General features: G+C 41.4%; 101 protein-coding genes and 2 tRNA genes (1 of these 103 running past the window's edge). 75 read left to right on the plus strand and 28 right to left on the minus strand.

Features of this window, described 5'->3' with window-relative positions; translation table 11 throughout:
• The 46 genes from clpB to upp all read left to right on the plus strand — a co-directional run.
• Positions 1 to 1,274, plus strand: partial view of an ATP-dependent chaperone ClpB gene (gene clpB / locus HXT23_RS05485; RefSeq protein ID WP_422112805.1) — the 3' end only. It extends 1,321 nt beyond the left edge of the window; 1,274 of the gene's 2,595 nt are visible here — the last part of the coding sequence; its start codon lies beyond the left edge, outside the window; its stop codon occupies positions 1,272 to 1,274.
• 179 nt (positions 1,275 to 1,453) lie between these two features.
• Positions 1,454 to 2,794: a DNA recombination protein RmuC gene (gene rmuC, locus HXT23_RS05490; protein ID WP_422112806.1), complete on the plus strand. Its 1,341-nt coding sequence runs from the start codon at positions 1,454 to 1,456 to the stop codon at positions 2,792 to 2,794.
• A gap of 58 nt (positions 2,795 to 2,852) precedes the next feature.
• Positions 2,853 to 3,782 carry a hypothetical protein gene (locus HXT23_RS05495; RefSeq protein WP_422112807.1) on the plus strand — a complete coding sequence of 310 codons (930 nt, stop codon included), beginning with the start codon at positions 2,853 to 2,855 and terminating at the stop codon, positions 3,780 to 3,782.
• 57 nt (positions 3,783 to 3,839) lie between these two features.
• Positions 3,840 to 4,646: a TrmH family RNA methyltransferase gene (locus tag HXT23_RS05500; RefSeq protein WP_422112808.1), complete on the plus strand. Its 807-nt coding sequence runs from the start codon at positions 3,840 to 3,842 to the stop codon at positions 4,644 to 4,646.
• A 133-nt stretch (positions 4,647 to 4,779) separates the two neighbouring features.
• Positions 4,780 to 5,799, plus strand: a complete 1,020-nt coding sequence (locus HXT23_RS05505) for an ATP-binding cassette domain-containing protein (protein ID WP_422112809.1) — start codon at positions 4,780 to 4,782, stop codon at positions 5,797 to 5,799.
• A complete protein-coding gene (locus HXT23_RS05510; protein WP_116692377.1) occupies positions 5,796 to 6,785 on the plus strand; it encodes an ABC transporter permease subunit in 990 nt (329 codons plus the stop codon). Before HXT23_RS05505 ends, HXT23_RS05510 begins: the two co-directional genes overlap by 4 nt.
• A 147-nt stretch (positions 6,786 to 6,932) precedes the next feature.
• Positions 6,933 to 7,229 (plus strand): Asp-tRNA(Asn)/Glu-tRNA(Gln) amidotransferase subunit GatC, encoded by a 297-nt coding sequence (gene gatC / locus HXT23_RS05515; RefSeq protein ID WP_004114131.1) that lies wholly within the window; start codon positions 6,933 to 6,935, stop codon positions 7,227 to 7,229.
• A 2-nt stretch (positions 7,230 to 7,231) separates the two neighbouring features.
• The gene (gene gatA / locus HXT23_RS05520; RefSeq protein ID WP_004132288.1) at positions 7,232 to 8,773 is read left to right on the plus strand and encodes an Asp-tRNA(Asn)/Glu-tRNA(Gln) amidotransferase subunit GatA; all 1,542 of its coding nucleotides are present in this window, start codon (positions 7,232 to 7,234) and stop codon (positions 8,771 to 8,773) included.
• Positions 8,774 to 8,805: 32 nt separating this feature from the next.
• Entirely contained in the window at positions 8,806 to 10,305 is a 1,500-nt protein-coding gene (gene gatB, locus HXT23_RS05525; protein ID WP_116285403.1) for an Asp-tRNA(Asn)/Glu-tRNA(Gln) amidotransferase subunit GatB, read from the plus strand.
• Positions 10,306 to 10,481: 176 nt separating this feature from the next.
• Positions 10,482 to 11,453 carry a GNAT family N-acetyltransferase gene (locus HXT23_RS05530; protein ID WP_415684609.1) on the plus strand — a complete coding sequence of 324 codons (972 nt, stop codon included), beginning with the start codon at positions 10,482 to 10,484 and terminating at the stop codon, positions 11,451 to 11,453.
• A complete protein-coding gene (locus HXT23_RS05535) occupies positions 11,450 to 11,764 on the plus strand; it encodes a DUF2469 domain-containing protein (RefSeq protein WP_004105898.1) in 315 nt (104 codons plus the stop codon). Before HXT23_RS05530 ends, HXT23_RS05535 begins: the two co-directional genes overlap by 4 nt.
• 103 nt (positions 11,765 to 11,867) lie before the next feature.
• Entirely contained in the window at positions 11,868 to 13,487 is a 1,620-nt protein-coding gene (locus HXT23_RS05540; RefSeq protein WP_174191212.1) for an NAD(P)/FAD-dependent oxidoreductase, read from the plus strand.
• Positions 13,488 to 13,693: 206 nt separating this feature from the next.
• Positions 13,694 to 15,607 carry a transcription termination factor Rho gene (gene rho / locus HXT23_RS05545; protein WP_422112810.1) on the plus strand — a complete coding sequence of 638 codons (1,914 nt, stop codon included), beginning with the start codon at positions 13,694 to 13,696 and terminating at the stop codon, positions 15,605 to 15,607.
• A gap of 304 nt (positions 15,608 to 15,911) precedes the next feature.
• Positions 15,912 to 16,409: an Lrp/AsnC family transcriptional regulator gene (locus tag HXT23_RS05550; protein ID WP_004132301.1), complete on the plus strand. Its 498-nt coding sequence runs from the start codon at positions 15,912 to 15,914 to the stop codon at positions 16,407 to 16,409.
• A gap of 7 nt (positions 16,410 to 16,416) precedes the next feature.
• A complete protein-coding gene (locus HXT23_RS05555) occupies positions 16,417 to 16,794 on the plus strand; it encodes a chorismate mutase (RefSeq protein ID WP_422113090.1) in 378 nt (125 codons plus the stop codon).
• A 76-nt stretch (positions 16,795 to 16,870) separates the two neighbouring features.
• On the plus strand, positions 16,871 to 17,926 hold the full coding sequence (fbaA, locus tag HXT23_RS05560) for a class II fructose-bisphosphate aldolase (protein WP_422112811.1): 1,056 nt from the start codon (positions 16,871 to 16,873) through the stop codon (positions 17,924 to 17,926).
• Between the two features lie 129 nt (positions 17,927 to 18,055).
• Complete coding sequence (locus HXT23_RS05565) at positions 18,056 to 19,357, plus strand: adenylosuccinate synthase (RefSeq protein WP_032817209.1); 1,302 nt, start codon at positions 18,056 to 18,058, stop codon at positions 19,355 to 19,357.
• Positions 19,358 to 19,424: 67 nt separating this feature from the next.
• The gene (locus HXT23_RS05570; RefSeq protein WP_422112812.1) at positions 19,425 to 19,925 is read left to right on the plus strand and encodes a fluoride efflux transporter FluC; all 501 of its coding nucleotides are present in this window, start codon (positions 19,425 to 19,427) and stop codon (positions 19,923 to 19,925) included.
• The gene (locus HXT23_RS05575) at positions 19,922 to 20,341 is read left to right on the plus strand and encodes a fluoride efflux transporter FluC (RefSeq protein WP_422112813.1); all 420 of its coding nucleotides are present in this window, start codon (positions 19,922 to 19,924) and stop codon (positions 20,339 to 20,341) included. The genes HXT23_RS05570 and HXT23_RS05575 overlap by 4 nt, the downstream gene beginning before the upstream one ends.
• Positions 20,342 to 20,472: 131 nt before the next feature.
• Positions 20,473 to 21,831, plus strand: coding sequence for a ClC family H(+)/Cl(-) exchange transporter (locus tag HXT23_RS05580; RefSeq protein ID WP_422112814.1), 1,359 nt, complete (start codon positions 20,473 to 20,475; stop codon positions 21,829 to 21,831).
• Positions 21,832 to 21,971: 140 nt separating this feature from the next.
• On the plus strand, positions 21,972 to 23,096 hold the full coding sequence (locus HXT23_RS05585) for a hypothetical protein (RefSeq protein ID WP_115794075.1): 1,125 nt from the start codon (positions 21,972 to 21,974) through the stop codon (positions 23,094 to 23,096).
• On the plus strand, positions 23,077 to 24,111 hold the full coding sequence (locus HXT23_RS05590) for a CpaF family protein (RefSeq protein WP_422112815.1): 1,035 nt from the start codon (positions 23,077 to 23,079) through the stop codon (positions 24,109 to 24,111). Before HXT23_RS05585 ends, HXT23_RS05590 begins: the two co-directional genes overlap by 20 nt.
• A 67-nt stretch (positions 24,112 to 24,178) precedes the next feature.
• Positions 24,179 to 24,817, plus strand: coding sequence for a type II secretion system F family protein (locus tag HXT23_RS05595; RefSeq protein WP_422112816.1), 639 nt, complete (start codon positions 24,179 to 24,181; stop codon positions 24,815 to 24,817).
• Between the two features lie 77 nt (positions 24,818 to 24,894).
• Positions 24,895 to 25,512: a type II secretion system F family protein gene (locus HXT23_RS05600; RefSeq protein WP_016636076.1), complete on the plus strand. Its 618-nt coding sequence runs from the start codon at positions 24,895 to 24,897 to the stop codon at positions 25,510 to 25,512.
• Between the two features lie 141 nt (positions 25,513 to 25,653).
• A complete protein-coding gene (locus HXT23_RS05605; protein ID WP_020757360.1) occupies positions 25,654 to 25,929 on the plus strand; it encodes a DUF4244 domain-containing protein in 276 nt (91 codons plus the stop codon).
• 196 nt (positions 25,930 to 26,125) lie between these two features.
• Entirely contained in the window at positions 26,126 to 26,587 is a 462-nt protein-coding gene (locus HXT23_RS05610; protein ID WP_020757361.1) for a TadE/TadG family type IV pilus assembly protein, read from the plus strand.
• The gene (locus tag HXT23_RS05615; RefSeq protein WP_422112817.1) at positions 26,584 to 26,988 is read left to right on the plus strand and encodes an Rv3654c family TadE-like protein; all 405 of its coding nucleotides are present in this window, start codon (positions 26,584 to 26,586) and stop codon (positions 26,986 to 26,988) included. The genes HXT23_RS05610 and HXT23_RS05615 overlap by 4 nt, the downstream gene beginning before the upstream one ends.
• Before the next feature lie 131 nt (positions 26,989 to 27,119).
• Positions 27,120 to 29,483, plus strand: a complete 2,364-nt coding sequence (locus HXT23_RS05620) for a DNA polymerase III subunit gamma and tau (protein ID WP_422112818.1) — start codon at positions 27,120 to 27,122, stop codon at positions 29,481 to 29,483.
• Positions 29,484 to 30,092 carry a recombination mediator RecR gene (recR, locus tag HXT23_RS05625; protein ID WP_016636081.1) on the plus strand — a complete coding sequence of 203 codons (609 nt, stop codon included), beginning with the start codon at positions 29,484 to 29,486 and terminating at the stop codon, positions 30,090 to 30,092.
• A 187-nt stretch (positions 30,093 to 30,279) separates the two neighbouring features.
• On the plus strand, positions 30,280 to 31,044 hold the full coding sequence (locus tag HXT23_RS05630; protein ID WP_004131083.1) for an aspartate kinase: 765 nt from the start codon (positions 30,280 to 30,282) through the stop codon (positions 31,042 to 31,044).
• Between the two features lie 153 nt (positions 31,045 to 31,197).
• Positions 31,198 to 31,767: an ACT domain-containing protein gene (locus tag HXT23_RS05635; RefSeq protein ID WP_032812249.1), complete on the plus strand. Its 570-nt coding sequence runs from the start codon at positions 31,198 to 31,200 to the stop codon at positions 31,765 to 31,767.
• Positions 31,768 to 31,855: 88 nt separating this feature from the next.
• Positions 31,856 to 32,923, plus strand: coding sequence for an aspartate-semialdehyde dehydrogenase (locus tag HXT23_RS05640; protein WP_422112819.1), 1,068 nt, complete (start codon positions 31,856 to 31,858; stop codon positions 32,921 to 32,923).
• A 51-nt stretch (positions 32,924 to 32,974) separates the two neighbouring features.
• On the plus strand, positions 32,975 to 33,595 hold the full coding sequence (locus HXT23_RS05645; protein ID WP_004131086.1) for a DUF5701 family protein: 621 nt from the start codon (positions 32,975 to 32,977) through the stop codon (positions 33,593 to 33,595).
• Positions 33,596 to 33,646: 51 nt separating this feature from the next.
• Positions 33,647 to 34,348 carry an ABC transporter ATP-binding protein gene (locus tag HXT23_RS05650; RefSeq protein ID WP_422112820.1) on the plus strand — a complete coding sequence of 234 codons (702 nt, stop codon included), beginning with the start codon at positions 33,647 to 33,649 and terminating at the stop codon, positions 34,346 to 34,348.
• 21 nt (positions 34,349 to 34,369) lie between these two features.
• Positions 34,370 to 37,153, plus strand: a complete 2,784-nt coding sequence (locus HXT23_RS05655; RefSeq protein ID WP_422112821.1) for an ABC transporter permease — start codon at positions 34,370 to 34,372, stop codon at positions 37,151 to 37,153.
• Between the two features lie 65 nt (positions 37,154 to 37,218).
• On the plus strand, positions 37,219 to 38,691 hold the full coding sequence (locus HXT23_RS05660; RefSeq protein WP_422112822.1) for an amino acid permease: 1,473 nt from the start codon (positions 37,219 to 37,221) through the stop codon (positions 38,689 to 38,691).
• Positions 38,692 to 38,733: 42 nt separating this feature from the next.
• Positions 38,734 to 39,510: an endonuclease NucS gene (nucS, locus tag HXT23_RS05665; protein WP_422112823.1), complete on the plus strand. Its 777-nt coding sequence runs from the start codon at positions 38,734 to 38,736 to the stop codon at positions 39,508 to 39,510.
• A 328-nt stretch (positions 39,511 to 39,838) separates the two neighbouring features.
• Positions 39,839 to 40,837, plus strand: coding sequence for a cell filamentation protein Fic (locus tag HXT23_RS05670; protein ID WP_116285379.1), 999 nt, complete (start codon positions 39,839 to 39,841; stop codon positions 40,835 to 40,837).
• A gap of 302 nt (positions 40,838 to 41,139) precedes the next feature.
• The gene (locus tag HXT23_RS05675) at positions 41,140 to 42,006 is read left to right on the plus strand and encodes a GIY-YIG nuclease family protein (RefSeq protein ID WP_016635900.1); all 867 of its coding nucleotides are present in this window, start codon (positions 41,140 to 41,142) and stop codon (positions 42,004 to 42,006) included.
• 257 nt (positions 42,007 to 42,263) lie between these two features.
• On the plus strand, positions 42,264 to 43,280 hold the full coding sequence (locus HXT23_RS05680) for a hypothetical protein (RefSeq protein ID WP_032815502.1): 1,017 nt from the start codon (positions 42,264 to 42,266) through the stop codon (positions 43,278 to 43,280).
• Positions 43,267 to 43,479 (plus strand): hypothetical protein, encoded by a 213-nt coding sequence (locus HXT23_RS05685; protein ID WP_016635898.1) that lies wholly within the window; start codon positions 43,267 to 43,269, stop codon positions 43,477 to 43,479. Before HXT23_RS05680 ends, HXT23_RS05685 begins: the two co-directional genes overlap by 14 nt.
• A gap of 413 nt (positions 43,480 to 43,892) precedes the next feature.
• Positions 43,893 to 44,189 (plus strand): type II toxin-antitoxin system RelB/DinJ family antitoxin, encoded by a 297-nt coding sequence (locus HXT23_RS05690; protein ID WP_422112824.1) that lies wholly within the window; start codon positions 43,893 to 43,895, stop codon positions 44,187 to 44,189.
• Positions 44,179 to 44,340 carry a hypothetical protein gene (locus tag HXT23_RS05695; RefSeq protein ID WP_205412671.1) on the plus strand — a complete coding sequence of 54 codons (162 nt, stop codon included), beginning with the start codon at positions 44,179 to 44,181 and terminating at the stop codon, positions 44,338 to 44,340. Before HXT23_RS05690 ends, HXT23_RS05695 begins: the two co-directional genes overlap by 11 nt.
• 393 nt (positions 44,341 to 44,733) lie before the next feature.
• Positions 44,734 to 45,999: an NUDIX hydrolase gene (locus HXT23_RS05700; RefSeq protein ID WP_422112825.1), complete on the plus strand. Its 1,266-nt coding sequence runs from the start codon at positions 44,734 to 44,736 to the stop codon at positions 45,997 to 45,999.
• A 46-nt stretch (positions 46,000 to 46,045) separates the two neighbouring features.
• On the plus strand, positions 46,046 to 46,705 hold the full coding sequence (locus tag HXT23_RS05705) for a thymidine phosphorylase (protein WP_116286121.1): 660 nt from the start codon (positions 46,046 to 46,048) through the stop codon (positions 46,703 to 46,705).
• Positions 46,706 to 46,968: 263 nt separating this feature from the next.
• Positions 46,969 to 47,607, plus strand: coding sequence for a uracil phosphoribosyltransferase (upp, locus tag HXT23_RS05710; RefSeq protein WP_004120306.1), 639 nt, complete (start codon positions 46,969 to 46,971; stop codon positions 47,605 to 47,607).
• Positions 47,608 to 47,739: 132 nt separating this feature from the next.
• Here the strand turns inward: upp and HXT23_RS05715 are convergent, their stop codons facing one another.
• The 8 genes from HXT23_RS05715 to ftsY form a co-directional block, all read right to left on the minus strand.
• Positions 47,740 to 48,171 carry a hypothetical protein gene (locus HXT23_RS05715; protein WP_004116406.1) on the minus strand — a complete coding sequence of 144 codons (432 nt, stop codon included), beginning with the start codon at positions 48,169 to 48,171 and terminating at the stop codon, positions 47,740 to 47,742.
• Positions 48,158 to 48,583, minus strand: a complete 426-nt coding sequence (locus HXT23_RS05720; protein WP_032815982.1) for a type II toxin-antitoxin system HicB family antitoxin — start codon at positions 48,581 to 48,583, stop codon at positions 48,158 to 48,160. Before HXT23_RS05720 ends, HXT23_RS05715 begins: the two co-directional genes overlap by 14 nt.
• A gap of 161 nt (positions 48,584 to 48,744) precedes the next feature.
• Positions 48,745 to 49,551 (minus strand): type 1 glutamine amidotransferase, encoded by an 807-nt coding sequence (locus HXT23_RS05725; RefSeq protein WP_422112826.1) that lies wholly within the window; start codon positions 49,549 to 49,551, stop codon positions 48,745 to 48,747.
• A gap of 16 nt (positions 49,552 to 49,567) precedes the next feature.
• Positions 49,568 to 50,956, minus strand: coding sequence for a MurT ligase domain-containing protein (locus HXT23_RS05730; RefSeq protein WP_422112827.1), 1,389 nt, complete (start codon positions 50,954 to 50,956; stop codon positions 49,568 to 49,570).
• Positions 50,940 to 52,403 carry a replicative DNA helicase gene (dnaB, locus tag HXT23_RS05735; RefSeq protein ID WP_422112828.1) on the minus strand — a complete coding sequence of 488 codons (1,464 nt, stop codon included), beginning with the start codon at positions 52,401 to 52,403 and terminating at the stop codon, positions 50,940 to 50,942. Before dnaB ends, HXT23_RS05730 begins: the two co-directional genes overlap by 17 nt.
• A 160-nt stretch (positions 52,404 to 52,563) precedes the next feature.
• Positions 52,564 to 53,919: an MATE family efflux transporter gene (locus tag HXT23_RS05740; RefSeq protein ID WP_422112829.1), complete on the minus strand. Its 1,356-nt coding sequence runs from the start codon at positions 53,917 to 53,919 to the stop codon at positions 52,564 to 52,566.
• Positions 53,920 to 54,160: 241 nt separating this feature from the next.
• Positions 54,161 to 55,678 carry an ammonium transporter gene (locus HXT23_RS05745; protein WP_116285367.1) on the minus strand — a complete coding sequence of 506 codons (1,518 nt, stop codon included), beginning with the start codon at positions 55,676 to 55,678 and terminating at the stop codon, positions 54,161 to 54,163.
• A 121-nt stretch (positions 55,679 to 55,799) separates the two neighbouring features.
• Positions 55,800 to 56,921 carry a signal recognition particle-docking protein FtsY gene (ftsY, locus tag HXT23_RS05750; RefSeq protein ID WP_422112830.1) on the minus strand — a complete coding sequence of 374 codons (1,122 nt, stop codon included), beginning with the start codon at positions 56,919 to 56,921 and terminating at the stop codon, positions 55,800 to 55,802.
• 218 nt (positions 56,922 to 57,139) lie between these two features.
• Between ftsY and HXT23_RS05755 the strand changes: the two genes are divergently transcribed.
• Both HXT23_RS05755 and HXT23_RS05760 read left to right on the plus strand, forming a co-directional pair.
• Complete coding sequence (locus HXT23_RS05755) at positions 57,140 to 57,403, plus strand: mycoredoxin (protein WP_016635485.1); 264 nt, start codon at positions 57,140 to 57,142, stop codon at positions 57,401 to 57,403.
• A gap of 59 nt (positions 57,404 to 57,462) precedes the next feature.
• Positions 57,463 to 57,535, plus strand: a tRNA-Lys gene (locus HXT23_RS05760).
• Positions 57,536 to 57,688: 153 nt separating this feature from the next.
• Here the strand turns inward: HXT23_RS05760 and HXT23_RS05765 are convergent.
• The 3 genes from HXT23_RS05765 to HXT23_RS05775 all read right to left on the minus strand — a co-directional run bounded on the left by HXT23_RS05765 (position 57,689) and on the right by HXT23_RS05775 (position 61,152).
• Entirely contained in the window at positions 57,689 to 58,135 is a 447-nt protein-coding gene (locus tag HXT23_RS05765; RefSeq protein WP_004131125.1) for an RbsD/FucU family protein, read from the minus strand.
• A 263-nt stretch (positions 58,136 to 58,398) separates the two neighbouring features.
• Positions 58,399 to 59,835 (minus strand): DUF4032 domain-containing protein, encoded by a 1,437-nt coding sequence (locus HXT23_RS05770; protein WP_016832416.1) that lies wholly within the window; start codon positions 59,833 to 59,835, stop codon positions 58,399 to 58,401.
• Positions 59,836 to 60,024: 189 nt separating this feature from the next.
• Positions 60,025 to 61,152 carry an ABC transporter ATP-binding protein gene (locus HXT23_RS05775; protein ID WP_116438099.1) on the minus strand — a complete coding sequence of 376 codons (1,128 nt, stop codon included), beginning with the start codon at positions 61,150 to 61,152 and terminating at the stop codon, positions 60,025 to 60,027.
• Between the two features lie 348 nt (positions 61,153 to 61,500).
• Between HXT23_RS05775 and HXT23_RS05780 the strand changes: the two genes are divergently transcribed.
• From HXT23_RS05780 to HXT23_RS05805, 6 genes are all read left to right on the plus strand, one after another.
• Positions 61,501 to 63,270 carry a serine/threonine-protein kinase gene (locus HXT23_RS05780; protein WP_422112831.1) on the plus strand — a complete coding sequence of 590 codons (1,770 nt, stop codon included), beginning with the start codon at positions 61,501 to 61,503 and terminating at the stop codon, positions 63,268 to 63,270.
• A gap of 84 nt (positions 63,271 to 63,354) precedes the next feature.
• Positions 63,355 to 64,293, plus strand: coding sequence for a DsbA family protein (locus tag HXT23_RS05785; protein WP_032812861.1), 939 nt, complete (start codon positions 63,355 to 63,357; stop codon positions 64,291 to 64,293).
• 107 nt (positions 64,294 to 64,400) lie between these two features.
• Positions 64,401 to 64,477: transfer RNA gene (locus tag HXT23_RS05790), tRNA-Thr, on the plus strand.
• 454 nt (positions 64,478 to 64,931) lie between these two features.
• On the plus strand, positions 64,932 to 66,398 hold the full coding sequence (locus HXT23_RS05795; protein ID WP_016793939.1) for a G5 domain-containing protein: 1,467 nt from the start codon (positions 64,932 to 64,934) through the stop codon (positions 66,396 to 66,398).
• Between the two features lie 3 nt (positions 66,399 to 66,401).
• Entirely contained in the window at positions 66,402 to 67,292 is an 891-nt protein-coding gene (gene rsmA, locus HXT23_RS05800) for a 16S rRNA (adenine(1518)-N(6)/adenine(1519)-N(6))-dimethyltransferase RsmA (RefSeq protein WP_016635490.1), read from the plus strand.
• 115 nt (positions 67,293 to 67,407) lie between these two features.
• Positions 67,408 to 68,031, plus strand: a complete 624-nt coding sequence (locus HXT23_RS05805) for a LytR C-terminal domain-containing protein (RefSeq protein ID WP_016801852.1) — start codon at positions 67,408 to 67,410, stop codon at positions 68,029 to 68,031.
• Between the two features lie 48 nt (positions 68,032 to 68,079).
• Here the strand turns inward: HXT23_RS05805 and HXT23_RS05810 are convergent, their stop codons facing one another.
• Positions 68,080 to 69,549, minus strand: a complete 1,470-nt coding sequence (locus HXT23_RS05810) for a CCA tRNA nucleotidyltransferase (RefSeq protein WP_422112832.1) — start codon at positions 69,547 to 69,549, stop codon at positions 68,080 to 68,082.
• A gap of 42 nt (positions 69,550 to 69,591) precedes the next feature.
• On the opposite strand from HXT23_RS05810, the gene HXT23_RS05815 reads away from it, so the two are divergent.
• From HXT23_RS05815 to trxB, 5 genes are all read left to right on the plus strand, one after another.
• Positions 69,592 to 70,356: an NUDIX hydrolase gene (locus tag HXT23_RS05815; protein WP_032812862.1), complete on the plus strand. Its 765-nt coding sequence runs from the start codon at positions 69,592 to 69,594 to the stop codon at positions 70,354 to 70,356.
• A complete protein-coding gene (locus HXT23_RS05820) occupies positions 70,319 to 72,664 on the plus strand; it encodes a DUF6049 family protein (RefSeq protein WP_422112833.1) in 2,346 nt (781 codons plus the stop codon). The genes HXT23_RS05815 and HXT23_RS05820 overlap by 38 nt, the downstream gene beginning before the upstream one ends.
• Positions 72,661 to 74,436, plus strand: coding sequence for a murein biosynthesis integral membrane protein MurJ (murJ, locus tag HXT23_RS05825; RefSeq protein WP_422112834.1), 1,776 nt, complete (start codon positions 72,661 to 72,663; stop codon positions 74,434 to 74,436). Before HXT23_RS05820 ends, murJ begins: the two co-directional genes overlap by 4 nt.
• A 226-nt stretch (positions 74,437 to 74,662) precedes the next feature.
• The gene (locus tag HXT23_RS05830; RefSeq protein ID WP_422112835.1) at positions 74,663 to 77,245 is read left to right on the plus strand and encodes a kinase; all 2,583 of its coding nucleotides are present in this window, start codon (positions 74,663 to 74,665) and stop codon (positions 77,243 to 77,245) included.
• Positions 77,246 to 77,282: 37 nt separating this feature from the next.
• A complete protein-coding gene (trxB, locus tag HXT23_RS05835; RefSeq protein WP_016801857.1) occupies positions 77,283 to 78,236 on the plus strand; it encodes a thioredoxin-disulfide reductase in 954 nt (317 codons plus the stop codon).
• A gap of 65 nt (positions 78,237 to 78,301) precedes the next feature.
• Here trxB and HXT23_RS05840 read toward each other — a convergent pair whose 3' ends face one another.
• From HXT23_RS05840 to rpmH, 8 genes are all read right to left on the minus strand, one after another.
• On the minus strand, positions 78,302 to 79,666 hold the full coding sequence (locus HXT23_RS05840) for a ParB/RepB/Spo0J family partition protein (protein WP_422113091.1): 1,365 nt from the start codon (positions 79,664 to 79,666) through the stop codon (positions 78,302 to 78,304).
• Between the two features lie 2 nt (positions 79,667 to 79,668).
• Positions 79,669 to 80,616 (minus strand): ParA family protein, encoded by a 948-nt coding sequence (locus HXT23_RS05845; protein WP_004131167.1) that lies wholly within the window; start codon positions 80,614 to 80,616, stop codon positions 79,669 to 79,671.
• Positions 80,617 to 80,867: 251 nt separating this feature from the next.
• The gene (rsmG, locus tag HXT23_RS05850) at positions 80,868 to 81,575 is read right to left on the minus strand and encodes a 16S rRNA (guanine(527)-N(7))-methyltransferase RsmG (RefSeq protein ID WP_422112836.1); all 708 of its coding nucleotides are present in this window, start codon (positions 81,573 to 81,575) and stop codon (positions 80,868 to 80,870) included.
• Positions 81,576 to 81,670: 95 nt separating this feature from the next.
• Positions 81,671 to 82,249, minus strand: a complete 579-nt coding sequence (locus HXT23_RS05855; protein WP_016635500.1) for a protein jag — start codon at positions 82,247 to 82,249, stop codon at positions 81,671 to 81,673.
• 140 nt (positions 82,250 to 82,389) lie between these two features.
• Positions 82,390 to 83,400 (minus strand): membrane protein insertase YidC, encoded by a 1,011-nt coding sequence (gene yidC, locus HXT23_RS05860; protein WP_016635501.1) that lies wholly within the window; start codon positions 83,398 to 83,400, stop codon positions 82,390 to 82,392.
• A complete protein-coding gene (gene yidD / locus HXT23_RS05865) occupies positions 83,400 to 83,720 on the minus strand; it encodes a membrane protein insertion efficiency factor YidD (protein ID WP_032812863.1) in 321 nt (106 codons plus the stop codon). The genes yidC and yidD overlap by 1 nt, the downstream gene beginning before the upstream one ends.
• Positions 83,721 to 83,753: 33 nt before the next feature.
• The gene (gene rnpA / locus HXT23_RS05870) at positions 83,754 to 84,290 is read right to left on the minus strand and encodes a ribonuclease P protein component (RefSeq protein WP_016635503.1); all 537 of its coding nucleotides are present in this window, start codon (positions 84,288 to 84,290) and stop codon (positions 83,754 to 83,756) included.
• Positions 84,291 to 84,310: 20 nt separating this feature from the next.
• Positions 84,311 to 84,445: a 50S ribosomal protein L34 gene (rpmH, locus tag HXT23_RS05875; protein ID WP_004114029.1), complete on the minus strand. Its 135-nt coding sequence runs from the start codon at positions 84,443 to 84,445 to the stop codon at positions 84,311 to 84,313.
• A gap of 428 nt (positions 84,446 to 84,873) precedes the next feature.
• Here rpmH and dnaA point away from each other — a divergent pair, with 428 nt between their 5' ends.
• The 7 genes from dnaA to HXT23_RS05910 all read left to right on the plus strand — a co-directional run bounded on the left by dnaA (position 84,874) and on the right by HXT23_RS05910 (position 95,458).
• Positions 84,874 to 86,610 carry a chromosomal replication initiator protein DnaA gene (gene dnaA / locus HXT23_RS05880; protein ID WP_422112837.1) on the plus strand — a complete coding sequence of 579 codons (1,737 nt, stop codon included), beginning with the start codon at positions 84,874 to 84,876 and terminating at the stop codon, positions 86,608 to 86,610.
• A gap of 418 nt (positions 86,611 to 87,028) precedes the next feature.
• A complete protein-coding gene (dnaN, locus tag HXT23_RS05885) occupies positions 87,029 to 88,147 on the plus strand; it encodes a DNA polymerase III subunit beta (protein ID WP_016635506.1) in 1,119 nt (372 codons plus the stop codon).
• A 36-nt stretch (positions 88,148 to 88,183) separates the two neighbouring features.
• Positions 88,184 to 89,554 (plus strand): DNA replication/repair protein RecF, encoded by a 1,371-nt coding sequence (recF, locus tag HXT23_RS05890; protein ID WP_016635507.1) that lies wholly within the window; start codon positions 88,184 to 88,186, stop codon positions 89,552 to 89,554.
• Positions 89,551 to 90,042, plus strand: a complete 492-nt coding sequence (locus tag HXT23_RS05895; protein WP_004131181.1) for a DciA family protein — start codon at positions 89,551 to 89,553, stop codon at positions 90,040 to 90,042. The genes recF and HXT23_RS05895 overlap by 4 nt, the downstream gene beginning before the upstream one ends.
• 150 nt (positions 90,043 to 90,192) lie before the next feature.
• A complete protein-coding gene (gyrB, locus tag HXT23_RS05900; protein WP_032812864.1) occupies positions 90,193 to 92,268 on the plus strand; it encodes a DNA topoisomerase (ATP-hydrolyzing) subunit B in 2,076 nt (691 codons plus the stop codon).
• A 69-nt stretch (positions 92,269 to 92,337) separates the two neighbouring features.
• On the plus strand, positions 92,338 to 94,974 hold the full coding sequence (gene gyrA / locus HXT23_RS05905; protein ID WP_016801861.1) for a DNA gyrase subunit A: 2,637 nt from the start codon (positions 92,338 to 92,340) through the stop codon (positions 94,972 to 94,974).
• Positions 94,967 to 95,458, plus strand: coding sequence for a DUF3566 domain-containing protein (locus HXT23_RS05910; protein ID WP_016635510.1), 492 nt, complete (start codon positions 94,967 to 94,969; stop codon positions 95,456 to 95,458). The genes gyrA and HXT23_RS05910 overlap by 8 nt, the downstream gene beginning before the upstream one ends.
• A 116-nt stretch (positions 95,459 to 95,574) precedes the next feature.
• On the opposite strand, the gene mscL is transcribed toward HXT23_RS05910, so the two are convergent.
• On the minus strand, positions 95,575 to 95,985 hold the full coding sequence (gene mscL, locus HXT23_RS05915; protein ID WP_016635511.1) for a large conductance mechanosensitive channel protein MscL: 411 nt from the start codon (positions 95,983 to 95,985) through the stop codon (positions 95,575 to 95,577).
• 49 nt (positions 95,986 to 96,034) lie between these two features.
• The gene (locus HXT23_RS05920) at positions 96,035 to 96,733 is read right to left on the minus strand and encodes a phosphatase PAP2 family protein (RefSeq protein WP_016635512.1); all 699 of its coding nucleotides are present in this window, start codon (positions 96,731 to 96,733) and stop codon (positions 96,035 to 96,037) included.
• 210 nt (positions 96,734 to 96,943) lie between these two features.
• Here HXT23_RS05920 and HXT23_RS05925 point away from each other — a divergent pair, with 210 nt between their 5' ends.
• From HXT23_RS05925 to pknB, 7 genes are read left to right on the plus strand one after another with little or no spacing between them, the layout of a single operon-like run.
• Entirely contained in the window at positions 96,944 to 97,636 is a 693-nt protein-coding gene (locus HXT23_RS05925; RefSeq protein ID WP_004131193.1) for an FhaA domain-containing protein, read from the plus strand.
• Positions 97,637 to 97,669: 33 nt separating this feature from the next.
• Positions 97,670 to 98,197: an FHA domain-containing protein FhaB/FipA gene (locus HXT23_RS05930; protein ID WP_004131195.1), complete on the plus strand. Its 528-nt coding sequence runs from the start codon at positions 97,670 to 97,672 to the stop codon at positions 98,195 to 98,197.
• Between the two features lie 4 nt (positions 98,198 to 98,201).
• On the plus strand, positions 98,202 to 99,971 hold the full coding sequence (locus HXT23_RS05935) for a PP2C family protein-serine/threonine phosphatase (protein ID WP_422112838.1): 1,770 nt from the start codon (positions 98,202 to 98,204) through the stop codon (positions 99,969 to 99,971).
• Positions 99,968 to 101,407 carry an FtsW/RodA/SpoVE family cell cycle protein gene (locus HXT23_RS05940; protein ID WP_050567583.1) on the plus strand — a complete coding sequence of 480 codons (1,440 nt, stop codon included), beginning with the start codon at positions 99,968 to 99,970 and terminating at the stop codon, positions 101,405 to 101,407. The genes HXT23_RS05935 and HXT23_RS05940 overlap by 4 nt, the downstream gene beginning before the upstream one ends.
• Positions 101,400 to 102,866: a penicillin-binding transpeptidase domain-containing protein gene (locus HXT23_RS05945; RefSeq protein ID WP_032815136.1), complete on the plus strand. Its 1,467-nt coding sequence runs from the start codon at positions 101,400 to 101,402 to the stop codon at positions 102,864 to 102,866. Before HXT23_RS05940 ends, HXT23_RS05945 begins: the two co-directional genes overlap by 8 nt.
• Entirely contained in the window at positions 102,863 to 103,828 is a 966-nt protein-coding gene (locus HXT23_RS05950; RefSeq protein WP_004131203.1) for a serine/threonine-protein kinase, read from the plus strand. Before HXT23_RS05945 ends, HXT23_RS05950 begins: the two co-directional genes overlap by 4 nt.
• Positions 103,825 to 105,885 carry a Stk1 family PASTA domain-containing Ser/Thr kinase gene (pknB, locus tag HXT23_RS05955; protein ID WP_016635517.1) on the plus strand — a complete coding sequence of 687 codons (2,061 nt, stop codon included), beginning with the start codon at positions 103,825 to 103,827 and terminating at the stop codon, positions 105,883 to 105,885. The genes HXT23_RS05950 and pknB overlap by 4 nt, the downstream gene beginning before the upstream one ends.
• Positions 105,886 to 106,120: 235 nt before the next feature.
• Here the strand turns inward: pknB and HXT23_RS05960 are convergent, their stop codons facing one another.
• Both HXT23_RS05960 and HXT23_RS05965 read right to left on the minus strand, forming a co-directional pair.
• Positions 106,121 to 107,236 (minus strand): class E sortase, encoded by a 1,116-nt coding sequence (locus HXT23_RS05960; RefSeq protein ID WP_016635518.1) that lies wholly within the window; start codon positions 107,234 to 107,236, stop codon positions 106,121 to 106,123.
• A gap of 9 nt (positions 107,237 to 107,245) precedes the next feature.
• A complete protein-coding gene (locus HXT23_RS05965) occupies positions 107,246 to 108,037 on the minus strand; it encodes a DUF881 domain-containing protein (RefSeq protein WP_422113092.1) in 792 nt (263 codons plus the stop codon).
• A gap of 76 nt (positions 108,038 to 108,113) precedes the next feature.
• On the opposite strand from HXT23_RS05965, the gene crgA reads away from it, so the two are divergent.
• Positions 108,114 to 108,515: a cell division protein CrgA gene (gene crgA, locus HXT23_RS05970; protein ID WP_016635520.1), complete on the plus strand. Its 402-nt coding sequence runs from the start codon at positions 108,114 to 108,116 to the stop codon at positions 108,513 to 108,515.
• A 105-nt stretch (positions 108,516 to 108,620) separates the two neighbouring features.
• Here the strand turns inward: crgA and HXT23_RS05975 are convergent, their stop codons facing one another.
• Entirely contained in the window at positions 108,621 to 109,943 is a 1,323-nt protein-coding gene (locus tag HXT23_RS05975) for a THUMP-like domain-containing protein (RefSeq protein WP_016635521.1), read from the minus strand.
• A 214-nt stretch (positions 109,944 to 110,157) separates the two neighbouring features.
• Entirely contained in the window at positions 110,158 to 110,859 is a 702-nt protein-coding gene (locus tag HXT23_RS05980; RefSeq protein ID WP_016635522.1) for a rhomboid family intramembrane serine protease, read from the minus strand.
• Positions 110,860 to 111,077: 218 nt separating this feature from the next.
• On the opposite strand from HXT23_RS05980, the gene HXT23_RS05985 reads away from it, so the two are divergent.
• Positions 111,078 to 111,287: a hypothetical protein gene (locus tag HXT23_RS05985; protein ID WP_032812865.1), complete on the plus strand. Its 210-nt coding sequence runs from the start codon at positions 111,078 to 111,080 to the stop codon at positions 111,285 to 111,287.
• Between the two features lie 91 nt (positions 111,288 to 111,378).
• Here HXT23_RS05985 and HXT23_RS05990 read toward each other — a convergent pair whose 3' ends face one another.
• The gene (locus HXT23_RS05990; RefSeq protein WP_016635524.1) at positions 111,379 to 112,470 is read right to left on the minus strand and encodes a hypothetical protein; all 1,092 of its coding nucleotides are present in this window, start codon (positions 112,468 to 112,470) and stop codon (positions 111,379 to 111,381) included.
• 195 nt (positions 112,471 to 112,665) lie between these two features.
• On the minus strand, positions 112,666 to 115,149 hold the full coding sequence (locus tag HXT23_RS05995) for a glycogen/starch/alpha-glucan phosphorylase (protein WP_016801869.1): 2,484 nt from the start codon (positions 115,147 to 115,149) through the stop codon (positions 112,666 to 112,668).
• Positions 115,150 to 115,343: the final 194 nt, after the last annotated feature.

Genomic DNA, 115,343 nt, shown 5'->3' on the forward strand with positions numbered 1-115,343 from the left:
GCTTAGAAAAGTTGCAGGAAGAATTAGCCAACTCGCGCGAAAAGCTTACTGGATTGAAAGCGCGTTGGGATGCGGAAAAGGCTGGCCATAACAAGGTTGGTGATTTGCGAGCACAACTCGACGCTAAGCGCGTAGAAGCCGACAAATTCACGCGCGAAGGCAATTTGGAGCAAGCAAGCCGTATTTTATATGGCGAAATTCCAAGCATTCAAAAAGCTTTGGAAGAAGCGGAATCACAGGCTGCTAATGCTAAGAGCGAAGCAAAAGAGCCAATGGTTCCAGATCAGGTTGATGCTGATTCTATTGCTGGAGTCGTTAGCGAATGGACTGGCATTCCTGTTGGTCGCTTAATGCAAGGCGAAAATGAGAAGCTGCTCAACATGGAAAAGGAGCTTTCTAAGCGCGTTGTTGGCCAAAGCGAAGCAATTCAGGCTATAGCGGATGCTGTGCGCAGAAGCCGCGCTGGAATTGCAGACCCGAATCGCCCAACTGGTTCGTTCCTATTCTTGGGTCCTACTGGCGTTGGTAAGACGGAGCTTGCAAAGGCTCTTGCTGACTTTTTGTTTGACGACGAGCGTGCAATGGTTCGCATTGATATGAGCGAGTACATGGAAAAGGCTTCCGTCTCGCGGCTTATCGGTGCTGCTCCTGGTTACATTGGCTATGAGGAAGGAGGCCAGCTTACTGAAGCCGTGCGACGCCGCCCGTATTCTGTAGTGCTTTTTGACGAAGTTGAGAAGGCACATCCAGAAGTATTCGACGTTTTGTTGCAGGTTTTGGACGATGGTCGTTTGACTGACGGTCAGGGTAGAACGGTTGATTTTACGAATACGATTTTGATTATGACATCAAACTTGGGTTCGCAATTCCTTGTGCAAGAAGGCTTGGACGATGCTGCTAAACGCAAGGCTGTTATGAACGCTGTTCACGCTGAGTTTAAGCCAGAGTTCATTAACCGTTTGGATGAGCTTGTTATGTTCCATCCGTTGAGTCGCGAAGAGCTTGGTGGAATTGTGGATATTCAAGTTCGTCAAGTGGCTGCGCGCTTGAGTGATCGCCGCATTAGCTTGGATGTGAGTGACTCTGCTCGCGCTTGGCTTGCGGAGCATGGCTATGATCCAGTTTACGGCGCTCGTCCGTTGCGTAGACTGGTTCAAACAGAAATTGGCGATCAGCTTGCGCGATTGCTGCTTTCTGGCAAGGTGCATGATGGCGCTCACGTAGTTGCGGATTGTGCAGAGAACGACGACAATGTGACCCTAAAGATTGCGTAGTGCCTGCATTCTTCAATGTAGCCAAATAATGTAGTCAAATAAAACAAAGCGTGCTGTTTATTGGATTATTTTCCAGTAGACAGCGCGCTATTTTGTTGCATAACACTTATTTTTCTATGCAATAATGCGCGTGTTTAATTATGTTTTAAAAGTCGAACCAGTAGTGTTTAATAGAACGTATGTTCGATAATATTGTGATGTTTGTTTTAATGGTGGTTGCTGTTGTAATAACCGCCATTGTTGTGCTGGCTATTGTTAAGCACAACAATGGAACGCAAGGCGCTAATGGCGTAAACCAGCGCGAATTTAACGAATTGCGCTCGCAGTATGAACAAGCGCGCGCTCAAGCGCAAGAAAATGGCAATCAGGCTATACGATATCGCACGCAAGCAGAGCAGCTTGCTGAGCGATTGAAATTTGTTGAGTCTGAGTTGTTAAAAGCGCAGCAAGCAGAGCAATTGCGAGTGAATCGCGAAGAACAATTGCGCACAGAGCGAGAAGAACGCGAACGGTTAAATCGTGAGAAAACTTTGAAAGAGCAAGGCAAAGTCTTGGAAGCGCTTGCTCCAGTAAAAGACAATCTCGAAGCTTTGAAGAATAAAGTTTCGCAGATTGAAGAAGGGCGTAAGCAAGAAATGGGTGCGCTGAACACTCAGCTTAAAGGCTTAAGCGAGCAGCAAGCAAGGCTTGACCGCGAAACAAGTTCGCTTTCTGCAGCATTGCGAAATAATAAGGTTCGCGGAGCTTGGGGCGAGGCTCAACTAAAGAATATTGTTGAATCTGCAGGCTTGCTTGAGCATGTTGATTTTGATACGCAGGTTGTTGTAACTGGAGTAAATGGCGAACAGCAGAGGCCAGATATGGTTGTGCATCTGCCAGGAGGCAAAACAATTCCAGTTGATGCAAAAGTTCCGTATGCGGATTATCAGCGCGCTTGCGAAATCCCAGATAACGCAAGCGACGAAGAATTAGCTAGAAGAAGTGAGCTTCTAAAAGCGCACGCTAAGGCTTTGCGAGAGCACGTTAGAGCATTAGGAGCTAAAGCATATTGGCAGGCTTTTGAAACAGCACCAGACTTTGTAGTTGCATTTATTCCAAACGAAGCATTGCTTCAGGCGGCCCTTGAGGCGGATCCAACGCTTATGGATGATGCTTTTGCGCAAAAAGTAGCACTCACTTCCCCAGTTACTTTGTGGGCCGTGCTTAAGTCTGTTGCATACGCATGGCAGCAGCAAAGTCTTACAGATGATGCAAAAGAACTTTTCGATCTATCTCGAGAATTGTACGATCGCTTTGCGGTTCTTGGAGAAAATGCTTCAAAACTTGGCGTATCTTTGGCAAGAACAGTCGCAGCTTACAATAAGTTTGCTTCTTCGCTTGAGTCTAGAGTGTTGGTAACAGCGCGTAAACTTCAGAAGTTAGACCAAAGTAAAGTTATTGCTTCAATAGATCTTATAGATTCCGATAAAGCTGATGTTAAAGAGCTGAGCGCTCCAGAAGTATCAGTAGAAGATCGTTAAGCATAAAAAATCAAAGCATAAAAAATTGAAGAACTCTAAACGCTAAGGAGTGCAAAAAATGACAGAATTACAAGAGGAACGCGCGGAACTTAAACGCATGCTTTGTGCGGATATGAGTGCGAAGCCATTTAGTGAACTGTTTTCTGTTACATTTGCTCAGCGCGGCTCTAAGCTAGTTGGTGATGTTCTTTTTGACGCAATTGAGAAAGCTGGGTATTCGTTAGAGCGCGATGTTGACGCAGTTGGTGCGTTAACTGCTGCTGCAGTTCCAATGGTTTTTGCACTTATTCATGCTGCAGAACGTAAAGGAATTGCGCTCGACGGCTTTGTTATGGATTTTGTTTTTCCTGCAACAAAAGGTCCGTCAGTTAAAGGCAAGCGAGTGCTGTTGCTTGATTCTTGGCTTTCTGAAAAATCGTATGTTCAAACTTCTTCGCTTGTAACTTTACGACACGGAAATGAATTAAGTCTTGATTTTGGCATTGTTAATCAGCAAGGCGCGCAAATTCTTGCTATAGTTGCATTAATTGGTGGTGTTGACGCCGACGAAGAAGGCACGAGGCATCTTCAATTAGTAAATCCAATAAGCGAGGAGAGTACTAAAATGGCATTTGTTCAAGCTTTCGGCGAAGAAGAATTACGTGCAGATGCAGATCACGAAGATTGCTGCAACGATCATTGCTGTGGCGGTCATTGCGAGGTTAAATGCACGGGAGATTGTGCTAACGATGGTTGCACTGAGCCTTGCTGTGAAGATAATTGCTGCGGTGGCCATTGCAAAGTAGAGTGCACTGGTGATTGCGCTAACGATGGTTGCACTGAGCCATGCTGCGAAGATAATTGCTGCGGCGGCCATTGCAAAGTAGAGTGCACTGGTGATTGTGCTCATGACGGTTGCACTGAGCCATGCTGCGAAGACAACTGCTGCGGTGGCCACTGCAAGTCAGGTTGCACAGGAGATTGCGCAACAGACTGCTGCCAAGACTAGCTGCAAATACTAGCTGCCAATACTAAGCAAAAGTATTAAACGGAGCAAAACTCACACATGCACGAACCAAATCCAATTACTTTGGCTGCAAAAGCTTCCGATGAGCCAGAATTTCGACCTATAGGAGTTGGCCCGTGGGAAGAAGAACACCCAGGTGAGCCTCGTCCAGATAATCCAGAATCGCCAAATTACGATGCGCGGTTTAGCGCTGAATTACTAGACGAAGGCGACCAGCGCAATGTGCTAGACCGCTACCGATACTGGAAAGTAGAAGCTATAAAAGCGGATCTCGATTCTAAAGGCCGTCACGAGTTTGAAGTAGCTGTAGAAAATTGGACTCACGATTTCAACATAGGCTCTATGGTTCGCACTGCAAACGCGTTTACTGCGAAAAAAGTGTATATTGTAGGGCCTCATAAATGGAATCGCAAAGGCTCGTTAATGACTGAGCTATACCAATACGTTGAGTGTTGCCCTACGATTGAAACTCTAGTGACTAATTGGCGCGAAGATATGCTTAAAGAAGCAGAAGAAGCGCATCAACTTTTGCTTAGAGCACAAGCAGATGGCAATAAAGAAGCCGAAAAAATCGCAAATATCAAGGAACAAGACGCTAAAAACGCGCGCGTTATAGCGCTCGATATTATTCCAGGCGCTGTTGCTATGGAAAACTACAAGTTCCCTAAACGTTGCCTTATGCTTTTTGGCGCAGAAGGTCCAGGTCTTTCTAAAAAAGCGCTAGAAATGGCGGATGACGTTGTTTACATTTCGCAATTTGGCTCTGTTCGTTCACTAAACGCAGGAGCTGCTGCAGCTGTTTCCATGCACGCGTGGATTGCGCAACATGCAGCACCAAATTGCTGAATCTTAATTAAAATTTCAGCAGCAAAAATTTCAACAGCAAAATCTCAACAAATATTAATCAAAATGCAGTAGCTTGTACTCATAAACACTTACATTTTAGGTGTATTTTTTTTATTTGTGATATTGTTAATTTATGTTAGAATTTCAACATATCACAAAGCGTTTTGGCGAAAAAACAGCGCTTAACGACGTTTCTTTTATTGCCGAAGACGGTAAAGTCACGGGCTTTTTGGGCCCTAACGGCGCTGGTAAATCTACTACCATGCGTTGTGCGTTAAATCTTATTCATGCCAATAGTGGCACTTCTCTTATTGACGGCAAACCTTACGCAAAAATTGCCTCTCCAATGACGGAAGTTGGAGCAGTTCTTGACGCAAAGTCTGCTCACAGGGGCCGTACGGCTTACAATCACCTGTATTCATTGGCTTTAACTCATGGAATATCAAAAAAGCGCGTTGACGAAGTGATTGATATTACTGGTTTAACTAGTGTTAAAACCCGCAAAGCAGGGTCCTTCTCGCTTGGTATGAGCCAGCGTCTTTCCATTGCGGCGGCTCTTTTAGCAGATCCGCACAATCTTATTTTGGACGAGCCAATTAACGGCTTAGATCCAGAAGGCGTTAAGTGGGTTCGTGAATTATGCAAGTATTACGCAAGCGAAGGCCGCGCAATACTACTTAGCTCGCACTTAATGAGCGAAGTTGCGCTTACTGCAGATAACCTTGTGATTATTGCGCATGGCGAGATTTTGAAGCGCACAACGGTTCAAGATTTTGTTGACGCACATTCGCAGCACGCTGTGCGACTTGTAACTCCAGAAGGCGAAAAACTAAAGTCTGTGCTTGCTCAAAATAATCCTGAATGCAAGATTTTGCCAGATAATCGCACGCCTCAAGATGTTCAAGAAGGCGAACTTTTTAGAATAACAGGTTGCGAGCTAAGCCAGATTGCGCGAGAAATTGCAGATAATCAAATTTTGGTATATCAGCTTAATTACGAGCATGCGTCGCTTGAGGAAGCATATTTGGCTCTTACACACGGTCAAGAGCAGTATGTAACGAAGGCTGTTCCTAGCAGCGGCTCGAAGCCGAGTGAGCAAAAGACTACTGAGCAAAGCGCAACGCAATCTAATAATGAGGAGAGTGCAAAATGAGTGAGCAAGTAGCAAATCAACAAGTGCAATCTTCTGAATCTAACGCACATCAGTCTAACGCGTATAAAACAGGTCGCAGCATGAACGCTCAGCACTTGCGTCTAACATTTATGCACACGCTTAAATCCGAGATTGTTAAGTTGCGCGGACTTGCGTCAACATGGTGGTGCATGGCATTAACAATTGTTTTGCCAGTAATCTTTAGCTTTATTATAGCGATTGTGCAAAAAGCAATGTCTAAAGTTGACATTAAGAATGGAGCAAATCAAGGCAAATCAAGCGCTGCAATTACTGTTGGGCCGAGCAATAAAAGTAGCCTTATTGCATCTCAAGATAGCATTTTCCACTTAGTTATTAGCTTTGCTTCTGTATCTTTGATTGTTCTAGCGATTTTTGCAGTGCTTGCTGTAACCGCGGAGCATTCTACAACTTCGATTCAGGCTTCTCTTACAGCTGTACCTAGAAGGGGTATGTTCTTTACGGCTAAGTTTATTGCTGTTGCAATCTACGTTTTTGTGGTTCAACTTATTGCAATGGCAATTTCGCTAGCCGCTGCAGAATTAGCTTTTATAGGAGACAGCACTTCTGGATTATCTGGAAGCAACGCGTGGAAATTGCCTCTTACGCTGTTTCTTGGCTCTCCTGCAATTATGGTTGTTGTAGCAGCAATGGCGTACGGCTTTGGCATGATTTGCAAGTCAACTGCTGGCGGAATTATGTGCGTTATTGGAGCCGTGATGATTTTGCCTAGTGTTCTTAGCATTATTATGTTTGCGAGCAATTTCGCGAAGTGGAATTCAATACTTATACAGCTTTTGCCAGCCACAGCGGTGGAGAAATTCTTGGGCGGCTCCCCTAATTCGGGTGCACAGCTTCCACCAAACGCATATATTTTTACATGGTGGCAATCAGGCTTGGTGGTTCTTGCTTGGGGCGTAGTCATGTATGCAATTGGCCACGTTGTGGAAAAGCATCGCGATATTTAGCGCGATATCTAAAATATTTAAATATTCTGCAAATAATATTTTGCAAAAACAATAAGGGCTTTATCTCGTAACTGACTACAAGATAAAGCCCTTTTTGCATAATTTTTGCTATAGCAAAGGTCACGCATCACACATATAGTTGAGGTTATGCCAACATTCACACGCGAAGAAATTGAGCATCTGGGCGTTCTATCCCAGATTGCGCTTAGCGACGAAGAAATCAGTCGCTTGCAAGGCGAATTAAACGTCATTGCAGAATCTATTAACAAAGTGCAGGAAGTTGCTGGCGAAGATGTGCCACCTACTGCAAATCCAGTACCTCTTGAAGCGTATTTGCGCCCAGACGAGCCTGCTACGCCATTGACTCAAGAAGAAGCGCTTTCTGGCGCTCCTAGAAGCGAGTCTGGCATGTTTGTAGCACCTCGAATTTTGGGGGAGGAATAAACATGACTAATACTCAAGATTTAGTAAAGCTTTCTGCTGCCGATATGGCAAAAGCTGTAAAATCTAAGGAAGTTTCTAGCCGCGAGCTTGTTGAAGCTCACTTGGCAGTAATCGAAGCAGCCGAACCAGAAATCAAAGCATTCTTGCACGTTTCTGCAGATGTTGCACTTGAACAAGCAGACGCTTTTGATAAAAAGAATGCTAATGGCGAAGCTGAAGGCTTACCTGAGCTTGCAGGCGTTCCAATTGCCATTAAAGACATGATTGTTACTAAGGGCATTCCTACTACTGCAGCCTCTAAGATTCTTGAAGGCTGGGTTCCACCTTACGACGCTACTGTTATTGAAAAGCTCAAGGCAGCTGGCATGCCAATTCTTGGCAAGACTAATTTGGATGAGTTTGCTCAAGGTTCTTCTACCGAGCATTCCGCTTACCAAACCACTTGCAACCCTTGGGATACCGAGCGCGTTCCTGGCGGCTCTGGCGGCGGTTCTGCAGCTGCTGTTGCTGCATTCGAGGCTCCTATTGCTTTGGGTACAGATACTGGTGGCTCTATTCGCCAGCCAGGCGCTTTAACTGGTACAGTCGGCGCAAAGCCAACTTACGGCGGAGTTAGCCGTTTTGGCGCAATCGCCATGGCAAGCTCGCTAGACCAGATTGGCCCTGTTTCTCGTACCGTTCTTGACTCTGCACTTTTGCAAGAGATTATTGGCGGCAACGATAAGCGCGATTCCACTTCGATTCCAGCTCCTGTTCCTCCAATGGCTCAGGCTGCGCGCGAGGGTGCTCGCCGCGATTTGAAGGGCGTAAAGGTTGGTCTTGTTAAAGAGCTTAGCGGCGAAGGCTTCCAGCCAGGCGTTGAAGCACGCTTTAATGAGGCTGTGCAATTGCTTAAAGATATGGGCGCAGAAGTAACAGAAGTCTCCTGCCCTCACTTCCCTTACTCGCTATCTGCATACTACATAATCATGCCTTCCGAAGTTAGCTCCAACTTGGCTCGCTACGACGGAATGCGCTACGGTTTGCGCGTAATGCCGCCAGCAGATAAGCCTCAAACTGCTGCAAACATGATGGCTGCAACTCGCGAAGCTGGCTTTGGTGACGAAGTAAAGCGCCGTATTATTCTTGGCACTTACGCACTTTCTGCTGGCTACTACGACGCTTGGTATGGTTCTGCACAAAAGGTTCGTACGCTTATTATTCGCGACTTTGAAGAAGCGTTTAATAAGGTAGATGTTCTAGTCTCCCCAACAAGCCCTACAACGGCATTTAAGTTTGGCGAGAAGATGAACGATCCACTTTCCATGTACATGAACGATATTGCTACGATTCCTGCAAACATGGCTGGCGTTCCAGCTTTGAGCCTCCCAGCTGGCTTAAGCGACGATGGTCTGCCTGTTGGTATTCAGATTATTGCTCCGCAATGCCATGATGAAAAGATGTACAAGCCTGCAGCAGCGTTGGAAGCAGCGCTCGAAGAAAAGTGGAGCGGCCCAATCTGGAAGTCGCTTAAAGCTGGTTGGCTCGATTCATTGGCTAAGTAAAGTGAAATAAAGCTTAAGTAAGAAGGATTCTCATGGCTGAAAAACTTATGAAATACGCCGATGCTGTGGAGCAATTTGACCCAGTTTTCGGCTTGGAAACTCACGTTGAGCTTAGCACTCGCACAAAGCTGTTCTGCCCAGCAGAAGTATCTTTTGGCGGCGAACCAAACACTCAGCTAACACCTGTAAGCCTTGGTTTGCCAGGCTCTTTGCCAGTTGTAAACAAGACTGCAGTTGATTACGCGATTAAGCTTGGCTTAGCGTTGCATTGCGAGATTGCCGAGTGGAGCCAGTTCGCTCGTAAAAACTACTTCTACCCAGATATGCCTCGCGATTACCAGATTTCCCAGTACGATAAGCCAACTAATGGCAACGGCTACTTGGATGTTGAGCTGGAAGATGGCACTGTGTTCCGCGTTCCGATTGAGCGCGCTCACATTGAGGATGACGCTGGCAAGAATACTCACGTTGGCGGCGCAGATGGCCGAATCGAAGGCGCAAATCATTCTTTGGTTGATTACAATCGCGCAGGCGTGCCTTTGATCGAGATTGTAACTAAGCCAATCGAAGGTGCTGGCAGCCGCGCTCCAGAAATCGCAGGCGCATACATGCGCGCTATTCGCGATATTGTTCGCGCTCTCAACATCTCCCACGCTCGCATGGAGCAGGGCAATATGCGCGCAGACGTAAACGTTTCGCTTCGCAGAAAGCCAACCGATCCGTTCGGCACGCGTTCTGAAACTAAGAATGTGAACACATTCCGCGGAATTGAAAAGACGCTGCAATACGAGATTCGTCGTCAGGCTGCTATTTTGAGCGAAGGTGGCGAGATTTTGCAAGAGACACGTCACTGGGATGAGGCAACTCAGACTACTGCTGGCGGCCGCGTAAAGTCTGACGCCGACGATTATCGCTACTTCCCAGATCCAGATTTGGTTATGCTTCACATTACTAAAGAGCATATTGAGCGCATGAAGGCAGAGATGCCAGAAATGCCTCGCGAGCGCCGCAACCGCTTGCAAAGCGAATGGGGTATTAGCGATCTTGAAATGCGCGATATTCTTAACGCGGATGCTCTTGATTTGGTTGAAGAAACCGTTAAGGCTGGTGCAAGTGCTGCTGGTGCTAAAAAGTGGTGGCTTGGTGAGCTTGCTCGCGAAGCAAACACTCGTGGTGTAACTTTGGAAGAATTGCCTATTACTCCGCAAGACGTTGCGCAAGTTGAAAAGCTCATTGCAGACGGCAATCTTAACGATAAGCTTGCTAAGCAAACTGTTGCATGCGTTTTGTCTGGCGAGGGTAAGCCTGATGAAGTTGTTAAGAAGCACGGATTTAAGGTTATGAACGACGATGGCGCTTTGGAAGCCGCTGTTGACGCTGCTCTTGCAGCAGACCCAGAGGTTGCCGAAAAGCTTAAGTCTGGAAATATGAAGCCGATGGGCGCAATTATTGGCGCCGTTATGCGTGCAACTAAGGGTCAGGCAGACGCTAAGGCCGTTACTAAGATTGTAATGGCAAAAATCAAAGGCTAGTTTAGATTAGCTTTTACTTTGCACTTTTTGCGCTTTATACTTTGCGTTTTAACTTTGTATTTTATAGCATTGTATAGGGTGCAAAAAGTGCGATTTTATAACGCTGTTTTTACTGCTTTTGTAGTGCTTTTTGTAAGCTTTGTAACACGTAAGTCGATTGTACGAAAAAGGTGAATATGCAAGGATTCAATGCTGATTCTACAAGCCACCGCGAGTTGCCAGAAAATATTACGATTCCACCAATCCGCGGCGAAATGGCGCGTCTTAGGCCAGCAACAATCGAAGATTTGGCGCAAATGGACGCATTGCACGCTTTTGATGGAGCAGCCGTTATAACAGGCAAAGATTCGCAATCGGAGCGCGCTATGGTTCGTGCTTGGGTAAATCGTTCTGTGCAATGGTCTTCGGCTGGAATCAATGAGGCAAAATCTAATCAGTATGCCGCCGCTGGCGACGCTCAATCGCGCCCAACAATCGCATGGTCAATTGTGCCAGATTTTATTGATGACTCCGAAAACGCTAATGGCAATATTATTGGAATGATATTTTTAATTGACATTGACGGTTGGTCTAAATCCGCTAGGATCCAGGTGATTCTAGGACGCGACTATAGGGGTCGTGGGTATTCTAGGGATGCAATGCCTAGAGTTATGACTTACGGTTTTGCGCCAAGCGAGGTGGGGCTTGCTTTACACAGGATTTGGGTTGGTGTTCCTGCAGCAAACGCGCGCTCACTTTCGGTATATCAGTCGCTTGGCTTTATGAAAACTGGAACATCTCGCGACGCTTTGTGGGATTCTCAAAGCCAAAAATATCAAGATTTTGTAGTAATGGACACTCTTGTAGACGAGTACGATGCAATTCGCTCGCTAGACGCTTTTGGACTACACGTTATTGAAGATAATCCTGGCGTTTGCGAAGCTTTAAGCGCGCACGAACATTCGATTGCAATCCCAGTTAAAAATGGCGATTCGCGCAAGTCGTTAACGGCCGATAAGGCCGAGCATAGTGTTAAGCACACGGATAATTCCTCTAAGCGCGCATGGTGGCGTATTATAGGACGAGGCCGCAAGCGTGCTCAAGAAGACGACGCAGCGAATAAAGCTACATCAAATACGCAAATCACGCCAACGGAAGGGAAGCAATGAGCGCCGAAGACCTCGACAATTACGAAACAGACGCCGAACTTGCGTTATACAAGGAATATCGTGACGTTATTAAGCTTTTTACGTACGTTGTAGAAACAGAACGCCGATTTTACTTGGCAAATAAGGTTGATTTTAACGTGCGCTCCGCAGGTCAAGACGTGTACTTTGACGTGCAATTAACAGACGCTTGGGTGTGGGATGTTTACCGCCCTTCGCGATTTGTAAAAAACGTTCGTATTGTTACGTTTAAAGACGTAAATGTGGAAGAAGTACAAAAAACAGATATTGATATTCCAGAATCTATCGCGTGATAAGAGTATAATAGTAAAGCTTATATTTAGATTTCAGTATAAATACGTGCTTGCAATTTTGCGTTTTTGACTTTATAAAGCGGTTTTTAGTTATGGAGGAAAATTGGCTGATACACAATCCCAGAAACAATCTGTAGTGATTATTGGTGGCGGTCCGGCAGGGTTGACGGCAGCTTGGGAGCTTGTAAAAGATGGCGGCTCTAGCCGCTACGATGTGACTGTTCTTGAGGCAACCAGCGAGTTTGGTGGCATTTCTCGCACCGTAAAATACAACGGAAACCGCATGGATATTGGCGGACACCGATTCTTCTCTAAAGACGATCGCATTATGCAATGGTGGCGAGATATGTTGCCTCTTCAGGGCGCTCCTTCTTACGACGATAAGAAGCTTGGCAGGCATCACGATTTAGAGGCTGGAGGCCCAGACCCAGAAGTCGAAGATGAAGTTATGCTTAAGCGTCATCGTGTTTCTAGAATCTTCTGGAATCATCATTTCTTCGACTACCCTATTTCTCTTTCTGCGTCCACCTTGCGATCTATGGGCTTTGTGCTAACAATGAAGGTTGGTTTTAGCTACCTTTGGTCCATGATTCACAAGTTGCCAGAAACAAACCTCGAAAACTTCTACATTAATCGCTTTGGCAAAAAGCTGTATTCCATGTTCTTTGAGGGCTACACCGAGAAGCTTTGGGGAAGGCATCCAAGCCAGATTTCCGCCGATTGGGGAGCTCAGCGCGTTAAAGGCTTGAGCATTGTTGAAGTTTTGAAGAACGCTATTTCTAAGCTTATGCCTAAAAATAAGGCAAGTCAGAAAGAAGTTGAGACTTCTTTAATTGAGGAATTTTGGTATCCTAAGCTTGGTCCAGGTCAGCTTTGGGAGACTGTTGAACGCCGTTGCCGCGAAAATGGCGCTACTGTTTTAACAGGATCTAAAGTTGTTGCCGTAAAGCAAGCGGATGGCAAGATTTGCAGTGTTGTTGTTGAAAATCAAAATGGCGAGCGCAGTGAGCTTCGTGCGGATCAGTTTATTTCGTCTATGCCAATTAAAGATTTGGTTGCGTCTATTGAGCAAGGCGCGAATGGCGATGCAAATGCAGAAGTTCCACAAGACTTGCAAAAAGTTGCAGCAGGCTTGCCTTACCGCGATTTTGTGACTGTTGGCTTGCTTGTTAAGCGCATGCGTTTGCGCAATACTACAGACATTCCAACGCTTGGCAACCCTCCTATTGTGCCAGATTGCTGGATTTACGTTCAAGACCCTGGTTACAAGGTTGGACGTTTGCAAATCTTTAACAACTGGAGTCCATACCTTGTTAAAGATGTTGATAATACTGTTTGGATTGGCCTTGAATACTTCTGCAGCGAAGGCGACGATTTTTGGAATATGAGCGACGAAGAAGCTCGCAAAAACGCAATTGACGAGTTGATTCGCATGCAAGTTATTGACAGCGAAGACGACGTTTTAGATGCTCATCGCGAACGCGTTCCAAAGGCCTACCCTGCTTACTTTGATACTTACGCTCAAATGCCTGATCTTGTTAAGTACTTAGACGGTTTTGGCAACTTGTATTGTGTTGGTAGAAATGGCCAGCATCGCTACAATAACCAGGATCACTCAATGGCAACTGCTATTGAAGCTGTTCAAAACATCAATAGTGGTAAGAAGTCTAAAGATAACGTTTGGTCTGTTAATACCGAAAAATCGTATCACGAAAAGAAGTAGCGCTTGTAACGTTTATAACGCTTATAACGCTTATAACGTCTGCATTGCCACGCGTGTGTTGTGAGTCTTACGAGTGTAGTAGCATACATTTATCAGCGACTAATACACATTGATATGTGTTTGTCGTTATATTCACAACGGATTTTCCGTAATCTTCCACGTAAAGCTCCAAGTAATCTATCTTGGAGTTAGGGAAAGGCATAACTGTGGCAACAAGCCAAAATCTTGATGATATGAAGCTTTCGGAGCTTAAGGATCTTGCGAAGCAAATGGGTCTACGCGGTACGTCTACAATGCGCAAGCCAGATTTGGTTGCTACGCTAACTGCTGCGCGCAATGGTGGGGATGCTCCAGCTGGTGTTAGCGTTCATGTTCCTAAAAGCACTTTACGAATAAATCGTGTTTCTCAAGGCGACGACGAAACGCAAAACAATTCATCTTCTTTTGAACTCCGCTCGAGCATTGACACGAATCGCGATTTTAATGATTCTTCTGATTCAAGCGATGCAAATAGTGGGGCGCGTAATCGCAATTTTGCGCGCGAAAATCAGACTCATCGATATCGCAAAGAAGGCTCTGCAAATGTTACGAGAGAAGATAACGCTCGTACAAATGCAAGCGTAAACACTGAACAAAATAATGGTAGTAATTTTGCTAAAACAGACGAAGTGGATGCTAATTTAGATCAGATTCTTGCCACTTTGCCAAGCGAAAAGTCTTCTGCTCCAAACGCTAATCGCAACTCGGAATCGCGCAGAACGCGTATGTCTACTCGCTCTAGCGAAGAAAATGATTACACTTCTAAAGCAGAAAGATCTGATAGATTCCAGCGCAGAACGCGACGCACTAGAGACGACTACGATTCTAAAGCGGAACGTACTGAACGTGCAGAACGCTCCGAGATTCGTGAAGAGCACGAGATTCACGAGCAAGCTCCACGTCGCGAAGAGCCAAAAGAAGAGCTTGTTCCAGTTGCTGGCATTGTAGATGTGCTTGAATCTTACGCATTTGTGCGTACTTCTGGCTATTTGCCTGGCCCAAATGACGTTTATGTTTCTATGAGCCAAATCAAAAAGTACGGCTTACGCAAGGGAGATGCGGTTCAAGGCTCTATTCGCGCTCCTCGTGAGGGAGATCGCAGGAATCAGCGTCAAAAGTTCGTTCCTTTGCAAAGTGTTGACAGCATTAACGGCATGAGCGTAGAAGAGTCTCAAAATCGCCCACAATTCGCTAAGCTCACACCTTTGTATCCGAATGAACGCTTAAAGCAAGAGACTACGCCAAATCGCATGCTTGGCAGAATCATTGATCTTGTGGCGCCTATTGGAAAGGGTCAGCGTGGTTTGATTGTTTCGCCTCCTAAGGCTGGTAAAACAATCACTTTGCAAAATATTGCTAACGCGATTGCTGTTAACAATCCAGAAGTACATTTGATGGTTGTTCTTGTAGACGAACGCCCAGAAGAAGTCACCGACATGGAGCGCACAGTTCAGGGCGAGGTTATTTCTTCTACATTCGACCGCCCAGCATCAGACCACACTACTGTTGCAGAGCTTGCGATTGAGCGCGCTAAGAGGCTTGTAGAGCTTGGCCAAGATGTTGTTGTTCTTCTTGATTCCATGACTCGCCTTGCTCGCGCATACAATATTGCTGCTCCTGCTTCTGGCCGTATTCTTTCTGGCGGCGTAGACGCTCAAGCGCTTTACCCTCCTAAGAAGTTCTTTGGCGCAGCACGAAACATTGAAAATGGCGGCTCTTTGACTATTATTTCTTCTGCTTTGGTGGAAACTGGTTCAAAGATGGATGAAGTTATTTTCGAAGAGTTTAAGGGCACTGGAAACATGGAGCTTCGTTTGAGCCGCGATTTGGCAGACAAGCGACTGTTCCCAGCTGTAGACATCAATTCTTCTGGCACGCGCCGCGAAGAGTTGATTACTCCTGCTCAAGAGTTGCCGATTATTTATCGCTTGAGGCGATTGTTCGGCGGACTGGAGCCAGAACAGGCTTATCAGACTTTGGTTCCGCGCTTAAAGAAGACCGCTTCTAATCGCGATTTTCTTGCGGCTATTGTTCAGCAAGCCAACAATTCCACAAATGGCGGAACAGGCGCAATCGCGTAAAGTTTTCGCGTAAAATTTACGCGTAAAATAAAAATCTAAATTAAATGCCTCTTGATTTAATAATCGGGAGGCATTTTTAATAATCTCATACATAAAACATACAAAAACATACATAAAAATAGAATGGTCAAAAGTTTATATATGTAAACATGTGTTAAATAATGTGAAAAACCGTGATTTTTTATCTAATTTTGTTCTTTTTCATTAAAAAATACGATACGATTGAAGAGACTGCAGGGGGCGCAGCTAAAGTCGAAGAAGCAAAACAAAGATTTTGGTGGCGCTGTATGAGGATGGAGATCGCATGACGGGAAACTCTCATAGGATTGAAAATAATATTCCTTCTGGCTTAGAAACCAGCGCGAGCACAGTTGCTCCGATAGATTCTACGGATGCAATTATTGTAGATATTCTTGAGCACGATGGCCGTGCAACATTAACCAAGCTAGCCAAAGCTTCTGGACTGTCTGTTTCCGCTGTGCAATCCAGAGTTCAAAAGCTCGAGCGCAAAGGAATCATAACTGGATATCGCGCTTTGATTGACTACGAGCGCAGAGGCTTGCCAGTAAGCGCATTCGTGGCGGTTACGCCTCTTGATTTTGAGCAAGAAGCTTCCGTTCCAACCAAATTGAAAGACATTGACGGCATTGAAGCATGCTATTCGATTACTGGAAGCCCAAGCTTTATGCTTGTTGTTCGCGTTGCAACTCCTAGCAAGCTAGAAGAACTAATCAACACAATTCATCGTGTTGTTCCAGTTAGCACAGAAACAACAATGGTTTTGCAAACTTATTTTGACTAAAAATAGCATGTTCAACTTTTCTAAAGAGTCGATTGACGCACGCGAACATTTTGATGAATCACATTGCAACGATTGCAGTGATTTTAGTGATTGCAACGATTCAATGAATGAGATTTTTGCGCTGCGTCAGTCGATTGACAATATTGACAATGCAATTGTTTCGCTTCTAGCAGAGCGCTTTAAAGTTACGGAAAAAGTCGGAGAAATAAAAGCTCGCGCAAATCTTGCTACAGAAGATAAGTCTAGGGAAAATCGCCAGGCGAATCGACTTAAAAAAATTGCTGAAGAATCTGGATTAAAAGAAGAAATCGCGCTAGAGTATCTACATTTTGTAGTAGCGGCGGCAAAAAAACGCCATCAAGAAATCAAAAATAGTCAAAAATAAATACAAATTTAATCAAAAATAGTAAAAAATCTAGCAAAATATAAAAAATATGCGCGCTTAGAGTCATAATAAAAATATGACTATTGCAACCGTTGAACGTTACGCACAAATGCTTGATGCAGCCAGCAAAGGCGGATACGCCTACCCTGCGATTAACGTTACTAGCACACAGACCTTAAACGCAGCACTACAAGGATTTGCCGAAGCTCAAAGTGATGGCATTATTCAAGTGTCTGTTGGAGGCTCCGCGTATTTTTCTGGCCAGTGCGTAAATAATCGTGTTGTTGGATCAATCGCATTTGCGCAATTCGCGCATCAAGTTGCTGCACAATACCCAAACATTACGGTTGCATTGCACACAGATCATTGTGCAGAAGCCTATTTAGACGATTGGATTAGGCCACTTTTATCTTATGAAGCAGATCAAGTTGCAAATGGCAAAGAGCCGATTTTTCAGTCGCATATGTGGGATGGTTCCACAGTTAAGCTTGAGCACAATCTAGACATTGCAGAAGAATTACTGGAAGAGTCTGCAAAAGCACGCACGATTTTAGAGATTGAAATTGGCGCAGTTGGCGGCGAAGAAGACGGCCACAGAGCAGATATTGACGAAAAGCTGTACTCCACTCCCCAAGACGCTATGCGCGTTGTTGAGCGATTAGGTTTAGAGGACCGCGCAAAATACATGGCCGCTTTTACGTTTGGAAACGTTCATGGAGCTTACAAGCCAGGAGTTGTTAAGCTTAGGCCGCAATTACTAGACAACATTCAAAGCGCTGTATACAACAAGTACAAGCTTGATTTGTGTAATCGCAAGTTTGGTGTGCCAACAAAACCATTCTTGCTAGTGTTCCATGGCGGATCTGGCTCTACAGCCGAAGAAATTGCGCAAGCTGTAAAATATGGCGTTGTAAAAATGAATATTGACACAGATACTCAATACGCTTTTACGCGCGCAATCGCCGACCACATGTTCCACAACTACGATTCCGTTCTTAAAATCGACGGAGAAGTTGGTGCCAAAAAGCTCTACGACCCAAGGTCTTGGGGCAAAGAAGCAGAAAAAGCAATGGCTCAGCGTGTTGTTGAAGCATGCGTGCAACTAGGCTCTGCTGGAAAAGCTCTAAAATAGTGTAATCGCAAATATTATTTGGCATTATTCAGCATTATTTAGCATTATTCGGTATTGGCTTTGCGCTAATCTTAACACGTAGTAATTGTGTTTATTTGGGCAACGTTAGCTCAAAAATGGAGGTTCAGCATGCCTGGAATTGTGCTTATTGGCGCTCAATGGGGTGACGAAGGCAAAGGTAAAGCAACTGATTTAATTGGTTCTAAGGTAGATATTGTTGCACGTTTTAATGGCGGCAATAATGCTGGCCACACTGTTGTTGTAGGAAACGAATCTTACGCATTGCACTTACTTCCTAGCGGCATAATCAGCCCAAACGTAACTCCCGTTATTGGAAACGGCGTTGTTGTAGACCCAGAGGTTCTTTTTGAAGAGATTGACGCGCTAGAATCACGCGGCGTTGACTGCTCGAAGCTGCTTGTTAGCGAGTCAGCGCATGTTATTACGCCGTATCATCGCGTAATCGATAAAGTTACAGAGCGATTCCTTGGAAAGCATAAGATTGGTACAACTGGCCGCGGAATTGGCCCGACTTATGCCGATAAGATTAATCGCGTTGGTATTCGCGTACACGATTTGTTTAACGCGGATCATTTGCGAGATAAAGTAGAAGCCAGCTTGCATCAAAAGAATCAAATGCTTGTTAAGCTCTACAACCAGCACCCAATCGATATTGATGCCGTTACAAGCCAGCTCGTAGAACTTGGAAAGCGCTTAAAACCATACGTTGCCGACACTTCGCTTGTGCTAAACCAGGCAATGGAAAATGGTAAAACCGTGCTTTTTGAAGGCGGCCAGGCAACAATGCTAGATGTTGACCACGGAACATACCCATTTGTAACGTCTTCTAATCCTACAGCAGGCGGCGCTTGCACGGGTACGGGCGTTGGCCCTACGCGCATTAATCGCGTAATCGGCGTTGCTAAGGCTTATATTACGCGCGTTGGCGAAGGCCCATTCCCTACAGAGCTTTTGGACGAAAGCGGCGATTGGCTGCGCGAGCAAGGTCACGAATATGGCGTAACTACTGGCCGCCCTCGCCGATGCGGATGGTTTGATTCCGTTGTTAGCCGCTATGCTACTCGCGTAAATGGCCTAACTGATATTGTTCTTACAAAGCTAGATGTTTTGACTGGCTTAAAAGAGATTCCCGTTTGCGTAGCTTACGATGTAACTTTAACTGACGGAAGCGTTGAGCGCGTAAACGAGATGCCAGTAGATCAGTCTTTGTTTGCTAGCGCTAAGCCAGTTTACGAGATGCTTCCAGGCTGGAGTGAAGATATTTCTAAAGTGCACAAGTTTGAAGACTTGCCTGCAAACACTCAAAGCTATGTAAAGCGCTTGGAAGAGCTTTCCAGATGCCGCATTTCTGCAATTGGCACTGGCCCTCAGCGCGATCACATTATTAGCGTTCATTCGCTGATTGATTAGTGGCTATTAATGCTGACTAAATAGTTGACTAAATACATATTAAATGCGATTTAAGGCGGCTAAAAATATGAGTGTTCCGAGCAAAAATCGCCCAGACTTGCCTAAAAAGCGCCAGCATAAATCACTTGGTGCAAAAACATATTTTGTTGTGTTTATTGGTGGATTGCTTGGCGCTTTTGTGCGTAGTGAAATAGGCGTTTTTACGCACGGTATGCATTGGGACTCGGGATATTCTATGCTTTTTAGCCGCTTTACTTTTGCAACTCTTTTGTCTAACATTTTGGCATGTTTTATTCTTGCTTTAGTGAGTTCGATTGTTGCACAAAGATTGCGCAGCAAGAACAAAGACTTAATAAAATACGGTTTTTGCACAGGATTTTGCGGCGGACTTTCAACAATGTCTACTTTTGCTTTTGAGGGCGCATATTCCGCATTTACCGCAATGAACATTGTAAAAGTAATCGCGATTATGGCATTGTCTATGATTTTTGGCGTTTTAGCAGCGCTTGCTGGAAGCCTAATCGGAGATAAATTTTCTGCTTTTAATAACAAGGGCGGCGCAAAATGATGTTTTACACATACGTTCTTTTTGTGCTGCCTCTTGTTTTTGCAGGACTTGGCGCCATGCTCCGTTGCGCAATATCTGACGCAATTGCGCGCGTTTATAACCACAATTTTCCAATCGCGACTTTGCTAATCAACGCTTTTGCGTCTTTTATAATGGGCTTAGTTGTATTTTTAAGTTCTTCGATTATATACGATTTAACTTTTGCTTCGACTATTATCTACACGTGCGCATTGGGATTTTTAGGCGGATTTTCAACGTTTTCAACCGCAATCTTAGAAGTCGTAAGCCTGTTTAAGCTAAAGAAAATCAAGCTTGGACTATGGCTTTTTGTTAGCGAACTAATAGTGCCATTCTTATGCGCATTTATTGCATACGCTGGACCGTGTTTTGTAATGTTTTTACTTCTAAAGTCTTAGTTTTTAATTTTATTAATTGACGTATTTTATTTATTAATTAACGTATTTTATTAATTAACGTTTATTGTGTTATTAAAATGTTAGAATGCTTTGTGTATTTGTTTGCGATTTGATTTAAGAATAGGTTTATTGTGACTTTAAAAAACTTAGGCGGTTTTATACGCGATTTTTTGCGCGACTTTTCGGATCGCATTCTTAAAACACTTAAGCATCTTAGATGGAAGATGGTTCTTGCAGGTGTAATTGTTGGCCTTGTTTCTGGCGCGCTTGTAGCAACTTACAGACTTGGAATTGAGTACGGAACCGATTTTGCGCGATGGATGTATTCGCGAATATTGCAAAACATGCTTTGGATTGTGCCGTGCGTAGCTTTTGCGATTGTTGCTGGGCTCTTTATTGGCTGGATGAGTCGCAAAGAAAGCATGGCGTCTGGAAGCGGCATTCCACAAGTTGTTGGATACGTTCAGCGCGGACTAAAAATGTGTTGGAACACCATTTTGCCTGTTCGATTTGTAGGCGGATTGTTGGGGTCGCTATTTGGCTTGTCTCTTGGGCGCGAAGGCCCTTCGATTCAAATCGGAGCTTGCGGCGCGCAAATGATGTCTCGCATTTTTAGAAAAGGCAATAAAAACGATACGCAAGAGCATTATGTTGTAACTGCTGGAGCTGCAGCTGGCTTATCTGCAGCATTTAGCGCTCCACTTTCTGGGCTTATGTTTGCTATGGAAGAAGTTCAACACGGATTGTCTTCTACAGTTCTTATGGGAGCTGCTGCTGCATCTATTTGCGCGGATTTTGTGTCTCAAACATGCTTTGGACTTCGACCTGTTTTAGACTTTGGAAGGATTCCAGACTTACCAATGACACTTCATTTTTGGCTGATTCCGCTTGGCATTTTTGCAGGGCTTATTGGCTCTTTAATGAACAGATCCTTGCTTGGATTGCAAACGCTGTATAAGTATTTGCCAAAGTGGGCTCCTGTATCTGTAGCATGTTTAATCGCGATTCCTGTTGGCTTATATTTGCCAGATGTTCTTGGCGGAGGATCGAATCTTGTTAAGCTCTCTGAATATGGAAAAGCAAGCATAGCGCTTCTGTGCATTCTGTTTGTTGCAAAAATGCTATTTACTTCTACAAGTTTTGGATGCGGAGCGCCTGGTGGAATTTTTATGCCAATTCTTGCTGTCGGCGCTCTTGCAGGCGGCGTTGCTTCTCGCGCAATAATAAGCATTCCGATTCTTGGCATTGACGCAAAGCTAATGCCAATTTTTACAGTGTGTGTTATGGCTGGCACGCTTTCGGCTTCTGTAAAAGCTCCGCTCACTTCGATTTTGCTAACTGTAGAAATGTCGGGAACAATGATTCACACTCTTCCAGTTGCTGCATCTGCTTTTATTGCACTTCTTGTATCCGATATTTTGCACACTAAGCCAATCTATGGCGAACTTCTGGAAAGGTACATGGCTTCCAATCCAAAACTTGTGCGTTAATACGCTTATACGCTTGTACAAAAATACGCTAAAACAGCAATGTGGATAACTTTTTGGCGGATTTGCAACGTTTATTGAGCCTTTAACCACATTCTTACAAAAGTATTGCTTATTTATTTTGTATGCGATTCAATAGCTGCATGAGCAATATGAGTATTGATAACTACGATGCGCCTTCGTGCGCCGCTAGGGTACTTAACACGTACCCTCCGCAGGCGAGTGCGCTTAAAAACGCCATTAATCAGTCTAACAATGTTAACGACTCAACTGTTATTGCATCTTTTAATCGCAGTTATGAACTGGCTGAAAATCCTACGTTTAACAAAGATTTTGGCGTTATAAATAATCGTGTTCTTAAAGACAATAGTGTTGCTCAAGAAACTACTGGAAGCTTGAACTATTCACTAAAGCCTTTTCCAAAAAATGTTGTAATTGGTTCAGCAGCAAATAGCGGGATTGGCTTAAGTACTACTCTTGCACTTCTTGCAAGTAATATTGCTAGTAAAAAATACGTTGTAGCTTTAATCGACGCAGATATTTCTAATGGCGGTTTAGATGTTTTGCTTGGATTAGAGCAAGACGAAGGCAGAAGATTGCAAGAGGTTCAAGCTCCTTTAGGAAGATTAGACGGCTACGTTTTGCGTTGCGAGCTTTTGCACTGGAACAACGTGGATATTTTGGCCTATTCTCCTTGGAAAAATCAGGAGCCTAAACCGTGGGTTATTGAGGCTGCAATTAGAGGTCTTGCTAAAGCTTGCGACGTTGTGATTGTAGATATTGGATCTGGATTTTCAGCAAGAAGGCTTTTACAAAGTCTTCCAACTCTAGCGAATGTTCCAACAATTTTTGCATCGGAACTTAGCGTTTTAGGTTTAGCTCGATTGCGAGCGCATCTAAAAAATCTAGAGTCGGATCATAAAAATTACGCCGAGAATCTAACTTATATTGTTGCAGGCTTAAATCCACGCGGGCTTTCTAGCAGATTTTGCCCAGTAGAGATTACAGAAGCTTGTGATTATTTACTTTGCAATGTAGAAGGCCCAATTGGTCACGATTCTAAGATGTACGAAGACATAATTGGCGGATATGGGATTAGAAGCATACCAAAATGCGCGCAAAGTGCGGTAGAAAAAATCACCATATGGCTACTTGGCGACTCGCGCAAATCGGGTTTAATGGCATCTAGTACACAAGGTGATTCTTCTTATGCGTTTGGCAGATTTTCAAAAATAGTGGGTGGTAGGCATGGCTTTACAAGATATTGATTTTGGAATTTTGCAAGATATTGCAGATAATCCAAATGTAACGGATATTGTTGTTACAGACGAGGGAAGAGTTTGGGCAGACTTTGGTCTGGGCCTTAATGAATACAATCCAAGAATCCCGTTTGATAATCCCAGCGTTTTGCGCGAATATGCAGTCTGGCTTTGTGCTCAATTGGGTAAACGATTAGACGACGCATGCCCGATTGCAGACGCTTCTAGCCCACTTGGCGTGCGCATTCACGCTCTTATTGCACCAATAGTTTTGAGCGGAGCTGCTATTTCGATTCGTTTCCCCGCGTTAAAACACTATTGTTTAACGGAGCTTAGCAGCAAAGGCATGTTTCCGATTGAACTATCTAGAATTCTTTATTTACTTGTTGAAAGTCGCGCAAATATTTTGATTACAGGTAGCACGGGTTCGGGAAAAACAACACTTATGAAGGCTCTGTTAGCTTCTTGTAATCCAAAAGACAGAATAGTTACTGTTGAAGAAACTAGGGAATTGGGATGCGTTTCTAATGATTACGTTTCTTTAGCAACAAGAGAAGCAAACGTTGAAGGCGCAGGATGCATTGATTTACAAGAGCTTGTAAAAGCCACTTTGCGAATGCGACCAGACAGAATCATTTTAGGAGAATGCAGAGGAAAAGAAATCGCTGATTTATTGCGCGTTTTTACATGCGGACACAAAGGCGGAATGACGACTTTGCACGCAGATAAAGTGCAAAAAGTTCCAGCGCGATTAATGGCCTTGGGCTTGCTAGCAGGGCTGGAGCCAATGGCACTTTGCGCTCTTGCTGCAGACGCATTCGATGTTGTTATTCACGTTGAGCGCGTAAATGGGATACGCGTTGTAAAAGAGCTTGGAGTTTTAAGATCTAATGATTCTGGTGCGCTGGAAGGCGTTCCTGTTTTAAGAGTTAAAGGCGCACAAATAGAGGCCACTTTAGAGTGGAAAGATTTTTCATCTAAATGGCATTTGCCACTAAATTCGCAAATCGTTTTAAGAGCTTAACAATCAAAAAGCAAAACAGGCAAAACAAGCAAACTAACAATCAAAATAAGCTAACAAAGGATTTAACATGAGTATTGAAGAGTCGTTAGCATCTCTTGTTGCATCATTAAAATCGGGAGCTTCGTTTGAGTCGATTATTAGCGTATGCTCCGATTGCAATGTTAATGGCGATGCGCGCAAAGCATACAACAAACAAATAAACGCAGAATCAATATTAAAGTGGATTGACTCTAGACTAAGCGAAAGCACAATCACGTCTAGTTTAGATAGCTCTTTCAAAAACGCGAAGAACACAAAAAATACAAAAAATTATAAAAATGCCAAAAAACAGAAAGACATTCGTAAAATAGCGCAATCTCTTATGAGTGTATACAAGTTGAGTAATTCGATTGGCTGCCCAATGGCAGATTGCGTTCAAGCTGTTGCGGATTCTTATTATGCAAACAAAAGGGTTGATGACTTAAGCGCGGAAGTTTTTGCAATGCCAAAAGCCACTATTAAGTTACTTATTGCACTGCCGTTTTTGTCTCTTTTAACTGGTCAGCTTTTAGGAGCAAACCCAATACTAATGATTTTTACTAGCTACAAAGGCTATACGCTTTTAGGCGTTGGAATGGCATTTTACGCGATTGGAGTTATTTGGGTTGCGCGCATTCTTAAAAATTCTAGAAATGCAATGCAATCTGCTTCTTTTAATGGCAATTAAAACGCAATCAAAAAATAATCTACGAAGTAATCAAAGAAGTATTTTTAGTCAAAACTTAATGCAGTAAAGGAGGATAAATGCTAAGAGCAATTATTATTTGGCTTATTTTAGTTGCATACATAATTATTTTGTGCAAACTTTTTTCTAAGCAAATGGCATCTAGCTCACTCTATGAGCGCGCCGTTAAACCGAGCGTTTTTATGCAAAACACTTACGATTTTAGACAAAACATAATAAGCGATATAGATCCGATTCTTGGTTTGCAAATGATAATAGTTGCACTAAAAAGTGGTGTTGCAATAACTAGAGCGCTAGACGTAGTTGGTTGTTCTTTGCCTGCATCAAAAGGAATTTGGCTAAGTCGCGTTTCTAAGGCACTTATCTCTGGCAGCACTTGGAGAGAAGCGTGGAGCGAGCCACATGTTTGCTTTAGTAAAAAAGATAAGAACGCTTACACGTCTTTGATTTTAAGCACATGGCTAAAAAATTCTTTGCGTGAATCTTGGATTTACGGAAGCTCCCCCGTACCAGTACTTAACGCCGTTTTGCAAAACTACGAGCAATCAATGAAGAACGTTGCAAAAAAAGAAAGTTCTAAACTTTCTGTACGACTTCTTTTGCCAGTTGGATTGTGCTTTTTGCCAGCGTTTATTTTTGTTGGCATTTTGCCAACAGTTGCATCATTTATGCACTAGTGAAAAATCGCAGTGAAAACGATTTTATATAAAAAGTCGCATATAAAAGTCTTAAAAATGGCACTTAAAAAATTTGTATCCAAACTGGGTACATAAATAAAAAAAAATAAACAATAAATAAAAGAAAGGAAGGTAAGTAACATGAAAACAATTGCTAAAGCATTTTCAAAACTTTGTTGCGAGTTTACAATAAACGCAAACAAAGGATTGATTAAAGCAGAACAGGCGTGCAATAGTATGCAAAGCCGCTTGGATAACAGTCTAAAGAAACTAGACGAAGGAGCGGTTACTGCAGAATATGCGGTTGTTCTTATAGCTGCTACAGCTTTTGCAACAGTTCTTATTGCTATTGCTAAGTCAGATGCTGTGCACAAAGCTATTGGCGAACTTGTTAAAAGAGCTTTGCACGTTAGCTAATGTACAGAAGAATATACGCGTGAAACATTGCGTGAAACATTACTAAGCTCTTGTTGATATTTAACAAGATTTGATGAGATTAAACAAGATTCAGTTAAACAAGATTCAGTTAAACAAGATTCAGTTAAACAAGATTAAACGAATGCTAAAGAGCTAAGCATAAACACTAATATGGAGATTCACTAATGCGAAAGAAATGAGAAAAATGAAGAATTATACGTTTTTGAATATTTTCAACAAAAGGAATGCAAAAAATACGAGCATAAATAGTTACAATCACACTAAAAGCACTAAATTCACTAAAGATGCTAAAAATATTAAAAATGTTAAAGATTCAGGTGCAGTAACCGCAGAATTTGCGATTATTCTACCTACAGTTGCAATTCTTGCTATAGTGTTAATTTTTGTAGGCAAATCAGTAGTAAATACAATGAATTGCAACGATGCTGCAGGCCAAGTTGCCTATTATATTGCATCTACACACGATTCTAAAGAAGCTCAAAACATAGTGCATAAAGTATCTGGAAAAAATAGTTCTGTAAAAGTCGAATATGTTGGAAATATGGCAAATATTGTTGTTAGTTGCCCAGTCGTGCCAGACCCGCTGAAGGTTTTACCAATGCAAGTAGAAGCGCGCATTAGTCAGGTTTTAATATGAGTCAAAAAAGAGCTAAGCAATTAATAACGCAATGCTTAGAAGCTAAACATTCACGCGGAGCGGATTGCGGATCTGGAACTATGCTTGGCATAGGATTAGTAACCGCAATCTGCTCTATTCTGGTTCTTTGTGCGGTTATTGGAACGATTCTTGTTTCCAAACATCGCGCCTACGCGTTAGCAAATGCGGCAGCAATATCGGGAGCGGTTGCTATACAAAACATGCACGGAAATGCTTGCAAAATCGCGCAAAACACGGCTACAGCAAACAATGCAAAAATCGAGTCTTGTGTGGAAAAAGATAACGACGTATCTCTAAAATTAAGCGTTCCTTTACACGTTCCAATGGCCTCTAGAATAACCGTAAGCGCTAAAGCAGGTTTAGTTGATTGTAGCGAGTGAACCATAATGTAGCATGTAGTAGAGTGCGCATCGTTAGCATGTTAGTGCTTAGATGCTTAAAATGGAACAGATGATTTGCTTAAACAGTAAGCGGATTTAAGTTAATATCTAGTTGGCGGTAGGTTATAGTTATGGCACTTGCGTTGTATCGAAGATATAGACCAGACACTTTTGAAGGTGTTATTGGTCAAAATCAGGTTACGATTCCGCTTATTAGAGCGCTTGATCAAGGCAAAATTACGCACGCGTACCTATTTTCTGGTCCGCGCGGATGCGGAAAAACAAGTTCGGCACGAATTTTAGCGCGATGCATTAATTGTGAACAAGGACCAACTTCTAAGCCGTGCGGAAAATGCCAAAGCTGTAAAGATCTTGCAACAGGCGGTCCAGGTTCTATAGATGTTGTAGAAATAGACGCAGCAAGCCACAATGGTGTTGACGACGCTAGAGAATTGCGCGAGCGCGCAGGATTTGCACCAGCAAGAGATAGATATAAGATTTTTATTTTAGACGAAGCTCATATGGTAACTCCTCAAGGCTTTAACGCTTTGCTTAAGATTGTGGAAGAGCCGCCCGAGCACGTTATGTTTATTTTTGCTACGACTGAGCCAGATAAGGTGATTGGAACAATCCGCTCCAGAACTCACCACTACCCGTTTAGACTTGTGCCACCAGAAGTAATGGGTCCGTATTTAGAAAACATTTGCCAAAAAGAAGGAATTAACGCGCAAAAAGGCGTATTACGACTTGCTATGCGAGCAGGCGGCGGATCGATGCGAGATACTCTTTCTGTGCTAGATCAATTGATGATTGGCTCCGTAGATGGCGTTATATCGCTAGATTCTGCAGTTGCTCTTCTTGGATTTACGCCTTCTAATTTAATTGGGGATGTTGTTGACGCTCTTATTGAAAAAGATGGAGCAAAACTTTACGAAACTGTGCAAAAAGTTATTGTTGGAGGCTTCGATAGTCGCAAGTTTGTAGAAGATTTGCTTGGTCGCTTGCGCGATTTGTTGCTACTGGCTTCCGCTGGAATAGATAGTGCTAAAAACTTGCTTGGGGATTTATCTCCAGAAGACATGCAAGATTTGCAACGTCAGTCAAGTCAGCTCACTTTGCAAAGCTTGTCTAGAATGGCAGAAATCGTAAATAATGCTTTTGCTGGGATGGCAAATGCCGTTTCGCCTAGAATGAATCTTGAAATTCTTGTTGCGCGCCTGCTTTGCACTAGAACGGATTCGAGTGAAAACGTTAAAACGCAAGTTTATGCAAAAAATGTTGAAGCGCCAAAAGCGAACGTAAAGCATTTTATTGGCTCGTCCGATGCAACTAAAAATGCAAATGCAGCTGGGTTTACAAGCGCAACCGAGTCTGCAAGCATAATGCAGAACAATGCGCAAAACACTACTCAGAACAATGCGCAAAACACTCAAAAATCTGTTATTACAAATGCGATTGAAAATGATGAAACAGTTGCAAAGTGGCCAGAACAGCCAGAAAACGCAAATGTGAATGCAAACTCAAATGTGAATGCAAACTCAAACGCGCCTCAAATTTTAGACGTTGACGAATCTTGGAACAATCTTGTTAAAAGTCTTCCAAACGACGTTCGCGAATACGTAGAGCGAAATCACGTTCCAAAAGTTAGATTAGATGAAAGCAATCCGCTAAAAAGAAAGCTTGTATTAACTTTTGACGAACCTATAAGTCAGCATGCTTTTGCGCTTGCTCTTTGCACAACTGCTCCTTACGATGGCAAAAAAGTTCCAGTTGTTGTTATGAGCAAAGTAAAAGACGTTTTTGGTAAAGACGTTTCAATCGCGCCTGATTCGGTTGCAGAAAACGGGCAAAAAGTTGAGTCTGTAGCAAAAATGGATCCGCAAAAGCTTGCGCAAGTTAAGCGCGAATTACTTATGCGCAAAGCTGGAATTGTAAAAGGATTTGGCAAAAAAACAAGCGAAAAAAGCGAGTTGAGCGCTGATAGCCCTTTAGGCGGCGATAACGCTTTAGATAATTCTTTAGATAATTCTTTAGACGAATCGCAAGAGGACGCTTGGGCCAGTATGGCTTCTGCTCCAATGGGAGATGCGATTGCATATACACAGTCGCAAGATAAATCGCAAGCGCAAGTTTCATCGCAAGCGCAAGCTCAAACTCAGCAACCGCAAGCACTGCCTAGTCAACAAGAAAAGCAAGCAATAAAGTCATTTAACAGTGCGCAAAACGTGCAAGAAACGCATGCAGCGAAAGAAGCTCAGCAATCGCAAGTTTCACCGCAAGTTTCACCGCAAGCGCAAACTCATTCTTTAGAAGTCATAAATGGCGCTCAAGAAGACGAATGCTCAATGCAAGACGAGTCTTTAGAATCCGCTACAAATTTGAGTATAGACGACTTGGAAAAAATGTTTGAAGTCAAATCTGTAAAAGAATTCAGCGCAAGCGACCCAAATAATCCTAAAAACGCACACACTCGCAAAAAGAAGAAAGAGAAATAAATGCATAATGTGTCATCGTACGAAGGCGCAATCGGCAGAGTTATAGACGCATTTTCTAGCCTTCCTGGAATCGGTCCAAAAGGCGCACAACGAATCGCATTTTACATACTCTCGTCTTCTAACGTGCAAGCGCAAGAACTAATCGACTCAATTAACGACTTAAAAGAAAACGTGCGATTTTGCGAAATTTGTGGAAACGTGTGCGAAAAAAGCCCTTGCGTTGTTTGCTTAGACCCCAGAAGAGACCACACAAAAATATGTGTTGTAGAAGAGCCAAAAGACATTATGAGCATTGAGCGCACGCACGAATATGCAGGCGTTTACCACGTTTTGGGCGGAGCGATTAACCCAATGGCAAACGTGGGGCCTGCAGACTTAAAAATAACGCAACTGCTTGAGCGCTTAAAAGACGCGCAAGTAAAAGAGGTTATTTTAGCGCTGGACCCAAATATAGAAGGCGAAGCAACAGTTACGTATTTAGCGCGACTGCTTGAACCGCTAGGCATAAAGGTGACTAGGCTCGCAAGCGGATTGCCAGTTGGCGGAGACCTTGAATATGCAGACGAAGTGACTCTTGGGCGCGCTTTTGCAGGAAGACAAGATGTTTGAAGATTGCACGCGGAAATTGCGCACGGAAAAGTCGCAAGCAACCGCTAGCCAGAATGCACGCCACTAATATATTGCAAAATAAAAATAAATAGAGCACGCTTGGTAATCTGATTTTGTAGTCTGATTTTAGATTAGTTCTTCTAACGCGCGTGCTTTAGAAGCATACGGCTGAACATAAGGGGTTAGAGTGGCTCTTATAGTGCAGAAATACGGCGGTTCGTCTGTAGAAGACACGGACGCAATTCAACGCGTAGCAAAAAGGATTCTCGATACAAAAGCTGCTGGAAACGACGTTGCGGTTGTTGTTTCGGCTATGGGAGACACAACAGACAATCTGATTGACCAAGCAATGAGCGTAAATGCGCATCCGCCTGCACGAGAGATGGATATGCTTATGACTGCAGGAGAGCGCATTTCTATGAGCCTTCTAGCAATGGCGATTCACGCGCAAGGCTCGCACGCATACTCTTTTACAGGCTCGCAAGCTGGTTTTATGACGGACGCGCAATTCGGAGCGGCGCATATTCGCGCTGTTAAGCCAGATCGCGTTCAGCACGCGCTTAAAAAAGGCAGTGTTGCTATTGTTGCAGGATTCCAAGGAATTAGCGAGATTGGCGACGACACAACGCTTGGGCGAGGCGGCTCAGATACTTCGGCAGTGGCGCTGGCTGTAGCTTTGGGTGCGGATATTTGCGAGATTTACACAGACGTTGATGGCGTTTTTACAGCAGACCCTAGAATCGTTCCAACAGCAAAGCGAATCCCCGTTATTGACTACGATTCAATGCTAGAGATGTCATCTTGCGGATCGCGCGTTTTGGCTTTGCGATGCGTTGAATATGCGCAACGATTTAGCATGCCATTGCACGTTCGAAGCTCTTTTTCGCACAGAAATGGCACTTTGGTTGTTCCTAATGGCGTAGATCCAAAGAGCCTGCCAAATCTAAGTTAATTATTTATTAAAAGATATAGGCATAAAACACAAAATAAGACACAAAATAAGACACAAAATAAGACGGTAAATAATACAAAGTAAATAAGAAAAGACAATAGACATAGGCAATAGACAGAAGGCGGCAAAATGGCAAATAAAATAGCAAATAAAATGGCAAATGTAGATATTCGCTCCACAATGGGCGATTTATTCCCAGACTTAGGACCAGAAACTCCTGTAATTTCTGGCGTTGCACACGATAGAAGCGAGTCCATGATTACTCTTCGAGGCGTGCCAGACAAGCCTGGAAACGCAGCAAAAGTATTTACAACTCTTGCTACAGCAAACGTTAACATAGACATGATTGCCCAGGCAAGCGCATCCACAGAGACGGCAGACATATCTCTTACAGCTCCAAGCTCGGCTTTAGACGCCGTTTGCAAGGTTTTGCAGGGAGCGCGCGGCGAATTGCAATTTACGTCTATGGACGTGGACCCTTCTGTTGGAAAAGTCGCAGTTGTTGGCGTTGGAATGAAAACCTATTCCGGTCTTGCAGCCACCTTCTTTACGGCTCTAAGCGATCACGGAATTAATATTCTTATGATTTCCACATCCGAGATTCGCATTGCGGCGATTGTTCCAGTAAAGCAGCTCGACGAGGCGGTTCGCGCACTTCACACAGCCTACGGATTAGACGCAAGCAAAGTCGAAGCTGTTGTTTATGGAGGAAGCGGACGCTAATCGCGCGCAAAAATCACGCAAAATCACGCTTAAATAATCGCAAAAATCAAAGAAAATCGCAAAATAATCGCAGAATAAGGGAGACAAAATGGCAATTATAAGCAACACGGGCGTAAACCTTGCGGTTTTAGGTGCCACTGGCCAAGTCGGAATGGTTATGCGCCGCGTATTAGTCGAGCGCGATTTTCCAATTAAAAACTTGCGATTTTTGGCTTCCGCACACTCTGCTGGAACTGTTTTGAACTATCGCGGCAAAGATGTTGTTGTAGAAGACGTAGAAAAAGCAGATTTAAGCGGAATAGACATTGCGATTTTCTCTGCAGGCGGCGGAACATCCAAAGTGTGGGCGCCGCGATTTGCGGATGCTGGCGCAATAGTAATCGACAACTCTTCTCAATGGCGTATGCATAACGATGTGCCTCTTGTAGTTGCAGAAGTAAATCCGCAAGATTTGAACGATATTCCGCGTGGGATTGTTGCTAATCCAAATTGCACAACAATGGCGTGCATGCCTGTTCTAAAACCACTTTCTGACGCTTTTGGCTTAAAACGACTTATTGTATCTTCTTACCAGGCAGTTTCGGGAGCTGGCAGAGCTGGAGCGTTGCAACTTATGAACGAAGCGCAAGCGGCTTTAGATCAGGGAGCGGATAAGCTTGTGTTTGATGGAGATGCAATTGATTTTCCACAGCCAACAAAAGTTGCGCGCACAATCGCATTCAACGTTGTGCCATTTATTGGCGCGATTGTTGATGACGGATCGCAAGAAACCGACGAGGAGCAAAAGCTTCGCAACGAAAGTCGTAAGATTTTGCACTTGCCAAATCTTGCAGCAAGCTGCACATGCGTGCGCGTAGGAGTTTTTACAGGCCACGGAATGAGCATTAATGCCGAATTTAATCGCGATGTAACTCCAGCGATGGCTCGCGATGTGTTGAAATCGGCCGACGGCGTTGCGCTAGACGATATTCCTACTCCGCAACTTGCTGCAGGAAAGTCCGCAAGCTACGTTGGCCGCATTCGCCAAGACCAAGCAGTTGATGGAAAGCGCGGATTAGCAATGTTTATTACAAACGACAATCTTCGCAAAGGCGCTGCTCTTAACGCTGTACAATTGGCGGAAATCGTAGCTAAAAAACGCGGATTTGCGTATTAATCGAGCTAGGTCGCACTCGCGATTGTAGAAAATTTTACGTAAGATGTAATTATGTCTATTGCTTCGCAAGAAATACAAAAGCAGCTTGACCGCATTGTTGCACTCGGCTACCCAGATGTTGCCGATATGAGCGCAGCGGCGTTTCGCGCTTTAGCATTGCCACTCATTCGCGCGCTTGAGCAAAGCGATTTGGGAACAAACATTCTTCTTGTGCCTACTCGCGAGCTGGTTTCGCCAGAATCTTTGATTTCTCGAACTAGCATTGAGCGAATGGCTGGGTTTACAACAATGCCGCCTAGAGATATTGCCAGCTTCTTGCCACAAGATGGTTTTGAGCCTCCAGAAGGGCCATTTTACCTTGCGATTGACCCGCATACGGGTACGTCGTATTTGAATCGTGAGCCAGATGTTGCTAGAAAGCTTATTGACTCCGACGAGCGACTTCCTTTGACTTTAGAAGAAGGATTAGCGATTGCAACGCAGCATCCTGATTGGCTTGAAAGCAAAAATGGCTTTAATCTTTTAGGCTCAAAAAGCTCCGATGGAAGAGTTCCAAGTATTTGGATAAGTCAAGGAGCCGCACGTCTTGGCGCTGTTTGGCCAAATTCAAGGCACACTTGGCTTGGAAACGCATATTGCACAGCAAGGCGTGGCGTATCACTGTTTCAATAGAGCATCCGCAAACCCCGCAAACCCAGCAAGTCCCATAAGTAAGGTGTAATTTTGGCATACATAACATTTGATCATGTTGTAAAAGAGTACCCATCTGGTACAGGCGTCGTGCGAGCGCTAGATGATGCCAGTTTTACAGCCGAGCGCGGCAAACTAACCGTTATTTTAGGCGCTTCGGGAGCTGGAAAAACTACAGCATTGAATATTTTAGGCGGTATGGATACAGCAACAAGCGGTAGCGTAACTGTTGGCGATTTAAATGTTACAAAGCTAAATGGCCGTGGTCTTGTGAAGTATCGAAGAGAAGATATTGGATTTGTTTTTCAATTTTATAATCTTGTTCCAAATTTAACGGCATTAGAAAACGTGGAGCTTGCTTCCCAGATTTGCGCGGATCATTTTGACCCAGCTCAAACACTTATTGACGTAGGTTTGGAAAACAGACTTAACAATTTCCCAGCACAACTTTCTGGAGGCGAACAGCAGCGAGTTTCTATTGCGCGCGCACTTGCTAAAAAACCTAAGTTGCTTTTATGCGATGAGCCTACAGGTGCGTTAGATTACGAAACCGGAAAAGCTGTTTTGCAATTATTGCAAGATATTTGCCAAAAAGAAGGAATGACGGTTCTTATTATTACACACAATGCTGCTATTGCTCCTATGGCTCATAAAGTTGTGAGATTCCATTCTGGAAAAGTTATAAGCGAAACAGTGCAAGAAAATCCTACGGCAATTGCAGATATTGAGTGGTGATTTGTAGAGTGGTGATTTGTAGTGAGTATTGAGACTGTAAAATCTAAGAAAATCAAGCGCAAAATTGCGATTCGCAATAAGCGCACACACTCTATTTTGCCAATAGTTTTTATTAGCGCTGTAAGAATGTGGATTCACGAATGGCGTCGCTTTTGCATACTAGCAGTTATAGCAATGCTTGGTGTTGCTGTTATGACTGGCATTTATGCAGGATGCAACGATATGCTTCTTGGAGCAGATGACACTTACTCTAAGCTCAAAGCTTACGATTTACAAATCGTTTCCACTCTTGGATTGACTAAAAACGATGTTAAATCAATCAAAAAATTGCCATTTGTTAGTGAAGCCGAGGGCGAAAAGTCTTTTAAAGCTACTGCTAATCCTTCAAATAATGCCGACTCATCTTATGCAATGAACGTTGTGCAGTATAATCACGATTCTAAAAATCTAAATCGCCTGCATCTACTGCGCGGCAATATGCCAACTAATAATCACCAAGCTGCCGTAACTGAACGATTTTTGCACGATAGTGGATTGAATATAGGCAGTACGCTGTTTTTAAGTGTGCAACAAAACTCTGGTTTGCCTAATGCTACTAGTCAAAATCAAAAATATAAGCTTCTAATCACAGGAAGCGTGCTAGACATAAACGACTTAGACAATCCAAATGGGTATCAATCAAAAGCTTTCCGCAATTCTGTAATATCTCGCTACCCAATTTTTACATATGCGATTAGTGAAAGCACAAAAAATCTTCCATACACGTCTATTTCTGTGCGCCTAGATGAGGCTCGACGAGTTAACGATTTTTCACAAAAGTATCGCGCAATTGTGGCAAATGCTTCAAACCAAATTAAAAATAGCGTGCAAAATGATTGCGAAGAAGCGCGCACAAATCAAGTTATAGAAGACCAGACAAATCAAAAAGTAAATCAGACTATAGCCAACATGCCAATGCTTAAAAACGCTCCCGACTCGGTTTTAGCTAAGGCTCGTGCGCAAATTTACGCAAAAATTAAGCCAGAAGTGCAAAAGAACGTTCCTAAAGCAAAATGGTATATTGCTACTCGCGTTGAAAATGGCAGCTATGCTCGCTTGCGATCCGACGTAGCTTCAATTCAGTCGCTTGGATATGCCTTCCCAGTGCTTTTTCTTGTAGTGGCAATGATGATGAGCCTTACAGCCATGGCAAGAATGGTAGAAGAAGAACGAGCGCTAATCGGAACCTACTTAAGCCTAGGCTATGGCCGCTGCGCAGCTGTAACAAGACATGCTTTCTTTGCGATTTTTGCATGCTTTATAGGAGGCGGAATCGGCGATATTCTGGGATTCTTAGCAATTCCATCTTTACTACTTAAGATTTTGCGCGGATTGTACACAGTGCCAGGAGTTGTTTTACGATACGATTGGCTTTACGGCTCGCTTTGTGTGCTCGCGTTTGTAATACCAGTTGCAATATGCACAATAATCGTAAGTTGGAGGGAAACAAGGCAGGTTCCAGCAACATTACTGCGTCCAAAATCTCCAAAAGCTGGCGCTCGCGTGCTGCTTGAACATCTACCTTTTATTTGGAATCGTCTAAGCTTCCTAAACAAAGTATCTATAAGAAATCTAGCTCGTTTTAAAAGCAGATTATTTATGACGATTGGCGGCGTAGCTGGCTGCACAGCATTAATCGTGTGTGCTTTAGCGTTAAACGATACTGTAGCAACTCTTGGCATTCGCCAATATGACGGCATTTACCACTACGATATGATTTCTATTTCCACTCCAGATGCATTCCAAAATATGAAGAAAAGTGTTCAAAAAGATAAATCCAACAATCTTGTTGATACCATTTTGCCTGCCTACATTAGCTCTGGAGAAATCGCAAAAAGCGATACAGATAATGGTAAATCTAACAGCAAATCACATAACAGCAAATCACATAACAGCAAATCACATAATAGCAGCGTTGAAGATTCCGAAAGCGTGCAGATTGTAGTTGTTAAAGATTCAGCAACGTTGTCTAAAATGGTTAATCTTCAAGACGTTAATAACAATTTGCAAACTATTTCGCTTAACGATAACGGGCCTCTTCTTTCTCAAAGCGCGGCATCATCGCTTAACATTTCTCGCGGAGATTATATTAAAATAACTAATTCCAACTTTAAACACGCAAAAGTAAAGTTACAAGCCGTAGTTCGCAATCTTATTGGCTCAAACATATACATGACTTCGCGCTGCTACGAAAAAATATTCGGCTTTAAGAATGGAAAAACCATTAAACACAACGCTTTAATGCTACAACTTCGCGGAAAAGACGACGCAAAAATGCGTTACGCCGATAATTTTGCTAACCAAGAAGGTGTTCTTGCTGTTATGAGCATTACGCGTATGAAACACTCTTTTAGCTTCGATTTAATGAATGCAGTTGTTGCGCTTATAGTAACTTTGGCTGCTGGCTTAGCATTAGCCGTACTCTTTACACTTGCAAGCACCAATATTTCGGAAAGATCTCGAGAGATAGCTACGTTGAAAGTTCTTGGGTTCTATCAAAAAGAAGTTCATGCCTATGTGCATAAAGAGATGTTTGCACTCACCGTAATAGGCGTTCTAGTTGGCTTACCGCTAGGAAGACTAGTTGCCAGCTTGCTAACAAACGCCTTGCGAATGCCAGCGCTGTATTTTGAAGTCGAGGTATCTTGGCTAAGCTATGCAATTGCTGGCTTTGCAACGCTGATTTTTGCTCTTATTGTTCAATGGTCAACCAGTCCAGCACTAGACCGCATTAACCCCGTAAGCTCGCTTAAAAGCGTGGAATAATAATCCAATATTTAAGGGTTCCTATAAAATTGAAAGCTCACGTCTAAAAGAATGGAGTTATAGCAATGAGTGATATTGACCAAACTAACAATGGTCACACTAACAAGATGGAGCGCAGCCTTACAAAAAGACACGTACAATTCATTGCTATAGGCGGAACAATCGGCACTGGCCTATTCCTGGGTTCTGGCAAATCCATTAGTCTTACAGGCCCAAGCATTATGTTTGTGTACATAATTGTTGGCTTAATCATGTTTTTGCTTATGCGCGGCATAGGCGAGCTAATGTATAAAGACCCAAATCAGCACACTTTTATTAGCTTTATTACAAGATATTTAGGCAAAGGCTGGGGCAATTTTGCAGGATGGTCGTATTGGATAGTGCTTGTGCTTATTGGCATGAGTGAGATTACGGCAGTTAGCACGTATTGCGTTACTTTCTTCCAAACTTTTGGCATAGACGTTAGCAGCTGGAAATGGCTTATAGAAGTAGCGTTTTTGGCTGCTTTAGTGTGCATAAATCTGGTTGCTGTAAAGCTATTTGGAGAAACAGAGTTTTGGTTCTCAATGATTAAAATAACGCTGATTGTGGCTCTTATTGCAACTGCTGCAGTTATGGTTATTATTGGCTACCATTACCCTGCAACACAGATTAGTGGCGTTGCAAATCCTGCAGGGCACGCAGGCTTTGACAATATTTTCAACAACTTCTCGCTTACGCCAAATGGGTGGCTGGCATTTTTGATGAGCTTCCAAATGGTGTTCTACGCATACCAGCTTATTGAGTTTGTAGGCGTTACAGTTTCGGAAACTAAGAATCCTCGCCAAGTTTTGCCAAAGGCGATTAACGAGATTATTATGCGAATCTTGATTTTCTACGTTGGAGCGCTTGCTTCAATCATGCTGATTGTTCCTTGGCAACAATTTAAAGCTACCGATTCTAAAGGCGTTTATATGTCTCCGTTTATTATGGTTTTCCAATATGCGGGGCTTCATTGGGCTTCGGCGCTTGTGTTCTTTGTTGTTATTACGGCAGCGTCTTCTGCGCTTAATTCGCTGCTTTATTCTGCAGGAAGACACATGTATCAAATTGCTCTGGAATCTAATTCTCCTGTTCTTTCGCATTTGCGCAAAGTTTCGCGCACTAAGGTTCCTGCGCGAGCAATCATTTTTTCTGCTGCATTAATCCTTTTCTCGCCGATTATTAACTCGATTCCTGGAGTGCATGGCGCGTTTATTGTGTTTGCTTCTGCGTCTTCGGCAGTAATAATCATGATTTACATCTTGATTATGGTTACGCACAGAAAGTACCGCGCTTCGGCTGATTTTATGCCAGACGGCTTTGTTATGCCACATTATAAGTTGCTTAATTCGCTAACGATTGCTTTCTTTGTGTTTGTGTACATAACGCTGTTTATTAGCGAAGACACTCGCGGATCTGCGATTGGCGGCCTTATTTGGCTCTTGCTTTTTGGAGGCTATTGCGCGTTGCATCAGCGCTGGCAGAATCGCGATTTAGCGGCTGCTTTGGGCAGATAGTTTTTGTGCAAGTAATTACGCTATTTATGCTACGCTTTTTGTGTGCGAATTATTGTTGCGGATTGTAGTGCAGAATACACGGGTAGGCTTAATGCAAGTCTTCCAACAGCTAAGCGCGTTTTGCTTATTAAAGAAGACGGAAGCGTGCTTATTTTTTCGGAGATTGGCTCATACAAGCCTCTAAATTGGATGGTTGCTCCGTGCACGATGCACGTTGAGAAGGATTCTGGCGAGGCTGGCGATTCCTGCAATTCTGGCGAATCCGATATTGAATCTTGCGAAGAATCTAATGCCGAAAATGCCAAATCTAATGCCGAATCTGTTTTTGCAAACGGAACTGTTCTAAAAATCGCAGCAAAAAAGGGCAACGACATACTTCGCATTGTTTTGCAACACGTTTATAGCGATTCTTCCTACGACTTAGGCGAGGACCCAGGCCTTGTTAAAGACGGTGTGGAAGAGCATTTGCAGCATTACTTAGCAGAGCAAATTGAACGCATTGGCAAAGGTGCAAAGCTTGTTCGACGCGAATACCCTACTGCGATTGGTCCAGTGGATATTATGGCTAAGGATTCTAACGGCGTTCACGTGGCTATTGAGATTAAGAGAAATGGCGGCATTGACGGCGTTGAGCAGCTTACTAGATATTGCGAGTTGCTAAACCGCGACCCACTTCTTAAGCCCGTTCGCGGCATTTTTGCAGCGCAAACGATTACTCCACAAGCGCGCGTTCTTGCGCAAGATAGAGGATTTACTTGCCTTATTTTGGATTATGACGATATGCGCGGTGCTGATTCAAACGAGCTGCGACTTTTTTAGGCATACTCGCAAATCGCGTTTCGCGCGCATCCACACAGTTACGCATCCACACAGTCGCAGCGATTGGCGAGTTTTTGATATGACGATTGTCGGGATATTGATACGACGATTAGCTATGTTTAGAAATGTGGTTGTAAGTGCTAAACGTTAAAAGGTTTAATTAGTGGCGGCTTTAAGCTGATTCGGCGCGGTTCTTGAACTGTGTTTTGGGGAACAAAACGGTGAAATAATCGTAAAAAAGTTCCCTACATTATTTGATTATTGGGGAACAAAGCAGTAGATTATTTAAATAAATGTTCCCCAATTTACGCGCGAAAGAAGTGTGAAAATGGCCGCAAAATATGAGGATGTGCAAGAATTGCTTAGAAAAAAGGCTGATCTTAATGCTCGCTTGAGCTTGCTTGCCTATGATGGCACTCCTGAAATCAAAAATCGTGGAGATGGAAAATATTTATACACCAGAAAACGTGTTTCTGGAAAGTTGACGTCTACGTATGTTGGCGTATATTCGGATGATTTGTATAATCTTCTTCTTCGCAATGCAAGTGAATCTAGACAATTACGTAAAGAACTTCGCGCTGTAGTAAGGCAGCTCGCGAATGCTGGATATTCTAATAGTGAGTTATCTGCTGATTTGGTGAACAATATTGCTTTTGCAAGGGCTAACTTAAAGTCGAATATTTACGATCAGGCGGTTTTGGAAGGTGTTGCTACTACTTTTCCTCAAACTGAAGAGATTATAGATAACGGGAAAGTATTTGGTGTTTCTGCGAGTGACGTTCAAAAAATCTTGAATTTGAAGCATGCTTGGGAGTTTATTTTAGACGAGGATGTTTTGTTAAGCAGGTCTGATTATTACATGCTTAGTCATATAGCGAAGCTTGTTAATGAGGGGTTTTTCTTAGACGGTGGCCGTATAAGGGGTGTTCCTGTTGCGATTGGTGGCTCTACTTATATTCCGCCTATTCCTAATGAAATAGATGTTAAAGAAAAAATAAGGAATATTGTTGAAGGTGAGAAAGTTAGTGAGAATATTGAAGATAAAGAAGTTAGTGAGAATATTGAAGATAAAGTCGGAGGGAAAGAGCCTATTGATATTGCGATTGAATTATGCGTTTATTGCATGAAGTCGCAGATATTTTTAGATGGGAATAAGAGAGCTTCTGTGATTTTTGCGAATCATTATTTGATTTCTCATGGCAATGGCTTGTTGGTTATTCCAGAAAATAAGGTTCCTGAGTTTAAGAAGTTGCTTGTTGGGTATTATGAAGGTGAAGATTTGCAGGTGATTGCTTCGTTTATGAGGGAATATTGTTGGAAGCATTAAAGCATTAAGACAATATCAGAAGGCAGATTCTTCAAATTCCCGTAATGGCATCTAAGGATAAGCAGTACCAGAACGCTATGAAGAATTCTGATGAGCAGGAAGCGCGGACTGAAAGTGAGTGCGCACTTCAACAGGTTATTTTCTCATATCATGTCCGACAATATGGAGCTGTTTAAGCAATTCCAAGACAATGTGTCGTTCAAAAAATGACTCTCGGATCTGGTCTTTAATCTGACTTACAGTAAAGAAGGAAATCCGTATATTTTGCCTGATTGTGAAGAAGATGGTATGAGGGACTAATTATGTCACGAGGTAAAAGTCTAAATTTATACCTAATTGGCGGCACTCCAAGTGGTCTTATCAAGTGCACCCTAGCTAACTGGACAGGACTTGCATACAAGATTCCACGCACTCTTCTTGCTCAAGCCAAGCACATTGACTTTCTCAACCAGACAGGTGTTTATTTTCTGTTTGGTGAGGATGAACAAACCGGTAATCCACAGTGTTACGTAGGTCAAGCTGGTGTTCGCAAGAATGGAAAGGGCATTCATTGTCGTCTCGATGAGCATAACCGGCCAAAAGAAGGATGGTGGACAGCAGCTATTGCATTCACCACATCAAATAACAGCTTCGGCCCTACAGAGATTAGCTACCTAGAAAACCGCTTCTATAACATGGCGGCAGAAGTTGGACGCTACGAAACAAAAAATGGCAACGATCCTAATCCTGGCAACATAACCGAGGAAAAAGAAAGCGAACTTGAAGAATACATCGACTACGCCAAAATTGTTATGGGAGCACTTGGCTATAAGCTCTTTGAGTCACTTAGAGAAATGACTCAGGCGCAAGAATCGGAGCCAGAGTCCGCAAGCAATGAACCCGTTCTCTATCTCAGGTACGGTCAAGCACAAGCTACCGGTCAGCGCACAGCTGAGGGTTTTGTTGTATTTGCAGGCAGTCGTATTTCACCTCAATTGACGAAGAGTGCAGGCAAGGCGGTAGAAAAACATCGAGAGCGTTATGCCGAGAAAATTGATCAGCATGGAACCTTGCTTGCTGATTTGCTCTTCTCCAGCCCCTCGGCATCAGCGTCCTTTGTAGGCGGAGCAAGCCTGAATGGAAATGCACTCTGGAAAACGGAGGATGGAACGTCGCTTGGCCAACTGTGAGGCTAGTAAATCTCGTAACGCACAGCCCTGAACAATTTAACGAACAGCTATACAATTTAACGCAGGCCTCTAAGGGGTACGAACTTACCTGCTCTATGCTCAATCAAGCAGCCTAAAATGCACCTTTGTGAACATTGACTCTGAAAAAGCGAACATTGAAAATAAAAAAGTGAACATTGAAGAGGATTTTACAGCAAAGACCGCTTCGCATGTTCACAAATCACAACACCTATTATAGAAAAGAGGAGGATGCGCAAATGGATAAACAAGAAGTAATCGAAATACCTGCAGACGAAATTGAGACAATTGACATAGAAGATTATAGAGGAGAAATTGCTGAGCACTTCCATCAGATGCCTGATGTTGCTAGACCATTGATGAGTGAGGCAAAACAGACTTTTCATAGAATTGAGCAGATGCTGTATTCAGCGCCAGCTTTCATAAATGCTGTAAAAGCTGCAATTCCAGATGTTACACTTCAAGCTGTTCTTACGGATGACCAGAAGAGTCAGCTTGCAAAAGGCGCGCTTAAATTGATGACAAAGAAAGATGGTTATCTTATAGCAAACCTTGTGAATCCGGAAACTAATAAAATTGTATCCACTATTCCATTGAAAAGCGTTCAGATGGCACCTGAAATGACACAAGCGATGACTAGCTTTTCAACACAGATGCAAATGGCACAAATCGCAGAGCAGATACAAGTAGTGCAGATTGCTGTAGAAGAAGTAAGACAAGGCCAAGAATATGACCGTTTAGCAATAGCATATAGCTGTCAGCAAAAATTATTACAAGCAATGGCAATTAAGAATCCTGAACTACGTTCTATGGCTTTAATGCAGCTTGCAGCTTCTGCTGAGGATAGCAGAAATCTATTGATGTTGAGCCAGAAGTCAAATGTTAAGTTTATTTCAGAACAGCCAGAAGATTTACTTGGTAAGATATTTAATGGGGATTCACCTGAAAAGATTAATTTGAGAATGAACGAAATTAGAGAGAGCTTATGTGCGGTAAATATGGTTTCTTTTACCGAGGCTATGGCTTATCAAGAAATGAATGAAGATGAAGCTGCTCACCAAAGTTTGACTTATTTTGCTGACTTCGTAAATGATACATATCTTGCCGTTCCGGGATTAGTTGAACGACTTGATTTAATAGACCCATCTTCTAAGAATTACTGGTCACAGACACTACCAAATATAAAAGAAAAGATTAATGCGCTTCCGTGCGCTGGGAATCCGATTCTAATAGGAGGTTCTGATGATGAAGAATAAAACGGATGAAGTGAAATATTGTAAAAGTAAGAATTGTAAAAAAGTCTTTCCGGTAGGATACAAACATAAATATTGCGAGGCATGCAGAAATAAACATGCAGAAACCACAAAGAAAACCTTAAAAGCAGTTTTCGGAACAGCTATTTCTGGCGCAGTACTTGCATTAACTGCTGGAATGATTAAGCCAAAGAACAAATAAAGGCCTATAGTCCGAAAATCAATCATTCCACGCAATCATATATAAAATAAAGAGTTGGACTGATTCCAATACGGTATCTTACACCCAACCTCAAGCAAACATTTGGAAATGCAAGTACCATCGTCAAGATATGAATGTAGATATTCAATTAACGGTTTTAGCGTTCGACTTGTATGTAGACAAGAGCCAGTTCAAAGACAGTCGATATGAAAACTAAATAATAACTAAGCCAAAGGCGATCAACCGTAAAAGTTGGTCGCTTTTGTTTTGCCCATTATCAGAAAGGAGAAGTTGCCCATGAGTAAAGAATTGGAAAAGCTTGGTAATTCGTAGCCGGAAGTCAACGTTGTGTATGTATTGTGTTGCAATATGCGATACAGTATTTTATGATGTGTGTATGGAGGTTGGTTGATATGGCAGTTACTAAAACAGCGAATGTGAATGTGAGAATACAAGAAAATATTAAGCAGAAGGCTGAGCAGATTTTGGAAACGATTGGAGTTCCTAGGGCTACTGCTATTGACATGTTTTACCGTCAAATCATTCTTAATAACGGTATTCCGTTTTCGCTTACTATTCCAAAGTCGCTTCCAGCACAAGATGATATGGATGAGAAAACATTTAATGCTTTGATGGCTAAAGGCTATGATCAGGCGATTCAAGGTGATAGTTATACGATAGATAATGTTTTTGAGGAACTTGAACACTGATGAGCAGCCATGGGGTAAGCTTGGGTTTAGAAAAATACGCGTAAAAAACTATTACATTTACTTTTTGGTTGATGAGAATAGAAAAGAAGTTCAAATACTCGCGGTTATTTACGTTAGAAGAGATCAAGCTAGGCAACTGGAAGAATTGTAATGTAACGCGCTATTAAGCCGGTCTTAAACCTTTTTAACGATATATTTTTCTATCGTTAAAAGGTGCACCCAATATCCATAGTGTGCACTTGAAAAAGTGTAGCTATACTCGTAAGTTCTCTCAATCCAGTCAGAATGACTGTCATAGGTCTACGCATCACGGTCAAAATGCACAATATCACAGTCAAAATGCGTAATATCACAGTCAAAATATAGCCAATCACATTCAAAATCGAAAAAATGACAGTCATAACACTTTTATCACAGTCACGACTGTGTACAAAATATAAAATATTAAAAATATAAAACACAAAAGCCAGCAACTAAAAGTTGTGAAAGTAAAAGATTAAAGCATAACTAAAAGTTGCGAAAGAAAAACGCTAAAATAGTGAATATGAGTGCAACAGTAGCGAAGAGATATGTTGAAGCAGCTGGCGGAATCATCTACCGCTTGCGCAAAACTGCTAGCAAAGAAAGCAAGCCAAGCAATCCGAACAGCACAAATCCAAATAAAGATTTCGGTAATGTTGGCAGCGAATCTAACGCTTGTAATCAAGTGTTAAACAAAAGCAACATAGAACTTTGCCTTGTTTACCGCCCAAAATACAACGATTGGAGCTGGCCAAAAGGCAAGAACGAAGCCAATGAATCGCATCGTCACACTGCCGTGCGCGAAGTTGGCGAAGAGACTGGCTACGCAGTTACACTGGGCCCACATATTGCGCAAATCGAGTATCCACTCGAAAACGAAGGCAAAAAATCGTCTGCAAAAAACGGCATAAAAAGCATCACAAAAAACGGCTCGCAAAATAACGATCAGCCAGAAGTAATCAAGCGAATTCACTATTGGATGATGCGCGAAATCAGCGAAAGCGATGCAATAAAGCGACTTCCAGCATTTGGCCCAATAAAACCAGCAAAATCTAGTGAAATTGGCAATGTTATTTGGCTTACACCAGAAGACGCTCGCAAAAAACTTACGCACGATAGCGATCAGCTTGTTTTAGACGCATTCCTTGAGCGAATCGAGTCTGGGCAAGCAAATTATAAAACGCTGATTCTTGTGCGCCACGGCAAAGCGGAATCGCGAAAAGCTTGGCAAGGCAGCGAGGCCACTCGCCCAATCACGCCTCTTGGTTCTGCATCATCCTATGCGCTTGGTCGCGAGCTTGCTTGCTATGCGCCATACAAAATTGTTTCATCGCCTTGGAAGCGATGCTTAGAAACTGTAGACGCTTTTGCAAAAAACTCTTCAATCAATATAGAAAAAGTTGCAGAGCTTACAGAAGATTTTCACGAGAAAAATCCAAAGTCAACTCTAAACGTGCTAACAAGTGAGATAAAAAATCTTGTAAACGCAGCTAGCGATGACCACTCAACAGCAAACACAAAAACAACAACAAAAACAACAACAAAAACAACAACAAAAACAAAATCAGAAACAACAACCGCAACAACAGTTATGTGCTTGCATCGCCCAATTATTGGAACATTTTTTGCGCATTTAAGGGATATTTCTAAGCCAAAAGCAAATAAACGCATACTTAGTCAAAAATCGCCATATATGCCTACTGGAAGTGCCGTAATTTTGCACATTGTAAGCTCCAAAAAAGGTCCTAAAATCGTAAACATAGAAAAGGTTTTGCCAATTGTCTACTAATATTAATTCGCAATCGGGTTCAATTCACTCTAGCAGATCCGCGTTTATGCCAAGCCCAATCGGCTCGAATCGCCCTAGCAGGCCAGCGCAAATGGACCCAGCAATGCTCGCGCAAATTGAGGGCGGCACAGACCCACAAATCGTAAACGAAATTAGTCACACTTCAGCTGCCGTTTTGCTAAACCGCGTTCATAAAACGCAAACTCCCGAAATTGTTGAGCGCGTGCTTAACTTGGTAGAAAACGAGGGCATTGAAATTATTGCGGATTTATGGAGTAAAGCAGAGGCTCAATCTCTTCCTGGAATGCTTTGGCGATTGTATTTGCTTAGAACATCACTACGCAAAAATGGCGACTCTTATGCTGCATATTGGCGCATTGGCGAGCCAGAGGCCACTAGCGCTTCGGCGATTACTGGAGTTGACGAGTCTCCTACAAAAGAAGATATTGCGCGACTTGCCGACTCGATTCTTTCTGGCGCGTTTACTGGCGATTTTGCTGTTGCGCTATATCGCGCTTCTGCGTTTAGCGCGATTATTTCGCGCGGAATGCGCACGTACGCAAAAAGACTAGGCCAGACGCAAAATTCTGAAAGCAGCAGCGCGCAAAAAATTGCCAACGTTTTGCACACTTGCGCTAACATGCACGCGCTTTCTTTAGACTTTGCTAGCGGCGCAAAATTGTGGCAGGCAGGCAAACTTGATTAGATTATTCGCGGCGCGCTGAAATCAAAAAGCATGTATACTCGGGAAGTGACGCTGGCTTGTGCTTAAGCCCCGGGCTCCATTTTTTGCCGCTGCGAGCGGCGTTTGCGCCGACAGGCGCTTTCGCAAGTCAGCGTTTTTAAGATGTTTTAAATTCTCCAACAATTCACAAAATTCAACCTTCATTAACAATTGTTTATATTTTTTCTAAATAATCACGGCACGCCGCTAGCTTAACGTGCAATGCTTGCACTAATCTAGAAGGTATGGATCTTCATGTTTTACATCATCCGCTGGTGGACCACAAGCTCACCGTTTTGCGAGATAAGAATACACCATCTAATATTTTCCGCGAGTTAGTTTCCGAATTGGTAACTCTCGAAGCATACGAAGCAACACGCAACTTGGAAGTTAGCGATCGCGAGATTGAAACTCCTATTTGCAAGATGACTGGCAAGCATTTAAACCGTCCACGCCCAATGGTTGTGCCTGTTTTGCGCGCTGGTCTTGGTATGCTCGACGGCATGACTCGCCTTCTTCCAACCGCTGAGGTTGGATTCCTTGGCATGAAGCGAGACGAGCAAACTCTCGACATCGTCACTTATGCTAACCGTTTACCAGAAGATTTGACTGGTCGTCAATGCTTCCTTCTTGACCCAATGCTTGCTACTGGTGGCACTCTTATTGCTGCTACGCATTATTTGGCAGAGCGCGGCGCTAAAGATGTTACTGCTATTAACATTTTGGCAGCACCAGAAGGCTTGGAGCGCATTGAGAAGGAGATTGATCCTTCTATTGACTTTAAGGTTGTTGTTTGCGCTGTAGATGAGCATTTGAACGACAAAGCTTATATTGTTCCAGGTCTTGGCGACGCTGGCGATCGCTTGTACGGCTTGATTGACTAATAATCACCAGCTAAATCAAACGAAAACTAGAATCAAAAGCTAGAAATAAAACTACAAAATAGCCTGCTGATTTGCAACACTTTGCAAGCTTCAGCAGGCTTTTGTATTTACATCTTTAATTATTTGTCGGTCTCATATTCGTTTAATTTTATTACTATTAAATTCCAGTTCGTGAATACTCCATAATACCATTGAGACAACTACGATAGATGCAGCTGCAACAGTAGCAACATTAACTTGCGGTCCACGATCCATTGTGTACTTGACCATTCCACGATTCAAAACATGTACAACAATAAATTGGCCAAAGAATATTTCAATAAAGCCAGCAAGTATTAATATGCTATCAATAATAATTAATATTTTCTTACGAATTAATCCTCTATTACACAACCCAACAATCATTTGAATTATTGGTGAAATAATTGAAACTAACACAACACCCAAAAGACTTAAATCAAAATCTGCTGGATACTTTCCTGGCATTTTAATAAGCAATAAAACTGCTAAAAATACAAAAGATAATGGTAAAAACCATTCTTTCCAATATTTAACGACGAACACGATAATAAGCTCCTTTAGCATATAAAGCTTCTAAAGCATCTCGCAAAGCTCCACTGTAGCTGATGCCAGCTTTTTGTGCCCAAGTGTCAAGCCAAGCTGGAACAGTAACATTTTTACGAACTGCCTGAGAACCGTATTTTGCAGCATAGGAATCCATATCAAGCGCAACCATAGACAACTTTGAATTAGGATTTTCTACAACAATATCACTAATATCACTAGCTTTTGGCGCAGTCTTACCACTTTCGAGTTCTGTAAGAACCCATCCACTTGCTGCATCTTCTGCCATAATCAGAGCCTCTGCAAGATTACTACCGCCAGTTACACACCCTGGCAAATCAGGGACTTCTGCAACAAAACCTCCGCTATTATCTTCGTATGGAGTAAGAATAACAGGATACGCTAATTTCATCATTTCACCTTTGCTTCACTAATTCCCGCCTGACGCCAAATTGACTTAACAACAGATGGGTTAATGCGTAGATTATACACACTATGCGCATAAAATAAAATAATCAATCAAATTTCTACTAAATCATGCATACGCTCATGTTCATTTAGTGAGAGCAGATTTTACCGCGGACGAGTTACTGCCACTTTGCGAGCGCGATCTGCTAATTCGTCCAATTTGGCAAGCTCCGCGCGCTGAGAATCAGTCTGCTTTGGCGCAAATTCTCCATAACGATTTTGCGCAGCTGTGCGAATTAAAAAGTCAGCCAAACGCGGATTTTTTGGCAAAACCGAACCGTGCATATAAGTGCCGATAACGTTGTATTTGCGCGCACCTTCCGTGTGGTCTTCGCCGTTGTTTCCGCAATTTTCACTATCAACCAATCCAAGTGGCTGCGTTCCATCTTGCAAGCTTGTGCGCCCAGAATGGTTCTCGTATCCCACAATATCTCCAAAATCGGCACTATGCTCCACAAGATTTCCAATCATGCGCACGTCTTGACCAACCGTATGCTCGCCGAGTATTCCAATTCCTTGAAGCTTTTGCCCCTCAACGGTTTCAAAATACTCTCCAAAAAGCTGGTAAAGCCCGCAAATCATAAGCATTGGAACGCCATTTTTTGCAAGCTCTCGAATCGCGTCTGCGCGCGCAAATAAATCATCTGTAACTCTGCTTTGACCATGATCTTGGCCGCCGCCGCCAAGAATCATATCTACTCGCTTTGGCCAATCATCGCCAACGTTGTACTCGTGAAGCACAGGCTTGTAACCGTACAATTCCGCTCGGCGCATAATCGTAAGCACATTGCCATAGTCGCCGTAAATATTCATGTCTTTTGGATATAACGACACAATGTCTAATACTCGATTTTCGGCTTCATTAGTAGCATTCGCTTGACTAATATCATTAATATCACTCATATTATTCATTACGACTACTTTCTTGCTACTTTCCGACTCCAACATCTTTAACGCTTGCGATTTGCCCTAATGTAGCTCGCACGCGAAGCATTGCTGTATATGTGCAATATATGCGTTTTGCGTTTTTAACATTGCTACTAAAATCGCCATTTACAAAAGCTTTAACGTCTTCTTCTAAATCAGTGTTCACATTTCTAGAAGCAACTTTGTTGTATTGCAAACGCAAAGCCATATCCCACGCGCGTGTTCCAGAAACGCAAGCGACTCCAGTGCTGCTAAAGCACGTAAAATCAACGTCCCACAGCCAGCTCATGTCTCGCCCGTCCGCGTATTCGTCGCAAATTGCAATCATTGTGTCATGATTTGCAGGCTTACACGAGGCGAGTGCAAGTCTAAATCCAATAGGATTTTTCACTAGAACAAGCTCCACAGGAGCGCCGTTAACTTCGATTACTTCGCCTCGCCCAAATGCTGGCGTTACGCGAGAAATCGCATCCATAAGCGCATCGTCGTTAAATTTTGCCAGCGTTGCATCTTTTTTAGCAGCATCCGCCAAAATCGCTCGCACAATCGTAGACGCAGCAGCAGCGTTAAAAACGTTATACACGCCTCGCAACTTAACGTTAGTAGTCTTTCTGCGCCCATCAATCAAAAAATCGGCTTTATTGCCATCAACTTTTGCCAAAACAACATCTGCATGCAAAAGATTGCGCGAATCATTATGCAAAGCATCACGCGAATCGCCAGCCAAATCGCCATCCAAATCGCCAGCCAAATCATTATGCAAATCGTCGTCGGTTGGAAACATGCTTCTTAACGATTCGTCCAAACCAAAATACTTTACTTTACAAGGCGGCAAAACGTCTTTAGAAAGCGCAGAAATTCGCGGATCTTCTCGATTTAGCACAACTACTTGCTTAGTTGCGCGCGCAACATTACTCAACAATTTAGCTGTAGTGTCAATCTCGCCAAATCTATCTAACTGATCTCGCATAACGTTTAGAAGAAGCGAATAGCGCGGCTTTATTTGATTTACAAAATGCACAGCGTAAGCTTCATCAAGCTCTAAAACAGCTATATCCGCATTCAACTTCGTACCAAAAACAGGCATTTCTTGCACCAATGATGCAACAACTCCGCGCGTAAAATTCGATCCCGTAGGATTTGTAAACACGCGCAATCCAGCATCTCTAAGCATAGACGCAACCATGCGAGTTGTAGTGGTTTTGCCATTAGTTCCCGAAATTAGCACAACTCCGTAAGGCAAACTCCCTAGCGTTCTAGCCAAAAACCCACTGTCTAGTGTTTCTACAACTTTGCCTGGCAAAGCACTTCCGCCGTGGCGCAAAGCTCTAGAAACCGCGCGAACCAGCTTTCCTACAGCAGGCATAAAAGCATCAAGCAGACTGGCCATCATAGCCTCCAACAGCATCGTTCCCTTGTGCATATGATTGCGACTGGTAGTCTTGCGGCATATCTTTAAACTTAGACGTTGATCCAAGAAAAGCTAGATTAAACGTTCCCGTAGGGCCATTACGATGCTTTGCCATAATAATGTCTGCTTCGCCAGGGCGATCTTCTTTGTTGTAAAAATCAGGCCTATGCACAAGAAACACAACGTCTGCATCTTGCTCAATAGAACCCGATTCACGCAAATCCGAAAGCTGCGGCTTTTTATCGTTTCGCATTTCTGGCCCTCTGTTTAGCTGGCTTAGCGCAACAACCGGCACTTCTAGCTCTTTTGCAAGCAGCTTTAACGCGCGCGAAAACTCGGAGACCTCTTGCTGCCTCGATTCAACCCTTTTACCCGAAGTCATAAGTTGCAAATAGTCGATTACAACTAGCTTTAAGTCGTTAGTCTGCTTTAGTCGCCTACATTTTGCGCGAATTTCCATAAGACTCATATTTGGGCTATCGTCTATAAAAAGCGGAGCATCCTTCATTTTTGACCAAAACGCGTTTAGCTTAGTCCACCTATCGGTTGTAATGTCTTCTGGAGTTCCACGATGCATTGCCGTCATTGGAATATCCGTTTCGGCTGCGATTATTCTTTGAGCAAGCTCCAATTTGTTCATTTCTAGCGAGAACACTATTGTTGTCATATTGTGATGCAACGCTGCAGAACGCGCAAAGTCGATTCCAAGAGTTGACTTTCCCATTGCAGGTCTACCAGCTACGACTACCATTTGCCCTGGTTGCAAGCCTTGCGTACTATCGTCAATGTCTCTAAAGCCTGTTGGAACGCCTTTTTCAATCTCGTTGCTTTGCAACTTGTCTAACTGCTCTAGAGCATCTTGCACAACAGGGCCAATAGCAGAATAATCCTGATGAACTTTGCCCGAGCTCATCTCGTAGACTTCGGATTGTGCAAGGTTCACAACGTCTTCCGCTTGGTCTCCAGTGGCCGAATAGCCCATTTGCGCAATCTTTGTTCCAGCAGCAATCACATTTCGCAAAATCGCATTTTTGTGCACAATATCCGCGTAATATAGCGCGTTTGCGGCTGTAGGAACGCATGCTACAAGGCTATGCAAGTAGTCTGCTCCGCCAATTTTCTCCAAGTTTTCGCCTTTTAGAAGCTCGTTTGCAACTAAAACAACGTCTACTGGTTGCGACCCAGAAAATAGGTTTATAATCGCGTCGTAAATTGTTTGATGCTTTGGAACGTAAAAGTCTGCTGTTTCTAGGATTTGCGAAACTTCGCCAATAGCATCTTTGCTCATTAGCATTCCGCCTAGAACGGCCATTTCTGCGTCTTCGTCGTGAGGTGGAACCTTGTCAAACAAGCTAACATTAGCGTTAGCGTTGTTTAATCGGTTTGAGTCTTTTCGATTTGACTGCCACATATCATTATCTGCCATAAAATCGAGTATAAACGTCTGCACGGAGCACGCAAACAAAAGTTTATATAAACCAACACAAATCGTAAGTTAAATACTTCGCGATTTTACAAATCAACTTAAAAGTCATAAGTCACAAATCACAATTCACAAATCACAATTCACAAATCAACCTAACAAATCACAGATTTGCGCACTTCATCCAATCATCCGTTTTAACTCTAAGCGAATTTCCAAGCGCGCGTCCGCCAATATACACAGCATTAAGAGCAACCCACAGCGATATTGTTTTAGTAATATCTCCTGCAAAAAGAGCCACATTTGCCGCACAAACCGCACTAATTGCAATAAGATACACAACTGCTGTAATTGAGCACGATTTGGCTAAATACTTGTGATCTCCAGCCCCGATTAACACTCCGTCTAAAGCCCACATAAATCCAGATAGAGGCAAGAAAATTCCAAGAATCGTCATTCCTATTGAAACCAAAAGTTGCACTTCGGCATTTGGACTAAATAGCGGAGAGCATAACCATCCTGCAAATATCATTAAAATTCCAACGATTACGCTACTTAATGCTCCTACTTGTGCGCAAACTTTTGTTATTACATTAGCACGTTTTAATAAGCCAGCTCCAAGCGCGGAGGCGACTATTGTTTGAGCTGCAATTCCTATAGCGTCTAATATGTTCATAACAAAATTCCAGCAAGAATTTGCAACTTGATATGCCGCTAAAGTGTTTGTTCCAAGTCGCGCAGCCGCTGCAACAGTTGCAACCATGCACGCGCGCAACGCCAATGTGCGTATAAACAGCGGAATACCACTTCCAGCGCTTTTAAGTATGCTGTGTGCCTGCGGACGCAAACGTGCTTTTTCTCTAGCTGCCCAAAAAATCGCTGGCAGCGTTAAAACAATACCCATATACCATTGCGCTATCATTGTTGCTATTCCAGACCCAGCAATTCCAAGATTCATTCCAAACACAAATAGAATATCTAAAATCGCGTTTAGCACAGCTCCACTTATTGCAGCAAAAAGCGTGATTTTTACTTTGCTAAGTCCTCTAAAAATGCCATTTGCAGCGTAAATTAGCAACATTGCGGGCAATCCAGGCATAACAGTTTGAGTGTAAATAATCGCGTTTTTAAGCGTTTCGCCATTTGCGCCAAAACTTTGGCAAAGCGGGCGCGCAAACACCATTAAAACAAGCGTTAGAACAACCCCAAGCACGAGAGCAAGCCACAATCCATCCATTCCAACGCTTAGCCCTTGGCGATTTTTGCCAGCACCCAGTAGCCTTGCAACTTGGCTTGTTGTGTTGTACGCCAAAAACAGGCATAGCCCCGTTGTTGTTAAAAGCACGGTTGAGCCTATTGAAAGCCCTGCAAGTTGCGTTTTGCCTAAATGCCCAACTATTGCAGTGTCTACTAAAACAAACGCTGGTTCTGCAATAAGCTGGCCAAATGTAGGAATAGCTAGAGAAAATATGTGTTTCAGTAGGTCTTTTTTGTTAACGTTTTCACTCTGGTCGCTCATAATAATGGCCTATTTAACGCCTTTTCATGCTTTTTTGGTAATTGAATCATTTATCTTGAATTATGCAATCGCTATCATAAAACTTTTTGAATTGCAAACTGAATATGATTTCAAAAAAGTTATCCGCAGGATATCCACAAAGTTATCCCCCATTTGTGTATAACTTTTATAGATATACACAGCAACACGCCTAAAATGTGGATAACTAAAAGTTTTATCCACATTGCGCAATCCGAGTGTGTCACATTTGCGTCTTATCTTCAGCGTCAATCGCAGATTTTTCTTGAGCAATACCAGAAAAATCGTACGCACGCTCACCTTGATCCGCTAAATCAACGCCCTTACGCTCTTTAGCTTCCGATATTCTCCAACCAAAAAGCTTCTCTAATCCAAATGCAAGCAACGCGCTAACGGCTCCAGAATAAAGAATTGTGATTGCAAGAAGGCATATTTGCGCAATTAGCTGATGCCAATCGCCAGTAGAAAGCAATCCGCTTGCATCCGCAAATAATCCAACAGATAGAATGCCAATAAACGCAGCAATGCCATTTACGCTTACAACGTGTAGCGCGCCATCGTAGCGAGTAAAAGTCTTAGAATGCGTAGCAAGGCATGTAACAACTCCAACAATCGCACCCAATACAACCGCCCACAAAGGCGCTATAACGTCTGCAGCGGCAGCACTAGCAGCCAAACCAGCCATGATTCCACTAGCTGCACCAACGGCACTAAAGCACCCCGAGCGCAAGCGTTCCGCAACACCCCAAGCAAGCATAGACGCAGACGCTGTAATAGTTGAGCTAACCCACGCGTACCCAGCAACTCCTGGAAGACCTACAGAAGAACCAATCATTAAGCCAAGCCAGCCAAACCAAATGATGAAAATTCCAAGAACAACAAATGGAACATTGTGCGGAGCGCGTGCAGAAACATTGGAAAAATTGCCATTATCCGCAAGCTCGCTAGCGTTTTCTAAGGAAGAATCGCCCTTAGCTTTAGAATCATCGCTAGAAGCAGCAGAATCATTAGTCTTATTAGACTTTGCAACTTCCATCAAAAGTGCGCGAACTAAATTGCCCTTGTGCTCCGAATTTGCGCCACCCAAAGTCGCAAAAGACTTGGTATGTAAAACAAAATTCTTAAGAGGAAAATGAGCATGACCGCCAATAATAAGCACAATTGCTAAAGCCGAAACTGCCGCAGCTACGTGCAACAAAGATCCGCCTGCAAAATCATGAACCTGGATTCCAAGAGCCTGAGATATAGCGCCATTTGGCGAAAGCAGACCGCCTCCGCAAACCATGTGCGCAAGAGGTGCAAACACAAGCGTTACCCAAACAGCAACGAATATTAGCCAAATCGCATAGCGCACTCGACCAGCAAGCGCTCCAGTTATAAGAGCCACAGCAACAACCGCGCACGCAAGTCTAAATGCCGCTGGAATTCCGCCAGCAAGACCAGTGTTTGCGTCCATCGAAGTAAAAATGCCGTGATCTGCCACCATTGAATCGCGTAGCAGCAATCCGCTTACAGGGTCTCCAACAACGCCGCCAATCATGTCTTTGCCAGCAAAGGCCATTGACCAGCCCCAAAGCGTCCAAACTATGGTTGTTACCGCAATTGCACCAGCGGAAAGCATCATCATGTTAACCATTGACGTTGCACGCTCACGGCCACCATAAAACAGTGCGATTCCTGGCGTAATTATAAACACTAATGCGGCAGCTAGTAACGCCCATTGCGGATCCATTGCGGTCATTTTTCACCTCACAAACGCAACCATCGGTGGTTGCAATTTAATTTATATTCTAATCAACTCAAGCTAAAAGTTACTAAAGCAAAATTGCTTAATCTAAAATGCGACTAAAGCCAAAAGCAACTCAAGCCAAAATGCCGTCTACAAAACTTTCTGGATCAAACGGAGCAAGGTCATCTGGACCTTCCCCTAGACCAACAAGCTTTACAGGAACTCCAAGCTCGCGTTGAACAGAAATCACAATTCCACCTTTTGCAGAGCCGTCTAACTTTGTTAGCACAACGCCCGTAATTCCAATAGCTTGAGCAAAGACTTTTGCTTGAGCCATTCCATTTTGGCCAGTTGTAGCATCAAGCACTAAAAGCACTTCGTCTACAGGAACAGTTTTTTCGACTACGCGGCGGATTTTGCCAAGCTCTTCCATAAGATTTGCTTTATTTTGCAACCTTCCAGCCGTGTCTACAATCAAAACGTCTGCGTTTGCTTCTTTGGCAGCCGTAGCGCCATCAAAAGCCACGGAAGCAGGATCTGCTCCATCTTTTTGACTACGCACAACTTTAACACCTGCAGCATTTGCCCAAGTTTCAAGCTGATCGGCAGCAGCCGCGCGGAAAGTATCGGCAGCAGCAAGAATTACAGAACGATTTTTAGAAACCATTAGTCGCGCAAGCTTGCCAGCAGTAGTGGTTTTTCCAGTGCCATTTACGCCAACCATCATGATTACGCTTGGCTTATTTGCATCTTGCAAATCTGCTTTTAGACTTCTATCGGTTTTGCTGCCAACAACATCTAGAAGTTTCGCGCGCAATGTTTCGCGAACCTCTTGCGCGCTTGCAGTATCACAAATCCTAGCGTCTTTTTTAAGCGACTCAACCAACTCTTCGCTTGCTTGCGCGCCAACATCCGCCATTAAAAGCGTGTCTTCTACATCTTGCCAATCGTCTTCACTAATATTATCTTTGCTTAAAATGTTAAAAAGCGCGCGTCCAAAAGGATTTTGACTATTCGCAAGCTTGCCTCTAAGCCTAGCCATTCTAGACGTTGCATTTTCTGGCAATTGCGCGCTAAAATCGCTATTATTTTCAGCGCTACTAGACAATGGGTCTTCTTTGCTAGTAGGTATTACTGGGCCATTCGATTTTCCAATAATTCGCAAAACAACAGCTACCGCCACTAAAGCAACAGCTAAAATAACTGCGCCAACAGTAAACCATATAATCAAATTTAAGTCCATAACCATGTTCATATAATAAGCCTATGAAATTAAAGGGACACATTAAAGAAAATTAGCTTAAATTATAGTTGAAATTGTTGATTATTCGCAAAAATCACGCAAATATTAGTGTTCTAATACAATATTTTTTATAGACCATTATGAGTGAAAATTTATAATACATTTGCAAACCACTTTAATTGCCACTTTAATGGCCACTTTACAATCAAACTGAATTGAGGTGATAGTTTATGGAAAATTTGCCATTAGTCAATGTTTATGGAGCCGATTGGTGTGGCGATTGCATTCGCGCAAAGTCCGCGCTTAACCAGTTTAATGTTGCTTTTACTTGGCACAATATTGAGTCCGAAGACGGAGCTGCTCAAAAAGCTGTTGAGATTAGCGGTCAGAAGCATATTCCTGTTGTGACTTTTAGCGACGGCAGCTTTATGGTTGAGCCATCCGCAAGCCAAATCAAAGATAAGCTTATGCAATTAGGACAACTTGCAAACTAACACGCCAACATCAAAGAAGTTGGATTAGTCTACAAAATGTAGTATACTGGGCATTTGTTGCCCCTTTAGCTCAATTGGCAGAGCAGAGTCCTTTTAAGTCTTGGGTTGTGGGTTCGAGTCCCACAGGGGGCACAAAATAAGCACTGCACGTAGCAGATGGTTCTTAAATTCCAAATCATCTTGTTACATGCAGTGCTTTTATGCTATAACACTTAGATTTCTATATCTCTACAAGCAAATAACAGATAAATAGCATATAAATATAAACTTATTTACCTATTTACGCTACTCTCCAGCAAACACCACGCCCTTACGCAGCATAATGTTAGCGTATTGAGCACGCTCACCCGTGGCAACAACACAATATGCCTTCTTTGCCTCATCGTAGAACGCAAATCTTTCAAGAGTTCCTAAAGTGCTTGCTCCACGTTTATCGTATTTAGCAATAATATCTTCATATTCTTTCCAAATTGGAGTTTCGCAAGGGTCTCCTGGAACAACTTCCATAAGTGTAGCTGGCTTATCGGTGTATTGATCGAGTGGCATCAACTTTAAGATTGCAGTTAGCAATTCCGAAGTTCCATGACCATCGCAGCGTACAACTATAGCGTCTTTTCCTACAGACTCAGTTGGAAAATTTCCATCGGCCAATACTAAAACATCTCCATGGCCCATTTCGCAGAGAACCTTCAGCAATGCTGGAGGAATTATAGAATCTACACCCTTTAACATAATAATCTCCCTTGATTAATTGATAAATAACTATTATTAGTTGGCAATCATTGACAACTAACAAGAAAATTCTATCACCATTCACAAAAGAAATTAACAAAATTCCTAAAATAAATACGAATTATTCCACATTTCAGAGAGAATAATTCCACACTTCACTAAACAAAAGTAAAGCAGATGCAAAAAGGTGTAAAGTAAGGAATCTCTTAAAACGCTAGCAAAACAAAAATGCTCACAAAAGCACGCAAAAGCTCACAAAAAGCTCAGCTTGCCCAAACACTTGCGTCTTGATCGTACTCGTCATCGTCGTCGCTCGCCGCAGCAGCAGGAGCGGCTGCAGGCGCAGGCGTGGAATACGTGTACTCGTCATCTACAACGCCAGAATCCGCATCCGCATTAATCGCAGCCAAAACGCGCTTATCCATCTTGTATTGAGGCAAAACGTTCTTAATGTAACTTGTTACTGCATCTTGCATAGAAACGTCGTGCCCAACGCGCTCTGCCATAAACCAACGATGATCCAAAACTTCGTGGAAGAATTGTGCAGGTTGAATTTGCGACCTAAACTCAGGCGGAATCATGCGAACAGTAGGCTCAAACACTTCGCGCATCCAGTCTGTAGCAACAATCTCCAGCTCTTCACCTTGACGCCATGTAGAAGTGCGGTACGCGTCTAAATCGTTAAGAAGCCTACGAGCTTGATTTTCTTGCACATCTAAGCCAGTCAAACGCAAAAGCTTTCTAGAAGCGTATCCAGCGTCCACAACTCGCGGTCTAACCAAAACTCTTCGCCCATCTTCGGAAGTCTTCATCTCAAGCTCGTCTACGTCAAATCCAAGCTCGTTAAGACGATTCACGCGGCGCTCAATACGCCACATTTCGTCTGGGCTAAACTTATCTACGTCTGTAAGCGTGCTCCAAAGCGAATGGTATCTGTCTACAAGCCTGTTTCCAATGCTAATTTCGTCAACTTCTCCAGGCAAAAGCTGGCCAGAACTCAAATCCATTAATTCGCCGATTATATTTGTGCGAGCTAAATCAATATCGTATTCTCGCTGGCCTTCGGTAAGGCTTCCGTGCAAATCGCCAGTTTCCGCGTCCACCAAAAACGCAGTAAATGCGTCGGCATCGCGCAAGAACAGAACGTTAGAAAGCGAAACATCTCCCCAATAGAATCCCGAAAGATGCAAACGAACCATAAGCACAGCAAGCGCATCAATTAAACGCTCCGCAGTATCTGGGCGCAAAGTTCTAGCAAATAGTGCTCGATAAGGCAGTGAGAATTTAAGATGACGAGTAACAAGCATTGCTTCAAGCGGCTCACCATTCTTATCTTTTCTACCAGCAACAACCGCTATAGGCTTAACTGTTGGAAGTTCCAGCTTGCGCAAACGTCTTAAAAGCTCATATTCGCGCTCCGCGACTTGACGAGTAATCTCCTTCATTGCGTACACTTCGTCGCCTACGTGCACAAAACGCACAACGTGCCTAGATATGCCTCGAGGAAGGTTAACAAAAAGATTTGTAGGCCATTGAGAAAGCGGCAGCTCCCAAGGAAGCATAAACATTTGAGGATTAGAGCTTGCAGCAGTAATCTTCAACGCTGGCGGTTCCGCAGAAGATACGGTCTCGCTAAGCGCAGAAACCGATGTTGCTTGCGCAGCACGCGGATCCATTAAAGGAGTTTCGTTCCATTCCATAAAATCTAGTCTACCCGTAAAGCTGAACGCTAATAACCAAATAATCACCAAATGTGAATAAATGCAAATACAACTACAGATTAAAATAAGCTAAATCATGCGAAAACGGGGCTCGCCTAGCGAACCCCGCCATACCCTTATACAGAAATCTCGGGCACTCAAAACAAGAATCAAGTGCCCAAGAAAACGCTAGTTCAAACGCAACTCTGTAGAAGGTGCAAACAGGTGCATCTTGGATGGATCAATCTTAATCTTTACAACGTCACCAACCTTTGGAAGCGCACGTGGGTTCACGCGAATCGTTGTGAGCTTGTTCTGGTCGCTCATCATTGTAGATGCTTCTTCTGGAGATCCATCGGTGATGATGTTTCCGTAGATGTAACCGTCGGAGCCAAGATCTTCCACGTTTACAACCTTCAAGGAGAAGGCATTTGGATCGTCGGAAGTTGCCAAGCTTGCATCTTCTGGACGGAAGCCAACAATAATCTGACCCTTATCTTCCTCGGCAAGCTTATCAACAGCTTCTGCTGGAAGAGTGATGGAATCTTCGCCAATTTGAGCCTTGCCATCAACCACTGGATGCTGGTTAATGTTCATAGATGGGGAACCAATGAAGCCTGCAACAAACACGTTTGCTGGGCGGTCATAAAGCTCGGTTGGAGCGCCAACCTGCTGCAAAATGCCAAGCTTAATAACGGCAATGCGGTCGCCCATTGTCAAAGCCTCGGTCTGATCGTGCGTTACGTAAAGAGTAGTAACGCCGAGCTGACGCTGCAATGCTGCGATTTGTGTACGAGTCTGTACGCGAAGCTTTGCATCAAGGTTAGAAAGAGGCTCATCCATAAGGAAGACTTTTGGTTCGCGAACAATTGCGCGACCCATTGCAACACGCTGACGCTGACCACCAGACAAAGCCTTTGGCTTACGATCCAAGTACTCAGTCAAATCCAAAACTTCAGCAGCTTTTTCAACGCGCTTGCGGATTTCTTCCTTGTTTACGCCTGCAATCTTAAGAGCAAAGCCCATGTTATCTGCAACAGTCATATGTGGATACAATGCGTAGTTCTGGAACACCATTGCGATATCGCGATCTTTTGGCTGCATTGTAGTAACGTCTTGACCACCAATAAGAATGCGACCTTTGTTAACCTCTTCCAAGCCAGCCAACATTCGTAGCGTTGTGGACTTACCGCAACCAGATGGACCAACGAGTACAAGGAACTCGCCATCCTTAATAGTCATGTTCAAATCATCAACCGAAGGCTTATCGTTGCCTGGGTAGATTCGAGTTACATGATCAAATACAACTTCTGCCATGATATTTTCCTTTCATCGGCAGGTACGTGCCGAACGATCCGTTGTGAAGGGTGTGCACCAAAGACCCCAAGTCCTACATCGGCGGCGTCAATCGTCCACATTTACTTACATGGTTCATTGAAGGTTCTCTTCGTTGAGCCATGATTCAATATATCATGTTTATTCAGTAAAAACAGCAAAATTACAGTATTTTCTAACACTTCGGCGTGTCGAGTATAAAAATCACTCATAAACAAAGGCTTATAAACACGATTACTTTTACAGTAGATATATAAACATTTGTTTATAAAATCGCGTGTTTAGTGTTAAAAAACAAATTGGCATAGCTGCACACTAACATAATGCATTATGGAAGATGTGAGCATGTTTGACTTGCGCTCTGGCCAAAATGTTGGCGGATACACGCTGATTGAGCGACTGGGCGGAGGCGCTATGGGCTCCGTTTGGCGAGTAAAAGACGACGGCGGCCATTTTTACGCAATGAAGATTTTGCGAGCATCAATGCTAGAAAACCAAGACGATGATTTGGAATCTGCAGAAGTTAGCAATCCGCAAGAGCAAGCAAGACTTAGACTTAGGCGCGAGGCGCTAGCTTTGCAAAAAATACACCACGAAGGCGTGTGCTCAATAGTAGACATGGAGCTTGATGCTTCAATCGCTTTTATAGTCACAGAACTTATTGACGGCCACAATCTTAAAGAAGACGTTGCAATTAACGGCCCATACGTTGGTGGCGATTTAGAACGACTTGCGCACAAACTAATCGACGCTGTAAAAGCGGTTCATAGTGCGGGCATAATTCACCGAGATATTAAGCCTACAAACATAATGATTTCCACTACTGGCCCCGTTTTAGTTGATTTTGGAATATCTATGGGGCAGGGCGAGTCGCATGTTACGCGAACTGGCCTTGTAATGGGAACCCCTGGATTTATTGCTCCAGAAATCATTGAAGGCGGAGAATCGAGCGAACTTACAGATTGGTGGAGCGTAGCTGCCGTTCTAGCTTTTGCAGCAACAGGAAAGCCTGTTTTTGGAACCAAGCCAATAATGGCAGTTTTAGAAAGAGCAGCATCTGGGAACGCAAATCTTAATGGTCTTCCAATAAGAACAATGCAAGCATTCAAAAGCGCATTAAATCCTAAAAGAAGCGAAAGATGCACTCCCGAACAGCTTGAAAACGCAATTTTCCAAGATGCTATGAACCCTACAGACTGGCAGGATTCAAGCTACCCTTTTGAGCACAGCTTTAGTGGAGAAACTGTACCCAATAATGCAAAAACTCACGATTTTAACACGACTTTTCAAACAAGAAAGCTTCCAGAAAACCCTAGAAAAATGTGGGTTTCTAAGAATGTTGACAATACAACTTTATTACACTCTACAGAATCGGATTTAATAGACCCCGAGCCAACATCTTTACTAGACGCCACTAGCACATCCACCACCAAGGTATACGCAAACGGGTTAGAACAAGCTATAGATCCAGAACAGGTTACAGAGCCAGAACAAATCACAAACTCAGAACAAGCAACCAAAATTGCTGAGCCGCCTGAGTTAGATGAAAATCCGCATCCAAACGTAAATAAATACTTATTTCGCGGACGAGTGGCGGCGGCTGTATTCATTACTCTTGCAAGCTTACTAGCTGCGATTTCTCCAATAGATGCGCTTGCAGCAAATCTTATTTTTATGCTAATTACAGCAACAATCGGATACAATGTTTGCTCAAGCGTACGCAGAAAACGCGCGAACGAATCCGTTGGCGGAAAAGACGTATTCATAAGAATCGCTAGCATACCGTGGCATTTTATTAAAGCAATCGCATACTCGATTAAAAAAGTCCTAACTCTTGCAACAGCAGGCATTATTGGAGCATACGTGTATCCAATTTTAATACATGCATCTAGTCAATTAATCAAAGTTCAAGTTTGGTCAATTAGCGTGATTTTACCAACATACGCTCCAGATATTTGTTCGCCAACTTCAATTGGGTACATTATTGGATTTATTGCAGGATGGATTATTTCTTTTATATTAGGTAAAACTAAAATATTCGCCGTTGGAGCAGGGGCCATTTGCGGCGCGGGAAAATCGCAAGCAACCGATGGCGATTAAGTCCGTTGATACCGTAATCTAAACTATTCTTTTAGATTAATTTACTTATGTATGTTATTTGTAAAAATCAGGGGAAGGATAGGCATGCCTAACAGTAGCAAAAGCGCGCAAAATCAATCAAATCAAAATCTTCAAGCGCGCAAAGCTAAAGAATTACGCCAACAAACAATCGTTGGAATTGTTGTTGTTGTCATTTTAATTGGCATGATTGCAGCAATTGGAATTACAGCCCTTAACGCCACTAATGCGCAAAATCAAAAGAATGTCGAGCAAGCTCAACAAGCAAGACGAGCTGTTAAAAATCTTACGACTAATCAAAAGCCTAAGTACGCAAACGAACAAGGCGGAATTTTAATCAGCAAAAACGGCTATAACACAACGGCTCCAAACGCTCCGACTATAGCGGTTTATGCCGATCCTCTGTGCCCAGGATGCGGTAATTTTAATCGCGATTCCGATCAAATGCTTATTGCAATGATGAAAGCTGGCCAAATCAACCTTGAGATTCACCCAATGTCGTTCTTGGATAGAATTTCTAGCGACCACTATTCAACACGCGTAACTGGCGCAATCGCATACATTTCTTCTAACGACGACAATCCTTCGCACTTACTTCAATTTATTAACAACATTTTTGCAGAAGACTTCCAGCCAGAAGAAGGCGACGACTACAAGCCTGTTAGCAACAAAAAGCTGATTGAGCAAGCCATAAACGCGGGCGTTAGCGAAGAAGTGGCAAACAAAGCATTCAACAGAAATTATCTTGATTGGCAAAACGCTATTAATGCCGATACACCAAATCGCAAGGCTTTGTGGAATGTTAGCGGATCAAATAAGGGAGCTATGACAACTCCTACAACCACTATCAACGGGAAGCTGCTTGATATGGTTGAGGTTAGCAAGAAGAAGCTTAGTACACCAGATGCAATTCTTAAGTCTATTGGATTAGACAAGTCTAAGGTTGGAGTTGAAGGTGTTATGCCAAAGGTAACAGATAAAGATCAGCCAAATCCTCTTGACTAGTTCTTGTTGATTAGTGTGTTGGTTCCAAAAGTTGCACTTGGCAACGGGTGCTGATACACTAATCAATGTTTTGCTCGCGAAGATTTTTAACTAGCGTGCAAGAACTCGCCTCCTTAGCTCAGATGGCCAGAGCGGCCGCCTTGTAAGCGGCAGGTCGCCGGTTCGATCCCGGCAGGAGGCTCCATTTTATAGGCGTTTTGCATAACAAAAACAGTCTAAATTATAAAAATCCACTTGTATGCATATTATGAGTCATAAGCATATAAAAAGTTTTTAGTAAATTTACAATAACAATAATAAGATAATAAGTCATAAATAAATTTATTGTATGATGAATCGTAAAGCTTACAAGAACAATTTATGCTGATTACTTCGCTTGAGTAAGTTCTCGGGAGCCTTCCCCCAACTCAGGGTTTCCGAGCAAGAGGATGGAGCGTCCCCCAACCAGCTCCTCCTCATGGGGGCAGGACAAATCCCCTTCTCTCCTGCCCCCTTTACCTTTTATAGTTTTATAGTTTAAGATTGATTCTTCTTAACGCATTTTTAATGAGTTAGATCATATGCTTATAGTCTTATTTTTGGCTGATTGCAATCATTGCTATAATTAAAATTCAGTTTTGCATTGAAAGTGAGGTTGAATGGCACGCAGATGGACACCTCAGCGGTTTGTAATAATGAGAAGACTACGCGTTTTTATATGCGTTCTAGCTCTTATTATTTCTAGCACTGGGATTTTTGCACTTTCTGCGCGTAAATCTATTGCTTTAATCATAAATGGCAAAACTAAAGTAGTAACAACTTATGCATCTACTACACAAAGACTTCTACAAGAACAAAAAGTACCAGTTAAAACACACGACCAAGTTATTAGTACTTCGGGAGACATATTAGCAGATCACGCAACTGTTACCGTTAGAAGCGCTTATCAAACATCCATTACAGTAGACGGTGTAACAATACCATTTTGGACTGTTGCAACAAGCATTGATCAATTAATCGGATTCTTCCAAGCAAACGCAGATCATGCTGCAAAAATAACTGTTAATTTGCAAAACATTTATAACAAGCTTACTGGTGGACTTTCTATAAACAAAAAAGGACCAGTCACAGTTATTTGCGATAACAAAACAAGAGTTGTTCCAGACGGAACACTGCCAGCAAGCTCAATTCTTGATTCTTTAGGAATAGTCTTAGGAAAAGAAGACCAAGTAACTGTTAGCGAAGAAAACGGAAAAACTTTGCTTCGCATTCTTAGAGTAACGCATGGAAAAGAATCTAGAAACGTTGTTATTCCATTTAGCACTATAAACGTAAACGACTCAAGTCTTGCAATCGGAGCTAGAGTTATTAAACAAGCTGGCGCAAATGGCGAGCGCATAGATTTGTATAACGTGACTTATGTGGATGGCAAAGCTCAAAGTGCAACGCTAATAAAGCAGTCAATTGTTAAGCCGTCGATTGATCAAATTGTTGCAATTGGCGCAAAGTCTACTCCTAAAACTCAAAACGAATCTAAGCCAAGCAAACAAATCAATAAACAAGAAGAAAACAAGAAACCAAATAGTCAAACTAGTCAAACTCAATCGCAAAAAACAAACACGAATCAACAAAATACACAAAACAAGAGCGCACAACAGGGCGCGCAAAATCAAAACATTCAACAAAATAATAACAACAATCAGCAAAGTTCTAAGCAAACTGCTGAAACTTCACAAGCTATAAAACAAACACCTGCCCCAACACCAACACCAACTCCTGCACCTGCACCTGCAGATAACCCAAACGGCATGGTTCATGCAACGCCCGAACAAGCAAAACTTTATGCTCAAGCAGCATGCGCACAACTTGGTTGGACTGGAGCAATGTGGGAAGACCTTGTTAAATTGTGGACAAAAGAATCGAATTGGCGCTGGAACGCAGAAAATAAAAGCTCTGGCGCGTACGGAATTCCGCAATCACTTCCAGCAGATAAAATGGCGAGCGCGGGAGCAAACTGGCATGAAGATGCATCAATACAAATAACGTGGGGCCTTAGTTACATTAGAAGTAAATACGGAAATCCTAGCGAAGCGTGGAAGCATTCACAAGAAATTGGATGGTATTAAAGTTTGGATGGTATTAAATTGACGAAAGATAATATTGAAAATCAACAAGGCCGTCTTCTTGGAGCAGCTGATATTCGCGCAATCGCAGCGCAAGAGGGCATTACGCCTACAAAAAAGTTTGGTCAAAATTTTGTTATTGACCCTGGAACAGTTAAGAAAATCGTTGCTGCGTCAAAAATTAATTCAAACGATTTTGTTATGGAAGTAGGCCCTGGTCTTGGCTCTCTTACACTTGCGATTCTTCAAGCGGGCGCAAATCTTACTGCTGTAGAAATAGATCCTCCGCTTGCTAAACGTTTGCCGAGTACTGTTAAAGAATTTATGCCTAATGCTTTAGAACGGTTTAATGTGATTCTTAAAGACGCGTTAGAGGTAAACGCTCAAGATGTTCCCGATTTAGCAAAAGCGGCGCACTTTACGCTTGTTGCAAATCTTCCATACAACGTTGCAACACCGATTATTCTTACTCTTTTAGAAAAATTCGATAATCTTACAAGCTTTCTCGTAATGGTTCAAAAAGAAGTTGCAGATCGCTTATGCGCGCAGCCTGGCAATAAAACGTATGGAACTCCAAGCGTAAAGTTGGCTTGGTATGGTACTGCTCAAAAAGCTGGTTTGATTGGCAGAAACGTATTTTGGCCTGCTCCAAACGTTGACTCCGCGCTAGTGTACTTTAAGAGAAACGATAATCCAAAAGGCAGCGAGCAAGAAAAAGAAAAAGTGTTTAAGATTATTGATGCAGCATTCCAGCAGAGAAGAAAAACGCTAAACGCAGCACTAAAAGGCATTGTTCCTAAAGAAGCTTACGAACTTTCTAAGATTGATTCAACAAGACGAGGCGAAACTTTAACTTGCGACGAATTTTTAGCTCTCTGTAAAGCTTTTAACAGTTAAAATACGTTGCTAGCACACCGTCATGCATAGTAAGTAAAATAGCTAACACTTATGCATACGCATACGAGCGCACAACGCGCACAATACAAGCACACAGTACAGATCGGAAGTTAGCATGACGCAGTTTTACGACGAGCGACTAGCCCGAAGAGAGTTCATGTATCAAAGAAAACGATTTGTGCTATCGTCTGTTGCAATCGGAGTTGCAATTGCCTTTGTTTTAGCTCTTATTGTGCAATCGCATCTTTTTGGAATCGCTGCTCCTAGAACTCCAGAAGTAGACCCAAACTATGGCGTTCAAGCGCCTTGTGCTATAAAAAACAAAGACGAAAATAAAGCGTCTTATATAGATAATCGCGCTGTTTCTATACGCGTTCTAAATGGAACAAAATTCCGCGGATTTGCGCGAGCAGTCGGGGAAGGCCTTAGAAATCGCGGTTTTAACTTAATCGAAGTTGGAAATAGCGAAACACGCGTTAAGCGCACAACAATCTATTTTGGAAAACAGTCGATTAACGAAGCTTATACACTAGTAGCCAATTTTAAGGACGCCATTTTGCGCATGGACGACCGTCAAGATAAGCTTATTGACGTTGTTTTAGGAGCCACTTTTAGCAATCTTCGTCCTAAAACCGACGTTCCTGCTGCTGGAGCTGCAATTAACGAGATTAGAGGCTGCGCAGCGTATAACACAATTAAGAATCTTCCAAAAGCTGCAAACCACAAGCCTATTCAGTAAGATTCTAGCTTATATAGACGCTTATATAGACGCTTTGCGCGATTCGCTTTATTCAGCTTGACTTTCGTACCATTTTTTAAGCTCTTCAACAGCAATATCGTGATCTACTGGGCCATTATCTAATCTATAGTCCAACATGTGCTTGTATGCTTTACCAACAATCGGACCAGGCTCTAAGCCGAGAAGATTCATGATTTCATTGCCATCCAAGTCTGGGCGAATTGCGTTAAAATCTTCCTGCTTTTTTAATTCGCGTACGCGATCTTCCATCTCGTCCATCGCATGCTCAAACATAAGCGACTTGCGCCTGTTTTGGGTAGTAGCGTCTGCGCGAGTTAAGCGATTTAGACGCTCGTACAAATGGCCAGAATCCTTAACATACCTTCTAACTGCAGAATCCGTCCAAGGCTCGTCTACGTAGCCGTGGAATCGCAAATGCAAATTCACAAGCTCGCTTACATCGTCAATAATATGATGGTCAAAATGCAAAGCTTTCATGCGCTTTCTAGTCATTTTAGCTCCAACAATATCGTGATGATGGAAGCTAACTTTTCCGCCGTCTTCAAACTTTCTAGTGCGCGGCTTGCCAATATCGTGCAAAAGAGCAGCAAGTCGCAAAGTTAAATCTGGCCCAGGAACCGCACCTTCGTCATCTGTTTCAAGCGCTATTGCGCGCTCAAGAACCATCATTGTGTGTTCAAAAACATCCTTATGCCTGTGATGCTCGTCGATTTCTAAGCGCAAAGCAGGAATTTCTGGCAAAACCCTATCTGCAATACCAGAATCAACCATTGCTTCAATTCCTGCACGCGGATTTGCCGAAAGAAGCATCTTTGTTATTTCGTCGCGAACGCGCTCCGCAGAAACAATATCTAATCTAGAAACCATGCTCAAAATGGCCTCAGCCGTGCTTGCTTCAATAGTGAAACCAAGTTGAGCAACAAAGCGAACAGCACGCATCATTCTTAAAGGATCGTCGTCAAAAGACTGACGTGGGTCTACTGGAGTTCGCAAAATACCTTTAGATAAGTCGCTTGCTCCGCCAAATGGATCCACAAATTCTAGACTTGGCACGCGCAAAGCCATTGCGTTTACAGTAAAATCGCGTCTAGAAAGATCACCTTCCAAAGTATCGCCATATTTTACTTCTGGCTTTCTAGAATCTGGATTATAAGCATCGCATCTGTAAGTTGTTATCTCTACTTTTACTTCGGTTCCGTCTTTTCTGCGCTTCAAAGCTCCAAGCGTGCCAAACTTTCGACCCATGTCCCAAAAACCGTCATGACCCCAAGACCTAAGAAGTGGTTCAAACTCTTCTGGCTTGGCAGATGTGCAAAAGTCAAGATCGTGCGAAACTCTATGCAAAAGCATGTCTCGCACAGGGCCGCCAACAAGCGCCAACTCGTAATTGTGATCGGCAAATAATTTACCCAACTCTATGGCTTCTGGCCAAACTTCAAAGTTCACAGACACGCTTAAAAACACCCTTTCAGCAAAAATCAAACTACATTCCAGCATACCGTTACCCCAATGCACAGCGGATTGAGTAAGGTGGAGTGTATGGTTACTCCGAAAGACTTAAGACGCATGCTCGCCAGAGCCTCGGATAATCATACCCAAAACACTCCAAGCATTCGAGTCACTCCTCTTGATGTTGCTAGAATGAAAAGCAAAATTCAGCCGCAACAAACCGAAGAAGAGGAGTCGATTTTTGTTGATATTTCGGGCTTTTCGGGCAGCTACACTGTTGAAAACATTCATGTTAATATAACGGAATCCAGGCAGCAAATATCTTCTATTAATGCCCCTTCTCCTGCATTAATGCCTCAAAGAAGAGTTAATGACGGCCCTAAAACTTTTGCTTCTCTAGACGCACAGGATTTGCCTATTGTTCGAGAATATTCCGCTGGAGGATTAGTTTTTGACTCTCTTGGGCGTGTCGCGGTTATAGCACGGCATTCGCGAAGTGGCCACATGGAATGGTGTTTGCCAAAAGGTCATATTGAAAAAGGCGAAACACCGCAACAAACAGCAGTTAGAGAGATTCGCGAAGAAACGGGTATTCTTGGCGAAGTTGTTGATTCAATCGCAACTATCGACTACTGGTTTACTGGAACAAGCCAGCGTGTGCATAAACTTGTTCACCACTTTGCGCTTAAGTATGTTAGCGGCGAATTATCTGTTCTTGGAGACCCAGATCACGAAGCAGAAGATGCGATTTGGGTTGATTTTAAGAACCTTAACGACATTTTAAGCTACCCAAACGAACGAAAAATAGCATGGATGTATGCTAAAAAGGCGAATAGGCGGCAAAACCGTGATTAACGTTACCAATGTGATTAATGTGATTGATTTTTCAAAAAACCAGTTGCGTAAGTCGCAAAAAAACGCGTTTTTAAGACTTTGCGCAACCACAGTTCTAATGGCACTCTTGCTTGCGACTTTCCCATTTTTCTTCGCACCAAAAGTCGCGTATGCTAATCAGTCTTCCTTAAGCTCCTACTCTTTGTATAACACAAAATCCAAAGGAATCTCGATAAAAATCGTAAAGTCAACTTCGATTCTTACAGATAAAAGCGGATACCACATTAGTCTTCTGCTTAAAAATAACAGTTCTAAAGATTTTCCAGAAGGCAAAATTCAAGTCACTTTTAACCCTTGGTACACTTTTATGTCTAGAACCGACTTGCAAAAATGGAGCCAAGCCGAGTCTAGGATTCCAACGCCTCAACTAATAGGCGAAGTTAGTGTTCCAGCGCTTGCAAGCGGAAAATCTTATAGTGCGCAAATCGACGTTGATGCAAACAGTCAAAATCTTTCAAACATTATTTATTGGGGTCCAAAACCTGTTTCTATAACGTATTCTTCTTTAGATTTTAAGCATTATTATTCTGTTAAATCGTTTGTAACTCGAGCAAATATTGGCATTAAAAACGTTCAAACTCCGCCAATTAATGTGACTTTACTAATGCCAATAATCGCAAAATCTTCCGATTGGCGTTACAACATTAGCAAGCACAATATTTCTCCTTCTATTAACACGATTAGTGAATCGCAAGAAGATTTATCAAATCCTACAACAGGCTCTACAACAGGCTCTACAACTAACCAAAAAATCAGACTTAGTAAAAACAGTATTAAGCGCATTACTTCTTTGATAAATCTTGTTCAAAAGCATCCAAAGTTGCAAACAATAGCAGACCCAAACACTCTTAAATTTAGTGAACCAACATTTACACCTTCCGTATTTATGCAAAATAACGGTTTTAACATAAGCAGGTATGCGGAATCTGAAAATCATGTTTCTTATAAACTAGCTGGAATTGGTTTAGATTCTTGGAGTAAAAAATCATCTGTATTAGAAAATTCAACAACAAAGCCGCTAAATCTTGATTCCTACGCTTTTCAAACAGGCGAAAAATGGACTCTACGCGCGCTAGAACAGGCTGCCGCAAACGGATACAAAACAGTAGTGGCCACTAGCGGATTCGACCCTCTAGCAAACCGTTTTGCCGTAAAAAATGGTGTTTACGAGGTTCAAACATCTTCTGGAAGCGTAAAAGTGCTTTCTTGCCAAGAAACGCTTAACGAATTAATAAATGGACATTTTACGAGCGTTCAATCGGCAGCAGAAACTACTAGCGCAGGACTTCTAAACAGACTTGCAGCACAAAGCGCCTTCTACCAGATGGAACAGCCTTATATGCCTAGGCATTTGCTACTAACGTTTAGCCCAGATTCTTCTATACCTTTAATCGAATCAGTTGTAAGCATTCTAGAAAAATCGCCTTGGATTAGTCTTCTAGACATAAATTCTTTAACTCGCTCAAAAGCGATTACTAAAGAACACCTTGGATATAGCCCAGTTCCTAAGGCGAGTGCAATCGAAGGAAAATCATTAATCGCAAGCAAATCTAAGATTAGCCAATTAGCTTCAGACAGAATGCTAGTAAACCAATTTATAAACAGCATTCTTGATCAAAATGAGCTTAATAACCATAAAACATGCGAGTCAGATGCTCAGTCTCTTGCAAAACAAAACGCAAAGTTAAAAATTAATCAAAACAGCAAAATCTGGAGCGAAAATCTTATTAAACTTTTTGACGCAATGGCTCAAAGAGAGCTAAATAATACGTTAAATAGCGCTAGCCAATCAAACAGTAGCGCTAGCGAATCGCAGACACAAACCAAAAATGGCACTCACGATTTGGCTAAAATGCTCATTTCTGGAATCAATATTATTCCTCCAAAAGACGTTACTCTTGTAAGCGAAACAGCAACCATGCCGATTACAATCAGCAACACAAACCCATACCCGATTAGCGTATATTTAACTGCGTATACCAATTCTATGGAAATAGTAACTAGAAGAAAAACACCAGTTAAAATCGCAGCAAATAGCGAATCCCAGGTGATTTTGCCACTTAGATCTACAACATCTAGCAAAGTTAAAGCCACTTTTGCTCTAGAAGATAGAAACCACAACGTTTTTAGTAGCACTAAAGAGACGGCAATCACAAGCACGCTGCAAATCAGCGATAAAAGCGGTACGATTATTATAATATTTGCTTTTGCACTTGGAGCTTTTGGGCTTTTCAGGCAGTTTAATCGTAAAAAGGATCCAGACGAATGAATTCAGTAGGCCGCAACTCGATTATAATGGCAAGCGGCACGGCTGCTTCCAGAATAACTGGCCAGATTAGAACAATTTTGCTCGCCGCAGCTCTTGGCACAACTGGTTTGGCAGCAAATGCTTACCAGGCTGGGTCTATGATTCCTCAGCTTATTTATACGCTTGTTTCTGGCGGAATTTTCAACGCTGTTCTTGTTCCACAAATCGTTAAGACTCTAGAAAAACAAGATGCAAAAAATAGGCTAAATAAGCTAATAACATTTGCTATTATTCTGCTTTTAGGCGTAACAGCTTTAATGGCGATTGCCACACCTGTTTTAACATGGCTTTACGTTGGGTCTAACCCAGCAATGATTGCACTTACAAACGCTTTTACGCTGTGGTGTATGCCTCAAATATTCTTCTACGGCCTTTATACAGTGCTCGGCCAAGTTCTGGCTGCTAAAGGCAAGTTTGCAATGTACGCTTGGAGCTCGGTTGCTGCAAACATTGTTAGTTGCACGGGATTTGGCGTGTTTATTGCGATTTTTGGAAAGGCAAGTAGGCAGCCTGCGCATTTTTGGAACAACACTACAATGCTTTTAACTGCAGGATTTTGGACTTTAGGTGTTGCAGCTCAAGCACTTGTTTTGTTTATTCCTCTTAAAAAAATCGGATTAAAGTATAAGCCAAGTTTTGGCATTAGCGGCATTGGCTTGCGCTCTATGGGACCTGTTGCAGCTTGGAGTTTTGCAATAGTGGCAGTTAGCCAGCTTTCTACAATGGCTACAACTCACATAACAACAAGCGCACCTTCTATAGCCGAAGAAACCTTGGGATTAAGCCAATTTGATGTTGCAGGAAACGCCACTTTTCAAAACGCATACACAATGTTTATTCTGCCATATTCGCTTATAGCTGTATCGGTTGCAACCGCTGTTTTTCCAAAAATCTCCAAGTCGATTGCGCAACACGATTTATCTACAGTTCGCGCAGATTTAAGCTCTTGCATTAGAAGCGTTAGCATTTTAATGTGCTTCTTTAGCGTTGCTTTTATTGTTATTCCAATGCCTATCTCTTTGGCTCTGCTTCCTTCAATTAGCATAAAAGAGGCGTACTTAATGGCCGATCCTCTTATGATGCTTTCGATTGGCTTGCCACTATCTAGCGCCTATTTGATTATTCAACGCACATTCTACGCTTTTGAAGACGGAAAGCATCCATTTATGTTTTGCGCAGCGCAACTTTGCGTAGAACTTGTTATTGTGTTTTCTTGCATAAAGTTCCTTCCGCCAAACTACTGGGTTAGCGCTTTAGCAGCAGCTGCATCATTTAGCTACATTCTTACTTTCCCTGCTCTTGTTAAAATGATTAGGTCTCGTTTTAACAATAATTTAGACGATAAGCAGCTTATTGTTACTCACATAAAGGTGATTGCGGCTGCTATTGTTTCTGCTGTTGTTGGAATTTTGGCTCGAGAATTTATTTACAAGTGGATTTCTTTAGATTCACCAAACCTTCGTGGCGTTAATCGATGGTTGCTTGCGATTTTTGTTTGCGCAATTATAACTATTATTCTTGTAATCGTTTACGTATCTACTCTTTTGCTTTTAAAAACAAGCGAATTGGCAATCATTATTAATCCAATTCTTAAAAAAATCGGCGTAAAATGGTCGTTCTTGCTAAATCTTGAGCGCGCAAATGCTGTTAAAAGTAATGCCAAAAACAGCAGTGAAAGCAGCAGCAAAAATGGCAACAAAAATAATTCGTCTCGCGTTGTTCGTTCAAAATAGGCAAAAACGGTGCAAATGTGTAATAAAAGGTCACAATAGTCAACAATAATCGTCACAATACAAGTTGATAAGCATAAATCAACACAGTGAGCAATAATTAAATCAAAATAATTAAACAACAATAATTGCAAAAATAAGGAGCGTTTACTAAATTCTTCAATTACAATAATTGATGGGATTTATTATTTACGCATATTCATTACTCATGTAGGAAGCCGGGGAGTAGATGAAACCTCAGTTGGGAGATATTATACTTAATCGCTACGCTCTAATATCACCTTTGCGAGAAGAAGCAGGCATTCAAGTATGGAAAGCTAGCGACCGCATACTTGCTAGAGATTGCCAGCTCTTTATTGTGCGCGACCGTAGATTCCTTCCCGAAGTAAACACAATATCTTCTACTCTTGCACTATCTAGAATCCGCAAATTTACGCCAGTTCTAAAAATTCACAACATAGATGATGTTGCAATTATTATAACTGAGTTGGATTCTGGAATAACTGTAGACGACTACATAAAATCACATAGCTCTACACTTAGCTACGAAGCTATACGCTCTATTGTTGCCGAAGCAGCAAACGCACTTAGTAAACTTCTTGCATCTGGAATAACTCATTATGCTATTTCAACAAACACAGTAAGAATCACAAATAATGGAGTAGAGCTAGCTTGCGCGCCAATAAGCCCTCTACTAAAAGACATTACTGTTGAATATTCAAAGCAATATTCACAAGACAAACAAGATAAGCCGAGTACTAAAAATAAGCAAGACGCGCAGGATTCGCAAAACAAAAGCGAAAATCAAAATAAAAGCGAAGAACAGTCTAAAAACTTGCCACAAAGTGTAGAAAACATTGCAACACATCAGCTTTCTGCGCTTTTATATGCTCTTCTTACGCGCACTGGATACACGCAAAATAACACAGTTTTTAACGTTTCTAGACTTGCAGACGGCGTTCCTGGCGAATTTGTTATGATTTGCAAAAGAGGCCTTTCTTCTGCTAAGGATTCAAGCATTATTCCAATGGCATCTATTGGGGAGCTTCTGGCACTTTTAGGCACATATACTCCTGTTAAAAAGCTTAGCGAAAAAGATATTATTCTTAACAACGATGCAAGCGAATCTTCTATTCAAAAAGCATTACTTTTACCTTGCAAAGACAATGATCTTATTGATTTTCCAGAAGGATTATCTAAGAACGAAGATTTGCTTGAAAACGAACTATCAAGTCAAGAATCTATTGGTATTTTAGATTCAAGTGATTTATCAATAAAAAACGAAGACGAAAAGCCTAACAAGTTTGGCAAAAACGCTAAAAATACTGGTCTTAAAAATGCAAGCAAAACCATTGGTGCTTTAAGCGCTTTGCTAAAAAGAAATGGTGATAATTCTGGGAAAAAACTTGATTCTTTGCCAGAGTCCGATTCAACTGGAACAGACTACGACTTCCACGATATTGCTGCAGCAGAAATGGCGAATATTTTAGCTCCAACTGAGCTAGACGCCGATGATTCAATTTTCCACAATTTGTCTTCAACATACACAAGTTTCCCTAGCTATTCAACCGATAAATCGCAAGCAAGCGAAGAGAATAAGGTTGGCGAAAATAAAAATAACGAGAATAGCAAGAATGCAAACATTGGCAATGATTCTACAAACGACTCGTACGCAAAAGAAAATGGAAATAAAAGCGCGTTAAACACTTTAGACTCGCTAACTTCTGGAAACGATTATTCACAAAAAGATGACTTATCTTCGCCACTAATGCCTAGAAGATTCGACTTTGAAGACCTTCTAAGCAGTAACACAAAACACACGGAGTTGCTTTCTAAGCCGCAAATCTTGCCATTAGAAGCCGAATCAACAGGAAGAGTGCCTGTTGTAGACAGCAATGGGCGTTTTGTTGCTCCTGGCGAAGAATCCGCTAGAGCATTGCGAGAAGAGGAGCTAGAAAACGAGGAATATGGCGATTACAGCAGCCAAAATGCTGGATTATTGTCTCACTCATCCATGCCTCCTAGCTTCCAGCCTCACGAGCATCAAGACGACTTAAAAGCAAAGAAATCTTCGAATCAAAACAATGTAGATATTGCGGATGCTAAGATTTTTGGAGGACTTTCTACAAAAGTCTTAGCTATTGGCGTTGTTGCATTGCTGGTAGTTGTTGTTTTTGCAATATCTTTGCATAGTCTTTTTAACTCTCACGAAGCGCCATCAAACTTTGCAAAATCTAATTCTTGGGATTCGCAAAGTGTTGAAAATGTGCCTTTTGGAAGTCAAGGTGTTCTTTCGGAAGATAAAAGCGATTCATCTAAAGAAAAGCAACCAAGTAAGAACAATACGGGTAAGTCTGACGAAAAGAAGTCTGGCGAAAAGAATAAGAGCAATAAGGATAATAAAAGCCTTAAAAACAAGCATAAGAAACAAAATAGACGCAAGAAAGTAAAGCAAGTACCAAAGCCTAAAATGCCTACTAACAACACGCCTTACCCTATAGATATTCAGCAATTCTTGGAAGATACGGGCAATCAGCGCGGCTACGGCTACTACATGCACTTAACTCAGCCTCAAGAAGCATACAGATTTGTTGTTTCGATTCGTTCTTCGGGCGGGCATGGGTATTTGATTGCAAATTCCAAGAACGATCCTAGCGCTGGAGAAAAAGTTGCAGACTTTACCTTTGACGCTAGCGGAGTAACAGATGTAAAGTTCAAAAAGCCTATAACTGCGCAAGACTTTATCTTGTGGGTTCCACAAGGGTCTATACCAATGAATGGGCTATATATAAACTACGTTAGAATTTACTAAAAAATATTAAAACTATTAGGAATATTAGGAATATTTTATGAAAACTGTGCAAAAAAACGTAATTATTATTGGCTCTGGTCCTGCTGGATACACTTCTGCTTTGTATTTAGCGCGCGCTGGATACAGCCCTCTAGTTATTGCTGGAGCACTAACACCTGGAGGGCAGCTTATGAACACTACCGAAGTGGAAAATTATCCAGGATTTGCAGACGGCATTTTAGGCCCAGACTTAATGGAAGCAATGCAAAAACAGGCAGAAAAATTCGGCGCACAAATTTTGCTTAACGATGTTATTTCTGTAGATTTTAATGGCGATTTAAAAGCGGTTACAACCGACGATGGCGTAACTTACACATCTAAGGCTGTAATCGTTTCTACGGGCTCACAAGTGCGCAAATTAGGCGTTCCAGGAGAGCAGGAGTACTCGGGCCGCGGTGTTTCTTATTGTGCAACTTGTGACGGATTCTTCTTTAGGGAAAAGCCTATTGTTGTTGTAGGCGGCGGTGATTCTGCTTTCGAAGAAGCACTTTTCTTGACTCGTTTTGGCTCTTGCGTAACGCTTATTCACAGGCGTGATTCATTCCGCGCGTCTAAGATTATGGTTGACCGCGCGCGCAAAAACAGCAAAATCAATTTTGTTTTAGATTCTGTTGTTTGCTCTGTAAACGGCGTGGATGGAGATGCACAATCTGTAACTGTTAAGAATGTTAAAACTGGCGAGACTCAAAATATTGAGGCAAGCGGCATTTTTGTTGCTATTGGACACTCCCCATCTACAAGTTTCTTAAATGGTGCTTTAGATCTTAACGAAGATGGCACTATTGCTGTGCAAGGAGCATCTACTAGAACTTCAGTTCCTGGCGTTTTTGCTGCTGGCGATGTTGTAGATAGCGTGTATAGGCAAGCAATATCTGCTGCTGGTATGGGCTGCCGCGCGGCACTTGATGCACAAGCCTATTTGAATGATTTAACTGATTTGAACAAACAATAATTTTTTGTTCCACGTGAAACAATAACCCCCAATAGTTGTATTAACAGCTTATTGGGGGTTTATTATTAATCTTTTTTATCTACTAAAATATTGACTATTCGATGCAGTTCTTCTGGAGAAGAAAATACTATTTCGATTCTTCCGTGATTTTCGCTTCCTTTAATGGCAACTTTTGTGGAGAATCGATCTTCAAGCTGCTTTCTAATTGGAGAAGACACCCACTTGTTGTTTCGTTTAACTCTAGTTCTTCTAGAAGAATCGTCTCCATTGTCTACTTTAATCGAAACAATTTCTTCCGTACTGCGAACCGATAAGCCTTCTGCAATAATACGTTTTGCGAGATTTTCCATTTCTTCTGTAGAAGCTAATGCAAGAAGAGCGCGGGCGTGACCTGCAGAAAGCACTCCCGACGCAATATGTTTTTGCACGCTGGCTGGCAAATTCAAAAGTCGCAAGGTGTTTGCGATTTGAGGACGGGACTTAGAAACGGATTTAGAAAGCTGAATTTGCGTAAGTCCAAAATCATCAATCATTTGAGCGTAAGCTGCAGCTTCTTCTAACGGATTTAATGCAACTCTGTGCAAATTCTCCAAAAGGGCATCCCTAAGCATGTTTTCATCCGAAGTGGTTCTAACAATCGCTGGAATCTTTTTAAGACCAGCTAGCTGTGTTGCTCTCCACCTTCGCTCGCCCATTATTAACTCATAATGAGCATTGTGTAAATCACCTTTACTTGCATCCTTGATTTTTCGCACAACAATCGGCTGCAAAACTCCAACCTCTTTGATTGAAGCAGACAATTCTTGAAGCTCTTCTTCGTCAAAAATCGTACGCGGCTGATGAGCGTTTGGAACAATATCGCTCGGCTCTAAATACTCTAAATAGCCACCTTCAATGGGCTTTAGATCTTGCGCTTGGCTTGTTTGTTTATCTTGCGATATTTTTTCTGCAACTTTATTTTTATCATTATCTTCGTTCTTTTGCTTTGAAGAAACAAATGACTTAGAAGCAGAATCACCAAAGAAAAAGTCAATTGGCCTTGTAACGTCATCAATTGACGGCATAGAAGTTCGCTTTGCTGAATGCTTATTTTTGCTAGCGGTTGACAACACTGTTTCACGTGAAACAGAAGTATTTTCCCCCAATTTTTGGCTTAAATGCGGGGAAATTGAGTCATCAACGCTAGGAACTTTGGTGGTCTTTTTGACAAAGACTTTGGTTTCACGTGAAACATTTTTTTGCGTATTTTTATCTACGATTTTACTGTCTGTTTCACGTGAAACAGTGCTCGAAGTGTCGCTACTCTCTAATGTTTCATGTGAAACATCTTCAATCTTTTTGTTAGCAAACTCATCTAAACTATCTTCTCCAGGAAGTGCAGGGAATAATGCTCCCAATCCTTTCCCCAAACGCGATTTACTTGCACTCATCACTAATTACCCTCTCTTTTTGAATCAATAACAGACAAAATTACATCAGACTTATTAGCTATCTCAAATGCAGCTTCTCTATAAGACACAGCACCTGTTCCATGCGGATCGTAGGTTATAACACTTTGATTAAAACTTGGCGCTTCTGGAATTTTAACAGTTCGCGGAATAGTGGTATTAAGAACAATATTTGGATAATGATTTTTAACTTCTTGAAAAACTTCCCTACCAAGAAGAGTTCGCTTATCAAACATTGTTACAAGCATTGTAGAAACAACAAGCGCAGGATTATAGTGCTTTTGAACCAAACCAATTGTTCGAATCAACTGACCTAAGCCTTCAAGAGCATAGTATTCTGCTTGAATCGGAATTAGCATCTCGTGCACAGCACACATTGCATTAATTACTAAAAGACCAAGAGAAGGTGGGCAATCAATAAAAACGTAATCGTAATGTTCGCTGCTAGAGCTTAAAAACTCATCAATTGCGTTCTTAAGAAGATTATTCCTATCTTCCATTTGAGCAACTTCTAATTCAGCACCACTTAACTCAATCGAAGCTGGAACAACATCTAGCCCTGCAATATCTGGGCACTCTTGTTTAACATCAGCAATAGTCTTTCTTCCTTCAATAACATCATAAATAGAAGGATCTGCGGAAGAATGTGGTATATTCATTGCCGTAGAAGCATTACCTTGCGGATCCATATCAATTAATAAAACTTTTGACCCACCAACAGCCATTGCTGCCGACAAATTCACAGCGGAACTGGTTTTTCCAACTCCGCCTTTTTGATTCGCAACCGCAATAAAACGTGTAGTCTTCGGCTTAGGGAACACAACGCCATCAATGGCATGGAAGCGACTGGTTATATCTGCCAACTCACTGCCCAAGGAAGATCCAGAATCCCCAAAAATACGTTTAATTGTATCTTCTGCTGATTCCACCATTCACACCACCCCGCCCACCTATGGGAAATTACCAAACTAACCAATTTAACCGTAGTATTTTCAAGTTTCCTTTCTTCTATGGACATAAAACACCATAAAAATTGCAGAAAATACTACAAAAATATTATAAAAACACACAGTTTCACGTGAAACATATAACATCTTTATTCAGTTTCACGTGAAACATTCAATGAAAGTTAACGCAACAAAATAATTGCGAAAAAATACAGAACTAAATCACAAAAATTAAATCAGCCTTTATCAATTATTACAACACTTGTTGATTGAAGGCCTTTAGCAACAGGGGCATCAACTACTCTAGGATTTAACCCCTTTACTTTTTTAATCATCTTTTCAGCCTTATCAATCTCCGCTTGTGCAGACTTTCCTTTTAACGCGATTAGTTGGCCATTCTTGCTTAATAGTGGAATGGTCCATCCAGCCAATTTTGTCATAGGTGCAACAGCTCTACATGTAACTACGTCAAAGGCTGGAATTTCGTGAGACTTAACTTTAGCAATAACTTCGTCTGATCTTCCATGAAAAACTGTAACATTTTTTAGGTCCATAACCTCTACGCATTCTTTTAACCAAAGAACTCGTCTTTCCATTGGTTCAATTAATGTTACTTTGCAATCTGGCAAACAAGCAGCAACAACAATTCCTGGAAAACCTCCGCCGCTTCCAACGTCTGCGATGGATTTTTTATTTGACTTTTCAACTGCTTTTTTAACAAATGGAACAACTGCGGCCGAATTTAGAATATGCCTTTCCCAAAGAATATTCATATCCCTTGGGCCAACAAGGCCGCGAACTAATCCCTCTTCCTTAAGTTTCACGTGAAACATCTTACATTTATCAAGAGCATTGCCTAAGACTTCACTCAACAAAGGGGAGTTATCTAATTCATCTACATTGTTTTCATCTACATTGTTTTGTAAATTGTCAGCCTGTTCCATATCTAAAATCTTTTCTGCAAATCAGCTCCTCAAACAAAAAGTAACACAATAAAACATTTTTGTTCCATTGTGTTACTTTTTATTTAAGCTAATTGCTACTCTGTATATTCTTCGTCCAACTCTACGTCTACATCATCCATGTCTACATCCACATCTTCATCTAAATCATCGTCTTCAATGGCACTTGCAGGCATATAAACAGTAACGTAGCGATGTGGTTCTTCTCCATGAGACCTAGACCTTAAGCCTTCTTCTCTAACTGTATCGTGAATAACTTTACGCTCAAACGAATTCATTGGCTTCAAATCAACAGAATCGCCAGTCTCGCGAACTTCATCAACAGCATCCAACGCAATATCTCGCAAATGTTGACGCTTACGCTTAAGGAACCCATCAACGTCTACAATTAAGTGCGATCTTTCACCAGTTTTTTGCTGAACAGCTAGACGGCTCAATTGTTGCAAAGCATCAACAACCTCTCCATCTCTACCAATCAAATGCTTAATGTCGGAATCATCATCCGCAACAATTTGAATCATTGGCCTATTGTTGCGAACGCCCATTTCAATATCGCCTTCGTAGTCGGCAATATCTAAAAGTCCTTCTAAGTAATCGGCAGCTATATCAGCTTCCTCATTGAGCTGGTCAATGCTCCTGGTCTCGTCTTGTGCCATTTACATACTCCTTAATTTCAATAAATGTCAAGAATCACAATTCTGTGTACAGTTTAACTGAAGATAAATCCAAATTTATAAATTATTTTAATAATTTTAATAAATCTAATAAATAAATTCACATTTACCTTGTTTTTACATTATTTACTTGTTTTTCGCTTGCGATTAGGCTGCTTACGTTGGAATCCTTCTGATTCTCTGCGCTTAGCTTCTTCTCGAGCCTGTTGAAGCTTTTCTTCTTCAATAGAAGGCAAACCTTCGCGCTTTCTGCGCTCTGTTTCTTTTTTGTAATCACGCTTTTCTTTTTCCTCGGCTGCAGGAGATCCTGGAGTTGGGAAGGCATACACCTGCCAAATAGAGCGAAGCATATTCATAATGTTGTTTACAAGCCAATAAACAAGCATTGCAAATGGAAGAGCGAATGCAGAGAAAACATAGATTAATGGGAATCCCCACATCATAAGTTTTTGCATTGTGTACTGGCTGCCTTGCTTAGATTCCGGAGGAAGATTCTTGCGAATATTGTTAAATTGCATGTACCACATTGCAGCACACATCAAAATAACAAAGATTACAATAACAACTTTTCCGCCTGCTTGAACCGTCATAAACGTGTCGGAAACACCAACACCAAACACATGCGTTTTAACAAATTGCTGCGCTGTAGCAACATCAAAAGCACCAAGAGCAGTATGCTTTCCTCTAGCAATAAATGGAATAACAGAAAGCGTATACCAAATACTCATAAATGCTGGGCCTTGAATCATCATTGGCAAGCAGCTTCCAGCAGGATTTGCGTTATTCTCCTGATACAGCTTCATCATTTCTCGCTGCATGGCTTCTTTGCTAGCAGAATCGTTTTTACCCTTATACTTTTGCTGAATTTTCTTCATTTTAGGAGCGATCGCTTGCATATTGCGCATACCTTTAATGCTTTTTATAAAGGCAGGGAATATGCACGCGTGCACAACAAGCACAAGAAAGACGATTGAAAGAACCCAGGAGAATCCAATTTCATTCATTCCAATAAGAACAAATAGCTTGTGGAAAAGCGCCATTACTTGAGTCATAAGCCACTCAACTGGCGTAAGGATTTTATAGAACCATCCCCAAATTCCATTATCAAGTAAAAAGTGGTCTTGATTAAACATTAGTTTTCCTTGTCTTGATCAGCCAAGGGAGTTAACCGTGGCTCTTCATGCGCTTTGGACCAAGCGCAACGATAAAAAATTGAATATTTGCGTGGCACATCGTCAATACTGCAGCTAGTCCATGGTCTACAGCGCAACAGCCGTAAAACGGCCAGAACGCCACCTTTAAACGCCCCATAGCGGCTAACGGCTTCTATAGCGTATCTTGAGCAAGTTGGGTAGTATCGGCAGCAAGCTGGTCTATTAGCAGAAATCGCGCGTTGATACCAGCGAATTGCTTTTATAATCAAATTCGCTACAACACTTTTTCTGCTGCTCATAGCTATCACTATTCCTTAAACCAACTTATTAAATCAACTTATTGTTGTTTTTTGCTGATTAATAGCGGTTTCTGCTGCTTGATTTAATTTGTGATCTACTTCTGCGGATTCCTGATTTTTATCTTGATTTCTGGCTATTTTTCCAAAAATCTTTTTAATCTGCTCATTTAATGATTCAAACGATGCACTAGAAGCAGTAGATTTAGCTCTTAGAACTACGTCACAACCATTTGGAAGTAACGATTGATGCTGTTTTGCTATTACTCTAAAGCGTCTTTTTACTTTATTTCTAACAACAGCTTTTCCTACGCTTTTAGATACAGCAAGTCCTAGCCTTAAGTCAGCTTCATTTTGTTGAGTCTGATTTAAGGTATCACAAAATGCCGCGGGTGTATTACCATCACAACCCGTGGCAATCTGATTCAGACTTGTTTTTTCGCCTTCGTTAAGCGCGTTTAACACGGCTATATCGCCACGCATGCTGTAATGCGCGACGATATCCCGTGAACACACCTTGCGTCGTTTTTTGAGCACCGCAACAAAATCGCGATGGCTTTTCAGCCTATCCATGCTTTACGACGCGCTCCATCTCAGGCAGATAGTGTCTTACGACCCTTAGCGCGACGACGATTAATCACTGCGCGGCCAGCACGAGTACGCATGCGAACGCGGAAGCCGTGCTTCATGTGACGACGACGGTTGTTAGGCTGGAATGTCCTCTTCATAACTAACGCTCCTGTATTTAGCCATGCAAAAGCACGGCTCCGTATGAGTCAAGCTATACTAAATTACTATTACCCCTCACCAAGAGTCAAAAAATCTTTTTATAAACGTGTTTACAATTGCGCTTGAGTAAGTCAAATTTTTTAATACCGTAAAATTTTCTGTACCATTTTTACCAAATCAAACTACTTATAAAAGCCTTGAAAAATGTGGATTGGCAGCTTTTATTTTATCCACAAATTACACACATGTTATTCACAATTAAGCATTTTCAACACGCGAGGCTGTGGATAACTTCTTAGGGTCGGAGTAAACATATTCTACTAGCACTCTTTACGCGCGCGAATAGATATGCATTCTGTTGTGCATTTCTGTTGATTAAGCGTAAAGACTTGAATAAAATGTTTCTGCCGGTTTTAGGGGGTGTAGCATGACGGATTCTTTTAGCGATCCAAATGCGCAAGCCACTATTGTGTGGTCAAATACCCTTGCAGTGTTGCGTCATAACGCTCTATTAAGCAACCGCGATAAAAGCTGGTTTGAAAGTGTAAAACCTGAATCTATTTTTGGAACTACCATTGTTCTTTGTGTCTCCAATATAGAAACACAGCAAGCTTTGCAAAATGAGCTTAGTTCAGCGTTGCTTACGTCATTAAAAATTTGTACTGGAAAAGATATGTTTCCAGCTTTTAAGATTGTTCCTCAATCAGAAAACAACAATACTGCCACTAATAGCGCAGACACTAACATCAATGCCGCTAATAGCTCTTCCGATTTAAGCAATCTTAATCAGAATGTAAACGAGAATTCCCAAGTATTTTCAACATCTTTAGAAGAAAATACAAACGTTAATTCAGACTTATCTTCTTCTAAAAGCAACTATTTAGAAAACATAAAATCAGATTTTGGTGCACAAACTGTTGAAAACACTAGCATTCCTGTAAACACTAATAGTGTTGAAAATGTTGATTCAGCTAGCAACACTCCTGTTCAAAAAGATTTTGACTACATAACTGGCTTAAATACCATGCAAAACACTGGTTTAGTTAATTCTGGTATTAATTCTGGTATTAATAGTTCACAAGCAAAAATTCCTTCTTCAATAAAAAGGGATCCTGTTACTCACTTAAATACTTGCGCAACTTTTGACACTTTTGTTCCTGGAGATTCTAATCGTTTTGCGCGCACAGTTGCTTTAGCTGTTGCAGAAGGTTCTGGAAAAGACTTTAATCCTTTATGTATTTACGGCGGATCTGGCTTAGGTAAAACACATTTGCTTAATGCTATTGGCAATTATGCTCTTGTTAAGGATTCTTCACTTAAGGTTCGTTATATTACAAGTGAGGAATTTACTAACGAATTTATTGAGGCTTTGCAAAATACAAGTCAAAACCAGGGTCAAATCGCTAATTTTAATAGACGATTCCGCGAGGTTGATGTTCTTTTAATCGACGACATTCAGTTTTTGGGAGGAAAAGAAGCAACTCTGGAACAATTCTTCCATACTTTTAATGCTCTTTATCAAGCAAGTAAAAGAATTGTTATTGCTTCCGATGTTGCTCCTAAAAATCTTAGAGGATTTGAATCAAGACTTATTTCTAGATTTGAATCTGGATTAACTGTTGATATTAAGCCGCCTGATTTAGAAACTCGAATAGCCATTCTAAGAATGATGGCATTAATGAATAATTCTAACGTTCCTAGCGATGTTCTAGATCTTATTGCGGAACGTTTTACAGAGAATATTCGTGAGCTTGAAGGTGCTTTAACTAGAGTTACAGCCGTTGCATCATTAAGTAATCAACCCGTAAGCAAAGCCTTGGCAGAACAAGCTTTACAAGACTTCTTTGCTTCCGATATTGAAATTCGCCCAACAAATATTATTGGTCAAGTCGCTAAGTACTTCCACATGACTTTTGACGAGATTGTTGGCAGATCTAGAACTAAGAATGTTGCTTTGGCGCGTCAAATTGCAATGTATTTAGCTAGAGAAATGACAAGCATGAGTCTTGTTGATATTGGCGAAGTCTTTGGCGGGCGCGACCACACGACTGTTATGCATGCATATACTCGAATTAGCGGAGAGATGCAAGAAAAGCAGGAAATCTATAACTATGTTATGGAATTAACTGTTAGATTAAAACAAAATCCTACAAACAAAAAGTAGTTTTACACAAATCTGTGCAACTCTGTTAATTAAAATAAAAAAAGTTATCCACATAGTTAGTCACAAATGTGGTTAAACCCTGCGGATAAGCGGTGGAAAACGCCGTTAAAAAAGTGAATAAACTGTTTATAAAGCAGCTCAAAATGTGGATTACCGAAAAAATAGCTTCGGTTGTGGATAACTCGGCTTTTTCTGCACACAATTACCCATAGGTTATCCACATTTTTCTTATGTGCATAACGGCTTTAACAAAGCCTTTCTAGGTACATGTCAACATTTCCACATTGCTTATTACTACTATTACTTTATTTTTTGAATAATAATAATATTTTTTATTAACGATTAGCATTTATTTCTAAATTAGATTTTCATTAGCCAATGAGATAGAATAAACACAGTTTTAATGAAATGAGGAAATATGAAAGTTGAAGTTAATTCCGCTTCTTTTGCAGACGCACTATCTTGGACTACTCGCGTTATAGATAATCGTCCAGCAAATCCTATTCTTGCAGGCTTAAAGTTAGAAGCAAAAGACGGAACTTTGCAACTTTGCGCATTCAACTATCAACTTTCTAGCCGTCATCACATTGAAGCAGGTGTAGACGAAGCAGGGAGTGTGCTCGTTTTAGGTAGACTACTTGCAGATATAACAAAATCTTTGCCAGCAGAAAAAACGTATTTGTCTTCTACTGAAACAACTCTTACGATTACTTCTGGTAAGTCAACATTTACTTTGCAACTTATGCCAGAAGGAGAATATCCAGATTTACCAGAAGTTCCTTCAAAACTTGGTCAAGTAGATGCTCCTACTTTTGTTCAAGCTGTAAATCAAGCTTCTGTAGCAGTTTCTAGAGAAGAAGATAGGCCAGTTTTAACAGGAATTCATGCTCGTTTTGAAGATGATACTGTTACTTTTACAGCTACAGACAGGTATCGTCTTGCTCGTTCCACCTTTAGATGGACTCCAGAGCATAATGATATAAATACTTCAACTCTTATTAAGGGAAGTATTCTTAAAGATATTTCACGCTCTGCTGACGAGCATCAAAATGTTGTTATTAGCTTAAATGAGCAAGAACCTTCTGTTCTTGGATTTGAAAATTCTGGACGCGTTAGTACTTCTCAACTTATTGATGGAGAATTTCCTTCTGTAGATAGTCTTTTTGTTGATGAGTATCCTATTCACGCAATTATTAATCGACAAATGCTTATTAACGCAATTAAGCGCGTTGCTATTGTTGCAGAAAAATATGCTCCAATCTATATGTCTTTTGCGGAAAATGAACTTACTTTAAGTGCTGGAAATGAAAGTGAATCTAAAGCAAAAGAAACTATTGACATAGATATGGATGGTCAAGATATTATTGTTGCTTTTAATCCTAATTATTTGATTGAAGGATTAAGCGTTATTAGTGAGCCATTTGTTCACGTAAAAATCACATCTACTATTAAGGCTGTTGAATTTAATGGTCAACAAGAAGCAGATGGCGATGAATCAATGAATTACAGATATCTTGTTGTTCCAATGCATCCTTAAAACAAATACTTATAACAAATCACTGTAGTTAAATAAATGTATGTTTCAAAGCTTGCATTAGATCATTTTCGTTCGTGGAGCAATTGTGTACTCGACTTTTCCCCAAAAATTAATATTCTATTAGGTTCAAACGGTTTAGGTAAAACTAATATTGTTGAATCGTTAGAAGTTATTTCAACGGGAACAAGTCATAGAGTATCTTCTTTAATGCCATTAATAGAGATAAATCATAATTGCGCTACAATACGTGCAAATGTTAAGGATTTTAACAATACTTTTAATAGCAATACTTTAGATAGTTCAAATGATTTAAACGAAACAACATTTGAGCTAAGCATTAATCTAAAGGGTGCTAATAGAGCAAGGATTAATGGTAAAAAATCTCTATATATGAAAGATATAGTTGGCTTAGTTCCTTGTGTTTCTTTTACTCCAAGAGACCAAAATTTGATTGTTTCAGATCCTACTGTTAGAAGAACATTCATTGATCAAGCTGGAGCATTATTAATACCAAACTATTTGCCTATTTTGCAAGAATATAATCATATTGCAAAGCAGCGTTCTGCACTATTAAAAAGTTTATCTAATAATTATTCACCAAATTCAATGAATAATTACAATACGGTTTCTGATTTAGAAGTATGGACTGCTAAATTTATTGAAGCTGGAATAATTCTTACAAAATTACGCAAACAAATAATAGAGTTACTTAATAATGTTTTTTCAAATATTGTTAAGCATCTTTCTAACTCATCTAATTTTGCTTCAATCGAATATAATCCTTCTTTTAGTGAGATTGATTTTAGCGAAAATAATTTTGAAGACGATTTTGAAGACGATTTTGAAGAAAGTAATGATAATTCTATTAAACTTGCGATTAGTGAGCATTTTCAAAGAATTTATAATGGAGAAGTTGCAAGAGGATACAATCTAATAGGGCCTCATCGAGACGATTTTACTATATTTCTTAATGATTATAATGCAAAAGAATTTGCTTCAAACGGTGAATCCTGGACTCTTGCATTAGCGCTAAAAATGGCTTTATTTAAGTCATTAGAAAAAAAGAATGGAAAAAAACCTATTGTTATTTTAGATGATGTTTTTGCACAACTAGACGAGTCTAGAAGAAAACAAATTTTAGAATTTGCAAAAAATCAAGATCAAGTTTTTATTACTGTTGCGTCTTTAAGTGATATACCAAAAGATAAAAGTGTGTTGGAAAACTCGATTATTGATGTTTCTAAAATAGCAAAAAATCAAAATGAAGATGACTCTAAATCTTTAGAAAACAATATTGATATTAGTCATAAAATTTTATTGGAAAATATTGTTAATAGTCGTAAAAATAGTGTTGATTATATTGAAAATAATCAAAATAAATCTACTGACTTAGGGGATATTAGATGAAAATTCCCGTAAATAAAATACTAAAATTAGATACAAGAAAGCTTCCAGAACTAATTTTTACGCCTATTAAAAAGAAAGCAATAAAAAAGGTAGTTAACGAGCAGAATGCTTATAAAGCTTTAGAAAGTTTTGGAAAACCTGGTAGAGATCCACAAAATCTTTATTCTTTACTTGCAAATTTTGCTAATCAAAACAATTGGAATGAGCAACTTTCTATAGCAAAAATGCGCGAAGATTGGTGGAAAATAGTTGGAAAAAGCGCATCATTGAATTGTTATATAGACAAAATAAAAGATGGCGTTTTAATTGTTAGAACAAAATCAAATGTTTGGTATACACAACTTAGCTATTGCAAGCCTATGCTTGAGAAAAAAATATTTGAATATTCTAAGAATATTAATATTAAAGAAGTCAAAATAGTTGGCCCATCTTTGCAAAAAACAGGCAAAAAATCAATAAACAGTAGGTTTAATATTAAGAATCACTAATAATGGCTCTTAATAAAGAGCGGTCATTATGCATGTGTAGAATGTTATGTAATATAGTTAAATCGCTAGAAGACCCTTTTTTGTGCTTTCTAGCGTGTATCGACCTCGTAAATGCCTCTTGGCATGAGGTAATACGGGAAGGGATCTAAAGTGTTAAACACTGAAGATAATTCAATGGAAAATTCTGTTGAAGAACATAAACTAGATGATGCTCAGCTAGATGATTCACTTTCTCCTGAACATTATGATGCTAGTGATCTTCGAGTTCTAGAAGGATTGGAAGCAGTTCGAATTAGGCCAGGTATGTATATTGGTTCAACTGGTCCTAGAGGATTGCATCATCTTGTATACGAGATTGTAGATAATTCGGTTGATGAAGCTTTGGCTGGTTATGCTTCTCACATTGAAGTGACAATTTTGCCAGACAATGCAATAAAAGTTGTGGACGATGGGCGTGGTATTCCAGTTGACGAAGTGCCAGGCGAAGGTGTTTCTGGTGTTGAAACAGTTATGACTAAGCTTCACGCTGGCGGAAAGTTTGGCGGCGGCGGATACGCTGTTTCTGGCGGCTTGCACGGCGTTGGTATATCTGTTGTTAATGCTCTTTCTACGCGTGTAGAAATTGAAGTTCGTCGTCAAGGATTCCATTGGACTCAAACGTATGTAGATCAGCATCCAACTGCTCCTCTTAAAAAAGGTCAGCCAATGGAAGATGGTGAATCTACGGGAACTTCTGTAACGTTCTGGCCAGATGGCGCAATTTTTGAAACAACTACATATGATTTTGAAACTTTGCGATCTAGATTCCAGCAAATGGCTTTTCTTAACAAGGGATTGAAGATTTCTCTAACTGATTTGCGTAAACCAGATGAAGCAGGGGACGAAGTCACTGGAGAAAATGAATCAATTAGCGAAGAAAAGCATCAAAGCGTTAGCTACAAGTATGATCATGGAATTAAAGATTATGTTGACTACTTGGTTAAATCGCGTAAAGCTGTTCCTGTAGAGCCAGATGTTATTGATTTTGAGGCAGAAGATCTTGAGATTGGTATTTCTGCAGAAATCGCTATGCAATGGACTGTTGCATATTCGGAAGCGGTGCATACTTTTGCAAACACGATTTCTACTACAGAAGGTGGAACTCACGAAGAAGGATTCCGTGCTGCGCTTACTACATTAGTAAATCGTTATGCTCGAGAAAAGAACATATTAAAAGAAAAAGATACTAATCTTTCTGGAGACGATGTTCGAGAAGGCTTAACAGCAGTTGTTTCCGTAAAGCTTACAACTCCACAGTTTGAAGGTCAGACTAAAACAAAGCTTGGTAATTCCGAAGCTAAGACTTTTGTTCAGCGAGTTATGACCGAAAAGCTTGGAGATTGGTTCGACGCTCATCCAAGTGAAGCAAAGAACATTATTCAAAAAGCAATTGAAGCATCGCGTGCGCGTCTTGCAGCTAAGAAAGCTCGCGAAAATACGCGTAGAAAGTCGATTTTTGAAACTGCTGGAATGCCAGATAAATTGAAGGATTGCCAGTCTAATAATCCAGAAGAATGCGAGCTGTTTATAGTGGAGGGTGATTCCGCAGGTGGCTCCGCAATTCAAGGACGAGACCCTATTACTCAAGCAATTTTGCCATTGCGCGGTAAGATTTTGAATACTGAGCGCGCATCAATCGACAGAATGATGAAGTCGGAAACTATTGAATCATTAATTACTGCTGTTGGTGGCGGTTATGGTGAAGACTTCGACTTAAGCAAAGTTAGATATCACAAAGTCATTATTATGGCTGATGCTGATGTTGATGGTGCTCATATTGCAACATTGAATTTAACACTGTTCTTCCGTTATATGCGTCCAATGATTACAGCAGGCTACGTTTACGTTGCAATGCCTCCGCTTTATCGTTTGAAGTGGAGCAAGGGTGCGCATGATTTTGTTTATACGGATGCAGAACGAGACAGAGTTCTTGCAGAAGGTAAAGCTGCAGGCAGACAACTTCCTAAAGGCGAAGGCATTCAGCGATACAAGGGTTTGGGTGAGATGAGCTATCAGGAATTGTGGGAAACAACAATGGACCCTGAGCACAGAATCCTAAAGCAAATTCATATTGAAGATGCTGCTCGAGCTGATGAAACTTTCTCAATGCTTATGGGAGACGAAGTGGAACCTCGTAGGCTATTTATTCAACGTAATGCTCACGATGCAAGATTTATTGACGCTTAAAAAGTCAAAAAATTGTCAATAAAAGCATTTAAAGCAAATAAACTTAAAGCTAAATAAAAAGGAATTACAGTGGTAGACGAAATAAATGCCGCTAATAATAGCGAAGAGCCAAATCAGTTGCCTGATGGTTCAATGGAACCACAAAGCCCGCAAGAAGCAGATAGTACTGATTATGGCTTAATGAAAGGTGCTCGCGTAAAGCACATGGATTTGCAACAAGAGATGCGCGAATCCTACCTTGCTTATGCGCTTTCTGTTATTGTTGAGCGAGCTTTGCCAGATGTTCGAGATGGCTTAAAACCAGTGCATCGTCGCGTTATTTACGCTATGTATGATGGCGGATATAGGCCAGATCGAGGGTACAACAAGTGCTCTCGTGTTGTTGGCGATGTTATGGGTAAGTACCACCCTCATGGTGATTCTGCTATTTACGACACTTTGGTTCGTATGGCTCAATCTTGGTCAATGCGATACATGCTTGTTGATGGCCAAGGAAACTTTGGTTCTCCAGGTGATGATCCTGCAGCAGCAATGCGTTATACGGAATGCCGCATGGCGCCTCTTGCTATGGAAATGGTTCGAGATATTGACAAAGATACTGTTGATTTCTTGCCAAACTACGATGGTAAAACTCAAGAGCCAACAGTTTTACCATCTCGTTTCCCAAATCTTTTAGTTAATGGTTCTGCAGGTATTGCTGTTGGTATGGCAACTAATATTCCACCTCACAATATGCGCGAGGTTGCCGATGGCGTACATTGGGCTTTAGATCACCCAGATGCCAGTAATTCCGAACTTCTAGAAGCTTTAATTCAGCGAATTAAAGGTCCTGATTTTCCTACTGGAGCAACAATCTTAGGTCATAAGGGAATTGAGCAAGCGTACCGTACGGGTCGCGGCTTAATTACAATGCGCGCTGTTGTTAATACAGAGGAAATTAAGGGTCGTATGTGCTTGGTTGTTACTGAGCTTCCATACCAAGTTAATCCTGATCGTTTAGCTGCCTCTATTAGGGAAGCTGTGAGAGATGGAAAGATTCAAGGCATTGCAGATATGCGCGATGAAACGTCTGGCCGTACTGGTCAGCGTTTGGTTCTTGTTCTTAAGCGAGATGCTGTTCCAAAAGTTGTTTTGAACAACTTGTATAAGCATTCGCAATTGCAACAAACTTTCGGCGCTAATATGCTTGCGCTTGTTGATGGTGTTCCTCGCACTTTGAGTTTAGACGCGTTTATTCGTCATTGGGTAAGTCATCAGCTTGAAGTTATTGATAGGCGTACACGCTACTTAAAGCGAGAGGCCGAAGAGCGAGATCATATTTTGCAAGGCTATTTGAAAGCTTTGGATATGATTGACGAAGTTGTTGCATTAATTAGATCTTCTAAAGATGTTGAAACAGCTCGCACTGGTTTGATGAATTTGCTTGACGTTGATGAAGTTCAAGCAGATGCTATTCTTGCAATGCAACTTCGTAGACTTGCAGCTTTGGAACGTCAAAAGATTCTCGACGAGCATGAAGAATTAATGCGCAAGATTGAAGATTACAACGATATTCTTGCAAGCCCAGAACGTCAGCGTAAGATTGTTGGCGATGAGCTTGACGAAATCGTAGCAAAATATGGAGATGAGCGCAGAACTAAGATTCTTCCATTCTCGGGAGAAATGAACGTTGAAGATCTTATTGCCGAAGAAAACGTTGTTGTAACAGTTACTCGCGCAGGCTATATTAAGCGCACAAAAGCAGATGAGTATCGCGCTCAGCACCGCGGAGGTAAGGGTATTAAGGGAGCAAAGCTTCGTGAAGATGATGTTGTAGATCACTTCTTCTTAACATCTACTCACAATTGGCTTTTGTTCTTCACTAATCGCGGACGCGTTTACCGCATTAAAGCATATGAGCTTCCAGAAGGATCAAGAGATTCTAAAGGTCAGCATGTTGCAAATCTTCTTCAATTTACTCCTGGAGAAACAATTCAAGCGGTATTGTCAATTCAAAATTATGATGTAGCAAAGTATTTGGTATTGGCAACTCGTTCTGGAAAAGTTAAGAAAACTGCTTTGCAAGAATATGATTCTCCACGACAAGGTGGCTTGATTGCTGTTCGACTAATGGCAAACGAAGAAACTGGGGAGCCAACAGACGAGCTGATTGGTGCAGCTTTGTGCAACCCAGAAGACGACATTATTCTTGTTTCTAAACTTGGTATGAGCCTTAAGTTTAGAGCAGATGATGAGCAACTTCGACCAATGGGCCGTCAAACTGCAGGCGTTCAAGGCATGAGATTTAGAGAAGGCGACGAACTGCTGGATATGGATGTTGTGTCGGTAGATACAAGCAAAGATCTTCTTGTTGTTACAAACGAAGGATTTGCTAAGCGTACAGCTATTGAAGAGTATCGTTTGCAAGGAAGAAACGGCTACGGTGTTAAAGCGGTACAGCTTACAGAAGGCCGCGGTTCTTTGGTTGGTGCTTTGATTGTTGAAGAAACAGATCAAGTAATGGCAATTATGAAGTCTGGTAAAGTGATTCGTTCCGACGTTAACGAAGTTAAGCGCACAGGTAGAACCACTCAAGGCGTGACTTTAGCAAAGCCAGATAAGGGTGATGAAATCATCTCTATTGCTCGAAACGAGGAAAGAGATGATGATGAAACTCAAAATGAAGAATCATCAGAAAAAACTATTGGAAGGAACTTAGATGAGTGAAGATTTTGAAGTATCCAATAGCAAAGTTAGTGGAGAATCTAATACTAGTTCTCCAAGAACAGTAGGTGCAACAGCTACGTCTTCTTCTAATGCATATAGCGTTAGAAAATCTACTCAACCAAGAGCTAGAAGGATGAGTCTTTCCCTAGTTAGAGTAGATGCTTGGAGTGTTGCAAAAGTAACATTTTTGCTAAGTGTTGCTGGCGGAATAATACAAGTTATTGCAGCGGGATTAGTTTGGCTATTTCTAAACATGATTGGTGTTTTTGATCAAGTAACACAGATCGTTTCATCAACAGGCTTAGATAGCAACGGTTTTAACCTTGCAGACGTGTTTTCTTTGCCAACTGTTTTAAGTGCTGTAATAATTTTTTCTGTTGTAGAAATAGTTATTGCAACATTATTATCTGCAATTGGATCTTTGCTTTATAACGTTGTTGGATCATTAGTTGGTGGAATTCACTTAACTCTTGGTGATGACTAAAGCAAAAAGCACGTATAATTAATGATTTAATCTCATAAAATTAATCCCCACTAAACTTTAAGTAGATTAGTGGGGATTATTTTTATAAAAATTATTTATAAAAATTATTAAACAAACTATTTTTTATAAGATAGATCTCGAATATCTTCCAAAATTTTAATCATTTTTTCTTCGCGATCTTTGCGTTTTTCTTCATCACTCTTTTCTTTTTCAAATTGCAAGAAAGGAAGACCAATCTCCCTTAACTTGTTAATAGGAAGAACAATGCAAAAATAAACAGCTGCAGCAACAATAAGGAAGTTTAAGATTGATCCAATAACTGCACCAAAAGAGATTGTTGCACCGTTTATTGTTATTGTTAAAACACCATCAAGATCTGGCTTTCCACAAATTATTGCTATAAGTGGATTAATAATGTTTTTAACAATCGAAGTAACAACGGAAGTTACGGCGCTGCCCATAACAACACCAACCGCCATGTCGATTACACTACCTCGTGCAATGAATTTTTTGAAACCATTAAGCATAGAAAATCCCTTCTGCTATTTGATATTTGATGTCTATTTGATATCTATATTATTTTAATTTTCTTAATATTTTGTTGTAGATAAAACTATTACTTTTAGATAGATTAAGAATAGACAAAACAAGTATTGGGTACATTATTGCAGAAGTTAAAACATCACTAGGGAAGTGCGCTGCAACAACAAGTCTAGAAATTGCAACAATAGCAACAATAATAATGCTAACGATTAATCCAAGCCTTAAGAAAGACTTATTTGCAATATAAATAATCATAAGAGCCATTGAACAAATAGCTACTGCTGCTGCAGTGTGACCGCTTGGAAAACTTGGATCTGGTGGAACTTTAATTTTTACACCAATAAATGGCCTAGGCCTATGAACTATGAATTTAACAGCAAAGATATAAATCATTGGCAAAAGGCAAGTCGCAAGCTGTATTAGAGTTATGCGCCAATCTCGTTTTATAAAATAAGAAACAACAGCCAAAATAAAAAGTATAACAATGCATGATTTTGTGGAAAAAACTATTGCAAGCAATTTAGAAAGAGCCATTATAAAAGACGGAGAATAGTTGTGGAAAAATGCTACGATTCCTGCTTCAAAAGATCTTTCTGCACTATTAACAAGCAAAAGTTTTCCAATTAACGGCACTAAAATCGCAAGAAGTATAACAGTAGAACACTTCTTATTATTAGTTATATAGAACTTTATTTTTTCTAAAAATTCGTAAAGCTTATTTTTTTGATTCATAATTAAAGATTACACTTAGAAATATATAATAAACTTGTAATATTAAATTGGTTTATAAGTTTTATTTGTTTATTTTGCATAATTTTGTAAAAATGTAGTATATAAACAAGTATGTAAATAAATTTAGCAAACGCATGTTTGGTATTTAGATGTGATTTGTACACCGTACGAGGTGACGAGTAGTATGAGGAAAGGTAGAAAGGGTTTACAATGAGCGTGCTTGACAGACTTGAGAAGAGCGTTGAAGGTGCAATGAATGGAGTCTTCGCAAAATTCGGGTCTAAAGACTTGCAACCTGTTGATCTTTCTAGTGCATTAGAGCGAGAAATTGATAACCAGTCTATGCCAATTGATCGCGATCGTACGGTTGCGCCAAATGAGTATCACTTTAAGCTTAGTACTCCAGACTTTGATCAGCTTGGTAGTGAAGCTTTAGCAAATGAGCTTGCGGATAATCTTACACAATATGCAAAAAGTCAGCATTATGCTTTTGTTGGCCCAGTTGCAGTTATTTTTGAAGAAGATACTGATCTTACAAAAGGTAATTTCAATTTGACTTCTGATTCTGTTCCAGGAAACGCTGTTCCTGTAACAACTCAAGAGCAGTCAGAAAATCATCCAATGCTGGAGATTAATGGAAATAGGTATTTGCTAACAAAAGATCGCACAATATTAGGCAGAGGTTCTGGTTGCGATATTGTTATTGATGATCCTGGAATTTCGCGTAGACATCTTGGAATAGACGTTACACCAGATGGTGTTATTGCTAGGGATCTTGGATCCACTAATGGTACTTATGTTGAAGGTCATCAAACTCCAGCAGCAACGCTGTTAGATGGAAACACTATTACTATTGGGCGCACCCGTATTCTTTATTGGGCTTCGGATCAAGATCAGGAGTAGTAGACGAATACGTAAAGAGATACGAGTACACGCATGATATTAACCGAGTTGACTTTTGCTATACTTAAGTACAGTTTTTTAGTACTTTTGTGGGTATTCGTATGGTTTGCTGTTCGATCTTTACGAAAAGATATTGAAATTTTTAGTCCTAAAAAGTCTAAAGCTTGGAAGAATAAGTCTCATCGCAGACCAAATCCTTCTAATGATGAATCTTTAAGAAATAACAATATTGCTTCTGCTAATTTAGAGAAGAATAATCAAGCTGAAATGCCAACTTTGCTTGTTATTATTGATGGTCCTTTAGCTGGTTCATCGTTCCCGTTGGAGCCTTCTGGCGTAACTCTTGGAAGATCTGCAAACAATACGGTTGTTCTAAATGACGAGTTTGTTTCTTCTCATCACGCGCGCGTGTATTTTAATCAATCTGTAAATTCTTGGGTTCTTGAAGATTTAGGTAGTACTAACGGAACTATGATAGGTCATAGTAGAGTTAATGAACCTGTTGTTTTGCCTCCGCGCAAGTCTGTGCGAATCGGAGCAACAATGTTTGAATTGAGGTGAGTAAATGGCGCAATTCGATTCAAACATTGAAGATAAAACAAGTAGTCAAAAACAGCAAGATCAAGTTGATTCTGCAAGTAATAACGTTTCAAGTAGTGACGTTGCAAATGTTGTAAGTAGTGAGGCCGCAAATAGCAGCGATGCAAATAATAATCCAGTAAATAATGCTGTAAAAAGTGAAAAAAGCAGCTTAAATAAGGCCTATTTTATAGACAAAGCGTTGTTTATGTATTCAACAGCTGTTAGCGACGTTGGTACTGTTAGAAGCAATAATCAAGATTCTGCGTTTGCTGGAGAAAGATTGGCTGCTATTTGCGATGGTATGGGCGGGCATGCTGGAGGAGATACTGCTTCTACAATCGCAATTAGATCTTTAACACACATTGAACAAGATTCAAGACCAAACGATGTAAAAGCTGTTTCTTCAATGATGGAAACCTCGATTATGGCAGCACACGACGCAATTGTTGGTAAAGCCAAAAGAGAACGCAGACTTGCTGGCATGGGAACAACAGTAACAGCTGTTTCTTTAGTAAACGGATATTGGGTTCTTGCGCATTTGGGTGATTCTAGAGCGTACTTGTTGCGAGATAATCATCTTATAAGAATGACTTGCGACCATAGTTACGTTCAACATTTAATAGATACGGGTCACATTACGCCAGAAGAGGCAAGAAATCATCCGCAGCGAAATGTTGTTATGCGCGTTTTAGGTGATTTTGACATTGACCCAAGGCCAGACGTTGCTATTAGACAGGCACACCCTTCTGATCGTTGGCTTTTGTGCTCGGATGGTGTGTGTGGAGTGTTAGAAGATTCCACAATTCAAGAAGTTATGAGCACTGTATCTAATCAAGAAGAGTGTGCTCAAAAACTTGTTTCTATGGCGCTTAAAGCTGGAAGCACAGATAATGCGACTGCTGTTATAGCAGATGCAACTTTGGCACTAGACGCAGATGCTTTTGATTTGCCTCATCAAACGCCATTAATTGGCGGTGCTGCAAGCAAAGATTTAGAGTCTATAGCAGATATTGTTAATAAGGCTGTTTCTTCTACGCCACCATTGCGTGAAGGTAAGGATTCTCCTGCTCAAAGAGCTGCTGCTCTTATACAAACAGATTCAAAATCGGAAGAAAAAGATGAGAAAATTGCAGAAACCACTCGTCTTGTGCAGCCTTCGCATTTAAGAAACGAAGAGGAGTTAAGGTCTACAGACACAAACGAGATTCCTATTGTAAAAAAGAAGAACGGTAGAATATCAACAGATCCTAGGGATCCAGATGTTCAGCGTGCTGTAAAGAGAGAACAAGCAGAAGCACACAAAGCAAATAGAATTAGAAGAAGATGGATGAGAATAGGTGTTGCTTTTGCAACGCTTGTTGTGTGTGCGATTGTTGCTTGTGGAGCTTATCTTGTTTATTCTTGGACTCAAAAGCAGTACTACATTGGCAAGGGAAACGGCAAAGTAGTTATTTACCAAGGTGTTCCTACTAACATATTTGGATTAGAGCTTTCACACCAGATTGAAGAAACAAATATTAAAGTCAAGAATCTGGATAAGTCTTGGCAAGATCAGCTTGATGAAGGTATTAGCTTTAGCAGTCTTAAAGAAGCAAGAGGTCATGCAAGGCTAATTGGAAGAGAAATGCGCGCTCGAGAAAGCGAGAAGCGTGGTAATAAGCCAAAAAGTATTATTTCTAATTCAGATAATAAAGACGGAAATAATAGTGGAGTTGTAGATTCAAGCAATGATTCAGGAGGTAAAACCTCGTGAACATGTTTAGTATGCGCATTAAGCAAATATCTTTGCTTCTGTTTTCTGTAATTATATCTTCAGTAGCATTTTTACAAATGTTTCTAAGGATTGATGGATTCGTTCCAGCAAACTATGTTGGTATGCTTGTTCTAACAACGGCGTTATACCTTGTTTTGTGGGGCGTTTTGATTGTAAAAAAGCCTTATTCTAGTCAGGTAATACTCCCTTGTATTCTTCTTCTTACAGCTATTGGAACTGTTATGATTGCAAGAATAGATAAACAGCACAACACTAATGTTGCTATGAAACAGCTTATTTGGGTTTGTGTTGCTCTTGTATTATCCATAATTTTTGTGATGGTTCTAGAAGATTATAGGATTCTTAGAAGATTCTCGTACGTTAGCATGGTGATTGGTCTTGTTCTCCTTTTATCTCCAATGCTTCCAATAATCGGTAAGGAAATTGGCGGAGCGAGAATTTGGATTGGCTTTGGAAACCACACTATTCAGCCAGGAGAATTTGCAAAACTATTCTTAGCTTTCTTCTTTGCAGCATACTTGTTTGATCATAGAGACAGACTTGCAGTTGGTGGAACAAAGATTTTTGGAATTCATCTTCCACGATTCAAAGATATGGGTCCTATAGCGCTTGTTTGGGCTGCTTCAATGTGTGTGCTTGTTGTGCAACACGATTTAGGAACATCATTAATGTTCTTTGCAATGTTTGTTTCTATGCTTTACGTTGCAACTGGAAGAAAAGGCTGGCTTGCAATAGGCTTTATAGCATTTATAATTGGATGTTTAGTTGCTGTTAAGCTTTTTGCACACGTTCAATACAGAGTTGACGCTTGGCTTAATCCATACGACCCCGTTATTTACAACAGATTCCCAGGTGGGTCTGCTCAAATTGTTACTGGATTATTTGGCCTTGCTGCAGGAGGCATAACTGGAACAGGATTAGGCCAAGGTCATCCTTCTTTAACTCCACTTGCTAATTCCGATTTTATTTACGCTTCGGTTGGGGAAGAATTAGGATTAACTGGTTTGTTTATAGTCTTAATTCTTTACATGATTATTATTGCGTCGGGCATGATTACTGCTATGAAGATTAAAGACGGTTTTGGAAAGCTTCTTGCATCTGGTCTTGTTTTTACAATGGCGTTCCAAGTATTTACTGTTGTTGGCGGAATCACGCTTGTTATTCCACTTACTGGCTTAACAATGCCTTATATGGCAGCTGGTGGTTCTTCTCTAGTTGCTAACTATTTGCTTGCATCTATTTTGATTGTTATATCTAATGCTGCTAATAAGCCAGAGGCTGCTATATCGTCTGATACTTTCCAATACGAAGCTTTAGCTGCTCTTAGGGAAAGAGAGCTTAAGCAAAGAGAAAATAAGTCCTCTAATCTTAACTCCTCTAATCTTAAAGAAGATGGGGGTGAATCTTATGAATAAATGTTTGAAGCAGCTTTTTAGTGCAGTAATTGTGTTGTTTGTTGTTTTATGTATTTCTAGCACGTATATAACATCTATAAAAGCAAACGAATTAAATTCTGATCCTAGAAATAGGCGCGCGCTATATCACGAATTTGGCGCTCCAAGAGGGGCAATTCTTGCATCCGATGGAACTGTTTTAGCGAAATCAGATCCATCTAAAGATGCATTCGTGTATCAAAGGTCATATTTTAACGGCCCTGCTTATGCTCCAATAACGGGTTATTATTCAATAAGTCAAAGAGCAGATAGAGGAATAGAGGCTTCTAGAAATCAGCTTTTAAGTGGAGAATCCGACGCGCTATTCCTTCAAAAGTTTAAGTCTCTATTTACAGGAGCGGAAAACAGAGGTGCTTCTATAGAAACATCTATTAACACTAAGCTTCAAACTCTTGCATACAATTTGTTAAAAGACAAGAATGGCGCTTTAGTTGCAATAGAGCCAAAAACTGGAAGAATACTAGCAATGGTTAGTACGCCTAGCTACGATCCTTCTTCTCTTGCATCTCACAATGTTGCTTCAGCAAACAGAGCATATAAGGATCTTATATCTAACATATATAATCCAATGCTAAATCATTCAATATCTGAACTTTATGCTCCTGGTTCTACTTTCAAAACTGTTGTTGCTGCAACAGCGCTAGAAACTGGAAAATATGATTTAAATACTTCGATTCCAGCTGGATCTTCGTACACTCTTCCAGGAACGCAAACTCATCTTACAAATGTTGTTCCAAGCGCTAGCGGATCGAATGGTCAAATATCTTTTGAAGATGCTTTAGCTTATTCTTCAAATACTGCATTTGCACAACTAGGAGTTTCTTTAGGAGCAGATGCGATTGTTAAGCAGGCTAAAAAGTTTGGATTATTTAGCTCATTTACTTTAGACGGATCTGATTCAACAGGATTCCCAATGAGAGTTGTTGCGTCTTTGCTTAATCAAAAGCCAACGCAAGATAAGCTTGCTCTTCAGTCGATTGGTCAGGGAGACGCTAGGGTTACTCCTCTTCAAAACGCTATGATTGCAGCTGCTATTGCAAATAATGGAACACTTATGAAGCCAACGCTTGTTGATTGTGTAAGGTCTAGTGACTTGTCTGTTATTTCTCAAACAACGCCTACTGTTATGAGTCAGGCTTTAAGCGCGCAAAGTGCTGCAAAACTCAATGCTATGATGCAAAGTGTAGTTGTAAAAAGTAATCAAAATCTTTCTTTGCCAAATGTTGCTGTTGCAGCAAAATCGGGAACAGCACAAATTGGGTTTAGAAATCAAGCTATTAATGGATGGGTTATTGGATTTGCTCCTGCACAAGATCCTAAAATAGCTGTAGCAGTTGTTATTCACAACGCTAGTACGTATGGAACGCTTACAGCAGGGCCAATTATGAGACAGGTGATGAAGGAGGCGCTTAAGCAATGAAACTTGTTGAAGGACAGTTAGTTCATCATCGATACAGACTAGATAGAAGACTTGCACAAGGAGGCATGGGAGAAGTCTGGAAGGGCTTTGATATACAGCTCGGCAGGATTGTTGCCGTTAAAGCGCTTAGAACCGATACAAGCAATGTTGAAGCTAAATTACGCAGACTTAGAGCAGAAGCACATAATTCAGCCAATCTTGCTCACCCAAACATTGCAGCGTTGTTTGACTACTACGAGCATGATGGCATTGGCTTTTTAATTATGGAATATGTTCCCAGCAAGTCTTTAGCAGACTTATATCATAAAGAAAAAACTGTTGAGCCAACGCGATTGCTGCCTATACTTATTCAAACTGCAAGAGGTCTCTTTGTTGCACATTCCCACGGCGTTATTCATAGAGATGTTAAGCCAGCAAATATTATGGTTTCCGAAACGGGAAGCGTAAAGATAACAGATTTTGGCGTTTCGTACTCTAGCGACCAAGAACAGATTACTCAAGATGGAATGGTTGTTGGAACAGCTCAATATATTTCCCCAGAGCAAGCTCAAGGAGAGCAAGCAACTGCCCAGTCCGATATTTATTCTCTTGGAGTTGTTGCATACGAAGGACTTTGTGGGCATAGGCCATTTACTGGAACTACGCCTGTAGATATTGCAGCCGCACACGTTAATGACCCTGTTCCACCTCTTCCAGATAGTGTTGACCTTCAATTAAGACAGTTTGTAATGTCAATGCTTTCTAAGAATCCAAAAGATAGACCTAAAGACGCTCTTGTTGTTTCAAAAGTGCTTGCAAAAATTGAACGAAGACTTTTGGATCAGCAAACAGCGTTTAACAATAAAAACACAATAGATTCTTCCAATGCTCAGCGCATTAAACGCAGCGTTAGAAGTGTTCCAAAAACACAAGTTAATATTATTAACATTTTGAATAATAACGACCGCAAGGAGCAGCAATGAGTAACACAATGCCTACCTCATTAGCGAATGGACGGTACCAATTAGGTGAATTGATTGGCCGCGGTGGAATGGCCGAAGTGCGAGTCGCAGAAGATAAGCGCTTGGGTCGTACCGTTGCTGTTAAAATCATGCGTTCTGATTTGGCAAATGACGAAATCTTTTTGTCTCGTTTCCGCCGAGAAGCACATTCTATTGCGCAAATGAATAACCCAAACATAGTGAATATCTATGATTCTGGAGAAGAGTCTGTTGTAGACGACAATGGCGTAGAAGAGCATTTGCCGTATCTTGTTATGGAATATGTTAAAGGAAAAACGCTTCGCGATATTCTTAAGATGAATGGCGCTTTAAGCCAGCGTGATTCTGAGCAGGTTATGCTTGGAGTTTTGAACGCCCTGGAGTATTCGCATAGAATGGGCGTTATTCACCGAGATATTAAGCCTGGAAATATTATGATTTCCGAGCAGGGCATTGTTAAGGTTATGGATTTTGGAATCGCAAGAGCGCTAGACGATTCTGCAACAACAATGACACAATCGCAAGGTGTTGTTGGAACTGCGCAATATTTGTCTCCAGAGCAGGCTCGTGGAGAACAGGTGGATATGAGATCCGACTTGTATTCTGCAGGATGTGTCTTATACGAGATGCTAACTGGAAGGCCGCCTTTTACTGGCGATTCTGCAGTTGCAATCGCATATCAGCATGTTTCAGAAGTTGCAACTCCTCTAAGTACGCTTGTTCCAGGTCTTCCTTCAATGTGGGATAAGATTTGCGCAAAAGCAATGGCAAAAGATAGGCAGAATAGGTATGCAACGGCTGCTGAATTTAAGAACGACATATTAGCGTTTATGAACGGCGGTGTTCCTGTTGCAGCAGCATTTAATCCGCTAACAGATTTAGCTAATATGCGCGCAAGAAAGCAGGCAGAGCAGAATGCTGCAACTCAAGCTATTGGAGCGGCAGACACTGCCTCTACTCAAAGTTTTGGCGCGATTACAGGCCAGTTTGATGCGTATCCAAATACGGGCTACAACACAAGAGCTGCTCAGCGCGCTGCAAATCAGGCAAAAAGAAGTAAGCGCATTGTTATTGCTTCTGTTGTGTCTGCGATTGTTTGCGCGATTGTTGTTGGCGGAATTCTATTTATGCTAAATCGCAGTAAGCTAGCTGGAGATATTGTTGTTCCAACATTTAGCGAAACTACAACTCAAGATGCTGCTAAAGAAAAGCTTCGCGCGCTTGGTCTTATTCCAGATATTTTGGAAGACGATAAGTCTACTAAGCCAGAAGGTACTTTTACCAAGCAATCTCCTAAAGGTGGAGAAAAGGTTGCGTCTGGGTCTAGAGTTAGCGTTTGGTTCTCTATTGGTCCTCAATCAACTAAGGTTCCAGATGTTACTGGAAAGTCGCAAGAAGCGGCTAGAAAAGCTCTTGAGCGTGCAGGATTTAAGATTTCTAACGTTAGAGTGGAAGATAGTACAGACGTTAAAAAGAATCACGTTACTAGAACTGACCCAGTTGCAGATTCGTTTGCCGATAAAGGTTCAATGGTAACTTTGTACATTTCTTCTGGCTTAACTAAGGTTCCAGATGGAATGGTTGGGCAGTCCAAAGATATTGTTGCTGGAGAATTGCAAAATCTTGGATTTACTGTTAATACCGTAGAAGAAGAATCCGACACTGTTGCAGAAGGAATGGTTACTAAAATGAATCCGTCTTCTGGAGCTGCTGTAAAACCTCATAGCGCTATAACTGTGTATGTTTCTAAAGGAAAGCCTAAGGTAGAAGTTCCTCATGTTGCTCTTGGAACATCAACGTTAAAGCAAGCTAAGCAAATACTAGAAGCAAAGGGCTTTAAGGTTGTTGCTGATGGCTCCGCTACAGATGACGATATTGTTGATAGTATGTCGGAAAAGGAAGGGTCTAAGATAGATAAAGGCTCTACAATAACGCTTACTGTAAAAACTCCTCAGCCTTCTGTAGACACCACTACAAAGCCTGGAAGAACTTCAACATCTGACTCATCTTCTACAACAACAAGCGATAGTGATAAATAACAAGAAGCCGCCTAGCTTGCCGTTGTTTTAACGGTGCTAGGCGGCGTTTTGTATTTAACTTGTAAGCTATTTAACTTGTAAGCTACTAAGATTAATTAATAGTTTGTGTTTTAATAAGCTGTTTTAATAAGCTATCAAACCAATGATTTATAAGCTGCTTGTAATCTAATAAGCTAGAAAACTAATTAGATAAGTAAACTGTAAACTAATAGATTCCTAGCTTATTAGTAGCGATTTAATAAATCGTTGTTGTGTATGCAGACATTTCTCTTAAGAATGGAATTGTTGCCGAAGCAAACGGATATATCCATTGCATAAGAATTGCAACTGCTGTTACGTAGATTAGTGCACAAAGAACTAATCTTATTGGCAAAATACCAGGCTGCAAGCGCATAAGTCCGCCAAAAATGCTAAATTCTGGCTTTGGCTTTAATCCAGTTCGAATTTGACGTCTTAGAGGCCACTGCCAAGCTATAGCTGCTGCAGCGAAGATAATAATGTACGCAACTATAGCAATAAGCATAATTGGCACAAGTGAATCTAGCTTAGAAACCAAAGACTGCTGTTCGTTGTTTACAAACTTAACTTGACCGTTTGCATCTACTGTAGAAAGCTCTTTAGGAATACCGTCGGAAACCTTAGCCCAATAATCAAACTCGCCAAAGCTAATAAAGCGGAACTTAGGAGTGGAATATTTTGGCTCACAAGTAACAAGCGTAATCATGCGCTTTTTAGGATTCTTGCTGTGATTTATTGGGTCTTGATCAAGAACTTCACTTTGATCTGGTCTAACAATCTTGTGAGTAACGTACTTATAAACGAACCAATAATCTTTTGTGCGAATAATAATAGGATCGCCCTTTTGGAATCGGTCAACGTCTGCTAAAGGCTGACCGTAACCATTTCGGTGACCACTAATAGCCAAGTTTCCAATTTCTCCTGGCATTTCTGTTTTAGGGAAGTGTGCAAGTCCTCGCCTATTTAATATTTCTAGGCTAACGCCTTCAACAATATTGCGCTCCCATTGATCGCCAAACCTAGGAATGTATGCTCGAGCAACAAGTTCTCCATACTTTACTTTTTGCAATTTAGGAGGATCGTCTACTTGAGGAAGAGCAATCTTGGTTTTTTTACCAGCAGCAGGATTCTTCCACGAAACAGCCTCTCTGGTTTCAAACTGTACATGCTCGGATTGAGCGCCCGTCCACCACATTTGCCAGACAATGTACAATGCGCAAACAACTGCAAAAGCTATAAGAAGTTCTCCAACAACGCCAGCTATTGTCCAAAGTGCGCTAGCCTTTGTTGCTTTGGCTTCGCTACGTTCGTGCTTGTAGTTAGAACGCTTCATTTTACTCCTTTATTGTTTGGTGGAATGGTGTTGGGGAATATTGTCAATAATATCTGCATCTTTTGGAACCGATGCAAACCTTAGAGGCAGCAATAATGCAGACGACTCTAAGAACTTTAGGTTCCCCCTTTTTTCCACTTTCCATCCCAGCCCAAAAGTACTGACATAGTCTTTATATGTTTGAATTGCTGGAGAATTATCCAACGATTCTATCATGTCTTCTATTGAGCCAATAGCAGATATTCTATACGGTGGCGAGTACTGATGGCCTTGCAACATAAGCACATTTCCAATACAAACAACAGCTGAATTAAACAAGATTCTTTGACCCTGAATTGTTATAGCCTCCGCTCCGCCTTTCCATAGGGCATTTATAACGGCTTCTATATCTTGTTGGTGAATTACATAGTCATTTATGTTTGCGGAGCTTCCAGACCCGTTTACGGCCGTTTTCCAAAGTGGTGAATCGTTTAGCGTTACAGTAATTCCTGGTCCTTGTATTGCTGGAAGTATTGTGCTTGCACCAGTATCGTCGGAAGAATCAGACCCGCTTGTGCTGCTTGTTAACGTTTTGTTTAGAAGATTAACTTTAGAATCTAACTCTTTAACCTCTTCTCTCAAAGATTTTGCTCTTTGAGAATTTCTTTCCACCATTTGCCCCGTATCGGAAGTTACGAATGCAGTACGATTTATGCGCAAATTAGTAACGAATAAGTAACCAGTGAAACAAATTGCTAGGGCAACGGCAACGCTTCCTAACAGCGATTTTCTAGCGCCGTGTTTACCTGTTTGTTTTGCCATATTACCCATTCTTCTTCTTGCGTTCGAGTGTAACTATTATTATAGCGTGTAGCCGATTGATTGGAGTGTTACTGTTATGGCTGACGAAGAATTGAATAAATTGAACACCACTTCATCTGCCGATGTGGATGAATCTCAAAACTCTTCTAAAGAAGACTTGTATGGTGTTCCTATGGAACAGGTTGAAGCTGTTTTGAACGCAACTGTCGATAAATCGTCGTTGTCTCCGCAAATACAGCGCATGATGAAGCGTCAAGAAGAAAATACTCGCAGAGTTGAAGAGTCCATTAAGGGCACTAAAGCTAATGCTGGATGGTTTGTTCCACTATTTTGCACGCTTATGATTGTTGGCTTGTTCTGGGCTGTTATTTATTACTTGAATCCTGCTTTGCCAATTCCAGGAATTGGAGCGTTTAATCTTTTGATTGCAGCGTGCTTGGTTATGGCTGGATTCTTAATGACAATGTGTTGGAGATAGTTTATAAATAGCTTGTATATAGCTTGATTTTCTGGCTGCATGTAATAAGCATGCAGCCATTTTTTATATGTGTGTTTTGTGTGTTTTGTGCATTTTGTGTGTTTATTACTCCGCTTTGCTTGCACAAATAAGAACATGATTATTTTTAGAATCGGTAGTTGCAATAATCCTAGTGTTTCCACCGTCTTTTAACTTAAGCCTTTTCTTTAAGTCGTTTACGCTCAGCGGAAAATTGTATGTTGCAATATTTGCGTAATTTATTTTAGAAAGAGCTTTACTGATTTCTTTTTTGTTTAAGCTACAAATATTGTCTATTTTCCAAATGTTTCCAGGAAAATCTGATTTATATTCGCAAGATATAAAAACGTGGCTGTTGCTTGCGATTTGAACTATGTTGTATTTAGAGCTTAAAATCTTAAAAAATCCCGACTTCATAATTGAAGAATTTGGCTCATAAACATATTTAGCGCAGTTTTTCCAATCACTTATTGAATCATTTGAATCATTTGAGTTTTGTTCGGTTTTTATGTGTGATTCTTGCGATTTTTGCGTCTCTTGCACTTCTTCTACTTTATTTAAGTCCAGATTGTATTTTGCGTTAAAAACGGTTACTGAATCGTTGTTTGCGCAATAAACTTCAATATTTGAATGCATGTTTGAGTCCAATACTAAAAGCAGCTCTTTGCACTCATTATTGTGCGAAACAATGTGTACTTGACTAACGTTTCCACAAAAGTCGCAAACAGCTTTTCTCCAATCAAGCATTGGAGATAGTTTAATAATCACAAATTTTGCTACTTGCAGCATGCGTGGTTTTAGTTCTAAAACATTAGGTGTGCAATCTTTAATCGCGTACGTTCTAGATCCGCTTTTATCTCGTCTTGCAGGATCAATGTAAATAAGCGTTGCGTAGTCTACTTTTTCTAAAACTTCTACGCTTGTTGAGTTTACGCATTGAACATTGTTTAAGTGCATAGCAGTCATATTGTGTTGGCTTATGGCAGATAGTTCTTCTTGAGTTTCTACGCAAATTGCTTTGCAAAACTCTTGGCTCATAATTGCGCAATCTACTCCAAATCCGCCAGTTAAGTCGATTAGGGTTGTTTTGCACTTATCAATATTGTTGTTTTTTATAAGACGATTTGCTATGCGTGCTTTATATTGTGCGGTTGCTTGCGATGAGCACTGTTCCATAGAAATATGTGATGGGTATATAACTTGATCGTTTTTGTACCACATTGGCAACTTTGTTTTTGCAATTTGCATTCCGCTTATTTGATTAACAGCAAAAGCAACATTCACGTTTGGGTTACTAGACGCTTTTAGCGCAGCTTCTTTTGGGTTTGTATTTTGATTTTGAAGAATAAAATCAATAGTTTGCTGATTTTGATCTTGTAGTTGTTTTGTGTGAGTGTTGTTAGATTGCATAATTCTATTTTTGATTAAGGTTTAGAGAAAGTCACAATTTTTCAAAAATGTGGATAACTTTTATACACTTGTTAACATGGCTGAAAATGCAGAGTTATCAACGATTGTGTATAACAATGTGGATAACTTATTTAGATATACCCATGTTATACCCAGGTTATGCACATTTATGTCCACAATTGTGGAGAACTACACGCGTGTAATTTAACGAGATTTATTGTAAACAGAATGCGCTTATTGCCAGAAGAACAATAAGTGTTAGTAAAGAGTAAACAGCAAATCTCTCATTAAAAGATGCTTTTTTAAGAAGAGGATTATTAGTGCCGAGTAAAGCAGACAGAACTATTCCAGTAACAATCCCACCAATATGAGCTTGCCAAGCAATATTTGGAACCAAAAGAGGCATTGCAAGCGTTAGGCCAATCCAAATTAAAGTGCCATTAACACTTTCGCCAAGTCGCCATTGCGCAACCAAAAGAGCGCCAATAAGCCCCATAATCGCTCCCGAAGCCCCATAAGCTGCAATCACCCAGTCTTGTGTAAGCTTTGAGTAAAGTAGAGTTGCAACGCATCCACCAAGCCCACTAATAGCGTATAAGAAAAAGAACTTCCATTTACCAAAGAATCTCTCAAGTTCTACGCCAAGTGAATACAAGCAAATCATGTTAAAAAGAATGTGCGTAAGTTCTGGCGCGTGAACAAACATAGACGTAAACCAAGTCCATCTTGCTTTTGTAATCAAAAATGGCGCAAAAGCAGTATTTTCAACAAATAGTTGATATGCGCTTGGCAAAAAAGTGTGAAGAATCATCTCAATAATCCACACAAACACGCAAATGTAGATAATTGAATACGTTGCGGTTTTGCAATTAGTTTTAAAGCGCTTAACAATAGTGTTTATGTCAAAATTGTTCATAAAATAACATTATCTAATTGCATACACAAATTTGCATACATAAGTAGCGACCATAATGGTCATTAAAAATGTTTCGTAAGATTTATGCTGTTTTGTGCATAAAAATATAATAAAAAGATGCAAGTGTTAAAAAAAATCACTATTATAGTGAATACACGAGTAAACTCGATACAAACGTTGACTTGGACGAGCAGGTCAGCTTAACGAAAGGAGCCATCATGGAGAACAGGTCCTCTGGCGGTTGGAAGTTCTTTGCACTGCTCTTTGGAGCACTGCTCGCAGGTATTGCAGCATTGTATGTTTACAAGCAGCATAATCCTGATTACGATCCATGGGAGCAGCCATGGGAGAACAGCTCTTCGCCAATTAACATAGGCGCAGAAAAAGAAGATAAAGACGAAGAAGCTAGTCAGCCAGTAGAAGCTTAAAGCTTAACTGTTTATAAAAACGAGTGGCGGTAGATTTCTTTGAGAACCTGCCGCCACTCGTGTTTTATTTTGTGTTTTATCTAAATATTTTTTAGAACCAAGAAGAACGAGGACGAGTGTTCTGTTCGATTCCTCTTGTATTGTCTGCAATCTCTCTAGTGTTATTAGCAATTGCGCTTGTATTGTCTGCAATAATAAAGCTATTAACGCATGTCATAGTTTGAAGAATGTTAGAAATCTTCTGTAGCTTAATCATCTCTTCTTGATTCTCAAGCATTGTATTCTGATTATCGACCATAGCATTTAGCTTTTGTCTCATATCCATTTGATTATTAAGAACTTGGTTATGATATTGATCTCGCTTGTATGCAGTAATCATTTCTTTGATTGTATCTGCTTCGTGATTCTTAACTAGAGAAATAAAATATTCAACAGAATCTAAAACATAGTAATCATTTGGATACCACGAAGAAGTTTCTGCAAGCATACGCTCTTTAATGTCATTCATTTCTTTGTATAGTGCATTACGACGCTCGTCAACCATGTTATTGTGTTGAACAATCTGATCATTCTTCTCTTTAATTTGTGAATTTAATTCAGAAACACGTTTTTCTTCTTTATTGTTATCGCGATTAATTTTTTTATTATATTTTTTAACAATAATCGCAGCCACAATAGCCGCAACAACGAATGCAATAACATTAATAGCAGCATAAAATACAAACGACTCAACATTGTTGTATTTAACCGAAAAAGTATAAGCATTCCACAATCCACTAAGCCAAGCTAATATAAGCAGAACCAGTAAGACTCTTCCTGTAGTTAACATTGCTTTGCTGTTCTTTGCTTTTCCAACGGCAAACACGGCTGTTATAACTACGCAAAAAATAAGTCCGTTAATATTGCCACTTAGTGCAGTAATAACTCCGAATACGATGCTAAAGGCTATACCAGCCATAAAAAGACCATAATCAGATTTTTCTTTAGTGCTGTCTGTTTTGATAAGGTTTTTAAGAATAAGTTGCTGTTCAGATAGTAATTGTCGTTTTTCTTTTTCTGCTTGCATAAACAGACTAAGTTTTTCATTAAACTTTTGTATATAATCCCTTACAGAATATAATCCGTTTAATAATTCGGCACCTTCTGGGAGCAAACTATGCTGCATATTTTCTTCTACAGACATATTTTTTCCTTAATCTTAGATTAATTAAAATGTATATTTACCGCGTTATATTGTATGACTTTAAGATTACAAGTAACACATTTTATAAAAGATTGAAGAACGCATAAAACGCATAAAACATATAAAAAGAGCAGCGGAAAATGTTTCCACTGCTCTTTTCTTTATCTAATAGCTACTACAATTAGCGCCTTTTGCTTATTCAGCAGTTGGAAGAGCGCCAGTGTGCCAAATGCGATCGAGGTAATCTTCGATAGAGCGATCGGAAGAGAAGTAACCAGAGTTGGCTACGTTCAACACAGCCATGCGTGCCCACTTCATAGGATCGCGGTAAGTTTCCTCAATTTGAGCTTGAATATCCATGTAAGAGCTAAAGTCAGCCATTGCCATGAAGTAATCGTGAGTAAGCCAATCGTTGACAAGTGGCTCATACACGCTCTTGTCGCCGTTGGAGAAGGTGCCGTCAGCAACCATGTCTACAGCGGTCTTCAAGCGAGGATCAGACTCGTAGTACTTGCGGGAGCCGCCGTGATCGTAGCCTTCAGCGTAGAGCTTCTCAACCTCGTCAACAGTCATGCCGAAGAGGAAGAAGTTCTCAGCGCCAACGCGTTCACGAATCTCAACGTTTGCACCGTCGAGAGTACCAACAGTCAAAGCACCGTTCAAAGCGAACTTCATGTTACCAGTGCCAGAAGCTTCCTTACCAGCTTGAGAAATCTGCTCATCCAAATCGGTTGCAGGAATCAAGTTCATAGCAAGTTCAATGTTGTAGTTCTCTGGGAAGAACACTGCAAGCTTGCCCTTGCATGCTGGATCGTTGTTCACAACGCGAGCAACATTGTTGATGAGCTGAATCGTAAGCTTTGCCATAGCATAGCCTGGAGCGGACTTAGCGCCGAAGAACACGGTGCGTGGAAGCATCTTGTCTACGTCGATTGTGCCATTCTTGATTCCAGCGTATGTGGAGATAACCTGGAGGATCTTCATGGACTGGCGCTTGTACTCGTGCAAACGCTTAACAATGGTGTTAAACATAGTGTCTGGGTTGATTTCAAAGCCATACTTGTGCTTTGCAAAATCAACAAAGGCAAGCTTGTTCTCCTGCTTGACTTTAGCGAACTTCTTCACGAAGGATGGATCGTCAGCCAATGGCTTCAAACCTTCAAGAAGCTCCAAATCACCCTGCCATGCGTCGGTGCCCAAGCCCTCAGTAATAAGAGCAGACATGCGTGGGTTGCTCAAACGCACAAAGCGACGAGGAGTTACGCCGTTAGTAACATTCTTGAACTTATCTGGGTAAACGCTGGAGAAGTCCTTTAATGTAACATCCTTCAACAACTCAGAGTGAAGCTCAGCAACGCCATTAACGTAAGAGCCGCCGTAGGTAGCCAAGTAAGCCATGCGAACTACAGCACCTTCGCCATTTTCGTCGGCGTCGGTAGCGATGCGCATACGCTCAACTTGATCTTCGGAAACGCCCTTGCTGCGAAGCTCGTTGCGGAACTGCTCGCTAATGCCTTGAATAATCTCAAGGTGGCGTGGCAAAAGTTCGCCAATAAGCTTGGCTGGCCAAACTTCCAAAGCTTCTGGAAGAAGCGTGTGGCAAGTGTAATTGAAGGTCTTGGTGGTAATGCCCCAAGCGGTGTTCCAATCGTAGCCGTACTCGTCCATAAGAACGCGCATAAGCTCTGGAATACCAATAACTGGGTGAGTATCGTTCAACTGGAAGTTGATCTTGCTTGGGAAGGTTGTAAGATCTGGCTTATCTTGACCAGGATAGAACACGCGAATAGCGTCGTGAATAGAAGCAGCTACGAAGAAGTATTGCTGCTCAAGACGCAAAGCCTTGCCCTGTGGAGTGGAATCTTCTGGATAAAGAATCTTAGAAATGTTTTCTGCTTCAACCTGTGGCTTAACAGCATCCAAGTACTCAGACTTGTTGAAGGTGAGCAAATCAAATTCGTCGTAAGACTTAGAAGTCCACAAGCGAAGAGTGTTTACGCGACCAGAATTGTAGCCTGGAACCATGTAGTCAACTGGTACTGCTCGAACAGCCCAATCTGGCTTCCACACGCGCTTGCCATTTTCTTCAACAACCTTGCCACCAAAGTTAACGCGCTGATCTCTGCCGTAGTCAACGTGACCCCATGGCTCTTCGTTGCTAAGCCAGTAATCAGGGGTTTCTACCTGCTTGCCCTGCTCGTCGAAGCGCTGCTTAAAAATGCCGTAACGATATTGGATGCCGTAGCCGAATGCTGGAACGCCGATAGAGGCGAGCGAGTCAATAAAGCAGGCTGCGAGACGACCCAAACCGCCGTTACCTAAACCTGGCTCATACTCAGCATCGATAACATCTTTTGGCTCAAAACCAAGCTTTGTAACAGCCTTGTTGAACTGATCGGTAAGGCCAGCGTTAAGCAAAGCGTTTTCAAGCTGCTTGCCCATTAAGAACTCTGCGCTTAAATAGCCAACAGCCTTTGTGTTTCCGTTAATCATGTCATGCTGTGTCTGCATCCAAGAGTCCATCAAGTGGCGACGAACTGCGGTAGCAGCGGCAACATACACATCAGCCGTAGTGGCCTGTTCTGGGGTGACACCCTGGGTGTACTTCAGATTTTCTTGAAGTTCTTTGGCAAATGCCGCCGCAGTAGTCTTGGCTTTAGGCGCGACGTGTTTAGTCATATTTGACTCCTTGTGCCGTGAATAATATATTTACCTAAAATGTGCGAATAGCAACCCTTGATTATGCTGGTTGTAGCCGCGCCAAATTGCACTTAACAAGACGGTACGCGGCAATGCACACGTTTTCATTGTTGATGATATCACAACCCCAAACCCTTATTAATAATTATTTACAATATGACTTTTATAAAACA

The sequence above is a fragment of the Gardnerella sp. DNF00257 genome, from assembly GCF_049262745.1.
Taxonomy (GTDB): Bacteria; Actinomycetota; Actinomycetes; order Actinomycetales; family Bifidobacteriaceae; genus Bifidobacterium; species Bifidobacterium piotii.

Coding starts and splice junctions, on each gene's coding strand:
- HXT23_RS05690 (WP_422112824.1), top strand. CDS start 43,893: ATGGCAGTTACTAAAACAGCGAATGTGAATGTGAGAATACAAGAAAAT.
- HXT23_RS05605 (WP_020757360.1), top strand. CDS start 25,654: ATGAAAACAATTGCTAAAGCATTTTCAAAACTTTGTTGCGAGTTTACA.
- HXT23_RS05550 (WP_004132301.1), top strand. CDS start 15,912: ATGACGGGAAACTCTCATAGGATTGAAAATAATATTCCTTCTGGCTTA.
- HXT23_RS05855 (WP_016635500.1), bottom strand. CDS start 82,249: ATGGCACAAGACGAGACCAGGAGCATTGACCAGCTCAATGAGGAAGCT.
- HXT23_RS05555 (WP_422113090.1), top strand. CDS start 16,417: ATGTTCAACTTTTCTAAAGAGTCGATTGACGCACGCGAACATTTTGAT.
- dnaA (WP_422112837.1), top strand. CDS start 84,874: ATGACGGATTCTTTTAGCGATCCAAATGCGCAAGCCACTATTGTGTGG.
- rpmH (WP_004114029.1), bottom strand. CDS start 84,445: ATGAAGAGGACATTCCAGCCTAACAACCGTCGTCGTCACATGAAGCAC.
- HXT23_RS05745 (WP_116285367.1), bottom strand. CDS start 55,678: ATGACCGCAATGGATCCGCAATGGGCGTTACTAGCTGCCGCATTAGTG.
- mscL (WP_016635511.1), bottom strand. CDS start 95,985: ATGCTTAATGGTTTCAAAAAATTCATTGCACGAGGTAGTGTAATCGAC.
- HXT23_RS05935 (WP_422112838.1), top strand. CDS start 98,202: ATGGCGCAATTCGATTCAAACATTGAAGATAAAACAAGTAGTCAAAAA.
- HXT23_RS05815 (WP_032812862.1), top strand. CDS start 69,592: ATGGTTACTCCGAAAGACTTAAGACGCATGCTCGCCAGAGCCTCGGAT.
- HXT23_RS05920 (WP_016635512.1), bottom strand. CDS start 96,733: ATGAATCAAAAAAATAAGCTTTACGAATTTTTAGAAAAAATAAAGTTC.
- HXT23_RS05930 (WP_004131195.1), top strand. CDS start 97,670: ATGATATTAACCGAGTTGACTTTTGCTATACTTAAGTACAGTTTTTTA.
- trxB (WP_016801857.1), top strand. CDS start 77,283: ATGAAAACTGTGCAAAAAAACGTAATTATTATTGGCTCTGGTCCTGCT.
- HXT23_RS05675 (WP_016635900.1), top strand. CDS start 41,140: ATGTCACGAGGTAAAAGTCTAAATTTATACCTAATTGGCGGCACTCCA.
- HXT23_RS05780 (WP_422112831.1), top strand. CDS start 61,501: ATGGAAGATGTGAGCATGTTTGACTTGCGCTCTGGCCAAAATGTTGGC.
- HXT23_RS05530 (WP_415684609.1), top strand. CDS start 10,482: ATGCAAGGATTCAATGCTGATTCTACAAGCCACCGCGAGTTGCCAGAA.
- HXT23_RS05830 (WP_422112835.1), top strand. CDS start 74,663: ATGAAACCTCAGTTGGGAGATATTATACTTAATCGCTACGCTCTAATA.
- HXT23_RS05620 (WP_422112818.1), top strand. CDS start 27,120: ATGGCACTTGCGTTGTATCGAAGATATAGACCAGACACTTTTGAAGGT.
- HXT23_RS05595 (WP_422112816.1), top strand. CDS start 24,179: ATGAGTATTGAAGAGTCGTTAGCATCTCTTGTTGCATCATTAAAATCG.
- HXT23_RS05910 (WP_016635510.1), top strand. CDS start 94,967: ATGAGTGAAGATTTTGAAGTATCCAATAGCAAAGTTAGTGGAGAATCT.
- HXT23_RS05950 (WP_004131203.1), top strand. CDS start 102,863: ATGAAACTTGTTGAAGGACAGTTAGTTCATCATCGATACAGACTAGAT.
- HXT23_RS05990 (WP_016635524.1), bottom strand. CDS start 112,470: ATGTCTGTAGAAGAAAATATGCAGCATAGTTTGCTCCCAGAAGGTGCC.
- pknB (WP_016635517.1), top strand. CDS start 103,825: ATGAGTAACACAATGCCTACCTCATTAGCGAATGGACGGTACCAATTA.
- HXT23_RS05670 (WP_116285379.1), top strand. CDS start 39,839: ATGGCCGCAAAATATGAGGATGTGCAAGAATTGCTTAGAAAAAAGGCT.
- HXT23_RS05795 (WP_016793939.1), top strand. CDS start 64,932: ATGGCACGCAGATGGACACCTCAGCGGTTTGTAATAATGAGAAGACTA.
- dnaN (WP_016635506.1), top strand. CDS start 87,029: ATGAAAGTTGAAGTTAATTCCGCTTCTTTTGCAGACGCACTATCTTGG.
- HXT23_RS05765 (WP_004131125.1), bottom strand. CDS start 58,135: ATGTTAAAGGGTGTAGATTCTATAATTCCTCCAGCATTGCTGAAGGTT.
- gatA (WP_004132288.1), top strand. CDS start 7,232: ATGACTAATACTCAAGATTTAGTAAAGCTTTCTGCTGCCGATATGGCA.
- rsmG (WP_422112836.1), bottom strand. CDS start 81,575: ATGGAACAGGCTGACAATTTACAAAACAATGTAGATGAAAACAATGTA.
- dnaB (WP_422112828.1), bottom strand. CDS start 52,403: ATGGCAGATAATGATATGTGGCAGTCAAATCGAAAAGACTCAAACCGA.
- HXT23_RS05720 (WP_032815982.1), bottom strand. CDS start 48,583: ATGAAATTAGCGTATCCTGTTATTCTTACTCCATACGAAGATAATAGC.
- HXT23_RS05640 (WP_422112819.1), top strand. CDS start 31,856: ATGGCAATTATAAGCAACACGGGCGTAAACCTTGCGGTTTTAGGTGCC.
- rnpA (WP_016635503.1), bottom strand. CDS start 84,290: ATGGATAGGCTGAAAAGCCATCGCGATTTTGTTGCGGTGCTCAAAAAA.
- HXT23_RS05975 (WP_016635521.1), bottom strand. CDS start 109,943: ATGCAATCTAACAACACTCACACAAAACAACTACAAGATCAAAATCAG.
- HXT23_RS05960 (WP_016635518.1), bottom strand. CDS start 107,236: ATGAAGCGTTCTAACTACAAGCACGAACGTAGCGAAGCCAAAGCAACA.
- HXT23_RS05565 (WP_032817209.1), top strand. CDS start 18,056: ATGCCTGGAATTGTGCTTATTGGCGCTCAATGGGGTGACGAAGGCAAA.
- gatC (WP_004114131.1), top strand. CDS start 6,933: ATGCCAACATTCACACGCGAAGAAATTGAGCATCTGGGCGTTCTATCC.
- ftsY (WP_422112830.1), bottom strand. CDS start 56,921: ATGAACATGGTTATGGACTTAAATTTGATTATATGGTTTACTGTTGGC.
- HXT23_RS05845 (WP_004131167.1), bottom strand. CDS start 80,616: ATGGTGGAATCAGCAGAAGATACAATTAAACGTATTTTTGGGGATTCT.
- HXT23_RS05600 (WP_016636076.1), top strand. CDS start 24,895: ATGCTAAGAGCAATTATTATTTGGCTTATTTTAGTTGCATACATAATT.
- HXT23_RS05995 (WP_016801869.1), bottom strand. CDS start 115,149: ATGACTAAACACGTCGCGCCTAAAGCCAAGACTACTGCGGCGGCATTT.
- HXT23_RS05965 (WP_422113092.1), bottom strand. CDS start 108,037: ATGGCAAAACAAACAGGTAAACACGGCGCTAGAAAATCGCTGTTAGGA.
- crgA (WP_016635520.1), top strand. CDS start 108,114: ATGGCTGACGAAGAATTGAATAAATTGAACACCACTTCATCTGCCGAT.
- HXT23_RS05770 (WP_016832416.1), bottom strand. CDS start 59,835: ATGGAATGGAACGAAACTCCTTTAATGGATCCGCGTGCTGCGCAAGCA.
- fbaA (WP_422112811.1), top strand. CDS start 16,871: ATGACTATTGCAACCGTTGAACGTTACGCACAAATGCTTGATGCAGCC.
- HXT23_RS05980 (WP_016635522.1), bottom strand. CDS start 110,859: ATGAACAATTTTGACATAAACACTATTGTTAAGCGCTTTAAAACTAAT.
- HXT23_RS05585 (WP_115794075.1), top strand. CDS start 21,972: ATGAGCAATATGAGTATTGATAACTACGATGCGCCTTCGTGCGCCGCT.
- HXT23_RS05700 (WP_422112825.1), top strand. CDS start 44,734: ATGAGTGCAACAGTAGCGAAGAGATATGTTGAAGCAGCTGGCGGAATC.
- HXT23_RS05510 (WP_116692377.1), top strand. CDS start 5,796: ATGAGTGAGCAAGTAGCAAATCAACAAGTGCAATCTTCTGAATCTAAC.
- HXT23_RS05755 (WP_016635485.1), top strand. CDS start 57,140: ATGGAAAATTTGCCATTAGTCAATGTTTATGGAGCCGATTGGTGTGGC.
- HXT23_RS05810 (WP_422112832.1), bottom strand. CDS start 69,549: ATGCTGGAATGTAGTTTGATTTTTGCTGAAAGGGTGTTTTTAAGCGTG.
- rmuC (WP_422112806.1), top strand. CDS start 1,454: ATGTTCGATAATATTGTGATGTTTGTTTTAATGGTGGTTGCTGTTGTA.
- HXT23_RS05660 (WP_422112822.1), top strand. CDS start 37,219: ATGAGTGATATTGACCAAACTAACAATGGTCACACTAACAAGATGGAG.
- upp (WP_004120306.1), top strand. CDS start 46,969: ATGGATCTTCATGTTTTACATCATCCGCTGGTGGACCACAAGCTCACC.
- HXT23_RS05945 (WP_032815136.1), top strand. CDS start 101,400: ATGAATAAATGTTTGAAGCAGCTTTTTAGTGCAGTAATTGTGTTGTTT.
- yidC (WP_016635501.1), bottom strand. CDS start 83,400: ATGTTTAATCAAGACCACTTTTTACTTGATAATGGAATTTGGGGATGG.
- HXT23_RS05740 (WP_422112829.1), bottom strand. CDS start 53,919: ATGAGCGACCAGAGTGAAAACGTTAACAAAAAAGACCTACTGAAACAC.
- HXT23_RS05985 (WP_032812865.1), top strand. CDS start 111,078: ATGGAGAACAGGTCCTCTGGCGGTTGGAAGTTCTTTGCACTGCTCTTT.
- HXT23_RS05925 (WP_004131193.1), top strand. CDS start 96,944: ATGAGCGTGCTTGACAGACTTGAGAAGAGCGTTGAAGGTGCAATGAAT.
- HXT23_RS05570 (WP_422112812.1), top strand. CDS start 19,425: ATGAGTGTTCCGAGCAAAAATCGCCCAGACTTGCCTAAAAAGCGCCAG.
- HXT23_RS05635 (WP_032812249.1), top strand. CDS start 31,198: ATGGCAAATGTAGATATTCGCTCCACAATGGGCGATTTATTCCCAGAC.
- HXT23_RS05705 (WP_116286121.1), top strand. CDS start 46,046: ATGCCAAGCCCAATCGGCTCGAATCGCCCTAGCAGGCCAGCGCAAATG.
- recR (WP_016636081.1), top strand. CDS start 29,484: ATGCATAATGTGTCATCGTACGAAGGCGCAATCGGCAGAGTTATAGAC.
- gatB (WP_116285403.1), top strand. CDS start 8,806: ATGGCTGAAAAACTTATGAAATACGCCGATGCTGTGGAGCAATTTGAC.
- murJ (WP_422112834.1), top strand. CDS start 72,661: ATGAATTCAGTAGGCCGCAACTCGATTATAATGGCAAGCGGCACGGCT.
- HXT23_RS05840 (WP_422113091.1), bottom strand. CDS start 79,666: ATGAGTGCAAGTAAATCGCGTTTGGGGAAAGGATTGGGAGCATTATTC.
- HXT23_RS05730 (WP_422112827.1), bottom strand. CDS start 50,956: ATGGCCAGTCTGCTTGATGCTTTTATGCCTGCTGTAGGAAAGCTGGTT.
- HXT23_RS05615 (WP_422112817.1), top strand. CDS start 26,584: ATGAGTCAAAAAAGAGCTAAGCAATTAATAACGCAATGCTTAGAAGCT.
- yidD (WP_032812863.1), bottom strand. CDS start 83,720: ATGAGCAGCAGAAAAAGTGTTGTAGCGAATTTGATTATAAAAGCAATT.
- HXT23_RS05610 (WP_020757361.1), top strand. CDS start 26,126: ATGAGAAAAATGAAGAATTATACGTTTTTGAATATTTTCAACAAAAGG.
- HXT23_RS05590 (WP_422112815.1), top strand. CDS start 23,077: ATGGCTTTACAAGATATTGATTTTGGAATTTTGCAAGATATTGCAGAT.
- HXT23_RS05805 (WP_016801852.1), top strand. CDS start 67,408: ATGACGCAGTTTTACGACGAGCGACTAGCCCGAAGAGAGTTCATGTAT.
- HXT23_RS05495 (WP_422112807.1), top strand. CDS start 2,853: ATGACAGAATTACAAGAGGAACGCGCGGAACTTAAACGCATGCTTTGT.
- HXT23_RS05505 (WP_422112809.1), top strand. CDS start 4,780: ATGTTAGAATTTCAACATATCACAAAGCGTTTTGGCGAAAAAACAGCG.
- HXT23_RS05725 (WP_422112826.1), bottom strand. CDS start 49,551: ATGAATAATATGAGTGATATTAATGATATTAGTCAAGCGAATGCTACT.
- HXT23_RS05575 (WP_422112813.1), top strand. CDS start 19,922: ATGATGTTTTACACATACGTTCTTTTTGTGCTGCCTCTTGTTTTTGCA.
- HXT23_RS05685 (WP_016635898.1), top strand. CDS start 43,267: ATGATGAAGAATAAAACGGATGAAGTGAAATATTGTAAAAGTAAGAAT.
- HXT23_RS05645 (WP_004131086.1), top strand. CDS start 32,975: ATGTCTATTGCTTCGCAAGAAATACAAAAGCAGCTTGACCGCATTGTT.
- HXT23_RS05680 (WP_032815502.1), top strand. CDS start 42,264: ATGGATAAACAAGAAGTAATCGAAATACCTGCAGACGAAATTGAGACA.
- HXT23_RS05500 (WP_422112808.1), top strand. CDS start 3,840: ATGCACGAACCAAATCCAATTACTTTGGCTGCAAAAGCTTCCGATGAG.
- HXT23_RS05820 (WP_422112833.1), top strand. CDS start 70,319: ATGCTAAAAAGGCGAATAGGCGGCAAAACCGTGATTAACGTTACCAAT.
- recF (WP_016635507.1), top strand. CDS start 88,184: ATGTATGTTTCAAAGCTTGCATTAGATCATTTTCGTTCGTGGAGCAAT.
- HXT23_RS05785 (WP_032812861.1), top strand. CDS start 63,355: ATGCCTAACAGTAGCAAAAGCGCGCAAAATCAATCAAATCAAAATCTT.
- HXT23_RS05535 (WP_004105898.1), top strand. CDS start 11,450: ATGAGCGCCGAAGACCTCGACAATTACGAAACAGACGCCGAACTTGCG.
- HXT23_RS05895 (WP_004131181.1), top strand. CDS start 89,551: ATGAAAATTCCCGTAAATAAAATACTAAAATTAGATACAAGAAAGCTT.
- HXT23_RS05775 (WP_116438099.1), bottom strand. CDS start 61,152: ATGGCAGAAGTTGTATTTGATCATGTAACTCGAATCTACCCAGGCAAC.